Origin of the sequence: Mycoplasmoides fastidiosum (assembly GCF_024498275.1) — a bacterium.
Lineage (GTDB): Bacteria > Bacillota_I > Bacilli_A > Mycoplasmatales > Mycoplasmoidaceae > Mycoplasma_N > Mycoplasma_N fastidiosum.
The window spans coordinates 346030-461372 of record NZ_CP101809.1 but is presented as its reverse complement, the minus strand read 5'-3'; the positions used below and the strand labels follow the sequence as shown (position 1 = coordinate 461372).

At 34.2% G+C, this 115343-nt stretch carries 28 protein-coding genes (2 of these 28 only partly in view); all 28 read right to left on the bottom strand.

Annotated features, from left to right (window positions below; genetic code table 4):
• A protein-coding gene (locus tag NPA10_RS01430; protein ID WP_256547764.1) for a hypothetical protein crosses the window boundary here: on the bottom strand, positions 1-4309 show its 5' portion. The gene continues 113 nt to the left of window position 1, outside the view; the window shows 4309 of its 4422 coding nt (coding positions 1-4309); it begins with the start codon at positions 4307-4309; its stop codon lies beyond the left edge, outside the window.
• The gene (locus tag NPA10_RS01425) at positions 4246-6594 is read right to left on the bottom strand and encodes a hypothetical protein (RefSeq protein WP_256547763.1); all 2349 of its coding nucleotides are present in this window, start codon (positions 6592-6594) and stop codon (positions 4246-4248) included. The genes NPA10_RS01430 and NPA10_RS01425 overlap by 64 nt, the downstream gene beginning before the upstream one ends.
• Positions 6533-6787 (bottom strand): hypothetical protein, encoded by a 255-nt coding sequence (locus tag NPA10_RS01420; protein ID WP_256547762.1) that lies wholly within the window; start codon positions 6785-6787, stop codon positions 6533-6535. Before NPA10_RS01420 ends, NPA10_RS01425 begins: the two co-directional genes overlap by 62 nt.
• Before the next feature lie 343 nt (positions 6788-7130).
• Positions 7131-13718 (bottom strand): hypothetical protein, encoded by a 6588-nt coding sequence (locus tag NPA10_RS01415; RefSeq protein WP_256547761.1) that lies wholly within the window; start codon positions 13716-13718, stop codon positions 7131-7133.
• Positions 13719-13836: 118 nt separating this feature from the next.
• Complete coding sequence (locus NPA10_RS01410) at positions 13837-14187, bottom strand: hypothetical protein (protein WP_256547760.1); 351 nt, start codon at positions 14185-14187, stop codon at positions 13837-13839.
• Between the two features lie 100 nt (positions 14188-14287).
• Entirely contained in the window at positions 14288-15739 is a 1452-nt protein-coding gene (locus tag NPA10_RS01405) for a hypothetical protein (protein ID WP_256547759.1), read from the bottom strand.
• Positions 15740-16082: 343 nt separating this feature from the next.
• Positions 16083-22697 carry a hypothetical protein gene (locus NPA10_RS01400; RefSeq protein ID WP_256547758.1) on the bottom strand — a complete coding sequence of 2205 codons (6615 nt, stop codon included), beginning with the start codon at positions 22695-22697 and terminating at the stop codon, positions 16083-16085.
• 331 nt (positions 22698-23028) lie between these two features.
• Positions 23029-23313 carry a hypothetical protein gene (locus NPA10_RS01395; protein WP_256547757.1) on the bottom strand — a complete coding sequence of 95 codons (285 nt, stop codon included), beginning with the start codon at positions 23311-23313 and terminating at the stop codon, positions 23029-23031.
• 340 nt (positions 23314-23653) lie between these two features.
• The gene (locus NPA10_RS01390) at positions 23654-30268 is read right to left on the bottom strand and encodes a hypothetical protein (RefSeq protein ID WP_256547756.1); all 6615 of its coding nucleotides are present in this window, start codon (positions 30266-30268) and stop codon (positions 23654-23656) included.
• 8 nt (positions 30269-30276) lie between these two features.
• A complete protein-coding gene (locus NPA10_RS01385) occupies positions 30277-34503 on the bottom strand; it encodes a hypothetical protein (protein ID WP_256547755.1) in 4227 nt (1408 codons plus the stop codon).
• Positions 34458-36887, bottom strand: a complete 2430-nt coding sequence (locus NPA10_RS01380; protein WP_256547754.1) for a hypothetical protein — start codon at positions 36885-36887, stop codon at positions 34458-34460. Before NPA10_RS01380 ends, NPA10_RS01385 begins: the two co-directional genes overlap by 46 nt.
• An 83-nt stretch (positions 36888-36970) precedes the next feature.
• Entirely contained in the window at positions 36971-37249 is a 279-nt protein-coding gene (locus NPA10_RS01375; RefSeq protein ID WP_256547753.1) for a hypothetical protein, read from the bottom strand.
• A 343-nt stretch (positions 37250-37592) separates the two neighbouring features.
• Positions 37593-44189 carry a hypothetical protein gene (locus tag NPA10_RS01370; RefSeq protein ID WP_256547752.1) on the bottom strand — a complete coding sequence of 2199 codons (6597 nt, stop codon included), beginning with the start codon at positions 44187-44189 and terminating at the stop codon, positions 37593-37595.
• A 20-nt stretch (positions 44190-44209) separates the two neighbouring features.
• Positions 44210-51076, bottom strand: coding sequence for a hypothetical protein (locus NPA10_RS01365; RefSeq protein ID WP_256547751.1), 6867 nt, complete (start codon positions 51074-51076; stop codon positions 44210-44212).
• A gap of 340 nt (positions 51077-51416) precedes the next feature.
• Entirely contained in the window at positions 51417-58007 is a 6591-nt protein-coding gene (locus NPA10_RS01360; protein ID WP_256547750.1) for a hypothetical protein, read from the bottom strand.
• 21 nt (positions 58008-58028) lie between these two features.
• Positions 58029-64904 (bottom strand): hypothetical protein, encoded by a 6876-nt coding sequence (locus tag NPA10_RS01355; protein ID WP_256547749.1) that lies wholly within the window; start codon positions 64902-64904, stop codon positions 58029-58031.
• Between the two features lie 345 nt (positions 64905-65249).
• The gene (locus tag NPA10_RS01350) at positions 65250-71876 is read right to left on the bottom strand and encodes a hypothetical protein (protein ID WP_256547748.1); all 6627 of its coding nucleotides are present in this window, start codon (positions 71874-71876) and stop codon (positions 65250-65252) included.
• Positions 71877-71897: 21 nt separating this feature from the next.
• Positions 71898-78389 carry a hypothetical protein gene (locus tag NPA10_RS01345; RefSeq protein ID WP_256547747.1) on the bottom strand — a complete coding sequence of 2164 codons (6492 nt, stop codon included), beginning with the start codon at positions 78387-78389 and terminating at the stop codon, positions 71898-71900.
• 148 nt (positions 78390-78537) lie between these two features.
• A complete protein-coding gene (locus tag NPA10_RS01340) occupies positions 78538-78792 on the bottom strand; it encodes a hypothetical protein (RefSeq protein WP_256547746.1) in 255 nt (84 codons plus the stop codon).
• A gap of 347 nt (positions 78793-79139) precedes the next feature.
• Positions 79140-85997: a hypothetical protein gene (locus NPA10_RS01335; RefSeq protein WP_256547745.1), complete on the bottom strand. Its 6858-nt coding sequence runs from the start codon at positions 85995-85997 to the stop codon at positions 79140-79142.
• A 348-nt stretch (positions 85998-86345) separates the two neighbouring features.
• Positions 86346-92828: a hypothetical protein gene (locus tag NPA10_RS01330; protein WP_256547744.1), complete on the bottom strand. Its 6483-nt coding sequence runs from the start codon at positions 92826-92828 to the stop codon at positions 86346-86348.
• Between the two features lie 125 nt (positions 92829-92953).
• On the bottom strand, positions 92954-93229 hold the full coding sequence (locus NPA10_RS01325) for a hypothetical protein (protein WP_256547743.1): 276 nt from the start codon (positions 93227-93229) through the stop codon (positions 92954-92956).
• Positions 93230-93576: 347 nt separating this feature from the next.
• A complete protein-coding gene (locus NPA10_RS01320) occupies positions 93577-95535 on the bottom strand; it encodes a hypothetical protein (RefSeq protein ID WP_256547742.1) in 1959 nt (652 codons plus the stop codon).
• Positions 95498-98194, bottom strand: coding sequence for a hypothetical protein (locus NPA10_RS01315; RefSeq protein WP_256547741.1), 2697 nt, complete (start codon positions 98192-98194; stop codon positions 95498-95500). The genes NPA10_RS01320 and NPA10_RS01315 overlap by 38 nt, the downstream gene beginning before the upstream one ends.
• A 62-nt stretch (positions 98195-98256) precedes the next feature.
• Positions 98257-100446, bottom strand: a complete 2190-nt coding sequence (locus tag NPA10_RS01310) for a hypothetical protein (protein WP_256547740.1) — start codon at positions 100444-100446, stop codon at positions 98257-98259.
• Between the two features lie 347 nt (positions 100447-100793).
• Positions 100794-107681 carry a hypothetical protein gene (locus NPA10_RS01305; protein ID WP_256547739.1) on the bottom strand — a complete coding sequence of 2296 codons (6888 nt, stop codon included), beginning with the start codon at positions 107679-107681 and terminating at the stop codon, positions 100794-100796.
• 377 nt (positions 107682-108058) lie between these two features.
• The gene (locus tag NPA10_RS01300; RefSeq protein WP_256547738.1) at positions 108059-114586 is read right to left on the bottom strand and encodes a hypothetical protein; all 6528 of its coding nucleotides are present in this window, start codon (positions 114584-114586) and stop codon (positions 108059-108061) included.
• A gap of 17 nt (positions 114587-114603) precedes the next feature.
• A protein-coding gene (locus tag NPA10_RS01295) for a hypothetical protein (protein ID WP_256547737.1) crosses the window boundary here: on the bottom strand, positions 114604-115343 show its 3' end. The gene runs 6190 nt beyond the window's last position; the window shows 740 of its 6930 coding nt (coding positions 6191-6930); its start codon lies off the right edge, out of view; the stop codon is at positions 114604-114606.

Genomic DNA, 115343 nt, shown 5'->3' with positions numbered 1-115343 from the left:
TTGCGTAATAAATGCCCATTGATGTCACAATTAAAACGATTAAGATTCATGGTAAATGGGTTTTTAAAAACCGTTTGCCATTGGAATTAAATCCGGTAATAACTAATTCTTTTTGAAGGTTTTGAACTCGTCCATCAACAAAGGCATTTTTAATTTCATACTGAATGATGATTGTGCCTTTCACAATATCTGAATGCACACCATGAATAATTAACCCCTGGTTATTATTTTCACTCACTAATACTTCATTTAATTGTAGATAACGATAGGCTAAAGCAAAGTTTTCGGCTTGTAATGCAGTAGTTGCATCCCGAATATTACTCTGTATTCCGTCATGAACTAACCGAGTCGGAACATCTTCGTTATCAGCGACTATAATCGCGGTATTAACCAGTTTTAAATTGGTTAGTTCAATACGGGCTTGGATTGGGTTAGCTAAAAACTGTGCCAGATCAATGGGATGAGCATTTAAATCAACTTCATTAGTTAGATAACTATTTATGATTTGAATGCTACCAGGTAAAAAAGTAAATTGACCAATGCCATCATTAATCAATAAATATTGGGTCATTTCTTCTACTGGAGCATCACGGGATAACAATTTAACCCAATCTGGATTTAAGACTAATGATAAGGGTTGGGTGATCCGGGAAAATCCTTGTACCCGTAAGAATGATTGTAAAAAAATATTAATTGCTTCAGGTTCATGTAAATTAGTTTTTAACCAATGTAAAATCTCTGAACCAGAAACATGACTAATTGGTTTCAACATACCATCAAAATTCAGCTCGTACGCCCTATCTTGGTAATTTTGGGCGGTAATAATAATTGGTTGACGTTGAAAACCCTGAATGATCACATTGCTTAAACCAATGTTCTGGTAGTTGCCAAAATTATTAATTAGTTGGACATTAGCTTTATTGGGATCAAAAATAGTTTGCAAAATTTTTAATTGATCAACATCAACTGGTGGTACATTAAAGTGTAAAAACGGATTCAGTAAATAAACTTGTTCGTTTTTTTCACTGTAATACACATCTTGTTTACGGACATTTAAGCTAACATTAAATTGCTCTAGTTGTTCTTTTAAAATTGTTAAAGCCTGTTGGTGATAGTTGCTAGTGTCACTAATTTCAATCCCACTATTATCAACTAGTTTTCAAGTAACTAAATCAAATAAACTATCTTCATAATTTAAACTAATATATGCATCATTAACTGCGCTATTAGTGTGACTAATTAAAGCGTGATAATAATCAACCACTTTTCAAGTTTGCAAATTATCATTAGTAATCACCCCTGATATTGGTTGACCATCTAACGCAGTTAACTGGTTATCATCAGTCCGTAATTTAAAATTATTTTCAGCATAATTTTTTCAAGTTGGTAATAAAAATGTCCCTAAAGTGTTGGTAATCTTAAAGGTTTGTTCTTTATCCGCTACAGTGAAATATTGACCATTGAAACCATCAATGTAATTTTCCACTTTAACTGTAATATCTAAACTCCCCTCGTTATAGTTCAGATTACTAAATGATAATGCACTAAACTTGGTCATTTTCCCAACATGGTTTGCATCAACATCATTACTACCAAATGGTACAGTCAAGAATTTTTCCGCATCCGGATTAGTGTAATAAACTGGGTGAATGAATTTAAATTTTAAAATGTTAATTGCATCTTGAGCTGCTAATAATTCAGCATTAGTTAAAGATTTAGTTGTTATGTTATTATAAAATTTTTGGGCCTTAGTAAATAAATCTTCTAATTGATTAACAATTCCTAACACACTTTCGTTAATGAAAGTCCGGTTCACATCAGCATTATTTGCATATGGTAGTTGGGCTTTGGTTGTCTCATCAATTCGCGAAAAGTAGTTGCTTAGAAAGAAACTAATTTCGGGTTGATAAATTTGGGGTGATGAACGCCGTTCAGCTTGATTTGGATTTTCATAAACATTATTAATCAATAAAGTATTAGCAGCAATTTTAACTTCGCCTGTGGAGTTATTAACCTCAATGTTACTAAAATTAGTTAAATCAACATGGGTTTGATAACTGCTATTTGAAGTCGAAGTAGTTAAAACATGATTTAAAAAACCAGTTAATGTATCGTATGCTTGGTAGTTGGTCTGACTGATTAATTGACTATTTTGTCGGTTTTTTAACCGTCTTAGTTGCGCTAATCATTCACTGGGCAATAAGTTTTTTCATTCACGATTTAAAGCATCTTGAAATAAAGCTGTACCACCTTGATAAGTTAGGGGATTTGCTGCAGCATTATTTGGTTGGGATTGGGCAGTGGCATTAACAGCATTTCTATAACTGTTATTAATTGCTTGAATTTGGGTCGTATTTGGTTTTAAAGCAACTAATAATGGTGGTAGAACACTAATTGGCGCATCCGTTGCAGTTCCAACATAAAATTTTCCGTTTAAATAACCACCCTTAATGGTTAAGAAATTAATTCCGACTAAATTAGCATCAACAATTGGTGTTACATCGTTTTCAACAGCCGCAGCATCTAAACTAGCTGTTCCACCAAATCCCATTACTAATTGCTGCTTTTGTTCTTCAGTTAATGATGTTGCCCCAGATAAATGTTTATCTTGATCAAAAGTGGGAGCACTTTCATCAAAATTAATTAGTGGTAAAACTAGAGCACTAAATTTGGCTGAATCATTGACATTATCTAACAGTGCTTGCTTAAACTCTGTAACTGGTTTATCCTGATATTGCGGATGATTGATAATAGCAATACCTGAGGTTGGATCATTATTTTGTTTTCAAGCAAAAACCGAATTGAAATTAGATAAACCAAATAAACTTGCTGTTTTCACATCAATTAAATCACCCAAGGTTCCATTTGTTTTTTGTTCAAATAGACTAACCGCAAAATCAATACTACCAACTTCAGGATTAGGATTTACATCGGTTAATTGTAACTGGGTTTCAGGTGGTAAGAATTGAGCTAATTCAGCAGTTGCATCCGATCATTTTTTGGATGTAACATTTATCTCATTAGCTTGAATTGTTTGGAAAGTTTTTAAAGTGACAAATGTTTTTAATTTGTCATCATTGTAATCAAGCGCAGCTAAATCATTTTGCACATTTGCAACATTAATGGCGAAACTAAATTTTTTAAATGTGGTAATAGTGTAGTTTTCAACTAAATTGATGCCCCCATTACCAGGTGTAGCACTAATTTGTAAAGTAAAGGATAAAGTTCCATCATTCTTATTGAAGAACAAACCACTAATCAACCGCTCAGGATTTGCTAAATCAGCTAATTTGTGAATGTTTTGTCCAGCCAATCCATTACCTGAATTATTCGTTAGATTTGTAGTTAGGGTTTTATCAGTTTTAGTTAACCCAATTCATCTCACTCCCACATGTTCTTTAATTCAAGCAATTGCTGCTTCTGAATTGTGGGGAGCAAATTGATTTGGGGCATGGTTTTGATCATCGAATGAAGTAACTGGTTTGTCATTATCAATCAAAAAAGCCCTTTGATCAGGAAACCCCGTTAGAATGATGTCATCAATAGTAAGTTTGTTATTGTTCGGATCTTTAACATCAAATCCAACCACAATTTCGTTTTTAATTAAATCAACTGATTTAATATGGATTGAGCTGGCATCATTTTTAATGTAGTTTTGCACATAATTGGTTCCCGCAGTTCACTGTTCAATGTCGTTTGCTAAATCAGTGGGGCTAATGCTTGAAGCAAATTTGAAACGGTGGTTAAAATCAGGTGATTGAGCAACATCAAATTTTCTGGCATCTTGGCCAGATGAAGCATTTTTAGCATTTAAAGTGTAAGTCGTATCAGTTAAAACATTAATCGTGTACCGATAGGTTCATTCCTGATTGGGGGCGGTAATAATTAAATTAAAAGATGGTGAATTGGGAATTATCCTGCCATTTTCAATTGTTGCAAATTTAGTTAAATCAATCCCCACTGATCGGGTATTAGTGGCATTAGTTCAAGGTTGTGCTTTTTTTCGGCCGTTATAATAGGGTAGTTGACCTAAAACTTGGGTTAAAAAATCATACCCATTATTAGTTGCAGATCTATTCATAGATCCGCTTGCACCATTGGCGTGATTATTAGTTGGATTGTAATTATCAGATAAATCTTTAAAGTTTAGATTTGCAGCATCCAAACCATTGGCATTAGCATACAAATGCAATCAATCAATATCCGCAAAATGATCTGGTGTTAGATTGTCGCCTTCTTGATTAACTAAAGCAACCGCAATTTTTTGGTGCCCCCATTGCGACCATCTTGTTTCCCTCAAGAATGTCACACCGAATGGTTTTGGGGTAAGGTGCGGGTTAAAATATAAGGCACTTGGGAATTATAAGATTTGTAAGCATCTGATGTGGCTTTTAAAATTGCATCATCAAATTGTTTCCGATCAGGATCAGGACTTACACCCCGATTATACGAACTACTTGTGATTGTTGAAGCTGTTGTCCCAATTAGTTTTACTTCAGTAGATTCAAAACCAGGCAAAATGAATTTTTGGTTATTATTATTCTGGGCCAGAGTCACATTGTAGTTAATTGTTTTATTGTAACTTTGTGAAAAAGTTAGGATTTTATTGTCGTTTAATTGATTGAAAAAAATCGAATATAAATTATTATCACTAGCTCGTTGGACAGCACTGCTTGTAATGTCGTGGATAAAATTCCCATCAAAATTCCCTAAGTAAGTTGAAAACATATACTGGTTAGTTCGGGTTCCAATTCAAACCCGATAAAACCAAGGATAAAACTCAGTAGTTCCGCCAATTTGTTGATTCCAAGGACTAACTGGATATCCATTAACATTCGAATTAACATTTGTACCAGTACCCCCAATTCGGTGGTTATTTGGAATTGTTAGTTTTGGTCAAGTGTATCAGCTACTATTAGTATCTTGCTGGGGTCAAAAATCTAGTAATTGGTTACCATAAAATGCAAAAGTGGGTAGAGTGTAATTATAATTGCCCGTTTTAAAACCATCAAAGATGCCAAAATCTTGAGCAGTTCAACCAAGGGGTTGTCTTTCGTCTGTTTGGTTATAGTATTTCGACCACTGACCTGGGTTTACAACTCCGTAAAAAGCTGAATTATGAGTGCCAATAAAGAAAATTAAACCCTGAAATCATGACAACGGTTTTGCAGCAATTGGAGTAATGTACCGCAACCGGTTATTACCAAAATCAACGTTAGTGAACATATTTTTGGATAACTGAATGCGTTCAATTTGATTATTCGAAAAATCAATCCGGTAAATATCTTTGGAAAGATCTAACCGTACTCCACCAAAATTAATTCCTTTATCTAATTTATAGCTTGTGGAACTATTAGTATTCATTAATGTTCCGTTTGCATCAGTAGTAATATTACTGGTTGCATCATAAGGAACATTAGTCGAACCACTTGTTGCTGATAAACCATTATTATTTGTTGGTGATGCAGCAATTGCATTAATGTATTTCCCACCATCTTTGGCCCGAAAATAAAACGGATCAGCTGAAACTGCATCTAAAAAACTCGTATAATCACTAACAGTTTTCGGTCCGGTTTTAGTTGCTGAAGTTAAGAACGATCTTACATTAGCATAATTAATTGATGGTAAAGTTTCTGTTATTCATTTCTTTATTGCTTTGACTGGTGCTAAATCTTTGGTTTCAGCTTCTGTTCACAAACTAACTAAATATTGATAGTAATTTTGATTAGGTTTAGCAGTTGTTGATGAATTTTGTAATTCGTTATCTGTTTGGTATTCAGTTGAGTAATGGTTATTACTAAAAGTGTTAAAATCACCAATTGCTTGAATCACGTTTCGACTGGCCCGAATGTTTTTTAAAGCCGGAAAATTTTTGTAATTCGGATTGGGAAAATGGGTGATGATATTATCTTCAACATTAATCGTACTTAAACCTTGGTAACGAATTTCATAATTTGAATCCGCAGTGATTTCAGCAGAAGCATTGGCTGTTGTCAATAAATCATAAATCCCCAAACCTCAGCGCAGGTTGGGGTTAAAAATTTCGGCAATCGAACTTAATGCTCGATTGGATAAGTCCAGAGTGATGCTGGGTTGATCAAATGCGGCAAATCATTCGTCTTTAGTAAAAGTATCATCTGCTCCTTTGTGCAAAATGCTGGCTACAGCCGTTCGGATGGCTCGAGTAGGGAAAAATTTAGTTAACGCATTATCAGTTTCTGTTAAACTGGGTCAATGATTTTCTGCTTGATCAGTACTAAATAAACCTGGTGGCGGAGCAAATTTAACATCAGTAATTTCTTTAGTTTGTTTGTTATACTGCACGTATTTTAAATTGACATAATCATAAGCATTCGCCGTGATGATTTGGTTATTTTTAGTCAAACTCACAGTTGTTGCCACGACTCGAATGCCCGTTTTCGGTAAATCACCTTGAAACGAAATTACTTTGGTACTATCTTCAATAATGATATTTTCAATATCAGCTAAATCACGGCCTAAAAACGCGCTTAAATCGGTGTTGTTAACCGAATTAGTAGAAGTTATAACCCCCCCCCGGCGGAGTTGCTTGTCCTGATTGAGTAAAGCGAGCAACCCGAGCTTGCACCGGATCAAATTTTGAATCGGTTAAATGTTGTTGATGCGCTTGTTGAATCAAGTAAATTGCTGTACCTAATCCAAGACTAGTGGACACTAAAATTGCACAACTAATTAATCATTTAGTTGGGAAATATCTCTTACTGTTATGAGTTTTAGAAGAACGATTCTTCTTGAATTTTGATGTCATTGCAAATAGCACTAAGTCTATACCATGACAACTTGTAACTGAAAGAAATTAAAAATAAAGATCTAACGAATCAATTGGTTTTGCACAGTCGATTTTTAGATCACAGAGTTACAACTTTTTTTACAAATTAAATTTTCATTGTATGAAATTAATAACATTTTAACATAACGTTAATACCACTATAGTATTAAAACCCTTGCCCATAATTAAGTATGACACTAAAATCACTCATGCATGATATAACCAGTTTTATGATAAACAATTGTTAGCTGCAAAGAAAAAACCACAAGCTTTTAGCTTGTGGTTTTTTGATTACTAATTTTTTTCAATTGCTGGGCTTAGTTTATTTCTTCACTTTTGCAGCCGTATTGGCCATATAAAATTTCTTGCTCCCTAAATATTTGCGTCTTCAGAAATAATAGGCTAAACCCAGCAAGCTAATGCCACTTGAACCACCAAAGACTGGGGCTAAAACTAAAGGTAATTGGTTTTTGAAATTAGACAAGGTGTAATAAAAGGTTTTTTGACCTAAATTAATCCCGTTTTCATAATAATTTTGAAAGTTTACTTGAATATACAGTTTGCCTAATAAATCATTAGCGCTAACACTTATTTCGGGTTGTTCAATTTGTTTATAATCATCTGCAAATTGCACTAGTGATTGTAGTCGGGGTTGATTCTGATTTAAAATGGTTGTAATTTCGGATGGACTTAATTCTTTCAAAGTTGCATCTTGACTTAGTTCTTCAAAATTAGCTTGAAATTCGGTAGTGAAAGTTGTGTTAACAACTAAAGTGATTTCGGGTACATTAATTACATGATCATTTTGGGGCACATTATCAATGTATCCGTGCAGAATTTGTAAGTTTTTTAAAACAATTGTGCCACTAATATGATCAACCGAAACTGAATCAGTTAATTTGGTTGCTGGATTTAAAATCGCTTGAGTTAAAGGATCAGCAAAAACCGAATTTAAAAATAATAACCCATTACCCATTTTTAACATTTCATTAAATTCTAGTTCGGTAAATGATTGATTCTGCAGTGCTGTTTGGAAATCAAATAATAATTCGGAAACTGATGATTTAGTCCCAAACCGGTTTTGTAATCAACTAATAATGATGGTGTTGTTATTGGGTAATAGTTCAGTTGAACTCACTGCAAAAGGTAAAACAATATCAGCCACCATTAAGGTGGGTCCAATTTTCCCTTCAGCTCAAGGGGTTAAAATGCGAATTTGGCTTAAACGTAATTCGTTTCCACTTAAACTAATGTTGCCAATCTGACCAACTGGACCAATGATGTTATTAGTATCTGAACCATTAGTTAGAACTGAATTAGTTGCATTGCGTAAGTGATACACTTTTTCATTTAAAAATTGTTGGAAAGTAAAGTTTGGATCAACTTGGGTTCCTAATGACAAGCCTAAACGTTGTAATAATAAACTTGGGGGTTGGTTTAAAATGTTTTCATAATCTGTTAACGGATTCCGAATAAATTCGGTGTTAGCACCAGTATTTAAGTATCAAATTTCTGCGACTTCGATTTCATAATCAGGCACCACCGGACTGTTATCATCCATGGTATTTGCATATAAAGCAAAAATTAGTTTATTGACTTTTAAAGTCCGCTCCCCGTTCGAAATTTCAATCTCAGCCGGATAAGCAATCGTAGTGTCATATGATCCCCCATATGGGACATTGTTCGCAGTGAAAGTACTAATTCAGGCTTGCTGAATGGAACCTCAACGATGTGAAGCCCGCACCGATAAATTCTTGCGATTGGCAGTTAAAAATTCTAAATCGGCTTTCATGGTCGCTGCATCAACATCATGTCATAATGGCGCTAGTAAGTTGGCGCTAAATTCGCCTTGACTTAATTGTTCAGGAACAGTTTGGTTCGCATACTTTTTAAAAGTTACGGTTGTCCCGTTCCGTAAAAAATTGACATAAATAAAGTCATTAACCGGATGTAATTCTGTGCCTCCGTTAGCTAAATAGTTCACGATGTGGGGTTTACGAATAATCAAAATCGAAGAATCTAAAGTGGATACTTCAATTCGTTCAGCGATGAAATAAGTGCGGTTCACTCCACTGGACACAGCAGAGTTGACAAACGCTAAATAGTTGGGCAAATAGAAATAACCACTGAAATCAGTTTTTTTGACAAAGTCATTTGCTGATACTTGTTTCAATTGATTAATGCGGGCCAAATCAGTCGGATTAATGCGGGCCGCATTATTATTGACCAATCATCTCCGGATTAAGTTCGAACCCACTTGGGTGGTTTGGTGGACTAAGTTTGGTGTTTTTAACGCTGCAACCGCATCATCAACAACTTGTTTTTGTGCGGTTGTAATTCCAGCTGCAGTGTAGCTGTAGCCAAAATAGAATTTGGCATAATCATCTTTAAACCCAGCCGCAGAAGTGATATTAGCATTAACCTGGAAATTGGTTAAATATTTGTTGGGCAAACTGTAAGTTTTTGCATCTGGTACCACATAGTCAACTGGAGCTTGACCAGCTTGGGAAACATAATGGGTCATGGTGATGGCATTGGCTTCGAATGTAATCGTTCCCGCAACTAAATCCACTTTCACTTTAGTTGGATCAATGCGATAATGGTTTGCACTCACATTATTCGCATTAAAAGTTTTTTTACCAACGTTTAGTGCATCAATGTATGCGGGTGATGAAGTTGGTGAACTAAAAATTTGCTCGACTTCCAGAACTGATTTGTTAGCCAATGCTGAACTAATTGATTTGGATCAAATAAAACTGTTAACAACTGGACTAGCATCCACTGTATATTCAGGCACATCATAAGTCACAGTTTCAAAACTATTCGCTTTTTGTCAGTTTTTAAATTGTAAGTTTTTAAAAGTCAGTTTACCAGTCACATTATCAGCAACTAAACTTTCATTCAAATTGGTTTTTAAAGCAAAATTATTTTTATTAATGTTTTGTAAAGTGAACAAATTCATATCAGTCAAGTTCAAATTGTTATTAACAATTGCTTGTTTTAGATCATAGACATTCATCTGATCTAAAACTTCTTGAATGGTTGTGGCTTTTTCATTATTGGGATCAACTTGAACTAAATTATTTTTTTGCAAATAAGTTTTGATGTTTTGAATTATGTCACTGCTTGATTTTCAATTTAAAGCAGAAACTGGACGTTGACCTTGATAGTTGGGAGAAATGGGAATCGTTAAATAAGTGGGAACAGCTGATTTGGTGCCATTTTCAGGTTGGCCATCATTATATTTAATTCCATTTAAGAAGTGATTTTTTAACCCAATATTGGTAAATCGGATTTGGCCATTATTAACATTGGTAATGAAATTTTCATCCTCAGTTACCAAGTCTGCACTTGTTAATTCGTTGTTGTTTGGTTGATTCAAGACATTTAGAAATTGTTTTGGATTAGCTTTGAACAGTGCTTGAATTTCGTTGGGAGTTTTACCAATTAAAATTGTGTTTAATTGTTCTTGGGTCTTTCAGGTCACTGTTGTTGTTTGGTTAAATAAGTGTTCTCATAACACCGTAATCCGTTGTTCGGGAATGCCGTTAGCTAGATCGCCCGGAATTTTTACCTGTCATAACAAGGTTCCGTTGGCATCATTGGGAAATAAAGTGAAATACTGATCTGCTTTATCTGCAGTAACTGAAGTTCATGTTGATACATCAGTGGTTACTGCTCCTAAATCAAAAATATTGCGAGCGGTAATGGCACTTGCTGGTTTAGAAATAATTTCTTTGAATAATGCTAATTTAGTTGAATCATTTTTAAAGCTATCTGCAACAAAAGTTTGTTGACTAGTATCATCGGCAATATTTTTTCCGATTATCGTGGTGTTGGTTTTGGGTAAGCCAGTTCATTTATAAACAGCAGTTTTTAGTTGGGTTGGATAGTTGAAACTAGTGCCATTGGCAAATGTATAATCGGGAATTTCCACTTTAAACTGAACCGTGCCATCAACTTGGTTTTTAATAATGTCAGTAATTCATTGCGAATTAACTTGTGCTAATTGGTGTTGATTAGTTTCAATTTCAGCTTGTTGTTTTCCTGTAGTCATTTTGTTGCCCAAGTAATTAGTTTTAAAAGTTTTAGCAATTAATTGGGCGTTAATACTACTGTAATTAGCTACTGTAATAATTTTATTTTTTACACTTTGAGGAGCAGTGTACTCTAATAAATTATTATTGATATTACTAGAATTGAAATCTTCAAATTCACCACGTTCATTTTCTTTTTGAATTTGGGCTTTAGCAAATCCGGTCACAGTTTTATTGACTGTCACATCAATGGTAGGAGTACTATTATTTGCCGCGGTTGCTTGAGCATCATTTGGTTTAAATAACCGACCTTGACGTGAATAGCCTGGTGAATAAACCCGGAATTTATAAGTTAATGATCCAGCTTCAGGATTATAAGTTAGTTGCACATCATTTTGATTTAACCGTTCAATATAAATTTCATCAAATTTTTTGGTTGATTTTCAGAATTTATTTTTGCCATCTAAAATATCATCGGCCCGCACGTTTTGGGGGAATTTATTTTGGTATTCAGAGAGATTAAGGTCGCTGGTGCTTGTTCCTACTTGCGTACTAAAGTTAGCAGTTTGATCTAATTCTGTTGCAATATGATCGACCACATTAAAATAACTGGAATAATTATATAAACCATTATTCATTACCAATGATGAAGTATATGGTACTGGTGTATCTTTGGCCACTCCAAAACTACTGTTTCGACCAATATTAGAGACCCAAGTGACTGGTGAACCAATTGTTAAATTCACAATTGGTAAATTCCCAAAAATACTCCCAAAATGTTTAATACTATTTTTAGCTGTATTACCAGATATTTTCCCTGATTTAGTTTTATCAAAAAGATTAATTGGGTTTTCAGCATAATTAGCCATTAACCCAATTTCACTTCGTCCTGATGGTGAAAAATTTAAACGGGCATTAAAGTTTTCATAGTTCCGTGCATCATAAAAAACATTGCCATCAAAAACGGGTGTATAGTCTGCACCCCGTTCGGATTTAGCAAATGATTTAGCAGTTACTAAATAAGTGCGGAATGGTTTATAACGTTTGTAATAAGTTTGATTATTAGGATCAGTAAAACTCATGCGCCCTTGAAGATTGTTTCTAACAATATCTACTAAACCTTTCGTTCCTCAAAAACCCACTTTTTTCCCATTATTATTTCCGGTGATGAAATCTTCTAGAGTCGGTGCATCTGACGCTCTTTCATTTGGATTATATAAATTAGATCAAGTACCACTTTCATTTTTACCAAAATCAGAAAGTTTGGGCACTTCTCATTGAATACCACCCCCACTTAAACTAGTTGTTCCAGCATATTCATCCTGATTAGATGGTGTAGTACTATCGCCCCGAGGCATTGTTGTTGACGGTACTGTATTATCCCAATCATTTCCTTCATTACCATCTCCTCGGGAATCTTGGTTTTGTTCTAATAAACCAAAACCATTAAATGAGCGAAATGAATAAACGCTCAATAACGGCCGGGCAAAATTATAACCAGTCCGAATTCTGCTTGTCCACCCATTTAAACCCATAAATGGGAAAATGGAATCGGGTTGGGGCACTAATAATTCCGCATTTGCATTAGGATTGGATTCGTCATTTTTAGTTTTGGAAGTTTCAATAATTTTGTCTTGTGCTTTTTTATAATCTGATTTTTTATAATCTTCTAAACCAATGTATAAGTTAGCACTTTTTTGTTGGGGGGAAGTTGAAGAGTTAGAATCAAATGTCACATTGGCATTACTAAAGATCATTGGCGCAACAAGATTATTATTAGAAAAACTAAAATATGGTCTTTTCGCACCCGAATCTGCTGTCATACCTGTTCCTTTGCTAACTCCTGAATCCAATTGGTTAGTTGCTCGATCCGGAACATCATTATAATTCCCAAAAGTTAAACCACGAATGGGTCATGGCGATTGGCGTCAGCGTGCAACTTGTTCATCACTGTATTTATACTGACTTTGATCATTATCTTTTTTATCGCCAGAATTATAAACATTGATCCCATACGGACCGCGAATACTTGGATCTTGAATGCTTAGTAAATTCGCACTATTTTTAGAGGTTTTTAATGAATATCACGGCGTTGCATAAATTCCCATTGGATCGGATTCGGTTCCTGAACCCAATTTGTTATTACTCATGTTTAAATAAGCTAAATTAATTTTTAAAAAATATTTGGGAATTTCGCGGATGTTGTTTGAAGCAACATCAAAAAACCGGGGCACATTATCCCGAATGGGATTATCATACTGCTCTTGTGCCTTAGTTCTTTCTGCTGAATCAGCAGCACTAGTATCTTCAGGATCTTCTACATAAGATGCCACATTAATCATTTGGTTCAAATGAGAATTGGATGCCAAAATTTTATAAAGTTTGGGCATTTTAGTTTTGTCAAACTTAATTTCATAATCACCAAAATGATTATTAGATAAATTAATGTTTCATAATGCACTCCAAGTGATATCTGGATTTAAAATTGCATCAATTTCAGTTAAATTTAAATCACTCAAATCAAGTGATTTAACTGTTGCTAATGCTGCTTTAGTAACTTGGGAATTAACCCCTAAATCATACTGATCACTAGGATTTTTTTCAGCTGCTTTTAATGCATCTAACACCCGAGTTGCTAAACGAGATAGTGGAAAGACATCAATGATTCGTTTAGAATTACTATCTTTTCATTCCACATAATTAACAGCAGTTGCAGCTTGTTGTTTTGGTAGTAAATGATTAGTTGGAAATGGGGAAGGGGCTTGGGTCATTTGGTTAATGCTCAAGCTAAAACTAGTTAGTGTCACTAGTCCTAAAATTAATAAGTTGGTATTAAATTTTTTCTTATTGGAAAATTTGAATTGAATATTCATAAAAAATTATTGCTTTTTAGCTAATCGTAAACCACTGTTATTGTTACGTTTATTAAAACGTAATTTGGTTAAACGAGAACAAATTTTCGTTCTCCGTGCATAAATTTGATGCTATTAGTTATGTGTAACGATAATGTCAAATTGCGTAATAAATGCCCATTGTTAACACCATTAAAATGATTAGTACTCATGGTAAATGGGTCGTTAAAAATCGTTGATCATTGAAATCAAAACCAGTAATAATTAATTCTTTTTGGAGGTTTTTAATTTGACCATCCACAAAAGCATTTTTGATTTCATACTGAATGCTGATCGTTTCTTTCACAATGTCAGAAACAATATTATGGATAATTAAACCTTGTTCATTATTTTCACTAATTAACACCTCATTCAATTGTAAATACCGGTAAACTAGAACAAAATTACTTGCTTGTGAAGCAGTAGTTGCATCCCAAATATTAGTTTGCACTCCATCATGTGCTAACTAGGTCAGGCTACATCATTTTTGCATCCGTTATAATACAGCAATTGACCTAAAACTTGAGTTCAAAAATCATACCCATTGTTGATTAAAGTTCTATTCATCGAAGACCTCCCGACGTAATTGAGATATTATTGGTTAGGTTGTCATCACTTGTTAAATCTTGAAAATGGAAATTAAAAACATTTAAGCCATTGACATTAGCATACAAACTGACCCGGTCGATATCAGCAAAATTTTCAGAAGAAACATCATCCTCATTTTGATCAACTAAAGAAACTTGAATTTTTTGGCCACTACCAGTTCGAACATCTTGTTTCTCCCAAGCATTCAGAATCGAATGATTTTGGGGTAAGGTGTAAGTTAAGGTGTAAGGCACTTGAAAATTATATGATTTGTAAGCATCTGATGAAGCTTTTAAAATTGCATCATCAAATTGTTTCTGATATAGATAACTTGTGAAATTATTAGTGTTCGTTAATGTTCCGCTTGCATCAGTGGTAATAGCACTGGTTGCATCATCAGGAACATTAGTCAAAGACTCACTTGAAGGTAATAAACCATTATTATTGAGAGTATTAAAATCACCAATTACTTGAATCGCATTTCCACTGGTCCAAATGTTTTTTAAAGACGGAAAATTTTTGTATTTGAAGTTGGGGAAATGAGTGATAATATTGTCTTTAACATCAATCGTACTTAAACCCTGATAGCGAATTTCGTGATTCGAATCCGTAGTAATTTCAGCAGAAGCATTAGCTGTACCTAATAAATCATAAAGACCCAAACCTCAGCGGAGGTTTGGGTTAAAAATTTTGGCAATTGAGTTTAAAGCATGATTGGATAAGTCCAGAGTAGTGCTGGTTTTATCAAATGTGATAAATGATTTCGTTTTAAAAAAAGTCCCATCTGCTGGTTCATCTAAAAGATTAACCACAGCCGTTTGAATTGCACAATTGGGGAAAAATTTAGTTAACCCATTATCAGAATTTTGTAAAACTGGTCAGTTATTAGAATCAGTGCCAAATAAGCTTGGAAACAAAGCAAATCTAACATCAGTATAAATTTTAGTTTGCTTGTTATACTGAACATATTTTAAATCCAGATCGTTATAAGCATTTGCAGTGCTGGTTTGATTATTTTTGTTCAAACTCACAGCTGTTGTTACTGCTCAGATTCCAGTTTTGGCTAAATTACCTGGAAATGGAATTATTTTGGTGTTGGTTTTAATAATGATGTTTTTAAGGTCATCTAAATCACGACCTAAAAACGTGTTTAAATTTGTTTCATTATTGCAACTAGTAGGAGTTATACCCCCCCCCGGCGGAGTTGGGTGACTGGATTGAGTGCTGTGGTCAATGATCATTTGCACTGAATCAACTAAGTGTTGCAGATCGATTTGTTTGGTCAAGTAACTTAAAGTGTTGAAGCCAACATTAATAGATACTAAATTTCCAAAATTAATTAACCATTTAGTAGATAGATCCCATTTGTTATCATTAGTTTGGGATGTGAAATTGGTTTCAAATTTTGATGTCATTGCAAATAGCACTAAGTCTATACCATGACAACTTGTAACTGAAAGAAATTAAAAATAAAAATCTAACGAATCAACTAGCTTTGCACAGTCGATTTTTAGATCACAGAGTTACAACGTTTTTTAAAATAAAATTTTCATTGTATGAAATTAATATCATTTTAACATAACGTTAATATCACTATGGTATTAAAAGCATTGAACAGATATTAAAATAAGACAACACCTTCTCTCCTGCATGATATAACCAATCTTGTAATATACAATTATCCGATGCAAGAAAAAAACCACAAGCTTTTAGCTTGTGGTTTTTTGATTACTAATTTTTTCAAGTGCTGGGCTTAGTTTATTTCTTCACTTTTGCAGCCGTATTGGCCATATAAAATTTCTTGCTCCCTAAATATTTGCGTCTTCAGAAATAATAGGCTAAACCCAGCAAGCTAATGCCACTTGAACCACCAAAGACTGGAGCTAAAACTAAAGGTAATTGGTTTTTAAAATTAGACAAGGTGTAATGAAAGGTTTTTTGACCTAAATTAATCCCGTTTTCATAATAATTTTGAAAATTTACTTGAATATACAGTTTGCCTAATAAATCATTAGCACTAACACTTACTTCGGGTTGTTCAATTTGTTTATAATCATCTGCAAATTGCACTAGTGATTGTAACCGGGGTTGATTCTGATTTAAAATGGTTGTAATTTCAGATGGACTTAATTCCTTGAAAACTGCATCTTGATTTAACTCTTCAAAGTTAGCTTTGAATTCAGTAGTAAAAGTCGTGTTAACAACTAAAGTGATTTCAGGCACTTCAATCACTTGATTATTTTGTGGCACATTATCAATGTATCCGTGCAGAATTTGTAGGTTTTTTAAAACAATCGTGCCACTAATATGATCCACTGATATTGAATCGTTTAATTTGGTTGCTGGGTTTAAAATTGCCTGAGTTAAAGGATCAGCAAAAACTGAATTTAAAAATAATAACCCATTGCCCTTTTTTAGCATTTCATTAAATTCTGATTCGGTAAATGATTGATTCTGCAGTGCTGTTTGGAAGTCAAATAATAATTCAGAAACTGATGGTTTAGCTCCAAATCGATTTTGTAATCAAGCAATAATAACGGTGTTGTTATTGGGTAATAGTTCGGTTGAACTAACTGCGAAAGGTAAAACAATATCAGCCACCATTAAGGTGGGTCCAATTTTCCCTTCAGCTCATGGGGTTAAAATACGAATTTGGCTTAAACGTAATTCGTTACCACTTAAACTAATGTTGCCAATTTGGCCCACTGGACCAATGATGTTATTAGTATCTGAACCATTAGTTAAAACCGAATTAGTTGCATTGCGTAAGTGATAAACTTTTTCGTTTAAAAATTGTTGGAAGGTGAAATTTGGATCAGCTTGAGTTCCCAATTGTAAACCTAACCGAGTCAATAATAAACTTGGGGGTTGGTTTAAAATGTCTTCGTAATCAGTTAACGGATTCCGAATAAATTCGGTATTTGCTCCGGTATTTAGATACCAAATTTCTGCGACTTCAATTTCATAGTCTGGGACAACCGGACTGTTATCGTCAGTGGTGTTGGCATATAAAGCAAAAATTAGTTTATTGACTTTTAAAGTCCGTTCCCCGTTAGAAATTTCAATCTCAGTCGGATAAGCAATTGTGGTGTCATATGATCCGCCATATGGCACATTGTTCGCGGTGAAAGTACTAATTCAGGCTTGCTGAATCGAACGTCAGCGGTGGGAGGCGCGCACCGATAAATTTTTCCGATTGGCAGTTAAAAATTCTAAATCGGCTTTCATGGTCGCTGCATCAACATCATGTCATAATGGCGCTAATAAATTAGCGCTAAATTCGCCTTGACGTAATTGTTCAGGCACAATCTGGTTGGCATACTTTTTAAAGGTTACGGTTGTCCCGTTCCGTAAAAAATTCACATAAATGAAATCATTAACCGGATGTAGCTCTGTGCCCCCATTGGCTAAATAGTTCACAATGTGGGGTTTACGAATAATCAAAATCGAAGAATCTAAAGTGGATGCTTCAATTCGTTCAGCAATGAAATAAGTGCGATTAACCCCACTGGATACAGCTGAGTTAACAAACGCTAAATAGTTTGGTAAATAGAAATAACCACTGAAATCGGTTTTTTGAACAAAATCATTACTTGATGATTTTTTTAATTCATTAATTCGGACTAAATCAGTTGGATTAATGCGGGCTGCATTATTATTAACCAATCATCTCCGGATTAAATTCGAACCAACTTGGGTGGTTTGGTGCACTAAGTTTGGCGTTTTTAACGCTGTAATCGCATCATCAACAACTTGTTTTTGTACAGGAGTAATTCCGGCTGCAGTGTAACTGTAGCCAAAATAGAATTTGGCATAATCATCTTTAAATCCAGCCGCAGAAGTGATATTAGCATTAACTTGGAAATTGGTTAAATATTTATTGGGTAAACTGTAAGTTTTTGCATCTGGTACCACATAGTCAACTGGAGCTTGACCAGCTTGGGAAACATAATTGGTCATGGTGATGGCATTGGCTTCAAACGTAATTGTTCCCGCAACTAAATCCACTTTCACTTTAGTTGGATCAATACGATAATGGTTTGCACTCACATTATTTGCATTGAAAGTTTTTTTACCAACATTTAATGCATCAATGTATGCGGGTGCTGAAGTTGGTGAACTAAAAATTTGCTCGACTTCCAGAACTGATTTGTTAGCCAATGCTGAACTAATTGATTTGGATCAAATAAAACTGTTAACAACTGGACTAGCATCCACTGTGTGTTCAGGCACATCATAAGTCACAGTGTCAAAACTATTCGCTTTTTGTCAATTTTTAAATTGTAAATTTTTGAAAGTCAGTTTACCGGTTGTGTTGTTAGTAACTAAACTTTCATTCAAATTAGTTTTTAAAGCAAAATTGTTTTTATTAATGTTTTGTAGACTAAACAAGTTCATGTCGGTTAAATTTAGATTATTATTGACAATTGCTTGTTTTAAATCATAGACATTCATTTGGTTTAAAACTTCTTGAATGGTTGTGGCTTTTTCGTTGTTAGGATCAACTTGAACTAAATTATTTGTTTGTAAATATTTTTTAATATTGCTAATTACTTCACTACTTGATTTTCAATTTAAAGCAGAAACCGGACGTTGACCTTGGTAGTTAGGTGAAATTGGAATTGTTAGATAAGTTGGTGGAATTCCTGCTACAGCTGTTTTATTGTCAGGTTGACCATTATTATATTTAATTCCGTTTAAAAAGTGATTTTTTAACCGGATATTGGTGAACCGAATTTGCCCATTATTAACGTTGGTAATGAAATTCTCATTATCAGTTACCAAGTCTGCACTTGTTAATTCATTGTTGTTTGGTTTATTTAAGACATTTAAAAATTGTTTTGGATTAGCTTTGAACAGCGCTTGAATTTCGTTGGGAGTTTTGCCAATTAAAACTGCATTTAACTGTTCTTGAGTTTTTCAGGTAACAGTTGTAGTTTGGTTAAATAAGTGTTCTCACAATACTGTAATGCGTTGTTCGGGAATACCATTACCAACTTCACCAGGAATTTTTACTTGTCATAATAAAGTTCCGTTGGCATCATTGGGGAACAAAGTGAAATATTGATCTGCATTTTGTTTATTAACTGATGATCATGTTGAGACATCAGTAGTTACCGCACCTAAATCAAAAATATTGCGAGCGGTAATGGCACTTGCTGGTTTAGAAATAATTTCTTTAAATAATGCTAATTTAGTTGGATCATTTTGAAAAGTATTTTCTACAAAGGTTTGTAAACTAGTATCATCGGCAATATTTCTTCCGATTATCGTGGTGTTAGTTTTTGGTAAACCAGTTCATTTATAAACAGCTGTTTTTAATTTAGTTGGGTAATTGAAACTAGTGCCATTGGCAAAAGTATAATCGGGAATTTCGACTTTAAATTGAATTGTGCCATCGACTTGGTTTTTAATAATGTCAGTAATTCATTGCGAATTAACTTCTGCTAATTGGTGTTGATTAGTTTCAATTTCAGTTTGTTGTTTTCCTGTAGTCATTTTGTTGCCCAAATAATTGGTTTTAAAAGCTTTGGCAATTAATTGGGCGTTAATACTACTGTAATCGGCTACTGTAGTAATTTTGGCTTTAATGCTTTTAGGAGCAGTATATTCTAATAAACCATTATTGACATTATTTGAAGTAAAATCTTCAAATTCACCACGCTCATTTTCTTTTTGAATTTGAGCCTGAGCAAATCCAGTTACAGTTTTATTAACCGTCACATCAATGGTAGGAGTACTATTATTTGCTGCGGTTGCTTGAGCATCATTTGGTTTAAATAACCGACCTTGACGAGAATAACCCGGTGAATAAACCCGGAATTTATAAGTTAATGACCCTGCTTCAGGATTATAAGTTAATTGCACATCATTTTGATTTAATCGTTCAATATAAATTTCATCAAATTTTTTGGTTGATTTCCAAAATTTATTTTTGCCATCTAAAATATCATCGGCCCGCACGTTTTGGGGGAATTTATTTTGGTACTCGGATAAATTTAGCTCACTAGAACTTGTTGATTCTACTTGAGTACTAAAATTGCTGTCTTTATCTAATTCGGTTTTAATTTCATCAACAACATTAAAGTAACTAGAATAATTGTATAAACCATTATTCATTACCAATGATGAAGTGTATGGTACTGGTGTATCTTTGGCCACTCCAAAACTACTGTCTCGACCAATATTAGAGACCCAAGTTACTGGTGATCCAATTGTTAAATTCACGATTGGCAGATCGCCAAAAATACTTCCAAAGTGCTTAATACTATTTTTAACTGTTCGGCTAACAACTTTTCCTTGTGCACTTTTGTTATAAAGATTAATTGGGTTTTCCGCATAGTTAGCCATTAACCCAATTTCACTCCGTCCTGATGGTGAAAAATTTAAACGCGCATTAAAGTTTTCATAGTTCCGCGCATCATAAAAAACATTGCCATCAAAAACGGGTGTATAGTCCACACCCCGTTCGGATTTAGCAAATGATTTAGCAGTTACTAAATAAGTGCGGAATGGTTTATAACGTTTGTAATAAGTTTGATCATTTTCATCAGTAAAACTCATTCGACCAGTAATATTATTTCTCGGAATATCGACTAATCCTTTTGTTCCTCAAAAACCAACTTTTTTTCCATTATTAGTTCCATTAATGAAATCTTCTAAAGTTGGTGCACCAGATGCTCGTTCATTTGAATTATATTGCCCTGTTCAGCTACTGTTTTCTTGCTTTCCAAAATCAGAAAGTTTGGGCACTTCTCATTGAATACCGCCCCCACTTAAACTAGTTGTACCAGCATACTGATCCTGATTAGCTGCTCCAGTACTGCCACTTCCAGATGTTGTTGTTGACGGTACTGTATTATCCCAATCATTTCCTTCTTCATTATCTCCCCGAGAATCTTGATTTTGTTCTAATAAACCAAAACCATTAAATGACCGAAATGAATAAACACTTAATAACGGCCGGGCAAAATTATAACCAGTCCGAATTCTACTTGTTCAACCATTTAGTCCCATAAAAGGAAAAATGGAATCGGGTTGAGGCACTAATAATTCCGCATTCGCATTAGGATTGGATTCATCATTTTTTTCTTTTGCTTTTGTAACGATTGCATCTTGAGCTGTTTTATATGCGGATTTTTTATAATCATCTAAACCAATGTATAAGTTAGCACTTTTTTGTTGGGGGGAAGTGGAGGAGTTAGAATCAAATGTCACATTAGCATTACTAAAAACCATTGGTGCAACAAGGTTGTTATTAGAAAAACTAAAGTATGGTCTCTTAGATCCCGAATCTGCTGTCGTCCCTGAACCAACAGTAATTCCTGTATCTAATTGATCATTACTATTTTTGTTTGGAACATCATTATAGTTTCCAAATGTTAATCCCCGAATTGGTCATGGGGATTGGCGTCAGCGTGCTACTTGTTCATCAGTGTATTGATAATCTGTACTACCTGTTTTTTTCTCACCAGAATTGTAAACATTGATCCCATACGGACCCCGAATAGTATGATCTTGAATACTTAATAAATTGGCACTATTGGCCGATGAACTTAACGAATATCATGGCGTTGCATAAATCCCCATTGGATCAGTTTCAGTCCCTGAACCCAATTTATTGTTACTCATGTTCAAATAGGCTAAATTAATTTTTAAAAAGTATTTGGGAATTTCGCGAATATTATTTGATGCAACATCGAAAAAGCGGGGAACATTTTCGCGGATTGGATTTGTATATTGTGCCTGAGCATTAGTTCTGTCTGTTGAACCTTCAGCACTAGTATCTTCGGGGTCTAAGACATATGAAGAGACATTAATCATTTTGTTCAAATGAGAATTGGATGCCAAAATTTTATAAAGTTTGGGCATATTATTTTTGTTAAATTTAATCTCATAGTCGCCAAAATGATTATTGGATAAATTAATGTTTCATAATGCACTCCAAGTGATATCTGGATTTAAGATTGCATCAATTTCAGTTAAATTTAGGTCACTTAAATCAAGTGATTTAACTTTCTGTAATTCGGTTTTAGCAACTTGGGAATTAACCCCTAAATCATATTTAGAAAGGCTTCCAGCTTGTTCGGTTGCTTTTAATGCATCTAATACCCGCGTTGCCAAGCGGGATAGTGGAAAGACATCAATAATTCGTTTAGAACTAGTATCATTTCATGATACATAATTAACAGTTGTTGCACCAGTTGCTGCTTGTTGGTTAGTTTTGTGGGTTTTAAGATCACGGCTAAATTGAGAATTCAATTGTGCCATTTGACTGATACTTAAACTGAAACTAGTTAAGGTGATTAGGCTGAAAATCATTCAATTATTTGGTCGGAAATTTTGAAACAGTAATTTTCGTTTGCGGTTCATAAAAAATTATTTAGTGTTAACTAATAAAAAACCAATCTTCATCCCTGATTTTAAGTAACGAAATTTGGTTAGACGAGTTCCAATCAACTGGGTTACTCCCTGTTTGCCTTTAAGCTTATTTAGTGATATATCAACAACGTTAAATGTTGGAATCTTTGATAATAATTCCGGACCTTAAAATTCAACCGGTTAAATCGAAGAACCCTAATTTTTCAATTAATGCTTTGGAGTTTTAAAAATTGCAAATTTATTATTTTTAGTAAACGCCAAATGCCCAAACCTTTATTAAGGTTTGGGCTTAAAATTTTAGGAGAGCAAATTAATTTATTATTTAATAAATTAATTTCATTATTGGCAGCAAAATTAGTGGTAAATAACCCCCCCCCGACGGATTTGCTAAATTAGACTGAGCCATAGAAATAACTCGGGTTTGGGTTGAATCAAATTTAGCATCAGCTAAATATTGATGATGCGCTTGTTTGGTCAAGTAAATTGCAACACTGAAACCAATGGTGGTTGAAGCCAAAATTCCAAAACTAATTAACCATTTAGTTGCTTGGTATCATTTGATTTGACTAGTTTGCAAAGAAAAATTCTTTTTGAATTCTGATGTCATTGAAAATAGCGTTAAATCTATACCATGACAACTTGTAACTGAAAAAAGAGTAAAAAGGAAGGATCTAACAATCAACTGATTTTACACAATCGATCTTTAGAAAAAAAGTTACAACAAGATTTTGATAATGAGTTTTTCACTGTGTGAAATTAATACAATTTTAACATAACCTTAATACCACTATGGTATTAAAATTATTTGCTAATTGCTAAGCCAATACATCAACTCCCAGATGATATAACCAATCTTGTGATATGCAGTTGGCCGATCCAAGAAAAAACCACAAGCTAAAAGCTTGTGGTTTTTTTGATTACTAATTTTTTCAATTGCTGGGCTTAGCTTATTTCTTTACTTTCACAGCCGTGTTGGCCATATAAAATTTCTTGCTCCCTAAATATTTCCGTCTTCAGAAATAATAGACTAAACCCAGCAAACTAAGACCACTTGATCCACCAAAAACCGGGGCTAAAACCAAAGGTAATTGGTTTTTGAAATTGGATAAAGTGTAATTAAAGGTTTTAGCCCCAAGATTAATTCCGTCTTTGTAATAATTTTGGAAACGCACTTGAATATACAATTTACCTAACAAATCATTGGCACTAACACTTACTTCGGGTTGTTCAATTTGTTTGTAATCATCAGCAAACCGGACTAGTGATTGTAATCGGGATTGATTTTGATTTAAAATGGTTGTAATTTCGGATGGACTTAGTTCATTTAAAGCCGCATCTTGTTTTAGTGTTTCAAAATTAGGTTCAAATGCAGTAGTGAAAGCTGTATTAACAACCAAAGTAATTTCAGGCACCTTAATAACTCGATCGTTCTGGGGAACATTATCAAGGTATCCATGCAGAATTTGTAGGTTTTTCAAAATAATTTTACCACTAATATGATCAATTGAAACTGAGTCAGTCAATTTAGCTCCTGGACTTAAAATTGCCCGAGTTAAAGGATCAGCAAAAACTGAATTTAAAAATAAAAGGCCATTGCCCATTTGTAACATTGCATTAAATTCTGTTTCAGTAAATGACTGATTCTGCAGTGCTGTTTGAAAATCAAATAATAATTCCGATACTGATAATTTAGTCCCAAACCGGTTTTGTAATCATGCAATAATGACAGTGTTGTTATTGGGTAATAATTCGGTTGAGCTCACTGCGAAAGATAAAACAATATCGGGAACAACTAAAGTGGGTCCAATTTTTCCTTCAGCTCATGGGGTAAGAATTTGAATTTGACTTAAACGCAATTCATTCCCAGTTAAACTAATGTTCCCAATTTGGCCAACCGGACCAATGACATTAGTTGAATCAGTGCCATTAGTTAAAACCGAATTAGTTGCATTACGTAAGTGATACACTTTTTCGTTTAAAAATTGCTGGAAACTGAAATTTGGATCAGCTTGAATTCCCAATTGTAAACCCAACCGGGTTAATAATAAACTTGGGGGTTGGTTTAAAATGTCTTCATAATCGGTTAAGGGGTTACGAATAAATTCGGTGTTGGCTCCGGTGTTTAAATACCAAATTTCGGCCACTTCAATTTCATAATCAGGAACTACCGGACTGTTTTCATCCGTGGTGTTGGCATATAGCGCAAAAATTAGTTTATTAACTTTTAAAGTTCGTTCTCCATTGGAAATTTCAATCTCAGCTGGATAAGCAATTGTGGTGTCGTATGATCCGCCATATGGCACATTGTTGGCGGTGAAAGTACTAATTCAGGCTTGCTGAATCGAACGTCAACGGTGTGATGCCCGGACCGATAAATTTTTGCGATTGGCAGTTAAAAATTCTAGATCGGCTTTCATAGTGGCTGCGTCAACATCATGCCATAATGATCCTAGTAAGTTGGCACTAAATTCACCTTGGCTTAATTGCTCAGGAACAGTTTGGTTGGCATACTTATGAAAAGTGACAGTTGTACCATTGCGTAAGAAGTTGACATAAATGAAATCATTAACTGGATGTAATTCAGTTGAGCCATTTGCTAAGTAGTTCACAATGTGGGGTTTGCGAATAATTAAAATGGAAGAATCTAAAGTTGATGCTTCAATTCGTTCAGCAATAAAATAAGTACGGTTAATTCCAGTGGGCACAGCTGAATTAACAAATGCTAAATAATTTGGTAAATAAAAATAGCCACTAAAATCAGTTTTTTTGACAAAGTCATTTGCTGATAATTGTTTCAATTGATTAATGCGCTCTAAATCAGTTGGATTAATGCGGGCCGCATTATTATTGACCAGTCATCTCCGGATTAAGTTCGAACCCACTTGGGTGGTTTGGTGGACTAAGTTCGGGGTTTTTAACCCTGCCACCGCATCATCAACAACTTGTTTTTGTGCTTGTGTAATTCCAGCCGCACTATAGCTGTAACCAAAATAAAATTTCGCATAATCATCTTTAAACCCAGATGCAGAAGTGATGTTCGCATTTACTTGGAAATTGGTTAAATATTTGTTGGGTAAACTATAAGTTTTTACTTCTGTAACCACATGATCCACTGGGTCTTGACCTGCAGTTGCAACATAATTAGTCATAGTTATTGCATTAGCTGCAAACGTAATCGTTCCCGCAACTAAATCAACTTGAATTTTGGTTGGATCAATTCGATAATGATTTTCACTCACATTGTTCGCGTTAAAAGTTTTTTTACCAACATTTAATGCATCAATGTAAGCTGGAGCTTGGGTTGGAGAGCGGAAAATTTGTTCGACTTCTAACACTGATTTGTTGGCTAAAGCCGAACTGATGGATTTAGATCAAATAAAACTGTTAACAACCGGACTAGCTTGCACACTATGTTCTGGGACATCATGGGTTAGTGTTGCAAAACTATTGGCTTCTTGTCAATTTTTAAACTGTAAATTTTTAAAAGTCAGTTGCCCGGTTGTGTTGTTAGCGACTAAACTTTCATTCAAATTAGTTTTTAAAGCAAAATTGTTTTTATTAATGTTTTGTAGAGTGAACAAGTTCATATCAGTTAAGTTTAGATTGTTATTAACAATTGCTTGTTTCAAATCATAAACATTCATTTGGTTTAAAACTTCTTCAATTGTTGTGGCTTGTGCATTATTCGGATCAACTTGAACTAAATTGTTTTTTTGTAAATAATCTTTAATGTTTTTAATGACTTCAGTTTCGGATTTTCAAGTTAATACAGAAACCGGACGTTGACCTTGGTAGTTAGGCGAAATTGGAATCGTTAAATAAGTTGGTGTAGTCCCAGCAGCTTGGTTTTCTGGCTGACCATTATTGTATTTAATCCCGTTTAAAAAATGGTTTTTTAACCGAATATTCGTGAACCGAATTTGACCATTATTGGTATTGGTAATGAAATTATTATCTTCAATTTCTAAATCAGCTGTAGTTAATTGGTTGTTATTTGGTTTGTTAAGCACATCTAAAAAAGTTTGGGGATTAGTTTTAAATGCAGCTTTAATATCTTCAGGCGTTTTGCCTAACAAGAAGTTATTTAATTGCGCTTGGGTTTTTCAAGTGACAGTGGTTGTTTGGTTAAACAAGTGTTCTCATAACACGGTGATCCGTTGTTCAGGAATGCCATTAGTTAAATCCCCCGGAATTTTCACTTGTCATAATAAAGTTCCATTCGCATCATTCGGAAACAAAGTGAAATAATCACTTGCATTGCTTGCAGTAACTGTGGTTCATGTTGACACATCAGTTGTTACCGCTTTTAAAGCAAAAATGTCTTGGGCCGTAATCGCACTGGCTGGTTTGGCAATGATTTCTTTGAACTTGCTTAACCGATTGGCATCATTCGCAAATGTAGTTTCCACAAACGTTTGTTGTCCGTTATCATCTGCAATATTTCTGCCAATTACTGTGGTGTTAGTTTTTGGTAAACCGGTTCACTTATAAACAGCCGATTTCAATTTAGTTGGATAGTTAAAACTGATCCCATTGGCAAAAGTGTAGTCAGGAATTTCAACTTTAAACTGAACCGTACCATCGACTTGGTTTTTAATGATTTCTGTAATTCATTGGGCATTCACATTAGTTAATGCATGCTGATCTTTTTCAATTGCGGTTTGTTGGGCATTGTTAACCATTTTATTACCCAAATAATTGGTTTTAAAAGTATTAGCAATGAGTTGAGCATTAACTTTACTATAGTCTGCAACTGTAGTAATTTGAGCTTTAGCACTTTTTGGAGCAGTATACTCTACTAAATTATTAGTTATGCTATCTGAACTAAAAGTTATAAATTCTCCCTGATCATTTTCTTTCTGGATTTGGGCTTGAGCAAATCCGGTCACAGTTTTATGAACTGTCACATCAATCGTTGGGGTATTATCTTTTTCAGCTGTTGCCTGATCATCATTTGGTTTAAACAACCGCCCCTGACGGGAATAACCCGGTGAATAAACCCGATATTGATAAGTTAGTGATCCAGCTTCAGGATTGTAAGTTAATTTCACATCATTTTGGTTTAAGCGCTCAATGTAAATTTCATCAAATTTTTTAGTTGATTTTCAGAATTTATTTTTTCCATCTAAAATATCATCCGCCCGCACATTTTGGGGAAATTTATTTTGGTATTCAGAAAGATTTAAACCATTAGTACTTGTTGCACTTACTTGAGTACTAAAATTAGTTTCTTGATCTAATTCGGTTTTAATTTCATCAACAACATTGAAATAGCTCGAATAGTTGTACAAACCATTATTCATGACTAATGATGAAGTATATGGAATTGGTGTATTTTTGGCAACACCAAAACTACTGTCACGATTAATATTAGAGACCCAAGTGACTGGTGAACCAACGGTTAGGTTGACAATTGGTAGATTCCCAAAAATACTGCCAAAGTGTCTAATACTATTGGATACACTGCTATTATTTTGAACCCTTCCATATCCTTTAAAAAGATTAATTGGGTTTTCAGCATAGTTGGCCATTAACCCAATTTCACTTCGTCCTGAGGGTGAAAAATTTAAGCGGGCGTTAAAGTTTTCATAATTCCGCGCATCATAGAAAACATTTCCATCAAAAACTGGGGCATAATCTGTGCCCCGCTCTGATTTAGCAAAGGATTTGGCAGTTACTAAATAGGTACGAAACGGTTTGTACCGTTTGTAATAAGTTTGGTGAGTATCAGATGAAAAACTCATTCGATCATTGGTATTATTTCTGGGAATTGTAACCAACCCTTTAGTCCCTCAAAACCCACTTTTTTCACCATTATTTGTTCCAAGAATGAACTCTTCTAAAGTGGGCGCGTTATTTGCTCTTTCATTTGGATTATACAATTCAGTTCAACTGCCATCTACTTCTTTTCCAAAATCTGACAGTTTGGGAACTTTTCAAGTAACACCTGTGCCCCCACTTAAAGTAGTGGTTCCAGCATAAGGATCAGGCATATTTTGTTGTGATTGGGAAGCTGTTGCACTATCTGCTCTCCCAGTTGATGCTGAAGTTTCTGTTGTGTTGTCCCAATCATTTCCTTCAACCCCGTTACCCCGAGAATCTTGATTTTGTTCTAATAAACCAAAACCATTAAAGGAACGAAACGAATAAACACTTAACAAAGGGCGGGCAAAATTATAGCCCGGACGAATGCCAGTGGTTCAACCATTCAAACCCATAAATGGAAAAATGGAATCGGGTTGGGGCACTAATAATTCCGCATTCGCATTAGGATTAGATTGATCATTTTTTTCATTAGCTTTGGTGATGATTGCCTCTTGAGCTTTTTTGTATCCTGATTTTTTATAATCATCCAAACCAATGTACAGATTAACACTTTTTTGTTGGGGGGAAGTAGAAGAATTAGAATCAAATGTGACATTGGTATTCCGGAACACCATTGGAGCGACTAAATTATTATTAGAAAAACTAAAATACGGACTTTTGCCACCCGTATCCGGATTAGTTCCAGTACCAATGGTTACATTTGTATCCAATTGATCACCATTACTTCGGTTTGGCACATCATTATAGTTGCCAAATGTTAACCCCCGAATTGGTCAAGGTGATTGGCGTCAGCGGGCAACTTGTTCGTCGCTGTATTTGTATTCAGTACTACTACCTTCTTTTTTGTCCCCAGAATTATAAACATTAATGCCATACGGACCCCGAATAGTAGGGTCTTGAATACTTAAAAGGTTTGCACTATTGGCGGATGAACTTAATGAATACCACGGTGTGGCATAAATCCCCATTGGATCGGCTTCAGTGCCTGAACCCAACTTGTTATTGCTCATGTTTAAATAAGCTAGATTAATTTTTAAAAAGTATTTGGGAATTTCGCGAATGTTATTGGAAGCAACATCAAAAAACCGGGGCACATTATCCCGAATGGGAGTTGCATATTGGGCTTGAGCACTTGTTCTGGTTTCACTGCCATCTGTTGATTGGTCGTACGGATCTTCGACATAAGATGAAACATTAATCATCTTGTTTAGGTGGGAATTCGATGCCAAAATTTTATAAAGTTTAGGCATCTTGGCTTTGTCAAACTTAATTTCATAATCACCAAAATGGTTGTTTGACAAATTAATGTTTCATAAACTGTCTCAAGTAATAGCAGGGTTTAAAATGGCATCAATTTCTGTTAAATTTAAATCACTTAAATCCAAAGATTTCACTTGTCCCAATTCTCCTTTATTGACTTGGGAATTAACCCCTAAATCATATTTGGAAGAACCCGCTGTTTCGGTCGCTTTTAGTGCATCTAATACGCGGGTTGCTAAACGAGATAACGGAAAAACATCAATAATCCGTTTAGAAGTATTATCAGTTCATGCGACATAATTAACAGCGGTTATTGCTTGTTGGTGTTGGGTTAATAAATGATGGGGTGATGATTGGGGATAATGTTGAGTCATTTGGTTAATGCTCAAGCTAAAACTCGTTAGAGTTACTAGTCCTAAAATGAATAAATTGGGATTCCATTTTTGCTTATTAAGAATTTTTAGTTTGGTGTTCATAGCAAAATTTATTTAGTTTTAGCTAATCGTGCACCACTGTTATGTTTGGGTTTTTTAGCACGTAATTTGGTTAAACTAGAACGCACTTTAATGCGTTCTCCCTGCATGAATTTCACGCTATTAGTTGCATAACGATAGCGTCAAATTGCATAATAAATTCCCATGGCAATCACCAATAAAGTGACTAAAACTCATGGTAAATGGGTGGTTAAAAATCGGTGGGAATTGGAATTAAAACCAGTAATGACCAATTCCTTTTGCAGGTTTTTGATTTGCCCATTAACAAACGCATTTTCAATTTCATATTGAATAACAATTGTTCCTTGAGCAATATCAGAATAAACATCGCGAATGATTAATCGTTGCTCATTATGCTTACTAACTAACACTTCGTTCAGTTGTAAATAGCGGTATGCTAAAGCAAAGTTTTCAGTTTGTAACGCCGTGGTAGCATCACGAATGTTACTTTGAATGCCGTCACGAACTAACTGGTTGGTCACAACTTCATTATCTGCTACTGTAATTCTGGTATTAACCAGTTTTAAATTAGTTAAAGTAATGCGGGCTTGACTAGGGTCAACTAAAAACTGGTCAACATCAATTGGGTTGGGATTTAATTCCATTTCATTGGTTTGATAACTATTGACAATTTGAATGCTACCTGGTAAAAAGGTTAGTTGACCAAGCCCATCATTGATTAATAAATACTTGGTCATTTTTGCTACCGGAGTATCATGAGCTAATTGTTCTGCTCATTCGGGATTTAAAACAAGTGATAAGGGTTGGGTAACTCGGGAAAAACCTTGGACATGTAAGAATGATTGTAAAAAAGTGTTAAGCGCAGCTGGTTCGTGTAAATTGCTTTTTAACCAATTTAAAATTTCTGAACCTGAGACACTACTAATTGGTTTCAGCGTCCCATTGAAATTTAGTTCATAGCCGTTATTGTGATAAGCTTGGGAACTAATCACAATTGGCTGGCGTTGGAAGCCCTGAATAATAACGTTGCTTAAACCAATGTTTTGGTAATTCCCCAGATTATCGATTAGTTGTGCACTTTCTTTATGTGGATCAAAAATATTTTTCAAAATTTGAAATTGGTCAGCAGCTCCAGGCGGAACATTAAAGTGTAAAAACGGATTTAGTAGATAAATTTGTTCGTTTTTTTCACTGTAGTACACATCTTGTTTGCGAACATTTAAACTAACATGAAATTTATTTAGTTGTTCTTTTAAGCTTCTTAAAGCTTCTTGATGATAGTTGCTAGTATCTCCAATGGCAATCCCGCTGTTATCGACTAATTGTCAAGTGACTAAATCAAATCATGGATCGGGGTTATTTAAACTAATGTAATCATCACTAATTGCTGAATTTGTATGACTAATTAGGGCTTGGTAATAATCAGTTACTTTTCAAGTTTTTAACTGATCATTATTAATCACCCCTGAAACTGCTTGACCTTCTAAAGCTGTTAATTGATCATCATCAGTACGTAATTTAAAATTATTCTCAGCATAATTTTTTCAAGTCGGTAATAAGAAGGTCCCTAAAGTATTGGTAATTTTAAAAGTTTGTTCTTTATCAGCGATAGTGAAGTGTTGACCATCAAAACCATTAATGTAATTTTCTACTTTGATCTTGACATCTAGACTGCCTTGGTTATAGTTTAGGTTACTAAAGGATAAAGCACTAAACTTCGTCATTTTCCCCACATGAGCTGCATCAACATCTTGGGCGCCAAATTTTTCAGTAAAGAAACGTTCAGCATCGGGGTTCGTGTAATAAACTGGATGAATGAATTTGAATTTTAGGATGTTAATCGCATCTTGAGCAACTAATAGTTCTGGTCCAGTTAAAGGATTTTGGGTTGTGGCTCCATAAAATTTTTGGGCTTTTTGGAATAAATCCTCAAGCTGATTAACAATTCCTAAAACACTTTCATTTGCAAAAGTGCGATTAACATCAATATTGTCTGCATATGGTAGTTTCGCTTTAGTTGCTGCATCAATCCGAAAAAAATAGTTGCTTAAAAAGAAACTAATTTCCTGTCCGTAAACTTCTGGAATTGCACTACGTTCTGCTCTTTGATTATCCTTATAAACATTGTTAACCAATAATGTGTTGGCTGCAATTTTGACTTCTCCAGTGGAATTATTAATTGTGATGTTACTAAAATTAGTTAAATCCACATGGGTTTGATAACTGGTATTTGAAGTCGAAGTATTTAAAATGTGGTTTAAAAAACCAGTTAAACTATCATAACCCCGATAATCTAATTGACCCACTAATAAACTACTTTGCCGGTTTTTTAACCGTCGTAATTCTGCTAATCACTCACTTGGTAATAAATCTTTTCATTGGTGATTTAAAGCATCCCGAAATAAATCTTCACTACCTTTATAAACAACTGGTGTTGATGCTGAATTATTGGCCTTTAATACAGTTGCAGAATTAGCTGGATTTTTATAACTATTGTCAATTGCGTGATACTGGGTTGTATTTGGTTTTAAAGCCACCAATAATGATGGTAAAAAATTAATTGGTGCTTTTTGTTCAGATCCGGCATAAAATTTACCATGTAAATAACCACCCTTAATAGTTAAGTGGTTAATTCCCACTAAATTGGCATCTGCTTGAATTGTGACATTAGCATTAACTGCTGCAGCAGTTAAGCTTGTTTCATTTTGAAAACCAATTACTAATTGGTTTTGCTTAGTCTCATCTAATGTTGTGGCTCCAGATAAACTGTTTTGGCTATTAAAATTAGGTGCACTGGCACTTAAATCTAGTAACGGTAAAATTAATTGGTTAAATTGGGTTTGATTATTAACATTATCAACTAGTGCTTTTTTAAAACTAGCAACCGGTTGGTCTTGATATTGATTATGGGTAATAAAAGCAATCCCTGAAACCCGGTCATTATTTTGTTTTCAATTAAAAGTGGAGTTGAAATTAGATAACCCAAATAAACTAGCATTTCTAACAGCAATTAAATCACCTACAGTCGCTGCTGTGGTTTTCTTCTCAAACAAACTAACCGCAAAATCAACACTTCCCACTTCAGAATTACGGTTAATATCAGTTAACTGTAATGTGGTTTCTGGTGGTAAAAACTGATCTAGTGTGCTTGTTGCATTTGGTCATGTTTGGGACATGACATTAGTTTCTTGACCATTAATGATTTGGAAAGTTTTTAAAGTCACAAACTCTTTGAGTTTGTCATCAGTGTAATCAAGCGCTGCTAAATTTTTCTGGAAGTTCGATGTGTCAATAGCGAAACTGAATTGTTTAAAAGTGGTAATGGTGTGATTTTGAACTAAATTGATGCCCCCATTTAAAGGGTTAGCATTAACTTGTAAAGTGAATGCTAAAGTTCCGTCATTTTTATTGAAAAAAACACTGCTAATATATTGTTCAGGATTTTCTAAGGCCGATAATTTGTGAATATTTTTTTGACTTAAACTACCCTCAACTGATCCACTTACTGGATCAGTTGTTGTAGTAGAAGAATTGTTCAGTTTTAAATTAATTCAACGCAGTCCCACATGATTTTTAATTCACTCAATTGCTTCTTGATGATCTTTAGGTGCAAAACCAGTTGGGGCATTAGTTACATCATTAAAAGTTGTAATTACTTTTTCGTTATTAATTAAAAACGCTTCTTGAGTCGGAAATCCGGTTAAAGTAATATCGGCAAGATCAATTTTGTTATTATTCGGATCACTAACATCAAACCCAACTACAATTTCATTTTTAATTAAATCAACTGATTTAATGTGAATTGAACTTGAATCATTTTTAATATAATTCTGAATGTAAGCCGTGCCTGAAGTTCATTGGTCAATGTTGTTAGATAAATCAGTTTGAGTGATGCTAGAAGCAAATTTAAACCGGTTTGTGAAACTAGAATCAGCAGATACATCAAATATACGTTCCCCACTTTTTGCATTTTTAGCATTTAAAGTATAAGTCGTATCGGTTAAAACATTAATTGTGTACCGATAAGTTCATTCTTGATTTGGTGCTGAAATAATTAAGTTGTAAGAAGGAGAATTTGGTACCGCATTGGAACTGGTAACATTCGCAAATTTATTAATGTCAATACCAAGGGCTTTATTACCGGTTGCTCCGCTTCATGCTGTTGCGTTTTTCCGCCCGTTGTAATAGGGCAGTTGGCCTAGAACTTGGGTTAAAAAATTGTACCCGTTATTAGTGGAAGAAGAAGATCTAGACATAACCCCCCCCCGGCTGAATCAGCTATCGAAGAAGCGCTAGTGTCAGTTGGACTGTAGTTATTTGCTAGATCTGCAAAACTGAGATTGCCATTACTTAAATTTAAACCATTTGCGTTGGCATATAAACTGACTCAGTCAATATCTTTAAAAGTACTATCAGCTACATCTTCATTTTCTTGATTAACTAATTGCACATTAATTTTTTGCCCATTGCCAGTTCTTCCGTCTTGTTTCCCTCAAGAATTTAATACCGAATGGTTTTGGGGTAAAGTTCTTGTTAAGATATAAGGAACTTGGGAGTTGTATGATTTGTAAGCGTCTGATGAAGCTTTTAAGATGGCATCATCAAACTTTTTACGAAACGGTTCAGAATTAGTTCCACTAACATCAGAACTGCTTGTTGATAAAGTTGTTGAAGCAGTAGTACCAATCTGTTTTAGTTCAGCATTAGAATCAAAACCAGGTAAGACAAATTTTTGATTTGAATTATTTTTGGCAAGAGTAACATTATAGTTAATGGTTTTACTATAACTTTGTAAGTAAGTTAAGATTTTATTATCATTTAACTGATTAAAGAAAATTCCATATATATTACTAGCAGATGAGCGGGTTGCATCTGGTGCAATGTTGTGAATAAAGTTACCATCAAAAGTTCCTAAATAAGTTGAAAAAACTTGATTCCCAGAATTGGGCCCAATTCAAACCCGGTGGAATCATGGATAAAATTCTGTGGAATCATCACCAATTTGATGATTTCACGGACTGATTGGATACCCGCTGACATTAGTGTGAAGATTAGCAGCAATTCCAGTGATGCGTTTATTTGCTGGAATTGTAATTTTAGGTCAAGTATATCAACTACTTTCAGTGTCTTGTTGGGGCCAAAAATCTAATAATTGGTTCCCATAAAATGAAAAAGTTGGTAGTGTGAATGCGGAGTTGCCCGCTCGAAAACTATCAAAAGCCCGCGTATCATTCCCAACAGATCAATTTGATGGTTGACTATCACTAGTTTGATCATAAAATTTGGATCAGTTGGCCGGATTTAAATGGTTATAGTTATCTGAATTGAAGTTAGCCACCATATAAAATAAACCATAAAATCAGGGTAATGGTTTAGCCGCAATTGGAGCGATATAGCGCAAGCGATTATTACTAAAATCGACATTAGTAAACATGTTTTTAGATAGTGGAATACGCTCAATTTGGTTATTAGAAAAATCAATCCGGTAAAGATCTTTGGAAAGATCTAATTTAATGCCACCAAAATTAATCCCTTTATCAAAAGTTGTTTCAGATGATGGTTCACCCCGATATGTAAAAACAATTGTGCCACTAGCGTTTGTGGTGATATTACTGTTAGCATCATGCGGAACATTGTCGCTACCACTAGAAGCAGATAACCCATTTTTATTTGTGGCATGAGAACCTTTTTGGTTCACATATTTCTCGCCATCTCTTGTTTTGAAATAAAACGGATCAGCTGAAACTGCATCTAAAAAACTAGAATAATCAGAAATTACTTTTTTTCCTGATTTTATGAACGAGCTATTTACTGAACTTGCATAATTAATATTAGGCAAAGTTGCAGTTAGTCATTTTTTAATTCCTATAACTGATGTTAAATCTTTAACATCAGAACCATCAGCTCACAAGTTTTTTAAATACTCGTAATAATTTTCTGCAGTTTTTGTGGGTGAACTTGTGCTTGCTAATTCTGTATCACTTAGATATTCAGTAGAATAGTGATTATTACTAAAAGTATTGAAGTCACCAATGGCTTGGATCGCATTTTTGCTTGCCCGAATGTTTTTTAAAGCCGGAAAATTTTTATAATTCGGATTAGGAAAATGGGTCAGAATATTATCGTCAACAATCAGTGTAGTTAAACCCGTAAATTTCACTTCTAAACTAACACTATGACTATCTAAACTAGAAGAATTAGCCGTTCCTAATAAATCATAAACCCCCAAACCCCAGCGCAGGTTGGGGTTAAAAATTTCAGCAATAGAACTTAATGCTCGATTCGATAAGTCTAAAGTAATATTGGTTTTATCAAACGCATCAAATCATTCGGTTTTAGTAAAACTACCATCTGAGCTTTTCCCTAAGATGCCAGCTACAGCATTACGAATTGCCCGAGTTGGAAAAAACTTGGTAAGTGAATTATCAGACTCTTGTAATGTTGGTCAGTTATTCTGGTTAACATCCAGATTGAATAAACCTGGTGGGGGTGCAAATTTAACATCAGTAACTGTTTTGGAGGTCTTGTTATATTGCACATACTTAAGGTTGACATAATCATAAGCATTAGCAGTAATTGTTTGGCCGTTTTTAGTCAAACTAACAGTAGTTGCCACCACCCGAATACCGGTTTTAGGCAAATCACCACGGAACGAAATCGCTTTAGAATTATCTTCAATGATGATGTTTTCAATGTCGGCTAAGTCACGACCTAAAAACGCACTTAAATTTGTATCATCAGCCGAGCTAACACTAGAAGATAACCCCCCCCCGACGCATTTGTCGCGCCAGACTGCTCAATTCGAGCTAACCGCGCTTGAACTGGATCAAATGCCGCCTCGGTACGATCTTGAAGATAAGCTTGATGGGTCAAATAAATTGAAGTGCTGAACCCAACACTTGTAGCAGCTAAAATTCCTAGACTAATTAGTCATTTGGCTGATCAATGTCATTTAGCTTTATCAGTTTTTGAAAAAAGATTCTTTTTGAACCTTGAAGTCATTGTAAACTGTGATAAATCTTAACGATGACAACTTGTAACCTAAAGAAGATAAAAATGGTTGTTAAACAATCAACTGATTTTGCACAAGCGATTGTTTAACTAAAAAAGTTACAACATTTTTTTTCAAAATATATTTTTCATTGGATGAAATTACCACAATTTTAACACAACCTCAATCCCACTATCGGATTAAATCGCTTCATAACCCACCAACTCCAAAAATAAACCGGCATGATATAACTAATTTTGTGCTATTTTGTTATCACCACAAAACATAAAAAAACCACAAGCTTCAAGCTTGTGGTTTTGTGATTACTAATATTTTTGAATTATTGGGTTTAGCTTATTTCTTCACTTTCGCAGCAGTATTGGCCATATAGAATTTTTTGCTGCCTAAGTATTTGCGTCTTCAGAAATAATATGCTAAACCCAATAAGCTAATGCCACCAGATCCTCCAAAAACTGGTGCTAAAACAAGTGGTAATTGGTTTTTGAAATTAGATAAGGTGTAACTAAAGGTTTTTGGTCCCAAATTAATGCCATCCTTATAATAATTTTGAAAATGCACTTGAATATACAACTTCCCTAATAAGTCATTTGCTGTAACACTTAGTTCGGGTTGTTCAATTTGTTTATAATCATCAGCAAACCGAACTAATGATTGTAAACGGGGTTGGTTTTGGTTCAATATTGTCGTAATTTCCGACGGACTCAATTGAACCAAATCAGTAGCTTGATTTAGTTCTTCAAAACGAGTTTTGAAATCAGTAGTAAATGTGGTATCAACAATTAATTTAATTTCTGGTACATCAATTACTTGATCATTTTGGGGCACATTATCGATATAACCATGTAGGATTTGGAGATTTTTTAAAACAACTGCCCCACTAATATGATCAACTAAAACCGCTTCGGTTAACTTGGCTCCGGGAGCTAAACGGGGTTGGGTTTGGGGATCATTGAAAACCGAATTCAAAAAGACTAAACCGTTACCTAGCATTAACATGCTATTAAAATCTGATTCAGTAAACTGATCATTATTTAATGCCTTTTGGAAATCAAATAATAATTCAGACACTGATTTAGTTGAGCCAAATAAATTGCGCAATCAACCAATAATCACGGTATTGTTGTTGGGCAGTAATTCAGTCGAACTAACTGCAAACGGCAAAACAATATCAGCAAGCTCTAGGGTTGGTCCGATTTTCCCTTCGGCTCAGGGGGTTAAAATGCGGATTTGACCTAAGCGCAATTCATTCCCAGTTAAACTAATGTTGCCAATTTGACCCACTGGACCAATGATGTTATTAGCATCTGAACCATTAGTTAAAACCGAATTAGTTGCGTTGCGTAAATGATAAACTTTCTCCTTTAAAAATTGTTGGAAGCTAAAAGTTGGATCAGCTTGAGTCCCCAATTGTAAACCTAACCGGGTTAATAATAAACTTGGGGGTTGGTTTAAAATATCTTCATAATCTGTTAACGGATTACGCACAAACTCGGTATTTGCTCCGGTATTTAAATATCAAATTTCAGCCACCTCAATTTCATAGTCTGGAACAACCGGACTATTCTCATCCGTGGTGTTGGCATATAGCGCAAAAATTAGTTTATTAACTTTTAAAGTTCGTTCTCCATTGGAAATTTCAATCTCAGCTGGATAAGCAATTGTGGTGTCATATGATCCCCCATATGGCACATTGTTGGCGGTGAAAGTACTAATTCAGGCTTGCTGAATGGAACGTCAACGGTGTGAAGCCCGCACGGATAAATTTTTGCGATTCGCAGTTAAGAATTCTAAATCGGCTTTCATGGTCGCTGCATCCACATCATGTCATAATGGAGCTAGTAAGTTGGCACTAAATTCGCCTTGGCTTAATTGTTCAGGAACAATTTGGTTCGCATATTTATGGAAGGTGACAGTTGTACCATTCCGTAAGAAGTTGACATAAATGAAATCATTAACCGGATGCAGTTCAGTACCCCCATTCGCTAAATAGTTCACAATGTGGGGTTTGCGAATAATCAAAATTGATGAATCTAAAGTTGATGCTTCAATTCGCTCAGCAATGAAATAAGTGCGATTCACTCCACTTGGAACAGCTGAGTTCACAAATGCTAAATAATTCGGTAAATAGAAATAACCACTAAAATCAGTTTTTTTCACAAAATCATTTGCTGATGAACTTTTCAGTTCATTCACCCGCGCTAAATCAACCGGATTAATTCGCGCCGCATTATTATTAACTAATCATCTCCGGATTAAATTTGAACCAACTTGAGTGGTTTGGTGCACTAAGTTTGGCGTTTTTAAAGCCGCCACTGCATCATCAACTGCTTGGGTTTGATCTGGAGTAATTCCGGCTGCACTATAACTATACCCAAAATAAAATTTGGCATAATCATCTTCAAACCCCGCTGCAGAAGTGATATTAGTGTTCACTTGGAAAGTAGTTAAGTATTTGTTTGGTAAACTATAAGTTTTAGAGTCAGGGACAACATGATCCACTGGTTCTTGCCCAGGTGTGGAAACAAAATTGGTCATGATTACCGCGTTAGTTTCAAACGTAATTTTACCCGCAACTAAATCAACTTTAATTTTAGTTGGGTCTACCCGATAATGATTTTCACTGACATTATTCGCATTAAAAGTTTTTTTACCGACATTTAATGCATCAATATAAGCTGATGCTGAAGTAGATGATGCAAAAATTTGTTGGACTTCTAACACTGATTTATTCGCTAAAGCTGAACTAATTGATTTAGATCAAATGAAACTGTTAACTACGGGACTAGCTTTAATTTTATGCACAGGTACATCATGAGTAACTGTGTCAAAACTACTTGGGTTTTGTCAGTTTTTAAATTGCAGATTTTTAAAAGTTAGTTCACCAGTTTTGTTGTCTGCCACTAAACTTTTATTTAATTTATCTTTTAAAGCAAAATTATTTTTATTAATATTTTGTAAATCAAACAAGTTCATGTCAGCTATGTTTAAATTATTATTGACAATTGCTTGTTTCAAATCATAAACATTCATCTGATCTAAAACTTCTTTAACCGTTGTTGTTTTTTCGTTATTTGGATCAACTTGAACTAAATTATTTTTTTGTAAATATTTTTTAATGTTTTCAATAATTTCACTATCTGATTTTCAAGTTAAAGAAGAGATTGGACGTTGACCTTGGTAGTTGGGTGAGATCGGAATTGTTAGATAAGTTGGAGTAGAAGCTGCAGTTCCATTTTCAGGCTGACCGTTATTATACTTAATGCCATTCAAGAAATGATTTTTTAACCGAATATTGGTAAACCGAATTTGGCCGTTATTGTCATTAGTAATGAAATTATCAGCTTCAGTAACTAAATCATTTGTTGTTAATTCATTATTATTCGGTTTGTTTAGTACATTTAAAAAAGTTTGGGGACTGGCTTTAAATAGTGCTTGAATTTCTGCTGGTTTTTTACCAATTAAAACAGCATTTAATTGTTCTTGGGTTTTTCAGGTTATCGTTGTAGTTTGGTTAAATAAATGTTCTCATAGAACAGTGATGCGTTGCTCGGGAATACCGTTACCAACATCACCCGGAATTTTTACTTGTCATAATAAAGTTCCATTCGCATCATTTGGAAATAAGGTGAAAAAACTACTTGCATTATCTCTGGTTACTGATGATCATGTTGAAACATCAGTGCTAACCGCACCCAAATCAAAAATTTCTTGAGCTGTAATCGCACTTGCTGGTTTAGCGATAATTTTTTGAAACAATCCTAGTTTGGTTTTATCGTCTTTAAAAGTTTCTGGAACAAACGTTTGGGGACCATTATCAACTGCAATGTTTTTCCCAATTACAGTGGTATTGGTTTTTGGTAATCCCGTTCATTTATAAATCGCAGTTTTTAGTTGAAGTGGATAATTGAAACTAGTGCCATTGGCAAAAGTGTAATCGGGAATTTCCACTTTAAACTTAACTGTTCCATCCACTTGGTTTTTGATGATTTCAGTAATTCATTGGGAATTAACTTCAGTTAATTCGTGCTGATTCGTTTCAATTGTGGCCTGTTGCGCTCCTGCAGTCATCTTGTTCCCTAAGTAATTGGTTTTAAAAGTTTTGGCAATTAAATCAGCATTAATTAGGTTGTAATTTGCTACTGTTGTAATTTGGTCTTTAGCACTTTTTGGCGCGGCGTATTCTAACAAATTGTTTGTAATATTAGTCGAACTAAAATCTTCAAATGTGCCATCACTATTTTCTTTCTGCATTTTAGCTTTGGCAAATCCAGTAACTTTTTTATCAACTTTCACATCAATTGTTGGGGTGTTATCACCAGTTGCTACAACTTTGGTATCGCCCGCTTTAAACAAACGACCCTGACGAGAATAACCTGGAGAATAAATTCGGAATTTATAATTTAATGATCCTTCTTCGGGATTATAAGTTAGTTCCACATCATTCTGGTTCAACCGTTCCATATAGACTTGATCAAACTTTTTAGTTGATTTTCAGAATTTGTCTTTTCCGTCTAAGATGTCATCAACTCGGACATTTTGCGGAAATTTGTTGTTATAACTAGATAAATTCAATTCAGCTTGTTGTGTTGCTGAAACTTGGGTGGCAAAATTGCTATTGTTATCTAATTCAGTACTAATATGATCAACTACGTTGAAATAACTTGAATAATTGTACAAGCCATTATTCATGACTAAAGAAGAAGTGTAGGGTACTTGAGTTGTTTGACTGACCCCAAAACTACTAACCCGATCAATATTAGATACCCAAGTGGTGGGTGAACCGACTGTTAAATTCACAATTGGCAAATCACCAAAAATACTACCAAAATGTTTGATGCTATTGTTAACATTTCTGCCTGACAATTTACCTTGTTCACTCTTATTGAACAGATTAATTGGATTTTCAGCGTAATTAGCCATTAACCCAATTTCGCTCCGACCTGAAGGAGAGAAATTTAAACGGGCATTAAAATTTTCATAATTTTTGGCATCATAGAAAACATTGCCATCAAAAACTGGAGCATAGTCTGCACCCCGTTCTGATTTAGCAAATGATTTTGCCGTAATCAAATAAGTACGGAATGGTTTGTAGCGTGCATAATAAGTTTGATCACTGGATTCTGTAAAGCTCATTCTTCCTGTTCTGTTATTGCGCGGAATGGTTTGTAAACCTTTAGTACCTCAGAAACCACTTTTCTTTCCATTATTAGTTCCATTAATAAATTCTTCTAAAGTGGGTGCATTAGCGGCTCTTTCATTTTGATTATATAATCCAGTTCAAGTGCCACTTTCTTCTTTTCCAAAATCCGAAAGTTTGGGAACTTCTCATTTAATACCTCCTCCGTCTAAAGAACTTGTTCCAGCATATTCATCTTGATTGGATGGAGTAACATTATCACCCCGAGCAACTGTTGTTCCCGAAGGCACTGTATTATCTCAAGTATTTCCCTCATCTCCAGCATTTCGAGAATCTTGGTTTTGTTCTAATAAACCAAACCCATTAAACGAACGAAATGAATAAACACTTAATAAAGGACGGGCAAAATTATAGCCCGGACGAATCCCAGTGGTTCAGCCATTTAAGCCCATAAACGGAAAAATCGAATCAGGTTGGGGAACTAGTAATTCCGCATTTGCATTTGGATTAGTTGTATCACCTTTAGTTGTCGAAGTTTTAATGATTTCATCTTGTGCTTTTTTATAAGCCGAAGTTTTAAAGTCTTCTAAACCAACGTATAAATTGACACTTTTTTGTTGGGGTGAGGTTGAAGAATTAGAATCAAATGTCACATTGGCATTACTAAAGACCATTGGTGCTACAAGGTTATTATTCGAAAAACTGAAATATGGTCTTTTCTCACCATTATCAGGAGTCATTCCATTGGCACGTGTAATATTTGTGTCTAATTGTTGGGTTGTTCGGTTTGGAACATCATTATAGTTCCCAAAAGTTAAACCCCGAATTGGTCAGGGGGATTGACGTCAACGGGCAACTTGTTCATCAGTGTATTTATATTCGGTGCCACTCTCACTTTTTTTATCACCGGTGTTATAAACATTGATGCCATACGGACCCCGAATACTGGGGTCTTGAATACTTAATAAATTGGCATTATTTTGGGTTGAGGCTAATGAATATCAAGGAGTGGCATAAATTCCCATCGGATCAGCTTCGGTTCCTGATCCTAATTTGTTATTGCTCATGTTTAAATAAGCCAAATTAATTTTTAAAAAGTATTTGGGAATTTCGCGAATGTTGTTAGACCCAAGATCAAAAAACCGGGGCACATTATCGCGAATTGGAGTTTCATATTGCGCTTTAGCCTTTGTTCTTTCGTTACTATCAGCAGTGGCTGTATCATATGGGTCTTCAACATAAGAAGAAACATTAATCATTTTGTTTAAATGAGAATTAGAGGCCAAAATTTTATACAGTTTGGGCATTCGGGCTTTTGTGAAGATAATTTCATAATCACCAAAATGATTATTGGATAAATTAATATTTCACAAACTATCCCACGTAATTGCCGGATTGAGAATTGCATCGATTTCGGTGAGATTTAAATCACTTAAATCCAGTGATTTAACTTTCCCCAATTCTGTTTTAGTGACTTGGGAATTAACTCCCAAATCATACTTAGAAGAACCGACTGTTTCAGTTGCTTTTAAAGCATCCAATACCCGAGTTGCTAAACGGGATAAGGGGAACACATCAATGATTCGTTTAGAATTACTCGTAGTTCATTCCACATAATGAACAACATTTTCAGCTTGTTGCTGTTTGTGTACTCAATCACGATTGACAGTTTGGAAATGATGATAAGTCATCTGGTTAATACTTAAACTAAAACTAGTTAAAGTTATTAAACTTAAAATAAAGTAATTGGTATTAAACTTTCTATTACGTCTAATTTTTAATTGGGAATTCATGAAAGAAGATTTCTGTTTAGCTATTCAGAACCACTGTTATCCTTCGTTACATTAATACGAAGTTTGGTTAAACGAGAACGAACTTTTTTTGGTTCTCCCTGCATGAATTTCATGCTGTTAGTTGTTTGCCGGTACCGTCAAATCCCATAATAAACCCCGATAGTTAACAGACTAACTAATACCATAACTCACGGTAAATGAGTTGTTAAGAACCGGTGGGAATTAGAGTTAAAACCAGTAATCACTAATTGTTTTTGTAAGTTTTGGACTTTGCCATTGACAAAGGCATTTTCAATTTCGTACTGAATTACAATTGTTCCTTGAGCAATATCAGAATAAACATCACGGATGATTAGTCGTTGTTGGTTATGTTTACTAATTAAAACTTCATTTAATTGTAAGTAGCGATAGGCTAAAGCAAAATTTTCAGTTTTTAATGCGGTTGTTGCATCACGAATGTTAATCTGTACTCCATCATGAATTAAGCGCGTGGCAACAACGTCATTATCAGCAACTGTGATTTCGGTATTAACCAGTTTTAAATGGGTTAATGCAATCTGGGCTTGGGTTGGATCAGCTAAAAACTGATCTAAATCAACTGGATTAGGATTTAAATCCATGGCGGCTGTTTGATAACTGTTAACTAACTGAATACTACCAGGTAAGAAAGTCAATTGACCAATTCCATCATTAATCAATAAGTATTGGGTCATTGCTTCAACTGGAGTATCTTTAGCTAAGAGTTGAACAAATTCCGGATTTAAGACTAATGATAAGGATTGAGTTACTCGGGAAAAACCTTGCACCCGTAAAAACGATTGTAAAAAAGTATTAATGACCGTTGGTTCGTTTAAATTGCTTTTTAATCAAGTCAAAATCTCAGAACCCGAAACTGCACTAATCTTACTCAACGTTCCATTAAAGTTTAGTTCATATTCTGGATCAGTATAATTTTGGGAACTAATCACAATTGGCTGACGTTTAAAACCTTGAATAATCACATTACTTAAGCCAATGTTTTGGTAATTGCCGAAATTATCAATTAGTTGCTCACTGGTTTTGTTTGGATCAAAAATGTTTTTCAGAATTTTAATTTGCTCTGCAGCTGCATGATCAACATGAAAGTGTAAAAACGGGTTTAATAAATAAATTTGTTCGTTTTTCGCACTATAATGTATATCTTGTTTGCGAACATTTAAACTCACATGAAACTTTTCTAATTCAGTTTTTAAAATGTCTAAAGCTGCTTGGTGGTGTTTGCTAGTATTGCCCACATCAATTCCGGTGTTATCAACTAGTTGTCAACTAACTAAATCAAATAGTTGATTGGAATTATTTAGCTTAATGTAATCTTGATCAACTTCTTGATTGATTTGATTCATTAAAGTTATGTAATAATCTTTAACAGTTCAAGTTTTTAAAGCATCATTTGTTATTATTCCTGAAACTTTTTGTCCATCTAAGGCAACTAGATTTTCATCATCCGTCCGCAGTTTAAAATTATTTTCAGAATAGTTCTTTCACACTGGTAACAAGAAAGTTCCTAAAGTGTTGGTGATTTTAAAGTTTTGTTCTTTATCAGCTAAGATGAAGTGTTGACCATCAAAACCAGTAATGTAATTTTCAACTTTAATTTTGATGTCTAAACTGCCTTCGTTGTAATTGAGGTTGCTGAATTGTAACATGCTGAATTTTGTCATTTTATCAACATGTTGGTTGTCCACATCCGCACTTGTAAATTGTTCAGTAAAGAATTTTTCAGCATCGGGGTTAGTGTAATAAACTGGATTGATAAATTTAAATTTCAAAATGTTAATCGCATCTTGAGCCGCTAATAAATCTGAACCAGTTAAGGGTTGAGCAGTGGAAGCATTATACAGTTTTTGAGCTTTAGCTAACAAATCCTCTAACTGATTGACAATCCCTAGCACACTTTCATTGCCAAAAGTACGGTTTACATCCACATTATCAGCAAACGGCAATTTAGTTCTAAGCGCCTCATCAATCCGAAAAAAGTAATTACTTAAAAAGAAACTAATTTCTTGGTTATAAAAGTAGGGAGTTTGCCGACGTTCAGCTTTAGTTGCGTCTTCATAAACATTATTAACAAATAAAGTATTGGCCGCAATCTTTACTTCTCCAGTCGAGTTGTTAATCGTGATGTTACTAAAATTAGTTAAATCAACATGGGTTTGATAACTGGTGTTTGAAGTGGAAGTATTCAACACATGATTCAAAAAACCAGTTAAACTATCATAACCGTGATAATCTTGTTGGTTAACTAATAAACTACTTTGTCGGTTTTTTAATAGTCTTAACTGTGCTAATCATTCACTTGGTAACAAATTTTTTCACTCCCTGTTTAAAGCATCTTTAAATAGGGCTTCACCTCCGTTGTAAGTTGTTGCTGGTTTAGACCCAGCAGCTGGTGAAGTTGCATCTTTGTAAGCATTACTAATTGCTTGATACTGGGTTGTATTTGGTTTTAAAGCCACTAATAATGAAGGTAGGGTAGTAATTGGTGCTCCTTGTTCAGATCCGCCATAAAATTTGCCGTGAAGATAACCGCCTTTAATGGTTAAGAAATTAATTCCCACTAAATCAGCATCTTCTCTGACAATTACATTAGCATTAATATCTGCTGGTGTTGATGTGGCAGTAGTATGAAAACCAATTATTAATTGATTTTTTTGGTTTTCATCTAGTGACATGCCTCCGTTCAACTGTTGTTGAGCATCGAAACTAGGTGCACTATTAGTTAAATCTAATAGTGGTAAGATTAGTTGACTAAAAGTAGCTGCATCTGAAGCGGTTAGTAATGCAGCTTTAAAATCTTTAACTAATTTATCTTTGTAAGCATCATATGTAATAAAAGCAATTCCTGAAACCCGATCATTATTTTGTTTTCAGCCAAACGAAGAATTGAAACTAGACAAGCCGAACAAACTAGCATTTTTCACATCAATTAAAGTTTTTTCAGCATTTTTTTCCAACAAACTAACTGCAAAATCAACACTACCCACTGCACCATTCCGATTAACATCGGTTAATTGTAATTCGGTTTCAGGCGGTAGAAATTGGTTTAATTCGTCAACTGCGGCTGATCATTTTTTAGACTGAGGATTTACTTCTTTTCCCTTAATTGTCTGAAAGGTTTTTAGAGTAACAAATTCTTTTAATTTCTCATCAGTGTAATCCAGTGCACTCGCATTTTTAGCCGCATTTGAAGTATCAATTGAGTAGCTAAATTTTTTAAAAGTAGTAATCGTTTGGTTTTGTACCAAATTAATGCCCCCGTTATTAACATTGGAATTAATTTGTAAAGTGAATGATAACGTTCCATCATTCTTGTTGAAGAAGACACTACTAATGTATTGTTCAGGATTTTGTAAATCTGCTAATTTATGAATATTTTTTTCAGCTAAGCTATCAGCTGTTGGATTATTTTTAGGATTAGTTGTAAGATCAGATGAACCATTTAAAACTAAACCAATTCATCTCACGCCCACATGTTGTTTGATTCATTCAATTGCTTCTTGATGATCTTTTGGTGCAAATTCATTTGGAGCATTTTTAACATCATCAAAATCTTCAACCACTTTTTCGTTATTAATTAAAAAAGCTGTTTGAGTGGCAAAATTAGTTAAGATAACATCTTTAATATTAATTCGGTTACCAGTTGGATCATTCACATTAAAGCCAACAACAATTTGGTTATTAATTAAGTCAACTGATTTAATCCGAATCGAACTAGAATCATTTTTAATGTAATTTTGGATGTAAGATGCTCCAGTTGTTCATGCTTCTACTTCATTCGCTAAATCTTGGATAGTAATTGTTGATGCAAAATTATAGCGTTTGCTGAAAGTTGTTTTAGCAACATCTAAAGTGCGATCTTGTTCAGCAACAGCACCTGTATCGTTGACATTTAAACTATAACTTGTATCAGTTAAGATGTTAATGGTATAACGATAAGTCCATTCTTGAGTTGGTGCAGAAATGGTTAAGTTGTAAGAAGGTGATTTTGGAATAATTGTGCCATTTTCTGTTTGAGAAAATTTATTTAATTGAATTCCAACCGCTTTATTTCCAGTTGCTCCAGTTCAAGCAGTTGCTTTTTTCCGTCCATTATAGTAGGGTAGTTGGCCTAAAACCTGGGTTAAAAAATTGTACCCATTATTGGTAGAAGATCTACTCATAGAAGACCCCCCCGACGAATTCTGGTTATTATTGGTGGGATTGTATCCATCTGCTAAATCTTGTAAATCTAAAGTAGCAGCATTTAATCCATTGGCATTAGCATACAAATGAACTCAATCAATATTAGAAAAATTGTTAGGTGACACATTTTCACCATTTTGATCAACTAGTGAAACTTCAACTTTTTGACTCGCTCCATTCCGACCATTTTGTTTCCCTCAAGAATTTAGTACTGAATGATTTTGGGGTAAAGTTCTTGTTAAGATATAAGGCACTTGGGAGTTGTATGATTTATAAGCATCTGATGTATCTTTTAAGATGGCATCATCAAATTGCTTACGAGAAGGTTCAGAATTCACACCAGAACTAGCTGTTGTGGTTGCTGAAGCTGTGGTGCCAATTTGTTTTAATTCTTCTTTAGAATCAAATCCTGGCAAGATGAACGGACTAGATTGAGAACTAGCAACTGTGATGTTGTAATTAATTGTTTTGTTATAACTTTGGGAATAAGTTAGGATTTTATCATCGTTTAATTGATTGAAAAAAATGCCATATAAATTTTTGGCATTTCTGCGGGCTCCAATATTATTCCCCACAATATCATGGATGAAATTTCCATCAAAATTACCTAAATAGGTTGAAAATGTCCCTCCATCTTGGGGACCAATTCAAACGCGGTGAAATCATGGATAAAATTCGTTTGAATCATCACCAATTTGGTGATTTCACGGACTAATTGGATAGCCATTAACATTAGAATTGACACTTGCTCCATCACCCTGAATTCTTTTATTTGTTGGAATGGTTAATTTTGGTCAAGTATATCAACTATTATCTGTGTCTTGTTGTGGTCAAAAATCTAATAAGTGGTTACCATAAAATGAGAAAGTAGGTAGTGTATATGCATAATTCCCCATTACTAGCCTATCTAAAATGCGTTGAGTTTGGGCGTTTCAACCAGTAGGAGTAGTTTCTTTGCTCTGGTCATAATATTTGGTTCAATTAGTTGGATTAACCACACTATAGAAATTTTGATTGATGGTAGAAATTAAGAAGATTAAGCCATGAAATCATGGCAGTGGTTTAGCTGCAATTGGAGTGATATACCGTAAACGATTATTACCAAAATCAATATTGGTAAACATGTTTTTAGATAGAGGAATCCGTTCAATTTGGTTATTCGAAAAATCAACGCGATGAAGGTCTTTAGAAATATCTAAGCGAACTGCACCAAAATTAATTCCTTTATCTAAATTAAAATCTGTGCCATTGTTAGTATTAATTATTGTACCCGTTGAAGTTGTTGTGATGTTACTTGTGGCATCATAGGGAATTGACCCACCACTTACTGACAAACCATTATTGTTGCTAGCAGCAGAATTACTGTTTTCATTAATGTATTTTCCACCATCTTTAGCCCGAAAATAAAACGGATCAGCCGAAACAGCATCTAAAAAATCGGTGTAACTACTAATTGTTTTTTTACCAGTTTTATTAGATGAACTCGCACTTGCAGTTGCATAATCAATTGTTGGTAAAACTTCTGTTAACCATTTTTGAATGGCTTTTACTGAAGCAATTTCTTTCACATCAGAAGATTCAGCTCATAAACTTTTTAAATAATCATAGTAGTTCTGATTAGTTTTAGCTGTCATATTTACATTAGCTAATTCAGTGTCAGATAAATACTCAGTAGAATAATGATTATTGCTGAAGGTATTAAAGTTCCCGATTGCTTTAATCGCATTCTTGCTTGCGCGAATGTTTTTTAAAGCTGGAAAATTTTTATAGTTGGGATTAGGAAAATAAGTGATGATATTATCATCAACATTAATGGTACTTAAACCCCGATAACGGATTTCAAAATTAGAATCCCCAGTGATGCGGGGAGTAGAATTAGCTGTGCCTAATAAATCATAAATACCCAAACCTCAACGCAGGTTTGGGTTAAAAATTTCGGCAATGGAATTTAGAGCCCGATTTGACAAATCTAAGGTAATGTTCACTTTATCGAAGGCATTAAACCAATCATTTTTAGAAAATGTTTCTGAAGGTTGTTTGCCCAAAATGGTTGCAACTGCATTACGAATTGCTCTTGTTGGAAATAAATCAGAAAAATTATTCTCTGTATCTTTTAATGTTGGTCATACATCATCGCTAAATAAACCTGGTGGGGGAGCAAATTTGACGTCTTTCAGTTCTTTGGTTTTCTTGTTATATTGAACGTATTTTAGATTGACATAATCATAAGCATTAGCATCAATTTTTTCAGTACCTTTGGTCAAACTAACAGCAGTTGCCACCACCCGAATGCCGGTTTTAGGCAAATCACCGCGGAATGAGATTGCTTTAGTATCATCTTCAATGATGATGTTTTCAATGTCAGCTAAGTCGCGGCCTAAAAAGGCGCTTAAATTTGTGTCATCAGCCAGATTAGGACTAGATGAACCCCCCCCCGGCGCATTAGTCATACCAGAATGCTCAATTCGGGCTAACCGCGCTTGGATTGGATCATATTCAGATGCAGTTTTGGATTGTTGATAAGCTTGTTCGGTCAAGTAAATGGAAGTACTTAAACCAATGATGGTTGAAGTCAAAATGATAAAACTAGTCAATCATTTTGCTGGTAAATGTCATTTTGCTTTATCAGCTTTAAAAGAAAGATTCTTTTTGAATCTTGTAGTCATTGAAAATAGCGCTAAATCTATATCATGACGACTTGTAACTGGAAAAATAAAAAAATAGCTGTTTAACAATCAACTAATTTTGCACAGTCGATTTTTAGACAAAAAGAGTTACAACATTATTGGAAATATGGTATTGTTTTAATACCAAATTGCCATAATTTTAACATAACCTTAATACCATCTTCGAGAAATTAGGTCATAGCATCTTATTCAATTTTTTGAACCAATGATATAACAAACTTTTTATCCTAACCAAAATCATTTATATCCTAAAAAACCACAAGCTGAGCTTGTGGTTTTTTGGTTTTTGATTACTAATTATTTTATAGTGATAAATCACTTATTTTTTCACTTTAACTGCGGTATTGGCCATATAAAATTTCTTACTGCCTAAATATTTCCGTCTCCAGAAATAATAGACTAAACCAACTAAACTGACTCCACTTGATCCGCCGAAAACTGGGCCTAAAACCAAAGGTAGTTGGTTTTTGAAATTAGTTAAAGTGTAGTGGAAGGTTTTTTGGCCCAGATTAATCCCATTTTCATAATAGTTTTGGAAACTAACTTGAATATAAAGTTTACCTAATAAATCGTTGGCACTAACTGTAATTTCGGGTTGCTCGATTTGTTTGTAATCATCTGCAAACCGGACTAGTGATTGTAGTCGGGGTTGGTTTTGATTTAAAACGTTCTGAATTGCAGAAGGGGTTAATTGGTTTAAATTTTCATCCTTGTTCAATTCTTCAAAATTAGCTTTAAATTCAGTAGTAAAAGCGGTATTAACGACTAAATTAATTTCAGGGATTTCAATTGTTTTATCATCTTGAGGTACATTGTTAATATAACCATACAGGATTTGTAAATTTCTTAAACTAATTGCGCCATTGATGTGATCAATGGTGATTGAATCATTTAATTTCTTTAAAGGAGATAAACGGGCTTGGGTTAAAGGATCAGCAAAAACCGAATTCAAGAAAACTAAACCATTACCAGCTTTTAGCATGGCATTAAATTCAACTTCATTAAATTGTTCACTATTAATTGCAGCTTGTAAATCAAATAATAATTCAGACACTGATGGTTTAGTCCCAAACCGATTTTGTAATCACGCAATAATAACAGTGTTGTTATTGGGTAATAGTTCGGTTGAACTCACTGCAAAAGGTAAGACAATATCAGCAAGATCTAGGGTTGGCCCAATTTTGCCTTCAGCTCAAGGAGTAAGAATTTGAATTTGACTTAACCGTAATTCATTTCCGTTTAAACTAATGTTACCAATTTGCCCAACCGGACCAATAATATTGTTGGTGTCAGAACCATTGGTTAAAACCGAATTAGTTGCGTTGCGTAAATGATAAACTTTTTCGTTTAAAAATTGTTGGAAGCTAAAAGTCGGATCAGTTTGCATCCCTAATTTTAATCCTAAACGCTGCAATAATAAACTTGGCGGTTGGTTTAAAATGTCTTCATAATCGCTTAAAGGGTTGCGAATAAATTCGGTGTTGGCACCAGTATTTAAGTATCAAATTTCAGCCACCTCAATTTCATAATCAGGAACTACAGGACTGTTTTCATCCGTGGTGTTGGCATATAAAGCAAAAATTAATTTATTAACTTTTAAAGTGCGCTCACCATTGGAAATTTCAATCTCAGCTGGATAAGCAATCGTGGTGTCATATGATCCACCATATGGCACATTGTTGGCGGTGAAAGTACTGATTCAAGCTTGCTGAATGGAACGTCAACGGTGTGATGCTCGGACCGATAAATTTTTGCGGTTCGCAGTTAAGAATTCTAAATCCGCTTTCATGGTCGCTGCATCAACATCGTGTCATAATGATGCTAGTAAGTTGGCACTAAATTCGCCCTGACTTAATTGTTCAGGGACTTCTTGGTTAGCATACTTATGAAAAGTTACTGTAGTACCATTGCGTAAAAAATTGACATAAATAAAATCATTAACTGGGTGCAATTCTGTTCCCCCATTCGCTAAGTAATTAACAATATGGGGTTTGCGAATAATCAAAATTGATGAATCTAAAGTGGATGCTTCAATTCGCTCAGCAATGAAATAAGTACGGTTTACTCCGCTTGACACGGCTGAGTTCACAAATGCTAAATAATTGGGTAAATAGAAATAACCACTGAAATCAGTTTTTTTCACAAAGTCATTTGCTGATGCTTGTTTCAATTGATTAATGCGAGCTAAATCAGTCGGATTAATGCGAGCCGCATTATTATTGACCAATCATCTTCGAATTAAATTGGAGCCAACTTGGGTGGTTTGGTGCACTAAATTCGGGGTTTTTAACGCTGCCACAGCATCATCAACTGCTTGTTTTTGTGCAGTTGTAATTCCAGCTGCACTATAGCTGTAACCAAAATAGAATTTGGCATAATCATCTTTAAACCCAGATGCAGAAGTGATGTTCGTATTCACCTGAAAATTAGTTAAATATTTATTCGGTAAACTATAAGTTTTGGCTAGTGTAACAACATGATCAACTGGATTCTGACCAAGTGTAGAAACAAAATTGGTCATAGTAACTGCATTCGCTTCAAACGTGATGGTTCCCGCAACTAAATCAACTTTAATTTTGGTGGGATCAACTAGGTAATGGTTTGCACTAATATTATCAGCGTTAAAAGTTTTTTTACCAACATTTAATGCATCAATGTATGCGGGAGCTAAAGTGGGTGATCGGAAAATTTGTTCGACTTCTAACACTGATTTATTGGCTAAAGCTGAACTAATGGATTTAGATCAAATAAAACTGTTGACAACCGGACTGGCATTAACTGTGTGTTCAGGCACATCATGAGTGATCGTATCAAAACTGTTCGCATTTTGTCAGTTCTTAAACTGCAGATTTTTAAAAGTTAATTCCCCAGTTTTGTTATTCGCTACTAAACTATCATTTAGAGTTGTTTTTAAAACAAAATTATTTTTATTAATGTTTTTTAAATCAAACAAGTTCATGTCAGTTAAATTAAGGTTGTTATTGACAATTGCTTGTTTCAAATCATAAACATTCATTTGATTTAAGACTTCTTGAACAGTGGCAACTTGTTCGTTGTTCGGATCAACTTGAATTAAATTATTTTTTTGTAAATAATCTTTAATGTTTTTGATGATAGCTTCACTTGATTTCCATTCTAAAGATGAAACCGGACGTTGCCCTTGGTAGTTGGGTGAGATCGGAATTGTTAGATATGTTGGTGTGTTGGATGCTGTTTGATTATCAGGCTGACCATTGTTATATTTGATTCCGTTTAAGAAGTGGTTTTTTAACCGAATATTGGTAAACCGAATCTGGCCATTGTTAACATTAGTGATAAAGTTTTCATCTTCAACTTCTAAATCAGCTGTTGTTAACTGATTATTATTGGGTTTGTTAAGCACATTTAAAAAAGCTTGGGGATCAGCTTTAAATGCCGCTTTAATTTGTTCAGGAGTTTTGCCTAATAAGAAACTGTTTAATTGTTCTTGAGTTTTTCAAGTAACAGTAGTCGTTTGGTTGAATAAATGTTCTCATAATACGGTGATGCGTTGTTCAGGAATTCCGTTACTTAAATCCCCAGGGATTCGGACTTGTCATAACAAAGTTCCGTTCGCATCATTAGGGAACAGGGTAAAGTATTGGTTAGCCTCAGTTTTTGTTACTGATTTTCAAGTGGAAACATCAGTGGTAACTGCATTTAATTCAAAAATGTCTTGAGCTGTAATCGCACTAGCAGGTTTAGCAATGATTTTTTTGAATAATGTTAATTGATCCTGATTTTTACTAAAGGTTGCTTCAACAAAAGTTTGGGGCGCATCATCCACTGCAATGTTTTTTCCAATTACGGTAGTATTAGTTTTAGGTAAACCGGTTCATTTATAAACCGTAGTTTTTAGTTTAGTTGGATAATTAAAACTCGTTCCATTAGCAAAAGTATAATCGGGAATTTCGATTTTAAATTGAACCGTACCATCCACTTGGTTTTTAATAATTTCAGTAACTCATTGGGAGTTAACATTAGTTAATTGGTGTTGGTTTTCTTCGATGTTTGCTTGTTGAGCACCATTAACCATTTTATTACCCAAATAATTGGTTTGAAAAGTTTTGGCAATTAATTCTGCATTAATTTTGGTGTAATCTGCAACTGTAGTAATTGTTTCTTTGGCACTTTTTGGAGCATCATACTCCATTAAATTATTTTTAATATTTTCTGAAGTAAAATCTTCAAAACTTCCACTAGCATTTTCTTTTTTAATTTGGGCTTTTGCAAATCCGGTTACAGTTTTATCAATTTTGACATCAATCGTTGGAGTACTATCTTTTGAAGCCATCGCTTGATTATCACCTGCTTTAAACAGACGACCTTGTCGCGAATAACCCGGTGAGTAAACCCGAAATTTATAAGTTAGTGAGCCCTCTTCGGGATTGTAGGTTAGTTCCACATCGTTTTGGTTTAACCGTTCCATATAAACTTGGTCAAACTTTTTAGTGGATTTTCAGAACTTGTTAACTCCGTCTAAAATGTCATCAACCCGCACATTTTGCGGAAATTTATTACTGTAATTAGACAAATCTAAATCCGCTTTTTTTGTTGTGGAAACTTCACTAGCAAAATTACTACTGTCATTTAATTCAGTAGCAATAGTATCCACTACATTAAAGTAACTAGAATAATTGTATAACCCGTTATTCATAACTAATGATGAAGTGTAGGGCACTTGAGTAGTTTGTGCAACCCCAAAACTACTATCACGTTCAATGTTAGAGATTCAAGTTGTTGGTGAACCGACTGTTAAGTTCACAATTGGCAAATTACCAAAAATACTGCCGAAGTGTTTAATACTATTGGCAACACTTCTATTTGATTGATTAACTCTTCCAGTTCCCTTAAAAAGATTAATTGGGTTTTCGGCATAGTTAGCCATTAACCCAATTTCACTTCGTCCTGAAGGAGAAAAATTTAAACGCGCGTTAAAGTTTTCATAGTTCCGCGCATCATAAAAAACATTCCCATCAAAAATTGGTTGATAATCTTCACCCCGTTCCGATTTAGCAAACGATTTAGCCGTAATCAAATAAGTGCGAAATGGTTTATAACGGTTGTAATAAGTTTGATCGTTGGAATCAGTAAAACTCATTCTTCCGTTTCTATTGTTACGAGGAACCGTAACTAACCCTTTCGTCCCTCAGAACCCACTCTTTTTACCATTATTAGTTCCATTAATAAATTCTTCTAAACTCGGTGCAGATGCGTCTCTTTCATTCGGATTATATAATCCAGTTCAACTACCATTTTCATTTTTACCAAAATCAGAAAGTTTAGGAACTTCTCATTTAATACCAGTTCCACTTTCTTGTGAACTGGTACCAGCATACTCATCATTACTAGAGCCTGAACTATCACCACGACCACTTGATATTGGAAATACTGTATTATCCCAAGTATTTCCTTCACTTCCATCATTGCGAGAATCTTCATTTTGTTCCAATAAACCAAATCCATTAAAGGAACGAAATGAATAAACACTTAATAAAGGCCGGGCAAAATTATAACCTGGTCGAATCCCAGTGGTTCAACCGTTTAATCCCATGAAAGGAAAAATCGAATCTGGTTGGGGAACTAGTAATTCCGCATTTGCATTTGGGTTATTTTGGTCATTTCGTTTTTTAGCTTCTTCAATAATTTTGTCTTGAACTGTTTTGTAAGCCGAAGTTTTAAAGTCATTTAAACCAACGTATAAATTGACACTTTTTTGTTGGGGGGAAGTGGAAGAGTTAGAGTCAAATGTCACATTGGCATTACTAAAGACCATTGGTGCTACAAGGTTGTTATTCGAAAAACTGAAATATGGTCTTTTACCCCCAGAATCTGGTGTCATGCCTGTTCCTTCGCTAACTCCTGAATCCAATTGATTAGTTGTTCGATCCGGAACATCATTATAGTTCCCAAAAGTTAAACCCCGAATTGGTCAGGGGGATTGGCGTCAACGGGCGACTTGTTCATCACTGTATTTATATTCAGTTTCACTCCCAGTTTTTTTATCCCCAGTGTTATAAACATTGATGCCATACGGACCCCGAATGCTGGGATCTTGAATGCTTAATAAGTTTTGGCTATTTTGAGTTGATGCTAATGAATATCAAGGAGTGGCATAAATTCCCATCGGATCAGCTTCGGTTCCTGAACCCAATTTATTGTTGCTCATGTTTAAATAAGCCAAATTAATTTTTAAAAAGTATTTGGGAATTTCACGAATGTTGTTTGAAGCAACATCAAAAAACCGGGGCACATTATCGCGAATTGGAGTTGTATATTGTGCTTCAGCGCTTGTTCTTTCATCACTGCCATCAGTAGTTTTGTCATCTGGGTCTTCAACATAAGATGAGACATTAATCATCTTGTTTAAATGAGAATTCGATGCCAAAATTTTATACAGTTTAGGCATTCCAGATTTTGTGAAAATAATTTCATAATCACCAAAATGATTATTGGATAAATTAATATTTCACAAACTGTCTCAAGTAAGTGCCGGATTTAAAATTGCATCAATCTCGGTGAGATTTAAATCACTTAAATCAAGTGATTTCACTTGCCCCAATTCTCCTTTATTCACTTGAGAATTAACCCCTAAATCATATTTAGTGTTATCAGTTGCTACAGCTTTTAGTGCATCTAGTACTCGTGTAGCTAGACGTGAAAGAGGAAACACATCAATGATGCGTCTTGATGATGAATCATTCCATTCAACATATTTAACAGCAGCTGCAGCTTGTTGACGTTTAGGGAGTGAACTATCCTCTAAATTTTGAATATGGTGGCGAGTTGTTTGGTTAATACTTAAACTAAAACTAGTTAAAGTTATTAAACTTAAAATAAAGTAATTGGTATTAAACTTTCTATTACGTCTAATTTTTAATTGGAAATTCATGGAAGATTATTTTCTGTTTAGCTATTCAGAACCACTGTTATCCTTCGTGTGTTGAGAGCGAAGTTTGGTTGAACGAGAACGCACTTTTTTTGGTTCTCCCTGCATGAATTTCATGCTGTTAGTTGTTTGCCGGTACCGTCAAATTCCATAATAAACCCCGATAGTTAACAAACTAACCAACACCATAACTCACGGTAAATGGGTTGTTAAGAACCGGTGGGAATTAGAGTTAAAACCCGTGATTACTAATTGTTTTTGTAAGTTCTGGATTTTACCATTGACAAAGGCATTTTCAATTTCGTACCGAATTACAATAGTTCCTTGAGCAATATCAGAATAGACATCATGAATAATTAAGCGTTGGCCATTATGTTTACTAATTAAAACTTCATTTAATTGTAAGTAACGATAAGCTAAGGCAAAATTTTCAGTTTGTAATGCGGTTGTTGCATCACGAATATTAGTTTGCACTCCATCATGAATTAAGTGGGTAGAAACAGCTTCATTATCAGCAACTGTGATTTCGGTATTAACTAGTTTTAAATGGGTTAATGCAATCTGGGCTTGGGTTGGATCAGCTAAAAACTGATCTAAATCAACTGGGTTAGAATTTAAATCCATTTCTGTTGTTTGATAACTGTTAATCAATTGAATGCTGCCGGGTAAAAAAGTTAGTTGACCAATTCCATCATTAATCAATAAATATTGGGTCATTGCTTCAACAGGGGTATCTTTAGCTAAGAGTTGAACAAATTCCGGATTTAAGACTAATGATAAGGGCTGGGTAACCCGAGAAAAACCTTGCACCCGTAAGAAAGATTGTAAGAAAGTATTGATCGCAGCTGGTTCGTTTAAATTAGCTTTTAATCAAGCTAAAATCTCAGAACCCGAAACTGTACTAATCTTGTTCATTGTCCCATTAAAGTTTAGTTCATATTCTGGATCAGTGTAATTTTGGGAACTAATTACAATTGGTTGGCGTTTAAAACCTTGAATGATTACATTGCTTAAACCAATGTTTTGGTAATTGCCCGAATTATCAATTAGTTGCTCACTGGTTTTGTTCGGATCAAAAATGTTTTTCAGAATTTTAATTTGCTCTGCAGCTGCATGATCAACATGAAAGTGTAAGAACGGATTTAGTAAGTAGATTTGTTCGTTTTTTGCACTGTAATGTATATCTTGTTTACGGACATTTAAACTCACATGAAACTTCTCTAACTCGGCTTTTAAAATCTCTAAAGCTGCTTGGTGGTGGTTGCTAGTATTACCCACATCAATTCCGGTATTATCAACTAGTTGTCAACTAACTAAATCAAATAATTGATTGGAATTATTTAGTTGGATGTATTCATCACTAATGCCTTGATTGATGTGGCTCATTAAAATTGTGTAATAATCTTTAACGATTCAATCCTTTAAAGCATCATTTGTTATTACACCAGAAATTTTTTGTCCGTCTAAAGCAACTAAATGTTCATCATCCGTCCGCAGTTTGAAATTATTTTCAGAATAGTTTTTTCACACTGGTAACAAGAAGGTTCCTAAAGTATTAGTGATTGTAAAAGTTTGTTCTTTATCCCCTAAAAGGAAGTGTTTGCCATCAAAACCAGTAATGTAGTTTTCCACTTTTAGTTTAACTTCTAAACTGCCTTCGTTATAGTTCAGATTACTGAATTGCAACATGCTGAATTTCGTCATTTTGTTAACATGTTGGTTGTCAACATCCGCACTTGTAAATCGTTCAGTAAAGAATTTTTCCGCATCTGGGTTAGTGTAATAAACCGGATTAATGAATTTAAATTTCAAGATATTGATCGCATCTTGAGCCGCTAATAAATCTGAACCCGTTAGGGGTTGAGTGGTTGGTGCATCATACAGTTTTTGGGCTTTAGCTAATAAATCTTCTAATTGGTTGACAATGCCTAACACACTTTCATTAGCAAAAGTGCGGTTCACATCCGCATTATCTGCGTATGGTAATTTCGCTTTAATTTCATCGCTAATTCGGAAGAAGTAATTACTTAAAAAGAAACTAATTTCCTGATCATAAAAGTAGGGAGTTTGCCGACGTTCAGCTTTGGTTGCATCTTCATAAACATTATTGACAAATAAAGTGTTTGCTGCAATCTTCACTTCTCCAGTCGAATTGTTAATTGTGATATTACTGAAATTATTCACATCCACATGGGTTTGATAACTGGTATTCGAAGTTGAAGTGTTTAGTACATGATTTAAAAATCCGGTTAAACTATCATAACCGTGATAGTCTTGTTGGTTCACTAATAAACTACTTTGCTGGTTTTTTAATCGTCTTAATTGTGCCAATCATTCGCTTGGTAATAAATCTTTTCACTCCTTATTTAAAGCGTCTTGAAATAAGGTGGTCCCACCATTATAAGTTGTGGTTGGTTGGGGACCAGCAGTTGGGGTTGGGTTTTTATAAACATTACTAATGGCTTGGTATTCAGTTTTATTGGGCTTTAAGGCCACTAATAATGAAGGCAGAGTAGTAATTGGTGCACCTGCTTCAGATCCGCCATAAAATTTGCCGTTGAAATAACCCCCTTTAATCGTTAAGAAATTAATCCCAACTAAATTAGCATCTTCTTTGACAATCACATTAGCATTAATCGCTGCTTGGGTTGGTGAGGTTTTACCATGGAAACCAATTACTAATTGATCTTTTTGATCTTGGGTTAATGCTTCTGAACCAGTTAGTTTTTTATTAATATCAAAGGTTGGTGCACTTGCATTCAAATCTAATAATGGCAAAATTAATTTGCTAAATGCACTAGTATCTGTAGCGGCTAATAAAGCATCCTTAAAATCTTTAACCGGCTTATTTTGATAATCGTTATAAGTGATAAAAGCAATTCCCGACACCCGGTCATTGTTTTGTTTTCAAGCAAACGATGAATTGAAATTAGATAAACCAAAGAAACTAGCATTTTTTACATCAATTAAAGTCCCTAAGATGCCAGCAGTATTTTTGTCTAATAAACTAACCGCAAAATCCACACTACCCACTTCAGGATTACGGTTAACATCAGTTAGTTTTAATTCAGTATCTGGTGGCAAAAAATCAGATAATTTCTTTTGTTGATCAGCTTCTGATCACGTTTTTGCTTGGGGGTTTGTTTCCTGATTATTAATCGTTTGAAAAGTTTTTAGGGTAACAAACTCTTTTAGTTTCTCATCAGTGTAATCCAGTGCTGCTAAATTAGTTTGCGCAGTTGCAGTGTTAATCGAATAACTAAATTTTTTAAACGTGGTAATGGTGTGATTTTGAACTAAATTAATCCCCCCATTATTGACGTTTGGATTAACCTGCAAAGTAAATGAAAGGGTGCCTTCAATTTTGTTAAAGAAGACACTGCTGATATACTGGTCAGGATTTTTTAAGTCAGCTAATTTATGAATGTTTTGTTGTGCTAAACTATTAGCAGCAGCGGTTGTAGTTGGTACAGTTGTTGAACTATTATCGGCTTTAGTTAAATCAATTCAACGCACCCCGACATGATCTTTAATTCATTTAATTGCTTCGTCATGATTCTTAGGCGCAAATTGATTTGTCGCATCATTAGAATTATCAAAATTATCAACAACTTTTTCGTTGTTAATTAAGAACGCAGTTTGGTTGGGAAAATTAGTTAAGGTGATATCTTCAATGTCAATTCGATTACCAGTTGGGTCATTCACATCAAAACCAACTACCATCTCATTAGTGATTAGATCAACTGATTTAATATGAATTGAACTAGAATCATTTCTAATGTAATTTTGAATGTATGAAGTTCCTGTAGTTCATGTATCAATTTCAGTTGCTAAATCTTGTGCACTAATTGATGAAGCAAATTTATATTTATTGGTAAAGCTAGTTTTAGAAATATCTAATGTTCGGGTTTTACCCATCACAGAACCTGTATCATTAACATTTAATGCGTAACTAGTATCAGTTAAAACGTTAATCGTGTAACGATAAGTTCATTCTTGAGTTGGAGCTGAAATAATTAAGTTATAAGATGGTGAAAGGGGTACTGGATTATCTCCACTAGTGTTAGCAAAAGTAGATAGTGCTAACCCCGTTGATTTATTGCCTGTTGCATTAGTTCAGTTTGTAGCATTTTTGCGCCCATTATAATATGGCAGTTGACCTAAAACTTCAGTTAGAAATTTATAACCGTTTTTGGTAACCTGGGGAGTTTGACTAGCACTTGCAGTTGGTAGTCCATTTGATTCAGAAGGTTGATATCCAGCGGTCAATTCTTGAAAAGCTAAATTATTTTGAAGTCCATTCGCATTGGCATACAAACTTACCCAATCAATATTTTTAAAATTTGTATCAGCTACATCTTCATTATTTTGGTTTAGCAGTTGAACATTAATTGGTTGTCCTGGATCATTCCGGCCATCTTGTCTACCTCAAGAATTAGTAACCGAATGGTTTTGGGGTAGAGTGCGGGTTAAGATATAAGGCACTTGGGAATTATAAGATTTATAAGCATCTGATGTATTTTTTAAAATGGCATCATCAAATTGCTTTCGTTCAGGTTCAGTGTTCATAACATTATTACCAGACTGACTAGTTGTTGATGCTGAAGCAGTGGTGCCAATTTGTTTTAATTCTGTTGTGTTAAAACCCGGCAAAATAAATGCTTGATTTGACTGGTTTTTGGCAACTGTTATGTTGTAGTTAATTGTTTTGCTATAACTTTGGGAAAAAGTTAAGACTTTATTATCGTTAAATTGATTGAAAAAAATACCGTATAAATTACTAGCATTACTACGATTATTATCACTAGTTGCAATATCGTGAATAAAATTACCATCAAAATTACCTAAATAAGTCGAAAAGGTTCCCCCAGCATTAGTTCCAATGAACACCCGATGAAACCACGGATAAAATTCGGTAGTACCACCAATTTGATGATTCCAAGGACTAACTGGATACCCATTAACATTAGAGTTCACAGTCGCTCCTGCTCCTGTAACTCTTTTAGATTCAGGAATTGTTAATTTAGGTCAAGTGTATCAACTGCTATCAGTATCTTGTTGGGGTCAGAAATCTAACAATTGATTGCCATAAAATGAAAAAGTCGGCAAAGTATAACTATAATTTCCGGTTTTTAAGGCATCTAAAATTCGTTGCTCTTGAGCATTTCAACCACTTGGTTGATTTTCGTTGGTTTGATCGTAATAATTATTTCAATTACTTGGATTGACCACATTGTAAAATGCTGAATTTAAATTAGCAATTAAAAAAATCAAACCATAAAACCACGGTAATGGTTTAGCCGCAATGGGAGTAATATAACGTAAACGATTGTTTCCAAAATCAATATTGGTAAACATGTTTTTAGATAAAGGAATGCGCTCAATTTGGTTATTCGAAAAATCAATCCGATAGATATCTTTGGAAATGTCTAAACGAACTCCACCAAAATTAATTCCTTTATTTAAATCAAAATTTGCAGAGCTATTAGTGTTTTTTAATGCTCCATTAGCATCAGTTGTAATATTACTTGCAGAATCATAAGGGGTCGTTGCACTATTTTTTGCTAAGTTATTATTATTGGTGGTTGATGATGCATTATTTTCATTAATATATTTTGTGCCATCATTGGCCCGAAAATAAAACGGATCAGCTGAAACTGCATCTAAAAAATCTTCATAATTAGTAATGGTTTTTTTACCAGTTTTAGTAGATACTGAACTTGTTGATGAATTTGCATAATCAATGCTGGGTAAAGTTTCAGTTAATCATTTCTGAATTGCTTTGACTGATTCTAAAGTTTTAGTTTCATCTTCTGTTCATAAACTTTTTAAATAATCATAGTAATTTTGATTGGATTGGGATTTTGTAGTGGAGTTTTTTAATTCTTCTTGAGTTCGGTATTCAGTGGAATAATAATTATTACTAAAAGTATTAAAGTTCCCAATTGCTTGAATCGCATTCCGACTAGCCCGAATGTTTTTTAAAGCCGGAAAATTTTTATAATTTGGATTCGGAAAATAAGTAATGATATTATCTTCGACATTGATGGTACTCAAACCCCGATACCGAATTTCAAAATTAGAATTACCAACAATTCGGGAAGAAGAATTAGCTGTCCCTAACAAATCATAAATCCCCAAACCCCAACGGAGGTTGGGGTTAAAAATTTCAGCAATTGAATTTAAAGCTCGATTGGACAAATCCAAAGTAAGACTAGTTTTATCAAAAGCAGTGAACCATTCAGTCTTACTAAAATTGCCATCTGCAGTTTTACCCAACAGTCCAGCTACGGCTTGTCGAATAGCCCGAGTGGGAAAAAACTTGGTTAATTGGTTATTCGAATCTTGTAAGTTTGGTCATTCATTATCATTAAACAAGCCTGGTGGTGGGGCAAATTTAACATCAGTAACTTCTTTAGTACTTTTGTTATATCTAACGTATTTTAAATTGACATAATCATAAGCATTAGCAACGATGGTTTGATCACTTTTGGTCAAACTAACACTAGTTGACACCACCCGAATACCGGTTTTAGGTAAATCACCGCGAAATGAGATTGCTTTAGTATCATCTTCAATGATGATGTTTTCAATGTCGGCTAAGTCGCGGCCTAAAAACGCGCTTAAATCTGTGTCATCAGTCGGGTTAAGACTAGATGATCCCCCCCCCGACGCATTTGTCATGCCAGACTGTTCAATTCGAGCTAAACGGGCTTGGATTGGATCAAATTCAGCTGCAGCTTGAGCTTTAGTATAAGCTTGTTCGGTCAAGTAAATGGAAGTACTTAAACCAATAATAGTTGCTGTCAAAATGGCAAAACTAATAAGTCATTTTGCTGATAAATGTCATTTTGCTTTATCAGTCTTAAAAGAAAGATTCTTTTTGAATCTTGTAGTCATTGAAAATAGCGCTAAATCTACATCATGAAAACTTGTAACTACGTAAATAAAAAGAACTTTTCACTAATCAACTGGTTCGTACGAGTTAATTATGAAACAAGAAGAGTTACAACAATATTGAAAAAATGGTATTGTTTTCATACCAAACTAACATGATTATAACATAACATTGATACCACTTTTGCGAGATTTTAGGTAATTGAAAACAACTCAATGTTAGTTGCAGTTATGCTATAACCAACTTTTTTAGGTTCATTAAAAATGATCATATCAATCAAAAAACCACAAGCTGAGCTTATGGTTTTTTGATTTTTGATTACTAATTATTTTATAGTGATAAATCACTTATTTTTTCACTTTAACTGCGGTATTGGCCATATAAAATTTCTTACTGCCTAAATATTTGCGTCTTCAAAAGTAAGCAATTAGCCCAACTAAACTAATACCACCTGATCCGCCAAAAACTGGGCCTAAAACCAAAGGTAGTTGGTTTTTGAAATTAGTTAAAGTGTAATTGAAGGTTTTTCGGCCCAGATTAATGCCATTTTCATAATAGTTTTGGAAGTGCACTTGAATATAAAGTTTCCCTAATAAATCATTAGCACTAACCGTAATTTCGGGTTGTTCAATTTGGGTGTAATCATCAGCAAACCGAACTAATGAATGCAACCGGGGTTGGTTGGTACTTAAAACGTTCTGAATTTCAGAAGGGGTTAATTGGTTTAAATCAGCATCTTGGTTAAGTTCGTGAAAGTTGGTATCAAATTGGGTTGTGAAAGCTGTATCAATCACTAAATCAATTTCGGGAACCTCAATTTCCTTATTATTTTGGGGTACATTATCAAGATACCCGTTTAAAATTTGTAAATTTTTTAAACTAATTGTACCCTTAATATGATCAACAAGCACCGAATCAGTTAATTTAGATTTTGGAGTTAGTCGAGCTTGAGTGGCTGGGTCATTAAAGACTGAATTTAAAAACAATAATCCGTTACCAACTTTTAACATTTCATTAAATTCGACTTCAGTGAACTGGTTATTTTGTAACGCATTTTGAAAATCAAATAACAATTCGGACACTGATGGTTTAGTTCCGAACCGGTTTTGTAATCAAGCAATAATTACTGGATTATTATTGGGCAGCAGTTCAGTCGAACTAACCGCAAACGGTAAAACAATGTCAGATAAATTCAGAGTTGGTCCAATTGTTCCTTCGGTTCATGGGGTTAAAATGCGCATTTGACTTAAGCGCAATTCATTCCCAGTTAAACTAATTTGTCCCACTTGACCAACTGGACCAATGATATTATCAGCATCCATGTCATTAGTTAACACTGAATTCGTTGCATTGCGCAAGTGATAGACTTTTGCTTTTAAGAATTGGTTAAAAGTGAAAGTTGGATCAGTTTGCATCCCTAATTTTAATCCTAAACGCTGCAATAATAAACTTGGCGGTTGGTTTAAAATGTCTTCATAATCCGCAAAAGGATTACGGATAAATTCGGTATTAGCCCCAGTGTTTAAATACCAAATTTCAGCCACCTCAATTTCATAATCAGGAACTACAGGACTGTTTTCATCCGTGGTATTTGCATATAAAGCAAAGATTAATTTGTTAACTTTTAAAGTGCGCTCACCATTAGAAATTTCAATCTCAGCCGGATAAACAATTGTGGTGTCATACGAACCACCATATGGCACATTGCTAGCCCTAAAAGTACTAATTCAAGCTTGTTGAATGGAGCGTCAACGGTGTGATGCCCGCACCGATAAATTCTTGCGGTTGACAGTTAAAAATTCTAAATCAGCTTTCATGGTGACTGCATCAACATCATGTCATAATGGGGCTAGTAAATTAGCGCTAAATTCGCCTTGGCTTAGTTGTTCAGGGACTTTTTGATTAACATATTTGTGAAAACTAACTGTTGTGCCATTGCGTAAAAAGTTGACATAAATAAAATCGTTAACTGGGTGTAATTCGGTTGAACCATTAGCTAAATAGTTGACAATGTGGGGTTTACGAATAATTAAAATTGAAGAATCTAAAGTGGAAGCTTCAATCCGTTCAGCAATGAAATAAGTGCGGTTAATCCCACTTGCTACGGCTGAGTTGACAAACGCTAAATAATTGGGCAAATAGAAATAACCGCTGAAATCAGTTGTTTGCACAAAAGTATTACCCGATGATTTTTTCAATTCATTCACTCGGGCTAAATCGATTGGATTAATTCGCGCTGCATTATTATTAACTAATCAACGCCGAATTAAATTGGATCCTACTTGGGTGGTTTGGTGGACTAAGTTCGGGGTTTTTAAAGCCGCCACTGCATCATCAACAGCTTGTTTTTGAGCGGGAGTAATTCCGGCTGCACTATAACTATACCCAAAATAAAATTTGGCATAATCATCTTTAAACCCCGCTGCAGAAGTGATATTGGCATTGACTTGAAAACTGGTTAAATATTTGTTGGGTAGACTATAAGTTTTGACTTCTGTAACCACATGGTCCACAGGATCTTGGCCCGCAGTTGAAACATAATTAGTCATAGTTATTGCATTGGCTGCAAATGTAATGGTTCCCGCAACTAAATCAACTTGAATTTTAGTTGGATCAACCCGATAATGATTTTCACTCACATTATTCGCATTAAAGGTTTTTTTACCAACATTGAGTGCATCAATATAAGCTGGTGCTAAATTAGGTGAACCAAAAATTTGTTCCACTTCTAAAACCGATTTGTTCGCTAGTGCTGAACTGATTGATTTAGATCAGATGAAGCTGTTAACAACTGGACTGGTTTTAACAATGTGCACAGGTACATCATGAGTAATTGTTTCAAAACTGTTCGCGTTTTGTCAGTTTTGGAATTGCAAATTTTGAAACGTCAAGTTGCCGGTTTTATTATCAGCGACTAAACTCTCACTTAATTTACTTTTGAAAGCAAAATTATTTTTATTAATGTTTTCTAACTTAAACAATTTCATGTCAGTTAAGTTTAGGTTATTGTTCACAATCGCTTGTTTTAAATCATAAACATTCATCTGGTTTAAAACTTCTTTAACTGTGGTCGCTTGGTCATTGTTCGGATCAGTTTGGACGAGATTATTTTTTTCTAAATAATCTTTAATGTTTTTGATGATATTCTCATCAGACTCTCATTTTAAAGATGAAATCGGACGCTGACCTTGGTAGTTAGGTGAAATTGGAATTGTTAGATAAGTTGGTGGAGTTCCTGCTACAGCTGTTTTGTTGTCAGGTTGACCATTGTTATATTTAATTCCGTTTAAGAAATGGTTTTTTAACCGAATATTGGTAAACCGAATTTGACCGTTATTGGTATTGGTAATGAAGTTATTAGCTGCAACTTCTAAATCATTTGCAGTTAATTGGTTGTTATTGGGTTTATTAAGGACATTTAAAAAAGTTTGCGGATTGGTTTTAAATGCTGCTTCAATTTCTGCTGGAGTTTTTCCTAACAAAAAATGATTTAATTGCTCTTGAGTTTTTCAAGTCACTGTTGTTGTTTGGTTGAACAAATGCTCCCATAACACCGTAATCCGTTGTTCAGGAATCCCATTAGCTAAATCGCCCGGAATTTTTACTTGTCATAATAAAGTTCCGTTCGCATCATTCGGAAATAAACTAAAGTAATTATGGGCATTAGTTGCATTAACATCATTTCAAGTGGAAACATCAGTACTTACCGCACCTAAATTAAAAATATCTTGAGCCGTAATCGCACTAGCTGGTTTAGCAATAATTTCTTTGAATTTTTTTAAACGATCTGCATCATTACTAAATTTTGCTTCAACAAAAGTTTGCTCAGCATCGTCCACTGCAATGTTTTTTCCAATTACAATAGTATTGGTTTTTGGTAATCCGGTTCATTTATAAACTGCGGTTTTTAGTTTAGTTGGATAATTAAAACTCGTTCCATTCGCAAATGTATAATCGGGGATTTCGACTTTAAACTGGACCGTGCCATCGACTTGGTTCTTAATGATTTCAGTAATTCATTGGGCATTAACTTCAGTTAAAACATGTTGATCGTTTTCAATTTCTGATTGTTGACTACCAGGAATCATTTTATTTCCCAAATAGTTGGTTTTAAAAGTTTTGGCAATTAAAGCAGCATTAATTTTGCTGTAATCTGTGACTGTAGTAATTGCAGCTTTAGCACTTTTTGGCGCATCATACTCCATTAAATTGTTTGCGATACTCTCTGAAGTAAAACCAGTAAATATCCCTTGATCATCTTCTTTTTGAATTTGGGCCTTTGCAAACCCAGTTACCGTTTTATCAATTTTGACATCAATGGTTGGCGTGCTGTCTTTTGAAGCTAAAGCTTGTGGATCATCAGTTTGAAGTAAACGCCCTTGGCGGGAATAACCCGGTGAATAAATCCGGAATTTATAATTCAATGATCCGGCTTCGGGATTATAAGTTAGTTTCACATCATTTTGGTTTAACCGTTCCATATAAACTTGGTCAAATTTTTTAGTGGATTTTCAGAACTTATCTTGCCCATCTAAAATATCATCGACCCGCACATTTTGGGGAAATTTATTTTGGTATTCCGATAAATTCAAACCATTATCAACTGATGCTGCTACTTGTGTACTAAAGTTATTTTCAGTTTTTAGTTCAGTTGCAATATTATCAACCACATTAAAATAACTGGAATAATTGTACAAACCATTATTCATGACTAATGATGAAGTATAAGGCACTGGTGTATTTTTTGTTACACCAAAACTACTATCGCGTCCAATATTAGAAACCCAAGTAACTGGAGTGCCAACAGTTAGATTTACAATTGGTAAATTACCAAAAATACTCCCGAAATGTTTAATACTATTTTGTACATTTCGATTTTTTACTTTATTTGTTTCGTCTTTATTAAAGAGGTTAATTGGATTTTCAGCGTAGTTAGCCATCAAGCCAATTTCACTCCGCCCTGAAGGTGAGAAGTTTAAACGAGCATTAAAGTTTTCATAATTGCGCGCATCATAGAAAACATTGCCATCAAAAACTGGCTGGTAATCTGCGCCCCGTTCGGATTTAGCAAACGATTTAGCCGTGATTAAATAAGTGCGAAATGGTTTATAGCGTTTTCAATAAGTTTGATCACTTTCAGTATCAAAACTCATTCTTCCAGTTTGGTTACTTCGCATAACCGTCACCAAACCTTTAGTGCCTCAGAATCCGCTTTTTTCACCGTTGTTGGTGCCATTAATGAATTCTTCTAGGGTGGGGGCATTCGATGCTCTTTCGTTGGGATTGTACAATCCAGTTCAAGTTCCATCACTTCCTTTTTTACCAAAATCAGAAAGTTTCGGCACTTTTCAACTAATCCCGTTGCCATCTGATTTTGCAGTTGTTCCAGCATATGGATCAGGCATATTTTGTTGTGGTTCTGAAGCTGTTGGACTATCACCCCTACTGCTTGATGGTGTAGATTCAGTCATGTTATCCCATTCGTTTCCATCCTCACCATTAGTTCGAGAATCTTCGTTTTGCTCCAATAAACCAAAGCCATTGAAAGAGCGAAATGAATAAACACTTAATAAAGGTCGGGCAAAATTATAACCAGGTCGAATTCCAGTGGTTCAACCATTTAATCCCATAAACGGAAAAATCGAATCAGGTTGGGGTACTAATAATTCCGCATTGGCATTGGGATTATTGTCATCTTTTTTAGATTTAGCAGTTGCAATAATTGTTTCTTGGGCTTTTTTGTAAGCTGATTCTTCAAAATCTTTTAAACCAATATACAAATTAACACTTTTTTGCTGTGGCGAAGTGGAGGAATTAGAATTAAATGTCACATTCGTATTCCGGAAAACCATTGGAGCAACTAAGTTGTTGTTAGAAAAACTAAAGAATGGTGCTTTCCCACCCGTATCAGCAGTCATTCCTGTTCCTTTAGTGATTCCTGTATCTAATGCATTATTAGCTTTAGTTGGCACATCGTTGTAATTTCCAAAAGTTAGACCCCGAATTGGTCAGGGGGATTGGCGTCATCGGGCGACTTGTTCATCAGTGTATTTATATTGACTTGGATTATCAGCTTTTTTATCACCCGAATTGTAAACATTGATTCCATACGGACCCCGGATGTTTGGATCTTGGATTGGTAACAAACCTGTATTATTTTCGGTTTGTTTCAATGAATATCAAGGAGTCGCATAAATCCCCATCGGATCTGCTTCGGTTCCTGAACCCAATTTATTATTGCTCATGTTTAAATAAGCCAAATTAATTTTTAAAAAATATTTGGGAATTTCGCGAATGTTATTGGAAGCTAGGTCAAAAAAACGGGGTACATTTTCCCGAATCGGAGTGGTGTATTGTGCTTGAGCTGCTGTTCTGTCATCACTATTCTCAGCTGACTCATCATTAGGATCTTTGACATAAGACGAAACATTAATCATTTTGTTTAAATGCGCATTCGATGCCAAAATTTTATACAATTTGGGCATTTTGGTTTTGTCAAATTTGATTTCATAATTGCCAAAATTATTGTTTGACAAATTAATGTTTCACAAGTGGTCTCAAGTAAGATCGGGATTTAAAATCGCATCAATTTCGGTTAAGTTTAAATCACTTAAATCAAGCGATTTGACTTTTTTTAAATCATCTTTACTAATTACAGAATTAACTCCTAAATCATACTTGGAGCTAGAACCAGTTTCAGCAGCTTTTAACGCATCTAAAACCCGAGTGGCTAAACGGGATAACGGAAACACATCAATAATGCGTTTTGATGCTGATGTTGCTTTTCAGTCAACATATTGCACAGTAGTGCTAGTTTGTTGTTGCTGACCCATTAACCTCTGGTTAAAAACTTGAGCATGGTGTTGGGTCATTTGGTTAACACTTAAACTAAAACTAGTTAAAGTTATCAAGCCGAAAATGAAGTAATTAGTGTTAAATTTTAGGTTTTTCTTGATTTTTAATAGGGAATTCATGAAAGATTTTTTCACTTTAAACTATTCTGCACCACTGTTATCCTTCGTTACATTAGAACGAAGTTTGGTTGAACGAGAACGGGTTTTCTTACGTTCTCCCTGCATGAATTTCATGCTGTTAGTTGTTTGGCGGTAACGTCAAATGCCATAATAAACTGCTATTGTTAAAACCATAACCAAAACGACAACTCATGGTAAATGCGTGGTTAAGAACCGGTGGGAATTAGAATTAAATCCGGTGATGACTAATTGTTTTTGTAAGTTTTTTACTTGACCATCAACAAAGGCATTTTCAATTTCATAATCAATCACAATTGTGCCTTGAGCAATGTCAGAATAAACATCACGAATAATTAATCGCTGTTGATTATGCTTACTAATTAAGACTTCGTTCAGTTGTAAATACCGGTAAGCTAAAGCAAAATTACTGGTTTGTAATGCCGTGGTAGCATCACGAATATTAGTTTGAACCCCATCGTGAATTAAGCGGGTCGAAACATCTTCATTATCTGCAATTGTAATGGCAGTATTAACAAGTCTTAAATTAGTTAATTCAATTCGTGCTTGAATTGGATCAACTAAAAATCTTTCTAAACCAACTGGATTAGGGTTTAAATCGGTTTCAGTTGCTTGATAACTATTAACTAACTGGATGCTTCCTGGGAGAAAAATTAGTTGACCTATTCCATCATTAATTAATAAATATTTGGTTAATTGTTCTACTGGAGTATCTTGGGATAACAGCTTAATTAAATCCGGATTTAAGACTAATGATAAGGGCTGGGTCACCCGGGAAAACCCTTGGACGCGTAAAAATGATTGTAAGAAAGTGTTTATAGCAGTGGGCTCGTTTAAATTGGTTTTTAATCAATTTAAAATGTCCGAACCTGAAACCATACTAATCTTATTTAATGTTCCGTTGAAGTTGAGTTCATATTCTGGATCAATGTAGTTTTGGGGGATGATCACAATTGGTTGGCGTTTAAATCCCTGCACAATGACAGTGCTTAAACCAATGTTTTGGTAGTTATTCCAATCATCAATTAATTGCTCTGCAGTTTTATTTGGGTCAAAAATTGTTTTCAGAATTTGTAATTGTTCAGTTGATGCGTGGGGGACATTAAAGTGTAAGAACGGATTTAGTAAATAAACTTGTTCGTTTTTGGCACTGTAATACACATCTTGTTTGCGCACATTAAAACTAACATTAAACCGCGCTAACTCTTCTTTTAAAGTTGCTAAAGCAGTTTGATGGTGTTGACTGGTAGTTCCGATTTGAATTCCTGTATTATCCACTAGTTGTCATGTCACTAAATCAAATAAGGGATCATTATGGTGCAAACTAATGTATTCTTCATTAACTGGATTTGTATGACTAATTAAAGTTTGATAATAATCAGCAACGGTTCAAGCTTTTAAAGCATCATTAGTTATTACCCCTGAGATTTTCTGCCCATCTAAGACCGTTAAATTATTATCATCGGTGCGTAGTTTAAAATTGTTTTCTGCAAAGTTTTGTCAACTTGGTAACAAGAAGGTGCCTAAAGTATTGGTGATTTTAAAAGTTTGTTCTTTATCACCTAAAAGAAAATGCTTACCATCAAAACCAGTAATGTAATTTTCCACTTTAATTTTGATATCTAAACTACCTTCGTTGTAGTTCAGATTACTAAAGGATAACATGCTGAATTTTGTCATTTTGCCGACATGTTCAGGTTTGACATCAGCACTGCTAAACCGTTCTGTAAAGAATCGTTCCGCATCCGGATTGGTGTAATAAATGGGGTTAATGAATTTAAACTTTAAGATGTTAATCGCATCTTGGGCTGCTAATAAATCGGCTCCCGTTAAGGCCTGGGCGGTTGTCGTGTTATACAGTTTTTGGGCTTTGGCTAATAAATCTTCTAATTGGTTGACAATCCCTAACACACTTTCGTTACCAAAACCACGGTTCACATCCGCATTATCTGCGTATGGTAATTTTGTTTTAGTTGCTTCATCAATCCGGAAGAAATAATTGCTTAAAAAGAAACTAATTTCCTGATCATAAAATTTCGGAGTTGCTAACCGTTCGGCTTTGTCTTTGTTTTCATACACATTATGGACTACTAAAGTATTGGCCGCAATTTTAATTTCACCGGTTGAATTATTAATTTGAATTCCGCTAAAGTTATTTACATCAACATTAGTTTGATAACTGGTGTTAGAAGTTGAGGTGTTTAAGACATGGTTTAAAAATCCGGTTAAATTATCATAACCCTGATAATTTACTTGATTAGTTAACAAACTGCTTTGGCGGTTTTTTAGTTGTCTTAATTGGCCCAGTCATTCACTGGGTAATAAATCCTTTCATACCTTATTTAAAGCATCTTGAAATAAAGCATCACCCCCATTATAGGTTGCTGAGTTTTGGGGAATAGCAGTCACCCCATTGCTAAGTGCAGGGACAGTATTAGCTTGTTTTTTATAAGCATTACTAATGGCTTGATATTGGGTCGTATTCGGGGTTAGAGCCACTAATAATGGAGGTAAGGTGTTAATTGGTGCACCTGTTTCTGATCCTGCATAGAATTTCCCATTGAAGTAACCACCTTTAATGGTTAAATAATTAATTCCCACTAAATTTGCATCTGCTCTGACAAGGACATTAGCATTAATATCAGTTTCAGTTGTTGTAGCTGTAGCATGAAAACCAATGACTAGTTGTTTTTTCTGCTCTTCAGTTAAAGATGTTGCTCCATTCAAAGTTTGCTTGCTGTCAAAACTCGGTGCACTGTTAGCTAAATCTAATAAGGGCAGAATTAATTGCCCAAAAGCACTTGTCTCACTTTTAGCAGCTAATAATGCTTTTTTAAATTCACTAACTGTTTTATCTTTATAACCATCATAATTGATGAAAGCAATTCCTGAAACTCGATCATTGTTTTGTTTTCACCCAAAAGAGGAATTAAAACTCGATAACCCAAACAAGCTAGCACTTTTAACATCAATTAAAGTTTTTTCCGCATTTTTTTCCAACAGACTAACTGCAAAATCAACACTTCCAACCTCTCCATTTCGATTAACATCGGTTAATTGTAATTCGGTGTCAGGTGGTAAAAATTGGTTTAATTCACCAGCTGCTTCAGATCATTTTTTAGTCTTAGAATTTTGTTCTTGATTATTAATCGTTTGAAACGTTTTTAAAGTAACAAATTCTTTTAATTTTTCATCAGTATAATCCAATGCTGATAAGTTGTGTTTTGCATTTGCAGTGTCAAGCGCATAACTGAATTTCTTAAAAGTGGTAATGGTTTGGTTTTGCACCAAATTAATTCCACCATTGTTAACATTGGAATTAATTTGTAAAGTAAATGATAGTGTCCCATCATTTTTATTGAAGAAAACACTACTAATGTATTGTTCAGGATTTTGTAAATCTGCTAATTTATGAATGTTTTGTTCTTCTAAACTTCCAGCTATTGAATTACTTTTAGGATTGGTTGTAAGATCAGATGAACCATTTAAGGCTAAACCAATTCATCTCACTCCCACATGTTGTTTAATTCAGTTAATGGCTGTACTACGATCTTTTGGCGCAAATTCCATTGGCGCGTTATTAGCATCATCAAAATTCTCAACTACTTTTTCATTGTTAATTAAAAAAGCTGTTTGATTAGCAAAGTTAGTTAAAGTGATGTCTTCAATATCAATCCGATTACCAGTTGGATCATTTACATTAAAACCAACCACGATTTGGTTATTAATCAAATCAACTGATTTAATCCGAATTGAACTTGAATCATTGCGGATGTAGTTTTGAATGTAAGTTGTTCCAGTTGTTCAAGTATTAACTTCATTCACTAAGTCTGTTGTGGTAATTGTGGATGCAAAATTATAGCGTTTGCTAAAAGTGGTTTTAGCTACATCTAATGTGCGCTTTTTGTCGGTTACCCTACCTGTATCATTAACGTTTAAACTATAACTTGTATCAGTTAAGATGTTAATGGTATACCGATAAGTTCATTCTTGATTTGGTGCAGAAATAATCAAATTATAAGATGGCGAAGTTGGAATAACACTCCCCCCACTAGCAATAGCAAATCGATTGAACTCTAATCCAATTGCTTTATTTCCCGTTGTACCGGTTCAAGCTTGAGCTTTTTTTCGTCCATTGAAATATGGAAGCTGACCTAAAACTTCGGTTAAAAGTTTATTACCATTGTTATTAGCAGTTGAAACTCCACTTGGAGTTGGTGGCACCCCACTATTATTTGATGGCGAATAACTATCATTCAATTCCTGAAATGTTAAATCATTGTCTAGACCATTTGCATTGGCATACAAGCTAACTCAATCAATACTTTTAAATTCTGCTGTAGCAATATCTTCGTTGTTTTGATTTAAAAGCTGAACATTAATTGATTGTTCTGGACCAACTCTACCATCTTGTTTCCCTCATGAATTTTTAACTGAATGGTTTTGAGGTAACGTTCGGGTCAAAATGTAAGGCACCTGAGAATTATAAGATTTATAAGCATCTGATGAAGCTTTTAAAACTTCATCATCAAATTTTTTCCGATCTGGTTCAGCGTTCATACCACTAGTAGATTGAGTAGTAGAACCTGTTGAAGCTGTAGTTCCAATTTGTTTTAATTCTGCAGTTTCAAAACCAGGTAAAATAAATCTTTGACTATTATTCTTTTGAGCAAGGGTTACATTATAGTTAATTGTCTTGCTGTAACTTTGTGAAAAAGTTAGAATTTTATTATCATTGAATTGATTGAAAAAAATTCCGTATAAATTATTAGCACTACTACGCTTGGTATCATTAGCCTCAATATTGTGAATAAAGTTGCCATCAAAATTCCCTAAATAAGTTGAAAAAGTTCCGCCCGCATTAGTTCCAATTCAAACGCGATGAAATCAAGGATAAAATTCAGCTGTGGTGTTGCCGATTTGCCGATTTCATGGACCAACTGGATATCCATTAACATTGGAATTAACAGTTCGTCCTTCTCCTGTAACTCTTTTATTTTCTGGAATTGTTATTTTTGGCCAAGTGTATCAACTACTATCAGTATCTTGTTGGGGCCAAAAATCTAGTAATTGATTACCATAGAATGAAAAAGTGGGCAAAGTAAAATTATAATTACCCATTCTCAACGAATCTAATACGCTTTGAGTTTGAGCATTTCAACCATCGGGTTGGGTTTCTTTGGTTTGATCGTAATATTTGCTTCAATTACTTGGATTTACCACGTTATAAAAATTTGAATTAAGATTAGCAATTAAGAAAATTAAACCATGAAATCATGGTAATGGTTTAGCCGCAATTGGAGTGATATAACGTAACCGGTTATTACCAAAATCAACATTGGTAAACATGTTTTTAGACAAAGGAATTCGTTCAATTTGATTATTTGAAAAATCAATTCGATAAATATCCTTAGAAATATCTAAACGCACTCCACCAAAATTAATTCCTTTATCCAAATTGAAATTGGAATTACTATTAGTGTTAATTAATGTTCCGCTACCATCAGTTGTAATATTACTATTTGAATCATGCGGAATATTACCATCACTTGAAGCAGTTTCACCATTTTTGTTTGTGGTATGTGAACCTTGTTGATTAACATACTTCTCTCCGTTTTCAGTTCGAAAATAAAATGGATCAGCTGAAACTGCATCTAAAAAATCTTCATAGCTGTTAATAGTTTTTTTGCCATTTTTATTAGGCACTGAACTTGCTGATGCTGGTGCATAATCAATATTAGATAAAGTTTGAGTTAATCACTTCTTAATTCCTGCAACAGCAGTTAAATTTTTAACATCAGAAGAGTCATCTCACAAACTTTTTAAATATTCATAGTAATTCTGATTGGATTTAGGTGTTGTTGTTGTTGGGCTTTGTAATTCTGCATCTGTTCGGTATTCAGTTGAATAATAATTGTTACTAAAAGTATTAAAATTTCCGATGGCTTGAATTGCATTCCGGCCCGCCCGAATATTTTTTAAAGCCGGAAAATTTTTGTAGTTAGGATTGGGAAAATAAGTAATGATATTATCTTCGACATTAATCGTACTCAAACCTCGATAACGGATTTCAAAATTTCCATTACCAGTAATTCGAGGAGAAGAATTAGCTGTTCCCAACAGATCATAAATTCCCAAACCTCAACGTAGGTTTGGGTTAAAAATTTCAGCAATTGAATTTAGAGCACGATTGGATAAATCTAAAGTAAGGCTAACTTTATCAAAAGCAGTAAATCATTCGGTTTTACTAAAATTATCACTAACATTTTTATTTAATAATCCCGCTACTGCTTGACGGATTGCCCGAGTGGGGAAAAAATTGGATAACTGATTACCAGTTTCTGCTAAAGTTGGCCATTCATTATTGTTAAATAATCCTGGTGGAGGCGCAAACTTCACATCAGTAATTGTTTTGGTTTCTTTGTTATATTGCACATATTTTAGATTGACATAATCATAAGCATTGGCTTTAATCATTTGATTATCTTTAGTCAAACTAACATCAGTTGATACCACTCTGATTCCAGTTTTAGGTAAATCACCCCGATAAGAAATTACTTTATGAGTATCTTCAATAATAATGTTTTCAATGTTCGCTAAATCCTGTCCTAAAAACGCAATTAAATTTGTGGATTCATCAGAACTAGCAGTAGATATCCCCCCCCCCGACGGAATTGGTTACACCAGATTGTGTGATGCGAGCTAGTTGGTCTTGTACTGGATCAATTTGTTCAGCAGCCTTTTGAGCTTGATATTTTTGATGTATCAAATGAGTTGAACTAACAAATGCTAACGCACTAGAAGTCAGAATGGCAAAACTAATTAATCAATTTGCTGATAAGGAAAATCAATATTTATCAGTAAAACTAAGTAAGTTTTTTTTGAATTTTGAATTCATGAAAAAACAAGTGATAAATATGAACGATAACAACTTGTAACTCAAAAAAAACAAAAAAACAAGAAAATTAATGAGGCAAATATTTTATTCAATTCAATAATTGAACAGACATTCATTAAGCAGAGTTACAACAATTTAATGATCAGATAAGAAAATATCTATGATAGATTACCCTGATTTTACCATAACCAGATTTTTGATTCTTGTAAATAAATGGATCAATTTTTACTGGAAATTCTCACTGGATATAATAAGAATTGTGCACGACAAGTTTTTTGTGCATTAAATTCAAGCACATTTAAATTTTTTTAAAGATTATTTGGATTCCATTTTTTAACAAATGATGATTATTTTTGGGTTCTTGATTTGCTTGATTTTCTTAGCTGTAAACGTTTTTTATTTCCACTTTCTTGCATGTATTTAATGCTGTTAGTGGTATGACGATGACGTCAAACTGCATAATAAATTCCTGTTGTTACAACAGCTAATAACACCAATATTCACGGTAAATGGGTTGTTAAAAAAACTTGAGAATTCGAATTGAACCCAGTTAAAACTAACTGATTTTGTAGATTACGCACTTGTCCATTCACAAATGCGTTTTTGATTTCATAATCAATAAGAATCTGATTATTCACTAAATCGGACTGGATTTGGTGAATCACTAATTCTTGTTGATCAGTCTCACTAGTTAGAATTTGGTTTAATTGCAAATAACGATAAGCTAAAGAAAAATCATCATCCTCTAACGCTTTGGTTACATCCCGAATATTATCTTGTACTCCTTCATGAACTAAATTAGTTGTGATTTGATCAGCTGCTTCAGCTAACACGTGGGAGTTAACTAGTTTTAGTTTAGTTAATTTAATTTCAGCTTGGTTTGGATTAGATAAAAATCCTGTCAAACTAATTGGGTGAGGATTGACATCATCCAAATCATTTTGATAACTATTGACTAATTGAATGCTATCAGTCAAGAAAGTTAGTTCCCCGAACCCATCATTAATCAGGATGTAATCAGTTAATTCTTCTACTGGAGTATCGGTTATTAACAACTGAGCTAATTGGGGATTTAAAGCTAAAGACAATGGATTATCAGGTCGGGAAAAACCTTGCACTTGTAAGAAGGATTGTAAGAAAGTATTAATGGCGGCTGGTTCGTGTAAATTAGTTTTTAATCATTCTAAAATGTCTCCACCTGATACTTGGTTCACATGCATTAAATTACCATTGAAATTCAGCTGGTAATGTTCTTGATCATAATCTTGAGGACGAATCAAAATTGGTTGACGTTTAAAGCCTTGTAAGATTACGTTGCCCAAACCAACATTTTGATAATTACCCTGATTATCAATTAGTTCTTCAGTATTTTTATTTAAGTCAAAAATATTTTTCAAGATTTCAATTTGCTGTTTATTTGCATCTAGTATGTTGAAATGTAAAAACGGATTGAATAAGTAAATTTGTTCGTTTTTCTCACTGTAAAACAAATCAGTTTTACGAATGTTAAAAGTTCAAGCAAACTGGTTTAATTGATTTTGCAAAACATTAAATGCTTCTTGATATTTCGGATTTTGATTATTAATTTCAATGCCTGTATCATCGACTAAGCGTCAAGTCACTAGATCAAATAATGGATCGGTATTATTTAGTGTGATGTATTCTTCATTATTCGGATTCACTCGAGTCATTAATTGATCGTAATAGGCTTTAACCGATCAAGTCTGGAATTGGTCATTAGTTACTGTACCCGTACTTTGTTCGTTATCTAAAGCAGTCAGTTTTGGATCATCAGTGCGAATCCTTAAATTACTTTCAGTGAAATTTTTTCAGTTTGGTAATAAGAACACGCCTAATGCATTAGTAATTTGAAATGTTTCTGTCTTGTTTTTAACTGTAAAATGGGTCCCATCAAATCCTTCAATGTAGTTTTCCACTGTCACTTTAACGGTTAAAGTTCCCGCATTATAATCAGTATTGCTAAATTCTAGTTGACTAAATTTAGTCATTTGGTCAACATGGGTTTGCGCAACATCTTTAGTAGTAAACTTCTCAGTAAAGAAACGTTCCGCATCCGGATTGGTGTAATAAATCGGATGAATAAATTTAAATTTTAAAATGTTAATTGCATCTTCTGCAGCTAATAAATCTGCTCCGGATAAAGTTTTTGGTGCAACATATAATTTTTTAGCTTTCATCAATAAATCATCTAACTGATTAATAATTCCTAACACACTTTCATTTGCAAAAGTGCGGTTGACTGCTACTTTATCTGCGAAAGGTAATTTAGCTTTCAATGCATCATCAATTCGGAAGAAATAGTTGCTTAAGAAAAAACTAATTTCTTGGCCATAAATTTGAGGAGTTAAAGTGCGCTCAGCTTTGGTTGAATCGTTATAAATATTGTGAATGATTAAAGTATTGGCACCAATTTTCACTTCACCAGTGGAATTATTAATTTCAATCCCGCTGAAATTATTAATATCAACATGCGTTTGATAACTGGTATTCGAAGTTGAAGTCGTTAGAATATGATTTAAAAATCCGGTTAGCGTGTCATATTTTTGATAATCAACTTGACTAACTAGCTGACTGGATTGGCGGTTTTTTAATGTTCTTAATTGAGCTAATCACTCACTTGGTAATAAATCCTTTCATTCCTTACTTAGTGCATCATGAAATAGAGTGTTCCCACCAGTGTAAGCCGAAGTTGCTTTAGCATTTGTTGCAGATGTTGGATTAGCTGAATTTTTATAACTATTATCAATGGCTTGAATTTGGGTCGTATTTGGTTTTAAAGCTACTAATAAATTAGGTAGACGCGTGATGGGAGCATTGGTTTCAGTTCCTTGGTAGAATTTACCATTTAAATACCCACCCTTAATGATCAAACCATTAATAGCTAATAAATTGGCATCATCTTTAGTTGTAATATGAGCATCAATTTCACTTCCAGTTGCTGTGATATTATTGCCAAAACCAATTGTTAATTGATTTTGTTTCTCAGTTTCTAATGTACTGTAACCATTCAATTTTTTAGTCGTGGAATCAAAGGTTGGTGCAGCTTTAGTCAAGTCTAGTAATGGAGTTAATAATTGACTAAAAGCCATTTGATTTGCTGCTTCTTTTAAAGCTTTTTTAAATTCAGCAACTGGTCGGTCTTTATAAGTACTATGTTCAATAAAAGCAATTCCTGAAGTTCGATCATTGTTTTGCTTTCATTCAAAAATCGAATTAAAATTCGATAATTCAAAAAAACTACCGGGTTTAACCCCAATCACACTACCGCGGGTTTGATCACTATTTTTGTTAAATAATGTCACTGCAAAATCAACACTGCCAACTTCAGGATTGCGGTTAACATCGGTTAATGCTAATTCAGTATCCGGTGGTAAAAATTGAGCTAATTCATCGGTTGCGTCTGATCATTTTTTTGACTTAGTATTTTCTTCTTGACTATTAATGATTTGGAAAGTTTTTAAAGTAACAAACTCTTTTAATTTTTCATCAGTGTAATCTAATGCACTTAATTTTTTTTCAACTGTTGAAGTATCAACTGAATAAGTGAATTTTTTGAAAGTGGTAATAGTGTGGTTTTCCACTAAATTAATGCCGCCATTTACCGCATTAGCATTGATTTGTAATGTAAATGATAAAGTACCATCATTTTTGTCAAAGAACAAACCACTAATGTAACTTTCTGGATCTTTTAATTCGCTTAATTCATAAATGTTTTCACTACTTAAACTACCGTTACTAGCAGTAGCATCAAGATTAGTTGTTAAACTATTATCATTTTTAGTTAACCCAATTCACCGCACGCCAACATGTTCTTTAATTCAGTTGATTGCTTCAGCACGATCTTTGGGCGCAAAATTTGTTGGCGCATTGGTTTTGTCACTAAATGAATCAACTTGCTTGCCATTATTAAGCAAAAAAGCTCTTTGATTAGGAAATCCCATTAAGGTAATATCAGCAATATCAAGCTTATTATTGTTGGGATCTTTAACATCAAATCCAACTACAATTTCGTTCTTAATTAAATCAACTGATTTAATCCGAATTGAACTTGAATCATTTTTAATGTAGTTTTGAATGTATGCTGTTCCTGAAGTTCATTGGCCAATATTATTGGATAAATCAGTTGTTGTAATGCTGGATGCAAATTTGAAACGGTTGGTGAAATTTGTATCTTTTGAAACATCAAATGTTCTTTGACTACCTGTTGCATCTTTTGGATTTAACACATAACTAGTATCAGTCAAAACATTAATTGTGTACCGATAAGTCCATTCTTGATTGGGAGCAGAGATAATTAGATTAAAAGATGGTGAAATTGGAACAACATTTGTTCCGCTAGCAACAGCAAATCGATTGAAATCTAATCCGATTGCTTTATTACCAGTTGCATCTTTTCAAGCTTTGGCGTTTTTACGATCATTGAAATATGGCAGTTGACCCAAGATCTCGGTTAAAAGTTTATTACCATTATTATTAGCAGTGGAAACTCCACTTGGTGCTGATGGAACTCCACTATTTTCTGATGGTGAATAACTATCATTTAATTCTTGAAATGTTAAATCGTTATTTAAACCATTCGCATTTGCATATAAACTAACTCAATCAATACTTTTAAATTCTGCTGTAGATACATCTTCATTATTTTGATTTAGAAGTTGAACATTAATTGATTGTTCTGGACCAATGCGGCCATTTTGTTTACCTCAAGAGTTTTTAACTGAATGGTTTTGAGGCAAAGTTCTTGTTAAGATATAAGGAACTTGGGAATTATAAGATTTGTAAGCATCTGATGTGCTTTGTAAAATTGCATCATCAAATTGCTTACGTTCAGGTTCAGTGTTCATGCTAGCAGTATTGGGTTGACTGCTGGCTGAAGGTGTTGAAGCTGTAGTTCCAATTTGTTTTAATTCTGTTGTTTCAAAACCAGGTAAAACGAATTTTTGGTTGTTTTTACTTTGAGCAAGAGTTACATTGTAATTAATTGTTTTGGTGTAGCTTTGTGAAAAAGTTAGAACTTTATTATCGTTGAATTGATTGAAGAAAATCCCATATAAATTATTGGCGTTACTACGATTATTATCATTAGTTGCAATATCGTGAATAAAATTACCATCAAAATTACCTAGATAAGTTGAAAAAGTTCCCCCAGCATTGGTGCCAATTCATACGCGATGAAATCACGGAAAAAATTCGGTAGTACCGCCAATTTGTCGATTTCACGGACTAACTGGATATCCATTAACATTCGAATTAACTGTTGCTCCAGTTCCTGTAATTCTTTTAGATTCAGGAATCGTTAATTTAGGTCAAGTATATCAACTGTTATCTGTATCTTGTTGAGGTCAGAAATCTAGTAATTGATTACCATAGAATGAAAAAGTGGGCAAAGTAAAATTATAATTACCCATTCTCAACGAATCTAATACGCTTTGAGTTTGAGCATTTCAACCATCGGGTTGGGTTTCTTTGGTTTGATCGTAATATTTGCTTCAATTACTTGGATTTACAACCCCGTAAAAATTTGAATTAAGATTAGCAATTAAGAAAATTAAACCATGAAATCATGGTAATGGTTTAGCCGCAATTGGAGTGATATAGCGCAAACGATTATTACCAAAATCAACATTGGTAAACATGTTTTTAGATAAGGGAATGCGTTCAATTTGATTATTCGAAAAATCAATCCGATAAATATCTTTAGAAATGTCTAAACGCACTCCGCCAAAATTAATTCCTTTATCTAAATTAAAACTTGTAGAGCTGTTAGTATTAACTAATGTACCATCAGAAGTTGTTGTGATGTTACTTGATGCATCGTGAGGAACATTAGTTGAACCACTTGGAGCTGTTAAACCATTGTTGTTACTTGCTGCAGAAGCACTTTTTTCATTAACATATTTATCTCCACTATCAGTACGAAAATAAAATGGATCAGCTGAAACTGCATCTAGAAAACTGGCATAATCAGTAATAGTTTTAGCTTCTGTTTTAGTAACAGAACTACTGCTAGAACCAGCATAATTAATTTTGGGTAAAGTTTCAGTTAACCATTTTTTAATTCCTTTTACTGAAGCAACTTCTTTTACATCAGAAGCATCAGCTCATAAACTTTGTAAGTATTGATAATAATTCTGATTAGATTGAGATGCTGCAGATGAATTCTTTAATTCATCCTGAGTGCGATATTCAGTTGAATGATAATTGTTACTAAAAGTATTAAAATTCCCGATGGCTTGAATCGCATTCCGACTGGCCCGAATGTTTTTTAAAGCCGGAAAATTCTTGTAATTAGGATTAGGAAAATAAGTAATGATATTATCTTCAATATTAATGGTGCTTAAACCGCGATAACGAATTTCAAAATTTCCACTACCAGTAATTCGAGGAGCAGAATTAGCTGTTCCCAACAAATCATAAATTCCCAAACCCCAACGCAGGTTGGGATTAAAAATTTCGGCAATTGAATTTAAAGCCCGATTAGATAAATCTAAAGTTAGACTAACTTTATCAAAAGCAGTAAATCATTCATTTTTACTAAAACTCGCATTAGCATTTTTACCTAATAATCCAGCTACAGCTTGACGAATGGCCCGAGTTGGAAAAAAATCGGTTAGTTTGTTGCTATCTTCTTGTAAACTGGGTCATTCGTTATTAGTAAACAACCCTGGTGGTGGGGCAAATTTGACATCAGTAACTGCTTTAGTATTTTTGTCATACTGAACGTATTTTAAATTGACATAATCATAAGCATTAGCTTTAATCATTTGACTATCTTTAGTCAAACTAACATCAGTCGATACCACCCGAATACCAGTTTTAGGTAGATCGCCCCGATAAGAAATTACCTTATTGGCATCTTCAATAATAATGTTTTCAATATCCGCTAAATCACGGCCTAAAAACGCGCTTAAATCTGTGTCATCTGCGGAATTAGTAGCAGATGACCCCCCCCCCGACGCATTTGCTTGACCTGATTGGGTGATACGGGCTAATCGGTCTTGAACTGGATCAATTTGCTCAGCCGCTTGTTGAGCTTGGGATTCTTGACGTGTGAAATAAACTGAACTAACAAATCCAGCTGTACTAGAAGCCAGAATAGCGAGACTAATTAATCAGTTCGCTGGCAAAGAAATTCGATATTTATCAGTGGATCCAAACAGGATTTTTTTGAATTTTGCATTCATGAAGAAAACAAGTGATAAATATGAAAGATAACAACTTGTAACTGCAAAAATCAAAAAACAAGAAAAATTAATGAGACAAACAATCTGTTCAATTCAATAATCGAACACAAATCCATTTAAATTGAGTTACAACAATTTGATGATGAGATAAAAAATATCTATGTATATTAGTTTGATTTTATCATAACCAGATTTTTGCTTATTGCAAATGATTTAACTACTTTTGGTTGGTAATCCTCACTGGATATGATAAGAATTTTGCATAACAAGCCTTTTGTGCCCTGTCATTATACATTTTTGAGAATTTGGCCAAAATGTTTTTTTTGCTGTACTAATAACAAATCATGATTATTTTGGCGTTTTTGATTTGTCAGTTTTCATTAAACGGTAACGATTTTTACCAGTATTTGCTTGCATGTATTTAATGCTGTTAGTAGTATATCGATAACGTCAAACTGCATAATAAATTCCGGCTGTTACAACAGCTAATAACACTAATATTCATGGTAAATGGGTGTTTAAAAAAACTTGGGAATTAGAATTAAACCCCGTTAAAACTAATTGATTCTGTAAATTACGAACTTGACCATTTACAAAGGCGTTTTTGATTTCATAATCAATAAGGATTTGATTGTTAACTAAATCCGATTGAATCTGGTGAATAATTAATTCTTGTTGATCAGTTTCGCTAGTTAAGACTTGTTTTAATTGTAAGTAGCGATAGGCCAAGGAAAAATCATCGTCTTCTAAAGCTTTAGTTACGTTACGAATATTATCCTGAATGCCTTCATGAACTAAATTAGTGGTAATTTTTTCAGCCGCTTCAGCTAACACCTGAGAATTAACTAATTTCAGTTTAGTTAATTTAATTTCTGCCTGATTGGGATTAGCTAAATAAGTTATTAAACTAACCGGATTAGGATTAACATCATCCAGATTATTTTGATAACTATTGACTAATTGAATACTATCAGTCAAAAAGGTTAGTTCGCCAAACCCGTCATTAATCAGAATATAATCAGTTAGTTTTTCTACTGGAGTATCAGTTACTAGCAATTGAACAAATTGCGGGTTTAAAACTAAAGATAATGGGTTATCAGGACGAGAAAAACCTTGAACATGGAAGAATGATTGTAAGAAGGTATTAATGGCAGCTGGTTCGTGTAAATTAGATTTTAATCATTCTAAAATATCTCCACCCGAAACTTGGTTCACATTCATCAAACTGCCATTAAAATTCAGTTGGTAATTCTCTTGGTTATAGTCTTGGGAACGAATCAAAATTGGTTGCCGTTTAAAACCTTGTAAGATAACATTGCCTAACCCCACATTTTGGTAATTCCCTTGATTATCAATTAATTCTTCAGTATTTTTGTTCAAATCAAAAATATTTTTTAAGATCTCAATTTGTTGGGTGTTTGCATGTAGGATGTTGAAATGTAAAAACGGATTAAAAAGATAAATCTGTTCGTTTTTCTCACTGTAATATAAATCGGTTTTTCGAAGATTAAAAGTTCAGGCAAATTGGTTTAATTGACCTTGCAAAATGTTAAAAGCTTCAGCATACTTTGGATTTCCGTTATTAATTTCAATCCCTGTATCATCAACCAAACCTCAAGTAACTAGATCAAATAACGGATCAGTATTATTTAATGTGATGTATTCTTCGTTATTGAGATTTGTTCGTGCTAATAATTGATCATAATACTCTTTCACTGATCAAGTTTGAAATTGATTATTGGTTATTGTACCTGTAGTTTGTTGCCCGTCTAAATCAGTTAATTTCGGATCATCCGTGCGAATTCTTAAATTACTTTCAGTAAATTTTTTCCAGTTTGGCAATAAAAATACGCCTAATGCATTACTGATTTGAAATGTTGCTGTTTTGTCTTTAATCGTAAAATGAGTGCCATCAAATCCTTCAATGTAATTATCTACAGTTACTGTGACGGTCACAGTCCCCGCATTATAATCAGTGTCACTAAATTCTAATTTACTGAATTTGGTCATTTGCCCAACATATGTATTTTCCACATCTTGAGCACTAAATTTTTCAGTAAAGAAACGTTCTGCATCCGGATTAGTATAATAAATCGGATGAATAAATTTGAACTTCAAAATATTAATTGCATCTTCAGCTGCTAATAAATCAACTCCAGTTAAACCAGTGGGATTATTATAAAAACGCTGAGCTTTTTTCAATAAATCATCTAACTGATTAATAATGCCTAAAACACTTTCATTCGCAAAAGTACGATTGATCACTGCTTTGTCAGCAAATGGTAATTGTTGTTTGGTTGCTGCATCAATTCGGAAGAAATAATTACTTAAGAAAAAACTAATTGCTTGGTCATGAACTTGAGGAATTAAAGTTCGTTCAGCTTTAGTTGAATTCTTATAAATGTTGTGAATGATTAAAGTATTAGGACCAATTTTTACTTCACCAGTAGAATTATTAATTTCAATGCCACTAAAGTTATTAATATCAACATAAGTTTGATAACTGGTATTCGAAGTTGAGGTGGTAAGAATATGATTTAAAAATCCAGTTAGTGTGTCATATTTTTGATAATCAACCTGACTAATTAATTGACTGGCTTGACGATTTTTGAGTCTTCTTAATTCAGCTAATCACTCACTTGGTAATAAATCTTTTCATTGTTTATCTAAAGCATCATGAAATAATTTTCCTCCACCAATGTAACCTGGACTTGATTGAGTATTAGTTGCAACTGGGCTAGCTGATGTTTTATAACTGTTATTAATGACTTGAATTTGGGTTGTATTGGGTTTGAATGCTACTAATAAATTTGATAAACGAGTGATGGGAGCATCTGCTTCAGTTCCCTGATAAAATTTACCATTTAAGTACCCACCCTTAATAACCAAACCATTGATAGCTAATAAATTAGCATCATCTTTAGTTGTGATATGAGCATCAATGTCCTTTGCAGTTGCTGTGACATTTGTTCCAAAACCAATTGTTAATTGGTTTTGTTTATTCATGTCTAATGTGCTACTACCATTTAGTTTTTTAGTACTAGAATCAAAAGTTGGTCCAGCTTTAGTCAAGTCTAATAATGGAGTTAACAATTGACCAAAAGCTATTTGATCTTTAGCATCTTTTAAAGCTTTTTTAAACGCAGTAATTGGTTGATCTTTGTAAGCATCATAAGTGATAAAAGCAATTCCTGAAGTGCGATCATTATTTTGTTTCCATTCGAAAACTGAATTAAAATTCGACAGTTCAAAAAAACTAGCAGGTTTAACCGCAATCACACTACCCCGAGTCTGATTACTATTTTGGTTAAATAATGTTACTGCAAAATCAACACTCCCCACTTCAGCATTACGGTTAACATCGGTTAATGCTAATTCAGTTTCAGGCGGTAAAAAATCATTCAATTTATTTTCAGTTACTGCTTCAGATCATTTTTTGGACTGGGAATTTGTTTCTTGATTATTAATCGTTTGAAAGGTTTTTAGAGTCACAAATTCTTTTAATTTTTCATCAGTGTAATCTAATGCACTTAAATTTTTATCAGCTGATGTGGTGTTAACTGAATATGTGAATTTTTTAAAAGTGGTAATGGTGTGGTTTTCAACTAAATTAATGCCCCCATTTACCGCATTAGCATTAATTTGTAATGTAAATGATAAGGTGCCATCATTTTTATCAAAAAATAAACCACTAATATAATTTTCGGGATCTTTTAGTTCGCTTAATTTATAAATATTTTTACTGCCTAAACCACTGCTACCAGTAGCAGTGGTAACAAGATCAGTAGTTAAACTATTATCCTTTTTAGTTAACCCAATTCAACGCACAGCAACATGTTCTTTAATTCAATCGATTGCTTCATTACGATCTTTAGGAGCAAAGGTTGTTGGAGCGTTTGTTTTATCACTAAATGAATCAACTTGTTTACCATTATTAATTAAAAAAGCTCTTTGGTTGGGGAACCCAGTTAAAGTAATATCTTGAATATCAATTTTATTATTGTTTGGATCTTTAACATTAAATTCCACCACAATTTGGTTGTTAATTAAATCAACTGATTTAATCCGAATTGAACTAGAATCGTTTTTAATGTAGTTTTGAATGTAAGCTGTTCCTGCAGTTCATTGTTCAATATTATTGGATAATTCAGTTGTTGTAATACTGGATGCAAATTTAAAACGGTTAGTAAAACTTGAATCTTTAGAAACATCAAATGTTCTTTCTTTTCCTTTCGCATTTTTAGGATTCAGCACATAACTAGTATCAGTTAACACATTAATGGTGTAACGATAAGTCCATTCCTGAACTGGTGCAGAAATGATCAAATTGTAAGATGGTGAATTTGGTATAACGTTTGTTACATTATCAGTGGCAAACTGAGTAAATTCTAATCCGGTTGCTTTATTACCTGTTGCACCATTTCAAGCCTTAGCCTTTTTACGTCCATTAAAATACGGAAGTTGACCTAAAACTTCAGTTAGGAATTTAGTACCGTTGTTATTAGCAGGCGATGAGACTCCTTCTGGAGATGCTGGCACACCATTATTTTCTGATGGTGAATAATCATCTGGTAAATCTTGAAATGCTAAATTATTTTGGAGTCCGTTCGCATTCGCATACAAACTTACCCAATCAATCCCTTTAAAATTTGCTTTAGTTACATCTTCGTTATTTTGATTTAAAAGTTGAACACTAATTAATTGTTCTGGACCAACTCGACCATCTCGTTTCCCTCAAGAATTAGTAACTGAATGATTTTGGGGTAGAGTCCGAGTTAAGATGTAAGGGACTTGGGAGTTATAGGATTTGTATGCATCAGATGAAGTTTTTAAAATTTCATCATCAAATTTTTTACGATCAGGTTCACTATCCGTTCCGTTGCCACTACCTTGACTACTAGTTGTGGCTGTTGAATCTGTTGTTCCAATCTGTTTCAATTCTGTTGTTTCAAAACCTGGCAAAATAAAATTTTGCATGGAATGAGTTTTAGCAACTGTTACGTTATAGTTGATGGTTTTGGTGTAACTTTGTGAGAAAGTTAGAATTTTATTATCGTTAAATTGATTGAAAAAAATCGAATATAAATTACTAGATCTACTACGAATATTATCGTTAGCAGCAATATTGTGAATGAAATTTCCGTCAAAATTACCTAAATAAGTGGAAAAAGTTCCTCCATTTTGGGTTCCAATTCATACCCGGTGAAATCATGGATAAAATTCAGCTGAATCATTTCCAATTTGGCGATTTCAAGGATCAACCGGATATCCATTAACATTAGAATTAACAGTTGCGCCTTCACCTTTAATGCGTTTCTCTGCTGGAATGGTTAATTTGGGTCAAGTATACCAACTACTGTTTGTATCTTGTTGTGGCCAGAAATCTAATAATTGATTACCATAAAATGAAAAAGTAGGTAGAGCAAAATTATAATTACCCATTTTTAATGAGTCTAACACACTTTGTTTTTGGGCATTTCAACCAGTTGGTCGATTTTCATCACTTTGGTTATAATATTTGCTCCAATTACTAGGATTTACCACATTATAAAATTCTGAATTAAAATTAGCAATGAAAAAAATTAATCCTTGAAATCATGGTAATGGCTTGGCAGCAATTGGAGTAATATACCGCAATCGATTATTACCAAAATCAACATTAGTAAACATGTTTTTAGACAACGGAATTCGTTCAATTTGGTTATTAGAAAAATCAATGCGATAAATATCTTTAGAAATATCTAAACGTACTCCACCAAAATTAATGCCTTTATCTAAATTAAAATTTGTATTGCTGCTTGTGTGAACTGGTATGCCATCATTTGTTGTTGTGATGTTACTTTTTGGATCATGAGGAATAACGTCATCATTTCCAGCAGACAAGTCATTATTATTTTTGTTTGAAGTAGACGGATTTTGTTGATTGATATATTTTTCGCCATCTCTTGTTTTAAAATAAACTGGATCGGCTGAGACTGCATCTAAAAAACTAGCATAATCAGTAATAGTTTTTTTACCAGTTTTATTTACTGAACTTGCAGTTAAGGTTGCATAACTGATACTAGATAAAGTAGTTTCTAACCACTTCTTAATTCCTTTAACAGATCTTAAATCTTTAACATCTGAACCCGATGCTCATAAACTTTTTAAATATTCATAATAGTCTTCATTATTCTTTGTAGTTGTTGAACTACTCTGTAATTCACTATCTGTTCGGTATTCAGTTGAATAATGATTATTACTAAAGGTATTAAAATTTCCAATTGCTTGAATTGCATTACGACTTGCTCGAATCGTTTTTAAAGCCGGAAAATTTTTGTAGTTAGGATTGGGAAAATGAGTAATAATGTTGTCTTCAACATTAATGGTACTCAAACCTTGATAACGAATTTCAAAATTACCATTACCAGTAATACGAGAAGCAGAATTAGCTGTTCCTAACAAATCATATATACCCAAACCTCAACGCAGATTTGGGTTAAAAATTTCAGCAATAGAATTCAAAGCACGGTTTGATAAATCAAGGGTTATATTTGTTTTATCAAAGGCATTAAATCATTCTTCTTTCGAAAAAGTGTCAGTTGCTGCTTTACCTAAAAGACTAGCAACCGCAGCACGAATTGCTCGAGTTGGAAAAAAATCAACTAGTTTATTAGCAGTTGCTGCAAGTGTAGGTCAATTATTTTTTGTTTCGTCTAAGTTGAATAAGCCTGGTGGCGGAGCAAATTTAATATCAGTAACAGCTTTAGTCTTTTTGTTATACTGAACGTATTTTAGATTGACATAATCATAAGCATTAGCTGTGATTGCTGCTTGTCCTGATTTGGTCAAACTAACAGATGTTGCAACAACCCGAATGCCGGTTTTAGGTAAATCCCCCTGATAAGAAATTACCTTATTGGTATCTTCGATAATGATATTTTCAATGTCAGCTAAATCACGACCTAAAAACGCACTTAAATTTGTGTCATCGGTTGAATCAGTAGTAGATGACCCCCCCCCGACGTAGTTGTTAAACCAGATTGGCTAATCCGAGCAATTCGTTCTTGAACTGGATCAAATTGTTCAGCAGCCTGTTGAGCTTGATGTTCTTGATGTACTAGATAAACTGAGCTGATAAACGTAGTAGTACTAGAAACTAAGATTGCAAAACTAATTAACCATTTTGTTGGTCAAAAAAATCGATATTTATCAGAAGATCCAAACAGGATTTTTTTGAATTTTGAATTCATGAAAAAAACAAGTGATAAATATGAACAATAACAACTTGTAACTTCAAAGATCGAAAAACAAAAAAATTAATGAGACAAACAATCTGTTCAATTTCATAATTGAACAGATTGTCATTAAACAGAGTTACAACAATTTGATGATAGGATAAAAAAAATATTTAATATGTTAACCTGATTTTATCATATTCAAATTTACCACTTTTGAAAATCTAATGTTGAGTTTTACCTAATAATCCCACTTGGATATAACAAGAATCCAACATAGCAAATTCTTTGTGTATGACTAATAACTCTGTTTCATGACTTCTAAAAAATTATTTAAATTGAAATTTAAAAACCTCCTGTTCTTATTTTTTTGTTTTATCACGACCCGTTTTAGTTTTTGGTAACCGGGATTGATGAGCAGTTTTTTGCATGTATTTAATGCTGTTAGTGGTATAACGGTGACGCCAAACTGCATAATAAATTCCGGCTGTGATAACAGTTAATAGCACTAATACTCATGGTAAATGGGTTTTTAAAAAAACTTGAGAATTAGAATTAAACCCCGTTAAAACTAATTGACTTTGTAAATTACGCACTTGACCATTCACAAATGCATTTTTGATTTCATAATCAATAAGGATTTGATTATTCACTAAATCCGATTGGATTTGGTGAATCACTAATTCTTGTTGATCAGTCTCACTAGTTAATACTTGGTTTAATTGTAAATACCGATAAGCTAAAGAAAAATCATCATCTTCTAAAGCTTTAGTTACATCGCGAATATTATCTTGAATGCCTTCATGAACTAAATTAGTCGTAATTTTTTCAGTAGCTTCGGCTAATACGTGAGAATTCACTAATTTTAGTTGAGTTAATTTAATTGTGGCTTGATTTGGATTAGTTAAAAAAGCTGTCAAACTGACAGGATGAGGATTAACATCATCCAGATTAGTTTGATAACTATTGACTAATTGAATACTATCAGTCAAGAAGGTTAATTCCCCGAACCCATCATTAATCAGGATGTAATCAATTAATTGTTCCACTGGAGTATCAGTTTCTAACAATTGAGCAAATTGGGGATTTAATACTAAAGATAACGGGTTATCAGGTCGGGAAAAACCTTGCACTTGTAAGAAGGATTGTAAGAAAGTATTGATTGCGGCTGGTTCATTTAAATTAGTTTTTAATCACTCTAAAATGTCCCCACCTGAAACTTGGTTTACACTCATTAAATTCCCATTGAAATTCAACTGGTAATTTTCTTGATCATAATCTTGAGGACGAATCAAAATTGGTTGTCGTTTAAAGCCTTGTAAAATCACATTACCCAAACCAACGTTTTGGTAATTACCTTGATTATCAATTAGTTCTGCAGTATTTTTGTTAAGATCAAAAATATTTTTTAAGATCTCAATTTGTTGGGTGTTTGCATGTCGGATGTTAAAGTGTAAAAACGGATTAAATAAATAAATTTGTTCGTTTTTTGCACTGTAATATAAATCCGTTTTACGAATGTTAAAAGTTCAGGCAAATTGGTTTAATTGACTTTGTAAAATACCAAATGCTTCACTGTATTTGGGGTTTTGATTATTAATTTCAATCCCAGTATCATCCACTAAACGTCAAGTCACTAAATCAAATAATGGGTCAGTATTGTTTAGTGTGATGTATTCATCATTATTAGGATTTCTTTGGGTCATTAATTGATCATAATATGCTTTCACTGATCAAGTTTGGAATTGGTTATTAGTTACTGTGCCTGTACTTTGTTGTCCATCTAAAGCCGTTAGTTTGGGATCATCGGTACGAATTCTTAAATTGCTTTCAGTAAATTCTTTTCAGTTCGGTAATAAGAACACCCCTAGTGCATTAGTAATTTGAAATGTTGCTGTCTTGTTTTTAACTGTGAAATGAGTTCCATCAAATCCTTCAATGTAATTATCTATGGTGACTGTGACCGTCAAGGTTCCCGCATTATAATCGGTCTCGCTAAATTCTAATTTACTAAATTTAGTCATTTGACCAACATGGTTCTTATCGACATCTTGATCAGTAAACTTCTCAGTAAAGAAACGTTCCGCATCCGGATTGGTGTAGTAAATCGGGTGAATAAATTTGAATTTTAAAATGTTAATGGCATCTTGAGCCGCTAATAAATCAACTCCAGTTAAAGTTGTTGAAGCATTATAAAAGCGATGGGCTTTCTGCAATAAATCATCTAGTTGATTAATAATCCCTAACACACTTTCATTCGCAAACGTGCGGTTGACTGCTGTTTTATCCGCAAATGGTAGTTGTTTTTTTAGTTGTTTCATCAATCCGGAAGAAGTAATTGCTTAAAAAGAAACTAATTGGTTGATTGTGCACTTGGGGAATTAAAGTGCGCTCAGCTTTAGTTGCATTACTATAAATATTATGAATGATTAAAGTATTGGCACCAATTTTCACTTCCCCAGTGGAATTATTAATTTCAATTCCGCTGAAGTTGTTAATATCAACGTGAGTTTGATAACTGGTATTCGAAGTTGAAGCCGTTAGAATATGGTTTAAAAACCCAGTTAATGTGTCATATTTTTGATAATCAACTTGACTGATTAACTGACTGGCTTGACGGTTTTTCAACCGTCTTAATTCTGCTAATCACTCACTTGGTAATAAATCTTTTCATTCACGATTTAGTGCATCATGAAATAACTGATTTCCCCCAGTATAACCTGAGCTTGATTGGGGATTAGTTGCAGGCGGATTAGCTGGTGTTTTATAACTGTTATCAATGACTTGAATTTGAGTCGTATTGGGTTTTAAAGCCACTAATAAATTGGGTAAACGAGTGATGGGCGCATTCGCTGCGGTTCCCTGGTAGAATTTACCATTTAAATATCCACCCTTAATGATCAAACCGTTAATAGCTAATAAATTAGCATCATCTTTAGTTGTAATATAAGTATCAATTTCACTCGCAGTTGCTGTGACATTTGCTCCAAAACCAATTGTTAATTGGTTTTGTTTATTAGTTTCTAATGTGCTACTACCACTTAATTTTTTAGTCGTGGAATCAAAAGTTGGTCCAGCTTTAGTCAAGTCTAATAACGGAGTTAACAACTGGCTAAAAGCCATTTGATCTTTGGCATCTTTTAAAGCTTGTTTAAATGCAGCAATTGGTTGATCTTTATAAGCACTATAATCAATAAAAGCAATTCCTGAAGTGCGATCATTATTTTGTTTTCATCCAAAAACGGAATTAAAATTTGATAGTTCAAAAAAACTACCCGGTTTAACCGCAATCACACTGCCGCGGGTTTGATCAGTTTTTTTGTTAAATAATGTCACTGCAAAATCAACACTTCCCACTTCAGGATTGCGGTTAATATCAGTTAATGCTAATTCAGTTTCTGGTGGTACAAAATCATTTAGTTCATTAGTTGCATCTGATCATTTTTTGGATTTAGAATTTTCTTCGCGCCCATTAATAGTTTGAAAGGTTTTTAGGGTCACAAATTCTTTTAATTTGTCATCAGTATAATCTAATGCACTTAAATTTTTTTCAACTGATGTGGTATTAACTGAATAAGTGAATTTTTTAAATGTGATAATGGTATGATTTTCGACTAAATTAATGCCCCCATTTACCGCATTAGCATTAATTTGTAATGTGAATGATAATGTCCCATCATTTTGATCAAAGAATAAGCCACTAATGTAGTTTTCAGGATCTTTTAGTTCGCTTAACTTATAAATATTTTCACTTCCTAAACCATTACTGCCAGCAGTAGTAACAAGATCAGTAGTTGAACTATTATCGGTTTTAGTTAGCCCAATTCAGCGCACGCCAACATGTTCTTTAATTCAATTAATCGCAGCTTCACGATCTTTAGGAGCAAAGGTTGTTGGAGCGTTTGTTTTGTCATTAAATGAGTCAACTTGTTTGTCGTTACTAATCAAAAAAGCTCTTTGGTTGGGAAATCCAGTTAAAGTGATATCCGCAATTTCAAGTTTATTATTGTTTGGATCTTTAACATCAAAACCAACCACAATTTGGTTTTTAATTAAATCAACTGATTTAATCCGAATTGAACTCGAATCATTTTTAATGTAGTTTTGAATGTAAGCAGTGCCTGAAGTTCACTGTTCAATATTATTTGATAAATCAGTTACTGTAATGCTTGATGCAAATTTGAAACGATTAGTAAAACTTGTATTTTTAGAAACATCAAATGTTCTCTCTTTTCCCATTGCATCTTTGGGATTTAGTACATAACTAGTATCGGTTAATACATTAATGGTGTAACGATAAACTCATTCTTGAACTGGTGCAGAAATAATTAAATTATAAGATGGTGAAATTGGCACAACATTTGTTCCAGTAGCAATAGCAAACTGATTAAACTCTAATCCCTCTGCTTTATTTCCCGTTCTACCAGTTCATGCTTTGGCGTTTTTGCGACCATTGAAATATGGGAGCTGACCTAAAACTTCAGTTAAAAGTTTATTACCATTGTTATTAGCAGGCGATGAGACTCCAGCTGGAGATGCTGGCACACCATTTGTTGTTGATGGCTGATAATCAGCGCTCAATTCTTGAAATGCTAAATCATTATTTAAACCATTCGCATTTGCGTACAAACTTACCCAGTCAATGCCCTTAAATTCTGCTTTAGTTACATCCTCGTTATTTTGATTTAGAAGTTGAACACTAATTAATTGTTCTGGACCAACTCGACCATCTCGTTTCCCTCAAGAATTAGTAACTGAATGATTTTGGGGTAGAGTCCGAGTTAAGATGTAAGGGACTTGGGAATTATAAGATTTGTAAGCATCAGAATTTGGATCTAAAACATTGTCAGCAAACATTTTTCGTTCAGGTTCAGAGGTTCTTGCGGTTTGGGAAGAAGAAGTTGAAGAACTGGTTGAATCGGTGGTTCCAATTTGTTTTAATTCTGTTGTTTCAAAACCTGGTAGAACAAAATTTTGCATTGAATGAGTTTGAGCTACTGTGACATTGTAGTTAATTGTTTTGCTATAACTTTGTGAAAAAGTTAGAATTTTATTATCGTTAAATTGATTGAAAAAATGGAATATAAATTAGAAGATCGAGCACGAATATTATCGTTAGCAGCAATATTGTGAATGAAATTTCCGTCAAAATTACCTAAATAAGTGGAAAAAGTTCCTGAATTTTGGGTTCCAATTCATACTCGGTGAAATCATGGATAAAATTCAGCTGAATCATTACCAATTTGCCGATTTCAAGGACCAACCGGATACCCATTAACATTCGAATTAACGGTTGCACCTTCACCTTTAATTCGTTTTTCTGTTGGAATCGTTAATTTCGGTCACGTATACCAACTACTATCTGTATCTTGCTGGGGTCAGAAATCTAATAATTGGTTGCCATAAAATGAAAAAGTGGGTAAAGTAAAATTATAATTACCCATTCTCAACGAATCTAATACACTTTGAGTTTGAGCATTTCAACCACTAGGTTGAGTTTCGTTCTCTTGACTATAATACTTACTTCAATTACTTGGATTTACTACGTTATAAAAAGCCGAATTAAGATTGGCAATGAAAAAAATCAAACCTTGAAACCATGGCAATGGCTTGGCAGCAATTGGGGTAATATAACGCAACCGGTTATTACCAAAATCAACATTGGTAAACATGTTTTTCGATAACGGAATCCGTTCAATTTGGTTGTTCGAAAAATCGATGCGATAAATATCTTTACAAATATCTAATTTAACTCCACCAAAGTTGATGCCTTTATCTAAATTAAAATTTGCACTGCTGCTTGTGTTAACTGGTGTACCATCGTTGGTTGTTGTGATGTTACTTTTTGGATCATAAGGCACAACACCATCATCTCCAGCAGACAAACCATTATTATTTTTGTTTGAGGTAGAAGGATTTTGTTGATTGATATATTTGTCACCATCTCTTGTTTTAAAGTAAACTGGATCGGCTGAAACTGCATCTAAAAAACTAGCATAATCAGTAATAGTTTTATTACCCGTTTTATTTACTGAGCTTGCATTGGAATTTGCATAACTAATGCCAGATAAAGTGGTTTCTAGCCACTTCTTAATTCCTTTGACAGATGGTAAATCTTCAACACCCGAACCTGTTGCTCATAAACTTTTTAAATATTCATAATAGTTTTCTGGTTTTTTTGTAACTGTTGAAGTACTTTGTAAATCGCTCTCACTTTGGTATTCAGTAGAGTAGTGATTATTGCTAAAAGTGTTAAAGTTACCAATTGCTTGAATCGCATTACGACTTGCGCGAATCGTTTTTAATGCTGGAAAATTCTTGTAGTTGGGATTGGGAAAATGGGTAATGATATTATCTTCCACATTAATGGTGCTCAAACCCTGATAACGAATTTCAAAATTTCCATTACCAGTAATCCGAGCAGAGGAATTAGCTGTGCCTAATAAATCATAAATTCCCAAACCCCAACGCAGGTTTGGATTAAAAATTTCAGCAATAGAAGTTAGGGCTCGATTCGATAAATCAAGGGTGACACTTGTTTTATCAAATGCATCAAATCATTCCGTTTTAGAAAAAGTGTCAGTTACTTCCTTACCTAAAATAGTTGCAACTGCAGCACGAATTGCCCGAGTTGGGAAAAAATCAACTAGTTGATTATCAGTTTCTGCAAGTGTGGGTCAATTATTTTTTGTTTCGTCTAAATTGAATAAACCTGGTGGTGGGGCAAATTTAACATCAGTTACAGCTTTAGTTTTCTTGTTGTACTGAACGTATTTTAAATTGACATAATCATAAGCATTAGCGCTAATTGTGACTGATCCTTTAGTCAAACTAACAGATGTTGCTACAACCCGAATTCCAGTTTTCGGTAAATCTCCTTGATAAGAAATTACCCGATTGGTGTCTTCAATAATAATGTTTTCAATGTCCGCTAAATCACGGCCTAAAAACGCGTTTAAATTTGTGTCATCTGCGGAATTAGTAGCAGATGACCCCCCCCCCGGCGCATTTACTTGGCCTGACTGGGTAATTCGGGCTAACCGATCTTGAACAGGATCAATTTGCTCAGCTGCTTGTTGAGCTTGGTGTTCTTGGTGAACTAAATAAGCTGAGCTGATAAATGCAGTAGTACTAGAAAGTAGGATTGCAAAACTAATTAACCAATTTGTTGGTGCAGAAAATCGATATTTATCAGTAGATCCAAATAAGATCTTTTTGAATTTTGGATTCATGAAGAAAAACAAGTGATAAATATGAACAATAACAACTTGTAACTTCAAAGATCGAAAAACAAAAAAATTAATGAGACAAACAATCTGTTCAATTTCATAATTGAACAGATTGTCATTAAACAGAGTTACAACAATTTAATGATGAGATAAAAAATATCTATAAGTTAGCTTGATTTTATCATATTCCAATTTGTGCTTTTTGGAAATATGCTGCGGGGTTTGAAGCAATAATCCAGCTTGGATATAACAAGAACCCGACATAACAACCTCTTTGCGTCTTAGTCATAATTAAGCATAATGATTTCGAAAAGATTATTTAGATTTGAGTTTAAAACCCCAACTGGTGCCTATTTTTTGGTTTTATTGTTCTGTAATTTAGTCGTTCGTGAACGGGATTGGTGAGTTGTTTTTTGCATGAATTTAATGCTATTAGTTGCATGACGATAACGTCAGATGCCATAATAGATTCCCATAGTTAAAACAACTAGTAAAACCATAATTCATGGTAAATGGATTTTTAAGAATAGTTGGGAATTAGAATTAAACCCCGTCAAAATTAATTGGTTTTGTAAATTCTGAATGCGACCATTGACAAACGCATTTTTAATTTCATAATCAATAACGATTCGGTTATTCACTAAATCCGAATGGATTTGACGAATAATTAATTGTTGTTGGTTATCATCGCTCACTAAAATTTGGCCCAATTGTAAATACCGATAGGCTAAAGAAAAATCATCATTTTCTAAAGCTTTGGTTACGTCGCGAATATTAGCTTGAAAACCTTGACGAACTAAATCATTTGTAATTTGTTCAGTTGATTCAGTTAGGACTTGAGAATTAACTAATTTTAGTTTGGTCAACTTAATCTCTGCTTGGTTAGGATCAGCTAAAAAGGTTGTTAAATTAACTGGGTGAGGATTAACATCATCAAGATTAGTTTGATAACTATTGACTAATTGAATACTATTGGTTAAAAAAGTTAATTCACCCAAACCATCATTAATTAGGATGTAATCAGTCAATTGTTCCACGGGAGTATCCACAGCTAACAATTGAGCAAATTGGGGGTTTAAAACTAAAGATAGGGGATTAGTTGGGCGGGAAAAACCTTGAACTTGTAAGAAGGATTGTAAAAACGTATTAATTGCGGCTGGTTCATTTAAGTTAGTTTTTAATCAGCCTAAAATATCTGCACCTGAAAGTTGGTTTACTGCTACCAAAGTACCATTTAAATTTAGTTGATAATTATCCTGATTGTAATCTTGGGGCTGAATCACAATGGTTTGGCGTTTAAACCCTTGTAAGATCACATTGCCCAAACCGACGGTTTGATAATTATTGAAATTATCAATTAGTTCTTCAGTGGTTTTATTTGGGTCAAAAATATTTTTTAAAATTTCGATTTGTCGTTGATTAGCATCGACTACATTGAAATGTAAGAAGGGGTTAAGTAAATAAATTTGTTCATTCTTCGCACTGTAATAAACATCTTGTTTTCGTACATTAAATGTTGGTGCAAACGGATTCAACTGGCTTTTCAAAATTTGAAAAGCTTCTTGGTATTTTGAATTCTGGTTATTAATTTCAATTCCGGTGTTATCGACCAAACGTCAAGTCACTAAATCAAATAACGGATCAGAATTATTTAATGTGATGTAGTCTGCATTATTGGGATTAGTTTTAGTCATCAGTTGATCATAATAATCTTTAACTGATCAAGTTTGGAATTGGTTATTAGTTACTGTACCCGTACTTTGTTCGCCATCTAAACTAGTTAGGGTTGGATCATCGGTACGAATTTTTAAATTACTTTCACTAAAGTTGTTTCAGTTGGGTAATAAAAATACTCCTAAAGTATTAGTAATTTGAAAAGTAGTTGTTTTGTTTTTTAAAGTGAAATGAGTTCCATCAAATCCTTCAATGTAATTTTCCACAGTGACTGTAACATTTAAACTACCCCCATTATAATCAGGATTACTAATGTCTAATTTAGTGAATTTAGTCATTTGATTTACATAAGTTGATGCCACGTCTTGGGTTCTAAATTGGGTGGTAAAGAAACGTTCGGCATCGGGGTTAGTGTAATAAATCGGGTTGATGAATTTGAATTTTAAAATGTTAATCGCATCTTCAGCAGCTAATAAATCAGCCCCAGATAAAGTTATCGAATTATTGTAAAGTTTTTGAGCTTTGGTTAATAAATCATCTAATTGGTTAATGATCCCTAACACACTTTCATTAGCAAAAGTACGATTCACGGCCTCATTATCAGCAAATGGTAATTGTTCTTTAGTTTTTGCATCAATCCGGAAGAAGTAGTTGCTTAAAAAGAAACTAATTTCCTGGGCATAAGGTTGGGGAGTTAAGCTGCGCTCAGCTTTAGTCATATCATTATAAACATTATGAATAACTAAAGTGTTAGCCGCAATTTTCACTTCACCCGTGGAATTATTAATTTCAATCCCACTGAAGTTATTAATATCAACATGGGTTTGATAACTAGTATTCGAAGTAGAAGTTGTTAAAACATGATTTAAAAAGCCAGTGAGAGTATCATATTTCTGGTAGTTAACTTGACTGATTAATTGGCTGGCTTGGCGGTTTTTTAAAGTTCTTAGTTGGGCTAATCACTCACTGGGTAATAAATCTTTTCATTCCCGACTTAATGCATCATGGAATAAATTATTCCCACCAGTATAACCCGAATTTGGTTGAGCACTTGGGGTAGTAGTTGTTGGACTAGCAGATGTTTTATAAGTATTATTGATCGCTTGATTTTGGGTTGTATTTGGTTTTAAAGCCACTAATAATGATGGTAAATTATTAACCGGTGCGCCAGCTTCAGATCCGGCATAAAATTTACCGTGTAAATAACCCCCTTTAATTGTTAAAAAGTTAATGCCAACTAAATTCGCATCATCTCTAGTTGTAACATTGGTATTAACATCTGCAGCACTTAAACTAGTTGTGCCATGAAACCCAATCATTAATTGTTTTTTCTGTTCTTCAGTTAGTGATGAGGCACCTGATAAATTATTATTAGTATCAAAAGTTGGTGCACTTGCAGTTAAATCTAATAATGGCAGAATTAATTCATTAAATTTAGTTGCATTCATAACACTTTCTACTAGTGCTTTTTTAAATTCAGCTACTGGTTTATTTTGATATTCACTATGGGTAATGAAAGCAATCCCCGATATTCGATCATTGTTTTGTTTTCAATTAAATGCAGAATTGAAATTGGATAAACCAAAAAAACTGGCTGTTTTTACATCAATTAAATCACCATTAGTGCCATCAGCATTTTTTTCAAATAAACTAACTGCAAAATCAACACTGCCGACTTCAGCATTCCGGTTAATATCGGTTAATGTTAATTGGGTTTCTGGGGGTAAGAATTGTTTTAATTCACTTTCATCTGTTGGTCAAACTTTGGATGAAGCATTCATTTCTTGACCACCAATGGTTTGAAAAGTTTTTAGAGTAACGAATGTTTTTAATTTTTCATCAGTGTATTCTGATGCACTTAAGTTTTTTGCTGCTGTTGAAGTATCAATTGAATAAGTGAATTTTTTAAAAGTGGTAATAGTGTGATTTTCAACTAAGTTAATTCCCCCATTACTTGCGTTAGCATTCACTTGGAGGGTAAATGATAAAGTTCCATCATTTTTGTTAAAGAAGACACTGCTAATATAATTTTCTGGATTGCTTAATTCATTTAATTTATAAATGTTTTGCCTACTTAAACTGCCACTAGTAGCAGTCGTACTCAGATTAGTGGTTAAACTATTATCTGTTTTAGTCAAACCAATTCACCGAATTCCTACGTGATTTTTAATTCAAGTAATTGCTGCTTCACGATTTTTAGGCGCAAATTCATTTGGAGCATTATCTTGATCATCAAAGGAATTAATTTGTTTATCGTTATTAATTAAAAATGCTTGTTGAGTGGCAAAACCAGTTAATGTAATATCGTTAATTGCAATTTTATTATTGTTTGGATCATTCACATTGAAACCAACTACAATTTCGTTATTGATTAAATCAACCCTTTTAATGATCAATGATTTAGCGTCATTACGAATGTAGTTTTGAATGTATGCTGTCCCAGAAGTTCACTGGTCAATATTATTGGCTAAATCAGTTGTGGTAACGGTTGAAGCAAACTTAAACCGGTGAGGAAAATTGACATTAGAAGAAACATCATATCTTCTGGCACTATCACTTGCATTTGCATCTTTTGGATTTAAAACATAACTAGTATCAGTTAACACATTAATGGTGTACCGATAAGTTCATTCTTGATTAGGTGCGGAAATAATTAAGTTATATGATGGTGAAAGTGGTACCGCATTTTCACCAGTAATAGTGGCAAACTGGGTTAAGTCTAAACCGGTTGATTTATTTCCTGTTGCACCAGTTCATTGAGAAGCATTTTTCCGACCATTGTAATAAGGCAATTGCCCTAAAACTTCAGTTAGAAATTTATAGCCATTATTGGTTATTGCAGTTTGTCCTTGAGGAGTGGTAGTAGGCAAACCATTACTTGCTGATGGTTGATAACTACCATTCAGTTCTTGAAAAGCCAAATTATTTTGTAAGCCATTTGCATTAGCATACAAACTAACCCAATCAATGTTTTTAAAGTTAGCATCAGCTACATCTTCCTTGTTTTGGTTGATTAATTGCACATTAATTTTTTGGCCGGTTCCGGTTCGCCCGTCTTGTCTGCCTCAAGAATTAGTAACCGAATGGTTTTGGGGTAAGGTGCGGGTTAAGATGTAAGGGACTTGGGAATTATAAGATTTGTAAGCATCTGAACTCGTACTTAAAATATCATCAGCAAAAGCTTTTCGTTCTGGATTCATATCACTTCCAGAACTAGAACTTGTAGTTGGCGAATTTGTTGTTCCAATTTGCTTTAATTCCGTAGTATTAAACCCAGGTAAAATAAACTTTTCGTTGCTGTTGTTTTTAGCTAAGGTTACATTGTAATTAATTGTCTTACTATAACTTTGCAGATAAGTCAAAATTTTATTATCGTTTAGCTGGTTAAAGAAAATACCGTATAAATTATTACCACTAGCACGCGTTGAAATACTTGATGGCACAATATTATGAATGAAATTACCATCAAAAACCCCTAAATAAGTAGCAAATAAACGTTCCCCGTCATTAGGTCCAATTCAAACTTTGTGAAATCAGGGATAAAATTCAGTAGTACCACCAATTTGTCGGTTTCACGGACTAATTGGATAACCATTAACATTAGAGTTAACAGTTGCTCCAGTGTTCCCAATTCGTTTGGAATTAGGAATTGTTATTTTCGGTCAAGTGTATCAACTACTATCCGTATCTTGTTGGGGTCAGAAATCTAGTAATTGATTACCATAAAAAGAAAAAGTTGGCAGGGTGTATGTTGCATTACCAAGTCGGAAACTGTCAAACGCCCGCGTGTCATTGCCTTTATCAAAACCATTTGGTTTATTGTCATTTTCTTGATTGTAATAATTAGTTCATTTAGTTGGATTCAATAAGTTGTAAGCAGTTGAATCGAAATTAGCAATTATGTAAATCAAACCATAAAATCATGGTAAAGGTTTAGCCGCAATTGGGGTGATGTAGCGTAACCGATTATTACTAAAATCAACATTAGTAAACATGTTTTTAGATAACGGAATGCGTTCAATTTGGTTGTTAGAAAAATCAAGTCGGTAAATATCTTTGGAAAGATCTAGTTTTACTCCCCCAAAATTGATCCCTTTATCTAAAGTGACATCAGTGTTGGTACTAGCTCGATGGGTTGCAACAATAGTACCGTTGGCATTAGTGGTGATGTTACTGTTAGGATCATGGGGAATAACACTATCACTTGTAGCAGTCATTCCATTGTTATTATTGTTGGAAGTATTGGGACTTTTTTGATTGACATATTTATCACCATCCCTTGTTTTAAAATAAAACGGATCGGCTGAAACTGCATCTAAAAAACTAGCATAATCAGTAATAGTTTTAGCACCAGATTTACTCACTGAACTATTGCTACTTCCTGCATAATTAACACTAGGTAAAGTAGTTGTTAATCACTTCTTAATTCCTTTAACAGATTGTAAGTCTTTAACATCTGAACTTTCAGCCCATAAACTCATTAAGTATTGGTAGTAATTTTCTGAACTCTTAGCGGGTGATGAAGTCGCTTGCAAATCAGTATCACTCTGGTATTCAGTAGAGTAATGATTATTGCTAAAAGTATTGAAATTTCCAATTGCTTGGATGGCGTTTTTACTGGCCCGAATTGTTTTTAAGGCCGGAAAATTTTTGTAATTCGGATTGGGAAAATGAGTCAAAATGTTGTCATCAACAATTAATGTACTTAAGCCCGTGTAACGAATTTCTAAATTAACATTACTACCTTCTAAAGGTTGAAAATTAGCCGTGCCTAATAAATCATAAATCCCCAAACCCCAACGCAGGTTGGGGTTAAAAATTTCAGCAATGGAACTTAATGCGCGGTTCGATAAATCAAGGGTAATATTGGTTTTATCAAAAGCATTAAATCATTCTGCTTTAGTAAAAGTATCAGTTGGACTTTTCCCTAAAATAGTGGCAACTGCACTGCGAATTCCCCGGGTTGGAAAAAAATTAGATAACTGGTTATCAGTTTCTGCAAGTGTGGGTCAGTTATTTTGTGCTTCGTTCAAATTAAACAAACCTGGTGGTGGAGCAAATTTAACATTAGTTACAGCTTTTGTTTTTTTGTTGTATTGAACGTATTTTAGATTGACATAATCATAAGCGTTAGCAGTGATTGTTTGACCACTTTTGGTCAAACTAACATTAGTTGCCACCGCCCGAATGCCGGTTTTAGGTAAATCGCCACGAAACGAAATGGCTTTAGAATCATTTTCAATAATGATATTTTCAATGTCAGCTAAATCGCGACCTAAAAACCCGCTTAAATCAGTATCTACGGCTGGATTAGTGGTAGATGACCCCCCCCCCGGCACAGTTGCTTGACCAGACTGAGTAATACGAGCAACCCGAGCCTGCACTGGGTCAAATTGCTCAGCTGCTAACTGAGCTTGGTATGCTTGCTCGACTCAATAAGCAGAGCTAACAAAAGCAGTAATGCTAGATGTTAGAGTAGCGAAACTAATTAATCAATTCGCTGATAAAGAAAAGCGGTATTGATCAGCGAATCCCAACAGCATTTTTTTGAATTTTCGATTCATAAATAAATGCAGATGATAAATAAAAAACGATAACGACTTGTAACCTTAAAAAACAAAAAAAGAGAAGTTAATGTCACAAAGCGCATGTTCAATTACCCCATTGAACACGCATTGATTAAAAAAAGTTACAACATTTAGTGAGAATGTAAAAAATATCGGTGATATTGCCCCAATTTTACCATAACCAAATTTAATGGCCTTTTTAAACGAATTAAATCGCTTTTGGCACTTAAATTGGCATTGCATATAACAAGAATTTAAAAAACGTGATTGAATGGGTTTTACTCTGGTTGAAAGAACAAAAAACCACTTGCTTGATGCAAGTGGTTGTTTTTAATTCAGAATTAATCAATTAAATGGTTTGACATTGAATTGTGCTATTTTTTCTCGTTCACAATTGTTTGGGCCATATAAAACTTCTTCCCACCCAAGTGTTTGCGTCTTCAGAAATAATAAGCTAAACCAGCTAAACCAACAGCACCACTGCCCCCTAAAACTGGACCAAGGACTAAACCTAGTTCGTTTTTTAACGAGTCTAAAGTATAAGTGAAGTTTTTATGGCCTAAATTTTGACCATTTTCATAAAAGTTTTGGAAACTTAGTTCAATATAAACCCGGCCCAAAATGTCATTAGCTTGAACACTAATATCAGGTTGTTCTAGTTGTTGGGATGCTTCAGGAAAATGAACTAAGGCTTGTAAGCGTTCGGGATGAGCCAGTAATCAAGTTTGAATTTCTGATGGTTTTAATTGGATTAAATCCGGATCACTGCGTAATTGTTCAACATCAAAACGAAATTCGGTATTGAAATTAGAACTAACAGTTAACTGAATTGGGGGTACATTAATGATTTGGTCTTTTTGGGGCAGATTATCTAAATACCCGTTGAGAATTTGTAAATCTTTAAAACTCACTATCCCATTTATTACATCAATTTGAACTGCATCTTTAAGTTTCACAGCCGGGTTTAAACGAGCTTGGGTTAATGGATCATTAAAGATTGAATGAATAAAGAAGAAGCCATCACCTTGTTGTAGCATTTGGTTAAATGCAACTTCATCAAACCGCCCATCAGCAATGGCTTGGCTAAATTCAAATAATAATTCGGCCACTGATTTTTGTCCACCAAAAGTTTTTGCTAACCACTGCACAATTGTTACTGTGTTATTCGGATAAAGTTCAGTTGAATAAGTGCGAAAGCTTAAATGAATATCATCAAAAGTTAAAGTGGCCCCAATCTGACCCGCAATTCATGGGGTGCTGATTTGGATCTCCCTTAAAACTAAATCGCTTTTGGTAATTTCAATTTTACCAATATGGCCCACTGGACCTAATAAATTAGTCCCATTGACATTATTAGTTAACACCGAATGAGCGCCATTTAATAATGAGTAAACTTTTAAAGCTAAAAACTGTTGGAACGCTTTAGCTGAATCAGTTTGGACTCCAGGAACTAAACCTAATTGTTGCAATAATACAAGCGGAGATTGGTTTAGCAATTCTTCATAAGTAGCTACTGGGTTGACAACTAACTGGGTGTTTGCTCCCGCATTTAAATACCAAATTTCAGAAGCTGGAGTTTCATAGTCACTAAGAACTGGATTGGTTCGATCTAAGGTGCTTGCAAATAATGGGAACAGGAGTTTATTCACTTTTAAAGTGCGTTCCCCATTAGAAATGGTAATATCTAATGGATAAACAACACTTGTATCATAAGCCCCACCATAAGGGACATTAGTTGGGGTAAAAGTACTAATTCAGGCCGCTTGAATATCGCGTCACCGGTCAGTGGTTTTTACTGTTGGATTATTCCGGTTAGCTGTGAAGAAATCTAAATCAGCTTTCACTGCAGCCGCATCAGCATTAGCTCATAAATTAGGTAAGAAGTTGGCACTAAATTCCCCACTACTTAATTGTTCGGGCACGGTTTGGTTTTGGTATTTGTGAAACCTAATTGTGGTACCATTCCGTAAAAAACCACTGAAAATTAGGTTACTAATTGGATGAATCGAAGTTATTCCGTTGTTTAAATAATTAACAATGAACGGATTCCGAATAATTAAAATTGCTGAATCTAAACTAGAGTTTTCAATTCGTTCAGCAATCAAATAAGTGCGGTTCACTCCAGATGCCACGGGAGAATTAACAAACCCTAAAAAATTGGGCACATAAAAGAAATTATTGAAGACAGCAGCCCGAACTGTTGCATCAGTTGCTTGATTTTTTAAACTGTTAATGTGGGCTAGATCGACTGGACTAATTCGGGCTGTGTTATTATCGATTAACCACCGGCGTAAAATATTTGCGCCTGCTTCTGCAGTTTGGTTAACTAAATTAGGGGCATTTAAAGCAGCCACTTCTTGATCGATTAACGCTTTATGTTCGGTTGTAGTTGGGGCTGCATTGTACCGAAATCCATAATAGAAGTTGGCATAATCATCTTTAAAGCCGTTTGGTGAACTGATGTTGTTGTTAACTAAATAACTAGTCGAAAGTTTGTTGGGTAAACTATAAGTTTTTGCTTCAGTCACAACATGATCACTGCCTGTTTGACCTGCTGCTGTAATGAAATTAGTTACGGTTACTGCACCACTGTTAAACCGCACCGTTCCCTTTTGGATATCAATCTCAATTTTAGTGGGATCAACTCGGTAACCATTTTGCATGATGTTGTTAGCATCAAACGTTTTAACCCCCACATTTAAAGCATCAATATAAGCTGGAGCTTGGGTTGGTGATTGTAAAATCGTTGCGACTTCTAATACGGTTTTATTAATTAACCCTGGACTTACATTATTCGCCCAAACAAAACTGTTCACAACCGGATTAGCTTGAACCACTTTAGGTGCTAAAGTGTGTTCTGTAGTGGTGAAACTATTATCGTTTTGCCAGTTAATGAATCTTAGGTTTTTAAAAGTTAGATTCCCTGTACGATTATCAACATCAATGTTTTGGTTCAGATTACCAGTTTGTTGGTAATCACTTTTACTAATGTGGGCTAAAGTAAATAAGTCAAGGTCAATTAGGTTGATATTATGATTCACTAAAGCTTGTTTGTAATCATAAACATTCATGGCATCTAACACTTGATCAACTGTAGTTAGATCGGGATGGTTTGGATCAACTTGGACTAAATTATTAGTTTTCAAATAATCCTTAATTGCTTGTAAAATTTGTGCATCAGGTTTTCAAGTTACTGTTGCAACTGGACGTTGGCCTTGATAGTTGGGGGACACGGGAATCGTCAGGTAAGTTGGAGTACTATTGCTGTGATTTTCAATCAATCCGTTAATATATTTATTCCCGTTTAAATAGTAGTTTTTCAGTTGTAAATTAGCGAACCGAATTTGACCATTGTTAACATTAATGACAAAATTTTGCGACTGGTCACTAGCAAAGACCAAATCATTGGCAGTGATTTTAGCAGTAGTTGGCTTGTTAACAACGGTAATGAATCTTTCGGGATCAGTTTTAAATTCAATTTTAATTTCTTCAGGAGTTTTTCCTAAAAAGAAGTTTTGTAAAACTGCTTGGGGTTTTCAAGTAATGGTGGTGCTTTGATCAAACAAGTGTTCTCATAAGACACTAATCCGTTGTTCGGGAATCCCGTTAGTTGGATCACCCGGAATTTTCACTTGTCACAATAAAGAACCATTGGCATTATTGGGAAACAATTCAAAATAATTCGCTGCATTAGTGGCATTAACTACATTTCAAGTTGCAACATCAGTTTCAACTGCGCCTAATTGAAAGATTTCTGCTGCTGTAATTTGACTTGGTGGTTTGCGAATGATTTGGTTAAATAAATTGCGTTTATCAGCAGTTGTAAAACTATCTGCAACAAAGGTTTGGACTCCGTTTGGATCAGCAATATTTTTACCAATCACTGTCGTATTAGTTTTAGGTAAACCGGTTCATTTATAAACTGTTGTTTTCAGTTTTTCAGGATAAGCAAAATTAATCCCGTTTTCAAAGGTGTAATCGGGAATTGCCATTTTAAACTGAATTGTTCCATCAACCTGGTTTTTAGTGATTTCACTAATTCATTGGGGATCAACTTCAACCAAACTACTTTGGTTATTTTCAATTTCTGCTTTAGTTACATTCGGTTTGGCTTTATTACCTAAATAATTGGTTTTAAACGTTTTAGCAATACTAGTAGCATCAATCAAACTATAATTTTCAATGTTAGTTACCCGATCCGCAATACTTTTGGGCACTTGGTACTCCAAAGTATTGGTTGGATCAGTAATTGCACTAGAACTGAATGTTTCAAAATTACCAGCATTATTTTCCTTCTGAATTTCAGCTTGGGCAAACCCAGTTACGGTTTGATTAACTTGAATATCAATGGTTGGGGTTGCATTCTTTTCTGGGGTTGCATTAGCATCATTCGCTTGTAGCAACCGGCCTTGTCGGGAGTATCCAGGTGAGTAAATCCGGAATTGATAAGTTAATGATCCAGCCTCTGGATCATAACTTAAAACAACATCTTGGGGATTTAGTCGCAACATGTAGACTTGATCAAACTGGTTATTAGATTTTCAGAATTTAGCATTGCCATTAAGAATGTCGCTCACTTCGACATTTTGCGGAAATTTATTTTGGTACTCAGATAAATCTAATCCCGTAGTTGCACTAGTTGAAGTTGCAAAATTATTGGTATCACTAAAAGCAGTTTGAACTGAATCCACAACATTAAAATTACTTGCATATGTGTATAACCCATTGTTTAGTACTAATGAAGAATTGTAAGGTAATGCAGCTGTTGTGGGAATTCCAAAACTACTGGAGCGGTCAATATTAGATAACCAAGTTTCTGGAGCTAACCCCGTTACTTGTAAAGCGCGGTTACCAAAGTAGTCTGCAAAATGTTTCACTGTTGCTGAAGTATTAGTTGTGGTAAAAGGCACATAAAGCTCACTGTAATTAGCTGCTAAAGCAGAGCGATTGTTTCCTGAAGGAGTTAAACTAATTTGGGCATTATAGTTTTCATAATTTTGGGCATCATAAAATAAATTACTATCATAAATGTTGCCAGATAAGGCACTATCACGTGCTGATTTAGCAAACGATTTGGCTGTTACTAAAAACGTACGGAAGGGTTTGTATCGCCCAAAATAAGTTTGGTCATTTGGATCAGTAAAACTCATTTTGGTCGCTGCAGCAGTGTTTACTTGTTTCGTACCCCAGAACCCGGTTTTTTTGCCGTTATTAGTTCCGTCTAAAAAATCTTTAAAACTAGTTGTTGCACTGCCAAATAAATTAGTTCAAGCTCCACTGGCATCAGTTTTGCCAAAATCAGAAGCTTTCGGTACTTTTCACTGAATGCCTGTGCCCCCAGTTAATGCCGTTGTACCCGCATATTCTTGTTCGGGATTGGTGTTGTTTTCTGCAGTATTATCCCAGTCATTTCCCTCTTGATTATTAGGTCGGGAATCTTGGGTTTGTTCAAACAAACCATAACCATTAAAAGAGCGGAACGCATAAACCCCTAGAAGCGATCGGGAGTATAAATAACCACCCCGATCAAAGGCGCGGGATCAAGTGTTTAACGTCATGAACGGAAAAATTGAATCGGGCTGGGGCACTAATAATTCGGCGTTAGCATTCGGATTATTAGCATCATTTCTGGTTTTGGCTTCAGCAATAATTGTGTCTTGAGCTGTTTTATAACTAGACTTTTGATAATCATTTAATCCCGCATAAACATTAACACTTTTTTGCTGGGGGGAAACTGCAGAAGTTGGATCAAAATCAACATTACCATTTCGAAACACCATTGGGGCAACTAAATTGTTGTTTGAAAAACTAAAGAACGGGAGTTTTTGCCCGCTATCTTTTGTCGTGCCAGTGCCAGTAGTTACCCCACTGTCTAAACTACCATCGGCTGCGGGTTGGTCGTTATAGTTCCCAAAAGTTAAGCCCCGAATTGGCCAGGGGGATTGGCGTCAGCGGGCAACTTGTTCATCAGTGTATTTGTATTCACTGGGATTATCAGCTTGTTTCGCTCCGGAATTATAAATATCAATGCCGTATGGCCCACGGATGCTAGGGTCTTGAATACTCAATAATCCCGCAGTATTTTTAGTTGTTTTTAAAGAGTATCACGGGGTTGCATAAACCCCCATCGGATCAGTGGTACTTCCTGCTCCGAGTTTGTTGTTACTAATGTTTAAATAAGCTAAATTAATCTTTAAAAAGTATTTCGGAATTTCGCGAATATTATTGGATGCGACATCAAAATAACGGGGCACGTTGGTACGAATTGGGTTATCATACTGGGCTTGGGCTTTAGCGCGTGCATCAGTTTGGTCAGCAGTAGTTTTATCAAACGGATCTTCCACATAAGAAGAAACATCAATCATTTTTTCTAAGTGGGATCCTGTTGCTAAAATTTTGTACAACTTAGGCATTTTGGTTTTATTGAATTTGATCTCATAATTCCCAAAATGATTGTTCGATAAATCAATACTTCACAAATTATCCCAACTTAAAGCAGGGTTTAAAATGGCATCAATTTCGGTTAAATTTAACCCGTTTAAATTCAGTAATTTAACTTGTTTAATTGCCTCTTTAGTGAAGTTGGAATTCACCCCTAAACTATAGGGATCTTGACCATTCGTATTAGTGGCTCGTAAAGCAATTAACACCCGATTAGCTAATCGGGAAGAAGGAAAAAGATCAATAATCCGACGGGGAGTATCATCATCCCAGCTAATGTAATCAACAGTTGGTCCACTAGTTGCTTCAGCTTGTTGGCGAATTATTGAATTGGTGAAATGCTGGTGCATTTTGCCCACTTCATTTCAAGTCAAACTGAAAGTGGTAATGGTACTTAAACCCAAAATAATTAGGCTGGAATAAAGTCATTTACCAGCGAAAAATTTTAATTTTTTAGTCATGTTTTTTTCGCTCCTGATTATTTGTTCTTCTTGCTTAATTTAGTAGTTGTTGTTCTGAATAAACGCACTTTAGTGCGTTTTTGACCCGCATATTTAATGCTGTTAGTGGTGCGTTGATGGCGTCAAATCCCGTAGTATAAACCCAATCCTGCAATTAGAATTAGTACAATAATTCAGGGCAGATGGGTGGTTAAGAAATTATTGGAATTAGAATTAAATCCGGTAATCACATACTGTTTTTGTAAGTTCATAATTTTGCCATTAACAAAGGCATTCTGGATTTCATAATCAATAATGATTTGTCCGGCTGCTAAATCCGAATGAATTCCCGTGATCACTAAACGTTGGTTAGTGGTATCTGAAGTTATGGCTTGGCTTAATTGTAAGTACCGGTAAGCTAAAGCAAAATTATCCGATGCTAATGAATTTGTTGCCGCCCGAATATCTTGGTTCACTCCCGCACTAATTAACCCATTAGTTACTGCTGACTGATCATTAGCTAAAACTTGGGTGTTAACTAGTTGCAAATTAGTTAAGGTTACTGGAGCAGTTTGCTGGTTAGCTAAGAAAGTGGTAATATTAATTGGTTCAGCATGAATATTAAGATCAGGTAACTGGTAACTATTAACCACTTGAATACTGTTTGCTAAAAAACTAAATTCACCTAAACCTTCATTAATTTCTAAAAATTGATTTAGCGCTGCAGCTGGAACATCTTGAGCTAATAATGCAAGAAGTGCAGGATTTAAAACTAGTA